General features: G+C 71.5%; 103 protein-coding genes, 1 tRNA gene and 2 pseudogenes (2 of these 106 only partly in view). 67 read left to right on the top strand and 39 right to left on the bottom strand.

All coding sequences use genetic code 11. The annotated features are described in order from the left end of the window. The 3 genes from ET445_RS01565 to ET445_RS01555 all read left to right on the top strand — a co-directional run. Positions 1-789 carry the 3' portion of an NAD-dependent succinate-semialdehyde dehydrogenase gene (locus ET445_RS01565; RefSeq protein WP_129188213.1) on the top strand. It extends 681 nt beyond the left edge of the window, so 789 of the gene's 1,470 nt are visible here — the last part of the coding sequence; its start codon lies beyond the left edge, outside the window; its stop codon occupies positions 787-789. Between the two features lie 8 nt (positions 790-797). Continuing rightward, positions 798-2,162: a flavin monoamine oxidase family protein gene (locus tag ET445_RS01560; protein WP_129188211.1), complete on the top strand. Its 1,365-nt coding sequence runs from the start codon at positions 798-800 to the stop codon at positions 2,160-2,162. Positions 2,163-2,344: 182 nt separating this feature from the next. Then, positions 2,345-2,977, top strand: coding sequence for a DUF937 domain-containing protein (locus tag ET445_RS01555; protein ID WP_129188209.1), 633 nt, complete (start codon positions 2,345-2,347; stop codon positions 2,975-2,977). Between the two features lie 67 nt (positions 2,978-3,044). On the opposite strand, the gene ET445_RS01550 is transcribed toward ET445_RS01555, so the two are convergent. Further along, on the bottom strand, positions 3,045-4,142 hold the full coding sequence (locus ET445_RS01550; RefSeq protein ID WP_129188207.1) for a glycosyltransferase family 2 protein: 1,098 nt from the start codon (positions 4,140-4,142) through the stop codon (positions 3,045-3,047). A gap of 238 nt (positions 4,143-4,380) precedes the next feature. On the opposite strand from ET445_RS01550, the gene ET445_RS01545 reads away from it, so the two are divergent. From ET445_RS01545 to ET445_RS01490, 12 genes are all read left to right on the top strand, one after another. Next, positions 4,381-5,628 carry a hypothetical protein gene (locus ET445_RS01545; protein ID WP_129188205.1) on the top strand — a complete coding sequence of 416 codons (1,248 nt, stop codon included), beginning with the start codon at positions 4,381-4,383 and terminating at the stop codon, positions 5,626-5,628. Then, positions 5,625-7,013, top strand: coding sequence for a hypothetical protein (locus tag ET445_RS01540; protein ID WP_129188203.1), 1,389 nt, complete (start codon positions 5,625-5,627; stop codon positions 7,011-7,013). Before ET445_RS01545 ends, ET445_RS01540 begins: the two co-directional genes overlap by 4 nt. Beyond that, positions 7,010-8,386, top strand: a complete 1,377-nt coding sequence (locus ET445_RS17080) for a hypothetical protein (protein ID WP_165314261.1) — start codon at positions 7,010-7,012, stop codon at positions 8,384-8,386. Before ET445_RS01540 ends, ET445_RS17080 begins: the two co-directional genes overlap by 4 nt. A gap of 112 nt (positions 8,387-8,498) precedes the next feature. Then, entirely contained in the window at positions 8,499-9,680 is a 1,182-nt protein-coding gene (locus ET445_RS01530; protein ID WP_129188201.1) for a hypothetical protein, read from the top strand. 10 nt (positions 9,681-9,690) lie between these two features. Beyond that, a complete protein-coding gene (locus ET445_RS01525) occupies positions 9,691-10,836 on the top strand; it encodes a hypothetical protein (RefSeq protein ID WP_129188200.1) in 1,146 nt (381 codons plus the stop codon). A gap of 300 nt (positions 10,837-11,136) precedes the next feature. Next, the gene (locus ET445_RS01520; RefSeq protein ID WP_129188198.1) at positions 11,137-12,579 is read left to right on the top strand and encodes a sugar transferase; all 1,443 of its coding nucleotides are present in this window, start codon (positions 11,137-11,139) and stop codon (positions 12,577-12,579) included. After that, positions 12,579-13,688: a glycosyltransferase gene (locus ET445_RS01515; protein ID WP_129188196.1), complete on the top strand. Its 1,110-nt coding sequence runs from the start codon at positions 12,579-12,581 to the stop codon at positions 13,686-13,688. Before ET445_RS01520 ends, ET445_RS01515 begins: the two co-directional genes overlap by 1 nt. Then, positions 13,678-14,769, top strand: coding sequence for a glycosyltransferase family 4 protein (locus ET445_RS01510; RefSeq protein WP_129188194.1), 1,092 nt, complete (start codon positions 13,678-13,680; stop codon positions 14,767-14,769). The genes ET445_RS01515 and ET445_RS01510 overlap by 11 nt, the downstream gene beginning before the upstream one ends. A gap of 11 nt (positions 14,770-14,780) precedes the next feature. Then, positions 14,781-15,995 (top strand): glycosyltransferase, encoded by a 1,215-nt coding sequence (locus tag ET445_RS01505; RefSeq protein ID WP_165314260.1) that lies wholly within the window; start codon positions 14,781-14,783, stop codon positions 15,993-15,995. A gap of 32 nt (positions 15,996-16,027) precedes the next feature. Beyond that, complete coding sequence (locus ET445_RS01500) at positions 16,028-16,477, top strand: FAS1-like dehydratase domain-containing protein (RefSeq protein WP_129188190.1); 450 nt, start codon at positions 16,028-16,030, stop codon at positions 16,475-16,477. After that, positions 16,477-16,932 carry a MaoC family dehydratase gene (locus ET445_RS01495; protein ID WP_129188188.1) on the top strand — a complete coding sequence of 152 codons (456 nt, stop codon included), beginning with the start codon at positions 16,477-16,479 and terminating at the stop codon, positions 16,930-16,932. Before ET445_RS01500 ends, ET445_RS01495 begins: the two co-directional genes overlap by 1 nt. Positions 16,933-16,939: 7 nt before the next feature. Next, entirely contained in the window at positions 16,940-18,145 is a 1,206-nt protein-coding gene (locus ET445_RS01490) for a UDP-N-acetylmuramate dehydrogenase (RefSeq protein WP_129188186.1), read from the top strand. 7 nt (positions 18,146-18,152) lie between these two features. On the opposite strand, the gene ET445_RS01485 is transcribed toward ET445_RS01490, so the two are convergent. From ET445_RS01485 to ET445_RS01475, 3 genes are read right to left on the bottom strand one after another with little or no spacing between them, the layout of a single operon-like run. Continuing rightward, positions 18,153-18,857 (bottom strand): potassium channel family protein, encoded by a 705-nt coding sequence (locus tag ET445_RS01485; protein WP_243695283.1) that lies wholly within the window; start codon positions 18,855-18,857, stop codon positions 18,153-18,155. A 38-nt stretch (positions 18,858-18,895) separates the two neighbouring features. Next, positions 18,896-19,222 (bottom strand): hypothetical protein, encoded by a 327-nt coding sequence (locus tag ET445_RS01480; RefSeq protein ID WP_129188184.1) that lies wholly within the window; start codon positions 19,220-19,222, stop codon positions 18,896-18,898. After that, a complete protein-coding gene (locus ET445_RS01475) occupies positions 19,219-20,889 on the bottom strand; it encodes a PspC domain-containing protein (protein ID WP_129188183.1) in 1,671 nt (556 codons plus the stop codon). Before ET445_RS01475 ends, ET445_RS01480 begins: the two co-directional genes overlap by 4 nt. 116 nt (positions 20,890-21,005) lie before the next feature. Here ET445_RS01475 and ET445_RS01470 point away from each other — a divergent pair, with 116 nt between their 5' ends. Both ET445_RS01470 and ET445_RS01465 read left to right on the top strand, forming a co-directional pair. After that, positions 21,006-22,265 carry an ATP-binding protein gene (locus ET445_RS01470; RefSeq protein WP_165314259.1) on the top strand — a complete coding sequence of 420 codons (1,260 nt, stop codon included), beginning with the start codon at positions 21,006-21,008 and terminating at the stop codon, positions 22,263-22,265. Beyond that, positions 22,258-22,926, top strand: coding sequence for a LuxR C-terminal-related transcriptional regulator (locus ET445_RS01465; RefSeq protein WP_129188179.1), 669 nt, complete (start codon positions 22,258-22,260; stop codon positions 22,924-22,926). The genes ET445_RS01470 and ET445_RS01465 overlap by 8 nt, the downstream gene beginning before the upstream one ends. Positions 22,927-23,194: 268 nt before the next feature. Here the strand turns inward: ET445_RS01465 and ET445_RS01460 are convergent, their stop codons facing one another. After that, entirely contained in the window at positions 23,195-25,321 is a 2,127-nt protein-coding gene (locus ET445_RS01460) for an APC family permease (RefSeq protein ID WP_129188177.1), read from the bottom strand. Between the two features lie 177 nt (positions 25,322-25,498). Between ET445_RS01460 and ET445_RS18710 the strand changes: the two are divergent. From ET445_RS18710 to ET445_RS18225, 3 genes and pseudogenes are all read left to right on the top strand, one after another. After that, a pseudogene (locus ET445_RS18710) lies at positions 25,499-26,109 on the top strand (lytic polysaccharide monooxygenase); the annotation flags it as partial. Next, positions 26,107-26,946 carry a fibronectin type III domain-containing protein gene (locus ET445_RS01455; RefSeq protein ID WP_481725607.1) on the top strand — a complete coding sequence of 280 codons (840 nt, stop codon included), beginning with the start codon at positions 26,107-26,109 and terminating at the stop codon, positions 26,944-26,946. The pseudogene ET445_RS18710 and the gene ET445_RS01455, both read left to right, overlap by 3 nt. A gap of 242 nt (positions 26,947-27,188) precedes the next feature. Continuing rightward, complete coding sequence (locus ET445_RS18225) at positions 27,189-28,880, top strand: lytic polysaccharide monooxygenase (RefSeq protein ID WP_165314257.1); 1,692 nt, start codon at positions 27,189-27,191, stop codon at positions 28,878-28,880. A gap of 228 nt (positions 28,881-29,108) precedes the next feature. On the opposite strand, the gene ET445_RS01445 is transcribed toward ET445_RS18225, so the two are convergent. From ET445_RS01445 to ET445_RS01430, 4 genes are all read right to left on the bottom strand, one after another. Then, a complete protein-coding gene (locus ET445_RS01445; RefSeq protein ID WP_243695281.1) occupies positions 29,109-29,768 on the bottom strand; it encodes a response regulator in 660 nt (219 codons plus the stop codon). Beyond that, the gene (locus tag ET445_RS01440; protein ID WP_129188171.1) at positions 29,765-30,943 is read right to left on the bottom strand and encodes a sensor histidine kinase; all 1,179 of its coding nucleotides are present in this window, start codon (positions 30,941-30,943) and stop codon (positions 29,765-29,767) included. Before ET445_RS01440 ends, ET445_RS01445 begins: the two co-directional genes overlap by 4 nt. 77 nt (positions 30,944-31,020) lie before the next feature. After that, positions 31,021-31,824, bottom strand: coding sequence for an ABC transporter permease (locus ET445_RS01435; RefSeq protein ID WP_129188169.1), 804 nt, complete (start codon positions 31,822-31,824; stop codon positions 31,021-31,023). Continuing rightward, positions 31,821-32,798 (bottom strand): ABC transporter ATP-binding protein, encoded by a 978-nt coding sequence (locus tag ET445_RS01430; protein ID WP_129188167.1) that lies wholly within the window; start codon positions 32,796-32,798, stop codon positions 31,821-31,823. Before ET445_RS01430 ends, ET445_RS01435 begins: the two co-directional genes overlap by 4 nt. A 169-nt stretch (positions 32,799-32,967) precedes the next feature. On the opposite strand from ET445_RS01430, the gene ET445_RS01425 reads away from it, so the two are divergent. Continuing rightward, positions 32,968-35,634 (top strand): phosphoenolpyruvate carboxylase, encoded by a 2,667-nt coding sequence (locus ET445_RS01425; RefSeq protein WP_129188165.1) that lies wholly within the window; start codon positions 32,968-32,970, stop codon positions 35,632-35,634. A 15-nt stretch (positions 35,635-35,649) separates the two neighbouring features. Here the strand turns inward: ET445_RS01425 and ET445_RS01420 are convergent, their stop codons facing one another. From ET445_RS01420 to ET445_RS01400, 4 genes are all read right to left on the bottom strand, one after another. Beyond that, positions 35,650-36,852: an RNA polymerase sigma factor gene (locus ET445_RS01420; RefSeq protein ID WP_243695280.1), complete on the bottom strand. Its 1,203-nt coding sequence runs from the start codon at positions 36,850-36,852 to the stop codon at positions 35,650-35,652. Positions 36,853-36,932: 80 nt separating this feature from the next. Beyond that, positions 36,933-37,772: a YciI family protein gene (locus ET445_RS18395; RefSeq protein ID WP_341769727.1), complete on the bottom strand. Its 840-nt coding sequence runs from the start codon at positions 37,770-37,772 to the stop codon at positions 36,933-36,935. Positions 37,773-37,899: 127 nt separating this feature from the next. After that, positions 37,900-38,904: an isopenicillin N synthase family dioxygenase gene (locus ET445_RS01405; RefSeq protein ID WP_129188163.1), complete on the bottom strand. Its 1,005-nt coding sequence runs from the start codon at positions 38,902-38,904 to the stop codon at positions 37,900-37,902. A 255-nt stretch (positions 38,905-39,159) separates the two neighbouring features. Further along, a complete protein-coding gene (locus tag ET445_RS01400) occupies positions 39,160-39,975 on the bottom strand; it encodes a LysE/ArgO family amino acid transporter (RefSeq protein WP_243695279.1) in 816 nt (271 codons plus the stop codon). Positions 39,976-40,046: 71 nt separating this feature from the next. On the opposite strand from ET445_RS01400, the gene ET445_RS01395 reads away from it, so the two are divergent. Further along, positions 40,047-40,946, top strand: a complete 900-nt coding sequence (locus tag ET445_RS01395; RefSeq protein WP_129188159.1) for a LysR family transcriptional regulator ArgP — start codon at positions 40,047-40,049, stop codon at positions 40,944-40,946. A 135-nt stretch (positions 40,947-41,081) separates the two neighbouring features. Here the strand turns inward: ET445_RS01395 and ET445_RS01390 are convergent, their stop codons facing one another. Further along, a complete protein-coding gene (locus ET445_RS01390; RefSeq protein ID WP_129188157.1) occupies positions 41,082-42,308 on the bottom strand; it encodes a pyridoxal phosphate-dependent aminotransferase in 1,227 nt (408 codons plus the stop codon). Positions 42,309-42,422: 114 nt separating this feature from the next. Here ET445_RS01390 and ET445_RS01385 point away from each other — a divergent pair, with 114 nt between their 5' ends. Next, positions 42,423-42,869 carry a hypothetical protein gene (locus ET445_RS01385; protein ID WP_129188155.1) on the top strand — a complete coding sequence of 149 codons (447 nt, stop codon included), beginning with the start codon at positions 42,423-42,425 and terminating at the stop codon, positions 42,867-42,869. Positions 42,870-42,947: 78 nt separating this feature from the next. Here ET445_RS01385 and ET445_RS01380 read toward each other — a convergent pair whose 3' ends face one another. The 5 genes from ET445_RS01380 to ET445_RS01360 all read right to left on the bottom strand — a co-directional run bounded on the left by ET445_RS01380 (position 42,948) and on the right by ET445_RS01360 (position 46,687). After that, the gene (locus tag ET445_RS01380) at positions 42,948-43,364 is read right to left on the bottom strand and encodes a hypothetical protein (RefSeq protein WP_129188153.1); all 417 of its coding nucleotides are present in this window, start codon (positions 43,362-43,364) and stop codon (positions 42,948-42,950) included. 142 nt (positions 43,365-43,506) lie between these two features. Further along, entirely contained in the window at positions 43,507-44,940 is a 1,434-nt protein-coding gene (gene dgt / locus ET445_RS01375) for a dGTP triphosphohydrolase (protein WP_129188151.1), read from the bottom strand. 4 nt (positions 44,941-44,944) lie between these two features. Further along, on the bottom strand, positions 44,945-45,718 hold the full coding sequence (locus ET445_RS01370; protein WP_129188149.1) for a Pr6Pr family membrane protein: 774 nt from the start codon (positions 45,716-45,718) through the stop codon (positions 44,945-44,947). A 371-nt stretch (positions 45,719-46,089) separates the two neighbouring features. After that, positions 46,090-46,395 (bottom strand): hypothetical protein, encoded by a 306-nt coding sequence (locus tag ET445_RS01365; protein WP_129188147.1) that lies wholly within the window; start codon positions 46,393-46,395, stop codon positions 46,090-46,092. A gap of 34 nt (positions 46,396-46,429) precedes the next feature. Then, entirely contained in the window at positions 46,430-46,687 is a 258-nt protein-coding gene (locus ET445_RS01360; RefSeq protein ID WP_129188145.1) for a hypothetical protein, read from the bottom strand. 231 nt (positions 46,688-46,918) lie between these two features. On the opposite strand from ET445_RS01360, the gene ET445_RS01355 reads away from it, so the two are divergent. From ET445_RS01355 to rplA, 5 genes are all read left to right on the top strand, one after another. Continuing rightward, positions 46,919-46,991, top strand: a tRNA-Trp gene (locus ET445_RS01355). A gap of 40 nt (positions 46,992-47,031) precedes the next feature. Next, positions 47,032-47,307, top strand: a complete 276-nt coding sequence (gene secE / locus ET445_RS01350) for a preprotein translocase subunit SecE (protein WP_129188143.1) — start codon at positions 47,032-47,034, stop codon at positions 47,305-47,307. A gap of 64 nt (positions 47,308-47,371) precedes the next feature. Beyond that, positions 47,372-48,307 (top strand): transcription termination/antitermination protein NusG, encoded by a 936-nt coding sequence (gene nusG, locus ET445_RS01345; protein WP_129188141.1) that lies wholly within the window; start codon positions 47,372-47,374, stop codon positions 48,305-48,307. Positions 48,308-48,458: 151 nt separating this feature from the next. Then, complete coding sequence (gene rplK / locus ET445_RS01340; RefSeq protein ID WP_129188139.1) at positions 48,459-48,887, top strand: 50S ribosomal protein L11; 429 nt, start codon at positions 48,459-48,461, stop codon at positions 48,885-48,887. A gap of 147 nt (positions 48,888-49,034) precedes the next feature. Next, positions 49,035-49,724, top strand: coding sequence for a 50S ribosomal protein L1 (rplA, locus tag ET445_RS01335; protein WP_129188137.1), 690 nt, complete (start codon positions 49,035-49,037; stop codon positions 49,722-49,724). Between the two features lie 176 nt (positions 49,725-49,900). Here the strand turns inward: rplA and ET445_RS01330 are convergent, their stop codons facing one another. Then, positions 49,901-51,133 carry an acyl-CoA dehydrogenase family protein gene (locus ET445_RS01330; protein ID WP_129188135.1) on the bottom strand — a complete coding sequence of 411 codons (1,233 nt, stop codon included), beginning with the start codon at positions 51,131-51,133 and terminating at the stop codon, positions 49,901-49,903. A gap of 153 nt (positions 51,134-51,286) precedes the next feature. Here ET445_RS01330 and ET445_RS01325 point away from each other — a divergent pair, with 153 nt between their 5' ends. The 3 genes from ET445_RS01325 to ET445_RS01315 all read left to right on the top strand — a co-directional run bounded on the left by ET445_RS01325 (position 51,287) and on the right by ET445_RS01315 (position 54,382). Next, positions 51,287-51,955 (top strand): QsdR family transcriptional regulator, encoded by a 669-nt coding sequence (locus tag ET445_RS01325; protein WP_129188133.1) that lies wholly within the window; start codon positions 51,287-51,289, stop codon positions 51,953-51,955. A gap of 127 nt (positions 51,956-52,082) precedes the next feature. Continuing rightward, the gene (locus ET445_RS01320) at positions 52,083-53,177 is read left to right on the top strand and encodes a phosphotransferase family protein (protein WP_129188131.1); all 1,095 of its coding nucleotides are present in this window, start codon (positions 52,083-52,085) and stop codon (positions 53,175-53,177) included. Continuing rightward, complete coding sequence (locus tag ET445_RS01315; RefSeq protein WP_129188129.1) at positions 53,177-54,382, top strand: acyl-CoA dehydrogenase family protein; 1,206 nt, start codon at positions 53,177-53,179, stop codon at positions 54,380-54,382. Before ET445_RS01320 ends, ET445_RS01315 begins: the two co-directional genes overlap by 1 nt. 284 nt (positions 54,383-54,666) lie before the next feature. Here ET445_RS01315 and ET445_RS01310 read toward each other — a convergent pair whose 3' ends face one another. From ET445_RS01310 to ET445_RS01300, 3 genes are all read right to left on the bottom strand, one after another. Beyond that, on the bottom strand, positions 54,667-55,257 hold the full coding sequence (locus tag ET445_RS01310) for a TetR/AcrR family transcriptional regulator (protein WP_129188127.1): 591 nt from the start codon (positions 55,255-55,257) through the stop codon (positions 54,667-54,669). A gap of 4 nt (positions 55,258-55,261) precedes the next feature. After that, on the bottom strand, positions 55,262-55,999 hold the full coding sequence (locus ET445_RS01305) for an SDR family oxidoreductase (RefSeq protein WP_129188125.1): 738 nt from the start codon (positions 55,997-55,999) through the stop codon (positions 55,262-55,264). A gap of 209 nt (positions 56,000-56,208) precedes the next feature. Further along, complete coding sequence (locus ET445_RS01300) at positions 56,209-56,478, bottom strand: acylphosphatase (RefSeq protein WP_129188124.1); 270 nt, start codon at positions 56,476-56,478, stop codon at positions 56,209-56,211. A gap of 35 nt (positions 56,479-56,513) precedes the next feature. On the opposite strand from ET445_RS01300, the gene ET445_RS01295 reads away from it, so the two are divergent. Further along, positions 56,514-56,870 carry an iron chaperone gene (locus tag ET445_RS01295; protein WP_129188122.1) on the top strand — a complete coding sequence of 119 codons (357 nt, stop codon included), beginning with the start codon at positions 56,514-56,516 and terminating at the stop codon, positions 56,868-56,870. Positions 56,871-56,883: 13 nt separating this feature from the next. On the opposite strand, the gene ET445_RS01290 is transcribed toward ET445_RS01295, so the two are convergent. Further along, positions 56,884-58,245, bottom strand: coding sequence for an NAD-dependent succinate-semialdehyde dehydrogenase (locus ET445_RS01290; protein ID WP_129188120.1), 1,362 nt, complete (start codon positions 58,243-58,245; stop codon positions 56,884-56,886). A 211-nt stretch (positions 58,246-58,456) separates the two neighbouring features. Here ET445_RS01290 and ET445_RS01285 point away from each other — a divergent pair, with 211 nt between their 5' ends. From ET445_RS01285 to ET445_RS18550, 5 genes and pseudogenes are all read left to right on the top strand, one after another. Then, positions 58,457-59,662 (top strand): acyl-CoA dehydrogenase family protein, encoded by a 1,206-nt coding sequence (locus ET445_RS01285; protein ID WP_129188118.1) that lies wholly within the window; start codon positions 58,457-58,459, stop codon positions 59,660-59,662. 140 nt (positions 59,663-59,802) lie between these two features. After that, positions 59,803-60,624: an amino acid ABC transporter substrate-binding protein gene (locus tag ET445_RS17500; protein WP_129188117.1), complete on the top strand. Its 822-nt coding sequence runs from the start codon at positions 59,803-59,805 to the stop codon at positions 60,622-60,624. A gap of 72 nt (positions 60,625-60,696) precedes the next feature. Then, positions 60,697-61,362: an amino acid ABC transporter permease gene (locus ET445_RS17495; RefSeq protein ID WP_208008490.1), complete on the top strand. Its 666-nt coding sequence runs from the start codon at positions 60,697-60,699 to the stop codon at positions 61,360-61,362. Next, positions 61,349-62,155, top strand: coding sequence for an amino acid ABC transporter ATP-binding protein (locus tag ET445_RS01270; RefSeq protein WP_129188115.1), 807 nt, complete (start codon positions 61,349-61,351; stop codon positions 62,153-62,155). Before ET445_RS17495 ends, ET445_RS01270 begins: the two co-directional genes overlap by 14 nt. A 19-nt stretch (positions 62,156-62,174) precedes the next feature. Next, a pseudogene (locus ET445_RS18550) lies at positions 62,175-62,837 on the top strand (Pr6Pr family membrane protein); the annotation flags it as partial. A 48-nt stretch (positions 62,838-62,885) separates the two neighbouring features. Here ET445_RS18550 and ET445_RS01265 read toward each other — a convergent pair. Both ET445_RS01265 and ET445_RS01260 read right to left on the bottom strand, forming a co-directional pair. Continuing rightward, entirely contained in the window at positions 62,886-64,541 is a 1,656-nt protein-coding gene (locus tag ET445_RS01265) for a flavin monoamine oxidase family protein (RefSeq protein WP_129188113.1), read from the bottom strand. 73 nt (positions 64,542-64,614) lie between these two features. After that, positions 64,615-67,323 carry a helix-turn-helix transcriptional regulator gene (locus tag ET445_RS01260; protein ID WP_129188111.1) on the bottom strand — a complete coding sequence of 903 codons (2,709 nt, stop codon included), beginning with the start codon at positions 67,321-67,323 and terminating at the stop codon, positions 64,615-64,617. Positions 67,324-67,526: 203 nt separating this feature from the next. Here ET445_RS01260 and ET445_RS01255 point away from each other — a divergent pair, with 203 nt between their 5' ends. From ET445_RS01255 to ET445_RS01245, 3 genes are all read left to right on the top strand, one after another. Continuing rightward, positions 67,527-68,246, top strand: a complete 720-nt coding sequence (locus ET445_RS01255) for an alpha/beta hydrolase (RefSeq protein WP_129188109.1) — start codon at positions 67,527-67,529, stop codon at positions 68,244-68,246. A 116-nt stretch (positions 68,247-68,362) separates the two neighbouring features. After that, positions 68,363-68,815, top strand: coding sequence for a VOC family protein (locus ET445_RS01250; protein WP_129188107.1), 453 nt, complete (start codon positions 68,363-68,365; stop codon positions 68,813-68,815). Positions 68,816-68,825: 10 nt separating this feature from the next. Then, the gene (locus tag ET445_RS01245) at positions 68,826-69,566 is read left to right on the top strand and encodes a winged helix-turn-helix transcriptional regulator (protein ID WP_129188106.1); all 741 of its coding nucleotides are present in this window, start codon (positions 68,826-68,828) and stop codon (positions 69,564-69,566) included. On the opposite strand, the gene ET445_RS01240 is transcribed toward ET445_RS01245, so the two are convergent. Then, positions 69,563-71,233 carry a family 20 glycosylhydrolase gene (locus tag ET445_RS01240; protein ID WP_129188104.1) on the bottom strand — a complete coding sequence of 557 codons (1,671 nt, stop codon included), beginning with the start codon at positions 71,231-71,233 and terminating at the stop codon, positions 69,563-69,565. The genes ET445_RS01245 and ET445_RS01240 overlap by 4 nt on opposite strands. 5 nt (positions 71,234-71,238) lie before the next feature. Next, complete coding sequence (locus tag ET445_RS01235) at positions 71,239-72,507, bottom strand: MFS transporter (RefSeq protein WP_129188102.1); 1,269 nt, start codon at positions 72,505-72,507, stop codon at positions 71,239-71,241. Between the two features lie 89 nt (positions 72,508-72,596). Between ET445_RS01235 and ET445_RS01230 the strand changes: the two genes are divergently transcribed. Then, positions 72,597-73,181: a TetR/AcrR family transcriptional regulator gene (locus tag ET445_RS01230; RefSeq protein WP_129188100.1), complete on the top strand. Its 585-nt coding sequence runs from the start codon at positions 72,597-72,599 to the stop codon at positions 73,179-73,181. 105 nt (positions 73,182-73,286) lie between these two features. After that, a complete protein-coding gene (locus ET445_RS01225) occupies positions 73,287-74,507 on the top strand; it encodes a glycoside hydrolase family 1 protein (RefSeq protein ID WP_129188098.1) in 1,221 nt (406 codons plus the stop codon). A gap of 40 nt (positions 74,508-74,547) precedes the next feature. On the opposite strand, the gene ET445_RS01220 is transcribed toward ET445_RS01225, so the two are convergent. From ET445_RS01220 to ET445_RS01210, 3 genes are all read right to left on the bottom strand, one after another. Beyond that, positions 74,548-75,144, bottom strand: coding sequence for a TetR family transcriptional regulator (locus ET445_RS01220; protein ID WP_129188096.1), 597 nt, complete (start codon positions 75,142-75,144; stop codon positions 74,548-74,550). Positions 75,145-75,179: 35 nt separating this feature from the next. Continuing rightward, positions 75,180-76,703: an XRE family transcriptional regulator gene (locus ET445_RS01215; protein WP_129188094.1), complete on the bottom strand. Its 1,524-nt coding sequence runs from the start codon at positions 76,701-76,703 to the stop codon at positions 75,180-75,182. 73 nt (positions 76,704-76,776) lie between these two features. After that, positions 76,777-77,508, bottom strand: a complete 732-nt coding sequence (locus ET445_RS01210) for a hypothetical protein (protein ID WP_129188092.1) — start codon at positions 77,506-77,508, stop codon at positions 76,777-76,779. 137 nt (positions 77,509-77,645) lie between these two features. Here ET445_RS01210 and ET445_RS01205 point away from each other — a divergent pair, with 137 nt between their 5' ends. The 4 genes from ET445_RS01205 (at position 77,646) to ET445_RS01190 (ending at position 81,275) form a co-directional block, all read left to right on the top strand. Further along, entirely contained in the window at positions 77,646-78,293 is a 648-nt protein-coding gene (locus tag ET445_RS01205; RefSeq protein ID WP_129188090.1) for a hypothetical protein, read from the top strand. A gap of 56 nt (positions 78,294-78,349) precedes the next feature. After that, positions 78,350-79,996, top strand: a complete 1,647-nt coding sequence (locus ET445_RS17725) for a helix-turn-helix transcriptional regulator (RefSeq protein ID WP_129188088.1) — start codon at positions 78,350-78,352, stop codon at positions 79,994-79,996. A gap of 77 nt (positions 79,997-80,073) precedes the next feature. After that, a complete protein-coding gene (locus tag ET445_RS01195) occupies positions 80,074-80,718 on the top strand; it encodes a GNAT family N-acetyltransferase (RefSeq protein WP_129188086.1) in 645 nt (214 codons plus the stop codon). Positions 80,719-80,822: 104 nt separating this feature from the next. Continuing rightward, positions 80,823-81,275, top strand: coding sequence for a hypothetical protein (locus ET445_RS01190; RefSeq protein ID WP_129188084.1), 453 nt, complete (start codon positions 80,823-80,825; stop codon positions 81,273-81,275). 33 nt (positions 81,276-81,308) lie between these two features. Here ET445_RS01190 and ET445_RS01185 read toward each other — a convergent pair whose 3' ends face one another. From ET445_RS01185 to ET445_RS01175, 4 genes are all read right to left on the bottom strand, one after another. Then, the gene (locus tag ET445_RS01185) at positions 81,309-82,775 is read right to left on the bottom strand and encodes a permease prefix domain 1-containing protein (protein WP_129188082.1); all 1,467 of its coding nucleotides are present in this window, start codon (positions 82,773-82,775) and stop codon (positions 81,309-81,311) included. 3 nt (positions 82,776-82,778) lie between these two features. Continuing rightward, positions 82,779-83,147, bottom strand: a complete 369-nt coding sequence (locus ET445_RS01180; protein ID WP_129188080.1) for a PadR family transcriptional regulator — start codon at positions 83,145-83,147, stop codon at positions 82,779-82,781. Positions 83,148-83,257: 110 nt separating this feature from the next. Then, on the bottom strand, positions 83,258-83,365 hold the full coding sequence (locus ET445_RS18390; RefSeq protein ID WP_341769726.1) for a hypothetical protein: 108 nt from the start codon (positions 83,363-83,365) through the stop codon (positions 83,258-83,260). Between the two features lie 236 nt (positions 83,366-83,601). Next, positions 83,602-84,087, bottom strand: coding sequence for a nucleotidyltransferase domain-containing protein (locus ET445_RS01175; protein WP_129188078.1), 486 nt, complete (start codon positions 84,085-84,087; stop codon positions 83,602-83,604). A gap of 89 nt (positions 84,088-84,176) precedes the next feature. Between ET445_RS01175 and ET445_RS01170 the strand changes: the two genes are divergently transcribed. The 6 genes from ET445_RS01170 to aceB all read left to right on the top strand — a co-directional run bounded on the left by ET445_RS01170 (position 84,177) and on the right by aceB (position 90,580). Next, a complete protein-coding gene (locus ET445_RS01170; RefSeq protein ID WP_129188076.1) occupies positions 84,177-85,046 on the top strand; it encodes an NAD-dependent epimerase/dehydratase family protein in 870 nt (289 codons plus the stop codon). Between the two features lie 43 nt (positions 85,047-85,089). Continuing rightward, positions 85,090-86,433 carry a hypothetical protein gene (locus ET445_RS01165; RefSeq protein ID WP_129188074.1) on the top strand — a complete coding sequence of 448 codons (1,344 nt, stop codon included), beginning with the start codon at positions 85,090-85,092 and terminating at the stop codon, positions 86,431-86,433. Positions 86,434-86,513: 80 nt separating this feature from the next. Next, positions 86,514-86,777, top strand: a complete 264-nt coding sequence (locus tag ET445_RS01160) for a hypothetical protein (RefSeq protein ID WP_129188072.1) — start codon at positions 86,514-86,516, stop codon at positions 86,775-86,777. Further along, complete coding sequence (locus ET445_RS01155) at positions 86,774-87,163, top strand: type II toxin-antitoxin system VapC family toxin (protein WP_129188071.1); 390 nt, start codon at positions 86,774-86,776, stop codon at positions 87,161-87,163. The genes ET445_RS01160 and ET445_RS01155 overlap by 4 nt, the downstream gene beginning before the upstream one ends. Before the next feature lie 198 nt (positions 87,164-87,361). Next, positions 87,362-88,699, top strand: coding sequence for an isocitrate lyase (gene aceA / locus ET445_RS01150; protein ID WP_129188069.1), 1,338 nt, complete (start codon positions 87,362-87,364; stop codon positions 88,697-88,699). A gap of 168 nt (positions 88,700-88,867) precedes the next feature. Beyond that, entirely contained in the window at positions 88,868-90,580 is a 1,713-nt protein-coding gene (gene aceB / locus ET445_RS01145) for a malate synthase A (RefSeq protein ID WP_129188067.1), read from the top strand. A 140-nt stretch (positions 90,581-90,720) separates the two neighbouring features. On the opposite strand, the gene ET445_RS01140 is transcribed toward aceB, so the two are convergent. Then, positions 90,721-92,043: an ATP-binding protein gene (locus tag ET445_RS01140; protein WP_208008489.1), complete on the bottom strand. Its 1,323-nt coding sequence runs from the start codon at positions 92,041-92,043 to the stop codon at positions 90,721-90,723. Positions 92,044-92,203: 160 nt separating this feature from the next. Here ET445_RS01140 and ET445_RS01135 point away from each other — a divergent pair, with 160 nt between their 5' ends. Both ET445_RS01135 and ET445_RS01130 read left to right on the top strand, forming a co-directional pair. After that, positions 92,204-92,806, top strand: coding sequence for a GNAT family N-acetyltransferase (locus ET445_RS01135; RefSeq protein ID WP_243695278.1), 603 nt, complete (start codon positions 92,204-92,206; stop codon positions 92,804-92,806). Next, positions 92,803-93,870, top strand: coding sequence for a DUF5684 domain-containing protein (locus ET445_RS01130; RefSeq protein ID WP_129188065.1), 1,068 nt, complete (start codon positions 92,803-92,805; stop codon positions 93,868-93,870). The genes ET445_RS01135 and ET445_RS01130 overlap by 4 nt, the downstream gene beginning before the upstream one ends. A 78-nt stretch (positions 93,871-93,948) precedes the next feature. Here ET445_RS01130 and ET445_RS01125 read toward each other — a convergent pair whose 3' ends face one another. The 3 genes from ET445_RS01125 to eccD are packed head-to-tail and all read right to left on the bottom strand — an operon-like array spanning position 93,949 to position 97,943. After that, complete coding sequence (locus tag ET445_RS01125) at positions 93,949-95,256, bottom strand: S8 family serine peptidase (protein WP_129188063.1); 1,308 nt, start codon at positions 95,254-95,256, stop codon at positions 93,949-93,951. Next, positions 95,256-96,605 (bottom strand): type VII secretion protein EccB, encoded by a 1,350-nt coding sequence (gene eccB, locus ET445_RS01120; RefSeq protein WP_129188061.1) that lies wholly within the window; start codon positions 96,603-96,605, stop codon positions 95,256-95,258. The genes ET445_RS01125 and eccB overlap by 1 nt, the downstream gene beginning before the upstream one ends. A 3-nt stretch (positions 96,606-96,608) precedes the next feature. Beyond that, complete coding sequence (eccD, locus tag ET445_RS01115) at positions 96,609-97,943, bottom strand: type VII secretion integral membrane protein EccD (RefSeq protein ID WP_129188059.1); 1,335 nt, start codon at positions 97,941-97,943, stop codon at positions 96,609-96,611. 273 nt (positions 97,944-98,216) lie between these two features. Here eccD and ET445_RS01110 point away from each other — a divergent pair, with 273 nt between their 5' ends. The 13 genes from ET445_RS01110 to ET445_RS01060 form a co-directional block, all read left to right on the top strand. Further along, entirely contained in the window at positions 98,217-98,534 is a 318-nt protein-coding gene (locus ET445_RS01110) for a WXG100 family type VII secretion target (RefSeq protein ID WP_129188057.1), read from the top strand. 34 nt (positions 98,535-98,568) lie between these two features. Next, positions 98,569-98,862 carry a WXG100 family type VII secretion target gene (locus tag ET445_RS01105; RefSeq protein ID WP_243695277.1) on the top strand — a complete coding sequence of 98 codons (294 nt, stop codon included), beginning with the start codon at positions 98,569-98,571 and terminating at the stop codon, positions 98,860-98,862. A gap of 105 nt (positions 98,863-98,967) precedes the next feature. After that, positions 98,968-99,363 (top strand): hypothetical protein, encoded by a 396-nt coding sequence (locus ET445_RS01100; protein ID WP_129188053.1) that lies wholly within the window; start codon positions 98,968-98,970, stop codon positions 99,361-99,363. Further along, positions 99,357-100,652 carry a S8 family peptidase gene (locus ET445_RS01095; protein WP_129188051.1) on the top strand — a complete coding sequence of 432 codons (1,296 nt, stop codon included), beginning with the start codon at positions 99,357-99,359 and terminating at the stop codon, positions 100,650-100,652. Before ET445_RS01100 ends, ET445_RS01095 begins: the two co-directional genes overlap by 7 nt. Positions 100,653-100,677: 25 nt before the next feature. Then, on the top strand, positions 100,678-101,820 hold the full coding sequence (locus ET445_RS01090) for a hypothetical protein (RefSeq protein WP_129188049.1): 1,143 nt from the start codon (positions 100,678-100,680) through the stop codon (positions 101,818-101,820). 62 nt (positions 101,821-101,882) lie between these two features. Then, positions 101,883-102,026 carry a hypothetical protein gene (locus ET445_RS17070; RefSeq protein ID WP_165314255.1) on the top strand — a complete coding sequence of 48 codons (144 nt, stop codon included), beginning with the start codon at positions 101,883-101,885 and terminating at the stop codon, positions 102,024-102,026. Positions 102,027-102,127: 101 nt separating this feature from the next. After that, complete coding sequence (locus tag ET445_RS01085) at positions 102,128-103,486, top strand: hypothetical protein (RefSeq protein ID WP_129188047.1); 1,359 nt, start codon at positions 102,128-102,130, stop codon at positions 103,484-103,486. 7 nt (positions 103,487-103,493) lie between these two features. Next, positions 103,494-104,642, top strand: coding sequence for an RDD family protein (locus ET445_RS01080; protein ID WP_129188045.1), 1,149 nt, complete (start codon positions 103,494-103,496; stop codon positions 104,640-104,642). Positions 104,643-104,734: 92 nt separating this feature from the next. Next, positions 104,735-106,663 (top strand): type VII secretion protein EccCa, encoded by a 1,929-nt coding sequence (gene eccCa / locus ET445_RS17720; protein ID WP_243695276.1) that lies wholly within the window; start codon positions 104,735-104,737, stop codon positions 106,661-106,663. Next, on the top strand, positions 106,660-108,579 hold the full coding sequence (gene eccCb, locus ET445_RS17715) for a type VII secretion protein EccCb (RefSeq protein ID WP_341769759.1): 1,920 nt from the start codon (positions 106,660-106,662) through the stop codon (positions 108,577-108,579). The genes eccCa and eccCb overlap by 4 nt, the downstream gene beginning before the upstream one ends. Further along, positions 108,576-109,751 (top strand): FHA domain-containing protein, encoded by a 1,176-nt coding sequence (locus tag ET445_RS01070; RefSeq protein WP_129188043.1) that lies wholly within the window; start codon positions 108,576-108,578, stop codon positions 109,749-109,751. Before eccCb ends, ET445_RS01070 begins: the two co-directional genes overlap by 4 nt. Positions 109,752-109,797: 46 nt before the next feature. Further along, positions 109,798-110,925, top strand: a complete 1,128-nt coding sequence (locus tag ET445_RS01065; RefSeq protein ID WP_129188041.1) for a serine/threonine-protein kinase — start codon at positions 109,798-109,800, stop codon at positions 110,923-110,925. Beyond that, positions 110,925-112,971, top strand: partial view of an Ig-like domain-containing protein gene (locus ET445_RS01060; RefSeq protein ID WP_129188039.1) — the beginning only. Its footprint extends 3,992 nt past the window's final position; the window shows 2,047 of its 6,039 coding nt (coding positions 1-2,047); the start codon lies at positions 110,925-110,927; the stop codon falls past the right edge of the window. Before ET445_RS01065 ends, ET445_RS01060 begins: the two co-directional genes overlap by 1 nt.

The raw sequence follows: 112,971 nt of genomic DNA, 5'->3' as shown, positions 1-112,971 counted from the left end.
GCCGACCCGCGCCTGCGCAAGCTGAGCTTCACGGGCTCGACCCCGGTCGGCCGCACGCTCCTGCAGCAGGCCGCCCAGGGCATCCTCCGCACGTCGATGGAGCTCGGCGGCAACGCCCCGTTCGTCGTCTTCGAGGACGCCGACCTCGACGCCGCCGTCGACGGCGCGATGCTCGCGAAGTTCCGCAACATCGGGCAGGCGTGCACGGCGGCCAACCGCTTCATCGTGCACGAGTCGGTCGCGGGCGAGTTCGCCCGCCGGGTCGCCGAGCGCGTCGGGGCGTTCAAGGTCGGCCGCGGCACGGAGGACGGCGTCGGCATCGGCCCGCTCATCGACGAAAAGGCCGTCGCGTCGACCGACGAGCTCGTGCAGGACGCCGTCGGCAAGGGCGCGAAGGTGCTCGTCGGCGGCGCGCCGATCAGCGGTGCGGGCTCGTTCTACGCGCCGACCGTACTCGGCGACGTGAGCGCCGACGCACGCCTGCTCAAGGAGGAGATCTTCGGGCCGGTGCTCGGCATCACGACGTTCGCGACCGAGGACGACGCCGTGCGCCTCGCGAACGACACCGAGTACGGGCTCGTCTCGTACGTCTTCACGCAAGACCTGGCCCGCGGCCACCGCATGATCGACCGCCTCGCGACCGGGATGATGGGACTCAACACGGGCCTCGTCTCGAACGCCGCGGCGCCGTTCGGCGGCATCAAGCAGTCGGGCATCGGCCGCGAGGGCGGCTTCGAGGGCATCCACGAGTACCTCGACACCAAGTACACGCTCATCCCCGTCAGCTGAAAGTGATCATGGAACGCATCGAAACCGACGTCGTCATCGTGGGAGCCGGGGCCGCAGGCCTCACGGTCGCCAACCGACTGAAGGACGCCGGCCGCTCGGTCGTCGTGCTCGAGGCGCGCGACCGCGTCGGCGGCCGCCTCTGGACGAACGACATCGACGGCGCGACCCTCGAGATCGGCGGCCAATGGGTCTCGCCCGACCAAGACGCGTTGATCGAGACCCTCGACGAGCTCGGCCTCGACACGTACGAGCGCTGGCGCACGGGCCAGAACGTCTACATCTCCGAGAGCGGCGAGCGCCGCCTCTTCGAGGGCGAGATCTTCCCCGTGCCGGCGAAGACCGAGGGCGAGATCGTCGGGCTCATCGAAAAGCTCGACGCGCTCGTCGCCGAGATCGACCCGGATGCCCCGTGGTCGCACCCCGACGCGAAGGCCCTCGACGAGATCTCGTTCGCGCACTGGCTCGAGACGCAGACCGACGACGAAGAAGCGCGCCTGAACATCGGCATGTTCATCGCGGGCGCCATGCTCACGAAGCCCGCGCACGCGTTCAGCGCGCTGCAGGCGCTCCTCATGGCGGCATCCGCCGGCTCGTTCTCGAACCTCGTCGACGCCGACTTCATCCTCGACAAGCGCGTCAAGGGCGGCCTCCAGCAGGTGCCGCTGCTCCTCGCCGAGCGGCTCGGCAGCGCCGTCAAGCTCGGTCAGCCGGTGCGCACGATCAAGTGGCAGCCGGATGCCCCCGAAGCCGGCGTCGTGGCCGTGACCGACTCGCTCGAGGTGCACGCGAAGCGCGTCATCCTCGCGCTCGCGCCCGTGCTGTACTCGCGCATCTCGTACGAACCGGCGCTGCCGCGCCTTCAGCACCAGATGCACCAGCATCTCTCGATGGGCTTCGTCATCAAGGTGCACGCGGTCTACGAGACGCCGTTCTGGCGCGAGGCGGGGCTCAGCGGCACAGCGTTCAGCCCGTACGAACTCGTGCACGAGGCGTACGACAACTCGTACGACGGCGACCCGCGCGGCACCCTCGTCGGGTTCGTCTCCGACGAGGAGGCCGACGGCGTGTTCCGCCTCACGGACGAGGAGCGGAAGTCCGCGATCCTCGAGTCGCTCTCGCACTACTACGGCGAGGAGGCGAAGCATCCGGTCGTCTACTACGAGAGCGACTGGGGCAGCGAGGAGTGGACGCGCGGCGCCTACGCCGCAAGCTTCGACATGGGCGGACTCGCCCGCTACGGCGCGCACCTGCGCGAACCCGTGGGGCCGATCCGCTTCGCGTGCTCCGACCTCGCGGGCAAGGGCTACCAGCACGTCGACGGCGCGATCCGCATGGGCCGGCTCGTCGCCGACGGCATCCTCGCGGAGGGCTGAGCCCCTCACACGAGCCGTCGCAGATCGCCCTTCGGGATCATCCGGAAGGGCGATTCGCGACGGATCGCGAGGTCGGGCGGATGTCTCGTGACGCCCCTGTGCACAGCACTACCCGCAGGGCCTCCGGCGTCGATACGCTTCCGGAGTGAGCCCCGATGGCGGGGCGCGAAATGGAGACGCACATGTCCGGGATCGACGACATCCTCAACCAGTTGCCGGTCGGCGACATCGCCAAGAAGCTCGGCGTCGACGAGCAGACCGCCCAGAAGGCCATCGACGAGGCGCTGCCCGCCCTCCTCGCGGGTCTCGGCGCCAACGCTTCCGACCCCGCCGGTGCGGCGTCGCTCGAGAAGGCGCTCGTCAAGCACGACAACAACCTCGCGGTGGGCGGCATCAACCTCGACGACGTCGACGAAGAAGACGGCAAGAAGATCGTCAAGAACGTCTTCGGCGACAACACCGACCAGGTCGTCGGCGTGCTCGAGAAGAAAGAGGGCGGCGTCGGCGACATCGTCGGCAAGCTCCTCCCGATCCTCGCGCCCATCGTGCTGAGCTTCCTCGCGTCGAAGTTCCTGGGCGGCAACAAGCAGGAGGCCGCGCCGGCTGAAGCGGGCGCGTCGGGCGGCGGCATCGGCGACCTCCTCGGCGGCCTCCTCGGCGGCGGCGGAGCATCGGGCGGCGACTCGGGCGGCGGACTCGGCGGCCTGCTCGGCGGGCTCGGCGGCCTGTTCGGCGGCGGTTCGGGTGGCGGCGCCTCGTCGGGCGGCGGCCTCGGCGACCTGCTCGGCGGCCTCCTCGGCGGCGGCAAGAAGTAGTCGCGCACAGACACCACGACGGCGCGTCCCGGCTTCGACCGGGGCGCGCCGTCGGCGTTCCGGGCCGTCAGACGGCGGCGGATGCCTCGGGGCTGGCGTTCGAGGCATCCGACGCCGCCGAGACATCCGGATGCCCCGTGCCCGCCCCCGCGCTCCGCGCGACCCGCAGCCGATAGCCGCGCATCGCGAGGCCGCGGCGAAGGAGCCGCGTGATCGCCTCCTGCGCCCTCCAGGCGTGCACCGCCCCCGTCGCGTGGTAGCCGGCGACGAGCGTCCGCTCGAGGAGCGCGGGGGTGTCGCGTGCCGCGATGCGCCGCTGCGCGGCGGCGACGAACGGGTGGTGGTCGTCGGGGATGAGGACGAGTTCGGCGAGTTGTCGCGGCAGCACGGGCCAGCGCAGTTCGAACTCGTGCACGCTCTCGCCGCGGACGACGCACTCGGCGAGGAACGCCTTGAGGCTGCGGCTGTGGAGGTGCTCGGCCGCGGCGCGCTCGTCGAACGCGGCGTGCACGCCGATCGCGAGGAGCCGGAGGCCGAGGTCGAGGTCTTCGTTGTAGTCGAGCCGCACCGACGGCTTGAACGACTCGGCGGCGAGGTAGCGCTCGCGCGGCACGCTCGCGTTGCCGCCCCAGAACGACTGGAGCAGGTCGGCCGACGAGCCCGTGCGCCACGCCTCGACCTGGTTCGCGTAGTCGCGGGCGTAGAGGAACGTCGCGGCCTGGTCGCGCGAGCGACGGGCGGGCAGCCGCACGGGCATGTACCCGAGGAGGGCGTGGTCGGGGTTGGCGGCGTGGAACGTCCGGTGGTGATCGACGAGGCCCGGCTTCGGGGCGACGTCGTCGTCGGCGAGGATGACGACGTCGCTCGTCGCACGCTCCAGTCCGGCGATGCGGGCGAGCGCGAGGCCGCGGTTGACGGGGAGTTCGCGGACGACGACGGGTGCGCGGTCGGCGAGCCCGTCGAGGGCTTCGGCCCAGCCCGGGTGCGGGCCGTCGAGCACGACGACGATCTCGTCGGCGCCCTGCTCGCGGTAGGTGCGGATGAGGGGCGGCAGCCGCTCGAGCCGACGGTACGAGGGGATCACGACGGTGACCGTCGGCGCGGGCGGGGTGGCAGGCGCTTCGCCGTGCGGGCCGGGTGGGACGCGCTTCGGTCCGGGAGCCATCGGGGGCCTTTCCGGAGGGGGCGTCGTCGGCCCCGCCTCTGGATCAGGTCGACATGCCTGGCTGGTCGACGGGGGAGGAGGCCAGCGTACGCGGGGGACCGCGGTCCGCCTGCGCCCCAGAACGGGGGCTGAGGCATCCTCAATGCTTGGTTAGCATCGCCGTACCTGACCGCCGTCGCCGCTCGTGGGTGCACGCCGGCAGGCGGGTGTCCGCTCGGCCCTGACCAAGCGAGATGCCATGACCCTTCGAGAACAGCTCACCGAGCACATCGACGTCTTCGGCGTGTTCAGTCCGGTCGCCCCGGACGCCCTCGCCCGCGTCGCCGACGGATTCGGACGCGCGCTCGCCGGCCCCGAGGGGCGGACGGGCAGGCGACGCAACCTCGGACTCGGCAAGTGGGGGCAGCTGCGGGAGCGCGAACTCCGCGATCTGCCCGCTCTCGTGCGGCGCGCGACCGTCGAGTACCCGGCGGGCCTCACGATCCCCGAGCTCGCCGAGGAGACCGCGGCACGCGGCTACGACGTGCTCCCGCTCGCACTCTCGATCTCGGGGGAGTTGCTCGCCGTCATGGTCCCGCACGCGTTCTTCGACGGCCAGAGCATCTGGAAGCTCGTCGAGTCGGCCTTCGCCTATGCCGTCGATGCCCCGCTCGAGCGGACCACCGCCGAGCCCACGCCGTTTCCCGTCTACCGGGCGCTCAAGCACGCGAAGCTCGACCGGCCGAGCGTGCTCGTCGATCGGTTCCGGGAGAGCAAGGCCGCCGCCGCGGCGACCGACTCGGCGCCGCTCCCCGGCGGGCCGATCACGATCTCGCGCGAGCGCCGACGCACGGGCTACGCGTCGGTCTTCCTCGATGCAGACCGGATCGCCGCGGTAGAGAAGCAGCCCATCGAGGGGCGGGCGACTCGGGGCATGCGCCTCATCGCGCTCGGCCTCGACGCATTCGCCGACGCCGCGCCGGAGGGGCTCGACATGCGCATCCGCACGATGATCGACGCCCGTCGGTACCTGCCGAAGGACGCGTACGTCGACGGCTCGTTCTCCGTCGGCTACCCGCTCGGGATGCTCCGGTCGACCGACAACTCGCCGGGCGCCCTCACGTCGCGGCTCGCCGGCATCCTCACCTCGAAGGCACCGCTCGCGACGCTCGCCGGCGACCTCGCGAGCGTCGCGAAGCGGCAGGCGACGAGGCTCGTGTCGGGCGAGGAGACGCCGTTCGAGCTCGGCTCGCTCGAGGTGGGCGTCTCGATCCTCCCGGCTCGCATGCCCGAGGGGTTCTGGCTGCGCGACGGCGGACGCGTGTCGGCGACGATGCACTACCACGCGACCATGCCGTCGAACCCGTTCCTGCAGGTCGCGGAGGTCGGCACGGGCGTGTCGATCGGCCTGTGGGATGAGACGGGCGCGATCGACAGGGCCCGGTTCGTCCAAGCGGTGCTCGATCGCGTCTCCGGCACGGTCCCCACGATGCTCGAGCGCGCATGAAGTCGTCGGGTCAGCTCGTCTCGGGGGCCGCGCGTCGATGGGTCGTCATCGTCGTGTGCCTCCTCCTCGGCGCGCTCGGCGGGTGGCTCGCCCACCTCGTCGCGGCCCCGCAGTACCAGTCGTCGTCGCAGGCGCTCGTCGTCATCGACTCGCTCGCGACGCCGAGCGACCGGCTCGCCGGATCCGGCTACGTGGCTTCGATGGGCTCGGCGTACGCGGAGGCCGTCGTCTCGCCCGGAGTGCTCGACACGGTCATCGCGCAGCTCGCGCTGCCGACCGACGCGACCGAGCTCGCGCACCGCGTCCAGGTCGACCGCGACGCATCGAGTCCGCTGCTCGGCATCACCGTGACGGCCGAGACCGCCGAACTCGCCCAGCAGGTCAACCAGGCGATCCTCGACCGGTTCGCCGAGGTCGTGCCGACGGTCATCACGCCGCCGTCGGGCGTGCCGCCCGTCGAGCCCGCGCCCGGGCAGCCGGTCTCGCAGAACTCGCAGACGGTGCCGTCGACGGCATCGGTGCAGGTGCTCACGCCGCCGACGCTCGCGACGCGGGCGAGCGGGCCGACGACGTTCGTGTCGGTCCTCGCGGGCGCCGCGGCAGGGCTCGTGGTCGGCATCGGCGTCGCGCTCTGGCTCGCAGCGGTCGACCGCCGGCTCTCGACCGTGACCGAGGTCGGTCGTGCCGCCGACGCCCCGGTGCTCGCGCTGGTTCGCCGGCGCCGCGGTGAGCGCGACGACGACGCGGTCGCGGGGAGCGTGCACGCCGTCGCGCGCGCGGTCCTCTCGGCCACGGCGTCGAGCGAGGCATCCACCGTCCTGTTCGCCTCGACGTCCGACCTGCCGGCCGCGTCCGAACTCGTCGCGGGCGTCGCCGAGTCGCTGTCGCGGCGGGGTTCGCGGGTGATCGCGCTCGACGCGGCGCTCCGTCGCGCCCGGCTGCATCGGCTGTTCGGCATCGCGAAGAGCCCTGGTCTCGGCGACGTCCTCGAGGGGCGCGCCGAGCTCCGTGAGACGGGTGCGGGCGTGGCGGGCTTCCCCGCGCTGCGCGCGATCCCCGCGGGCGAGTCGGAGCATCCGTCCGATGCCCTCCTCTCGACCGGCCTCGCGGCCTCGGTCGCCGACCTCGCGCAGGTCGCCGACGTCGTGCTCGTCGATGCGGGCGACCTCGACCGCTCGGACGACGCGCTCTCGGTCGCGCAGGCGACCGGCGCGCCGGCGGTGCTCGTCGTGGGGCTCGGTTCGGTGACCGCGGCGCGCGTGCGCCGCTACGCGAGCGCGTTCGCCGACCGCGGGGGACTCGTCGGCGTCGTCGTCGTCGACGTCCCGGTGTCCGAGGCACGGCGCGCGGACGCCGCGTTCGTGCGAGCCGAAGCGGTCGGATGACCCGGGCCGGCCGCGTTCCCGCCTCGGTGCGTTCCGTGCCGCGGGTCGCGGTCGCGGCGACGGGGGCGGTCGGCGCGGTCGCGGCCGGGTACCTGACGGTGTCGAGCCCCCTCGCGATCGCCGCGGTCGTGCTGCTCGCGGCGGTGCTGCTCTCACCCGCGCTCGGCCTCTCGATCGTCGTCCTCGCCGACGGCGTCGCGTTCCCGTTCCTCCTGAGCGGCACGTCGACGATGCTCGTGAACCTCGTCGTCCTCGGGGCGGCGCTCCTGGCGTTGCCCGCCGTGTTCCTGAAGGGGCGGAAGCATCCGGCCGTGCTGTGGCCCGTCGCGGCCCTGCTCGCTGCGATCGTGCCCGCGACGATCGTCGGCTTCGCGACGCTCCCGTCGATGCAGGTCGTGAGCGGCCTGCGCTACATCGTGGTGCCGCTCATCGCGGCCGTCATCGCGTCGACGCTCTCCGACCGGGCGCTGCGCATCGTGCTGCGCGCGGTGACCGTCGAGATGGTCGTGAGCCTCGGCGCGGCGATCGTCGAGACGACGCTCGGGTCGGACCGCCTCCTCGCGCTGAGCGGTGTGTCGTACGGCGTGAGCATCCGCAACATCGGCGAGACGCTGCGCGCGCCCGGCACGTTCGCGACCAACTACCACCTGGGCGCGTTCGCGGGCGTCTTCGCGGTCGTCGCGATGTTCTGGTGGGGGATGTTGCCGGGCGCGAAGCGCGATCGGATCTGGCGTCTCGTCGCGCTCGTCGCGGCGGTCGGATGCCTCGTGCTGAGCACCTATCGCACGGGCGTGCTCGTGCTCGTCATCGCCACGGCCGTGGCCGTGCTCGCCGTCCGGGCGATCCCGCCCGCCGCGAAGGTCGCGGTCGTCGTGGTCGCGGCCGGGGTCGCGGTCGCCTTCAGCGCGGCCGGCCTCGACAGCTCGTCGAGCCTCTTCGAGCGGTTCGGGATCTGGGCCGACCTCCTCGCTCGGGGCTCGGCGCCGGTCGGGAGCGGCACGGGGTACGCGGGCGCCGCGTCGGGGGCGGACGCCGCCGTTCGGCACATCTTCACCGACAACTACTACCTCTCGCTGTGGCTCCAGATCGGCGCGTTCGCGCTCGTCTTCGTCGCCGTGTTCGCATGGATCGCGTGGGCGCTCTTCCGCGCCGGCCGCCGGGTCGGGCGCGACGCGGCGCCCATCGCGGCCGCGGCGTTCGCCCTGTGGCTCGGCGTGCTCGCGGGGCTCGCCGTCGTCGAGCTGTGGGAGTACACGTCGGCCATGAGCCTCGTCGCCCTCGTCCTCGGCGCCACGGGCGCCCGCATTCCCGCACGCGAGCCCGGGGCATCCGGGTTCGCGCAGATCCCCTCACCCCTCGGGAGGTCGAGATGACCGATACGACTGCACCGAAGACCGAGCCGACGGCGGGGACCGTCGCCCCTCGGCGGCGAAGCCGGCGCGCGGGAAGGCGAGGCTCCTCGGCACCTTCCTCGCGTCGACCGTCTTGAGCGGCGGCGTCAGCCTCTTGACGATCCCGGCGATCGTCCTGCTCACGAGCCCCGACCTGTGGGCGTCGGTCGCGCTCGGGCAGGCCGTCGGGTCGTCGGCGGGCGTGCTCGCGCTCTTCGGCTGGGGCGTGACCGGCCCGGCGAAGGTCGCGATGGCGTCCGCGGGCGAACGGGCCGCGCGGTACTGGGACTCGGTGTCGGCGAGGCTCATCCTCTTCGCGCCGATCGCCGTCGTCGCCGTGCTCGTGCCGTGGCTCATCGTGCCCGAAGAGCCCGTCGCCGCCTCGGTCGCGTCGCTCGCGATGGCGTTCGGCGGCCTCTCGGGGTCGTGGTACCTCGTGGGCGTCGGCCGTGCCGACCTGCTGCTCGTGCTCGACACGGTGCCGCGGGTCGCCGCGACCGTGGTCGGCATCGGCGGACTCTGGCTCACCGACTCGCTCGTCGTGTTCGCGGTGTCGCAGCTCGTCGGCTCGCTCGCGGCGTTCCTGCTCGTCACCGGGTGGGCCGTGCCGCGGTTCCGCCCGCCCGCGGGGCGGGCTCGAGGCATCCGCTCGCTCTTCGGGGTGCTCGCGCGCGAGCGCCACGGCGTCCTCGTCGCCGTCGTCGTCGCGGCCTTCTACCCGTCGGTGCTCGCCGTCATCGCGGCAGTCCAACCGGCGGCGCTGCCGCTCTACGCCCTCATCGACAAGGTCTTGCGGTTCGCGGTCATGGCGATCCAGCCCGTGTTCCAGTTCTTCCAGGCGACGGTGCCCGCCGAGCGTGGTGAGGGATTGCGCACCGCGATCCGCAGATCGCTCCTCGTGTCGACGGGGGTCGCGGCAGTATGCTTTGCCGCAACCGCTTCTCTGCTCCCGGTCGCCGCATTCGTGCTGACGGCCGGGCATATCGCAGTGCCGTGGTTGGTCGCGGTCAATCTGGGGGCGTACATGGCTGGCGTCGTTCTGGTGATGTTCCTGTCATCGGTCGCGCTCGTCGCCGTGGGTCGGGAACGTGCGATCGGGTGGGCGCCTCTCACGGGCGTCGCGATCGGCGTCGCCGCGACCGCGCTCCTCGCCGCCACCGGCGACGCGTCGGCCGTCTCGTGGGCGTTCGTGCTCGCGGTCGTCGTCATCGTCGGGCTCCAGCTCACTGCTCTACTCCGTGCGCTTCCGGCTGCGGCCGGACGCGTCGATCCGTAGGAGGTGCGAGATGGCGCGTCGTCGCGCGATTCTCTTCGCCTTGGCGACGGTCGCGGCGATCGGAGTCGCCGCAACACTCGTCGTGCAAGCCCAACCGTCCGATTCGGCGGTACGTACCGGGGACGTCGCGCGAGCGACGTCCGACATCGCGAAGTACAACACCTCGACCCCGGCCGCACGTGCCGAGGCCGCCAAGTTCCCGAGATTCGGGATGAGCCAGGGGTTCCAAGCCCTGACGCTCGACAGTGCCGCGCTCGGCACCGTGCTCGATCGTGTCAAGACGACCGGCGCGACCTCGATCCGCCTCGATCTGCCGTGGGGGGAGGTGCAGCCCGACGGGCCCGAGACGTTCCGCTTCGACCGGGTGCTGAAGGTCTACGACCAGGTGCTCGCGAAGGGGTTCAAGGTCCTGCCCGTCACATCGGGGGTGCCGCCGTGGCTCGTGCAGTCGCAGGCCACGGTCGATCTCTACTACTCGTTCCTCTACCGGGCGGGGCTCGAGCTCATCCCGCGCGGGATCACGACGATCGAGGTGTGGAACGAGGTCAACCTCGAGCTCCCGCCGGGCGCCTACACCGACTTCGTGCTGAAGCCGGGTGCGGCGGGGTTCCGTCGCGCGGGGGAGGAGCTGAAGAAGACGGTCGCGATCGTCTCGTCGGGGCTCGCGCCGGCGTCGACGGGCGGCGGCACGACGGCGCCGACCGACTTCCTCTCGGGGGTGTACACCGCCGGGGGGAAGGGCTACTTCGACGCGGTCGGGCTGCATCCCTACAGCTGGCCCGACGACCCGCGCATCGTGACGCCGTACAACTGGATGAAGCGCGCGGCCGATCTGTACCAGATCATGTCTCGCAACGGCGACCAGGACAAGAAGATCTGGGCGACGGAGTTCGGGTTCCCGACGAACTCGGGGCGCGCGGCGTCAGCGAGGCAGTGCAGGCGACCTACCTCAACGAGGGCGTCAAGATCTGGCGCTCGTACGCGTGGGCGGGGCCGATCGTCTTCTACTCGTTCCGAGATCTCACGAGGCGCGACTCCGATCCCGAGCACAATTTCGGGATCGAGCGCTTCGACGGAACGCGCAAGCCCGCGTTCGATATCGTCGTCCAGGCCATCCGAAGGGGATGATTCGTGCGTGATCGCGCCCGAAACGTGAGAGCGCTCTCAGAGTAAGCGCTTGCAGCGCCGTGATCCCGCGTGTTTCCGCGGGATCACGGTGTGTTTCGGGACATTCGGATGTCCCCCGTACTGGGGTTTACGGGTAGTGACGAACCCTCACAAACTTCTCCTATCGATCGGCTGAGGGGCACCGCTCCGAAGCCGCCGTGAGACGGGTGACGGGGCTCTTCGCCTCGAACCAACGAGTCCGACGCCCGTCCTGCGCCGAAGACCCGTCTCCCGCGGCGACCCCTCCCGTCTGTGCACACCCCTGAACGCACGAACGAGGAGACCCCCGATGACCGGACAGACGACGTCCTTCCGGATCGCCGGCGCCGCGCGCGACACGCGCCCGGCGCCGACCTCCGATTGGGCGACCCGCTACCGCCGACGCCTGATCGCCACCGACGCGGCGATCGTCGTGGGCGTGCTGCTCGTGGGCGCACTCGCGTTCTCGCTCGCGCTCGACGCCGACCGGCCGGTCGCCGGCTCGGTGCTCATCGCGGCCGTGGGCGCGATCGTGTGGCTCGTATGCCTCGCCGCCTTCGACTCGCGCGACCCGATCGTGTTCGCCGAGGGGACCGGCGAGTACCGCTCGGTCGCGAGTGCGACCCTCGTCGCGGCGGGGCTCCTGCTCCTCGGCGCGTGGGCGCTCGACCTCGACGTCGCGAGACCCGTCTTCGTGACGGCGATCCCCGTCGGCCTCGTCGTGCTGCTCGCGGGCCGCGCCGCCTGGCGGGCCTGGCTCCTCAAGGAGCGCGGCGAAGGGCGGATGCTCTCGCGCGTGCTCCTCGTGGGCGCCGCCTCGACGACCGAGCCCGTCGCGAACGAGCTCGCGAGACATCCGAAAGCCGGCTACCGCGTCGTCGGCGAGTTCGTGCCGACCCCCGACGCGTCGCTGCGTGAGCACCTCGCCAACGCGGTCGATCTCGCCGACGCCGAGATCGTGATGGTCACGGGCTCCGACGTGCTCGACCCCGGCCGCGTCCGCGAGCTCGACCGCACCCTCCACGACCTCCGCCGCGACGTGCGCCTCGTATTCTCGCCGTCGGTCACGAACGTTTCGGCCTCGCGCGTGCGCACCCACGCGGCGGCGGGCATGCCGCTCGTGCACGTCGGGCGATCGCCCGCGGCGGGGCCGCTCCTCGCCGCGAAGCGCGCGGTCGACGTGGCCGGGTCGCTCGCGATCATCGTCGCCCTCCTGCCCGTGCTCGTGACGGTCGCGGTGCTCGTCGCGACGACGAGCCACGGCCCCGTGTTCTACGCGCAGGAGCGCATCGGGCGTGAAGGCCGCACCTTCCGCATCCTGAAGTTCCGGTCGATGGTGGTCGACGCCGACGACCGCCTCGCGGCCCTCCTCGCCGAGCAGGGCACGGCGGGCACGCCACTCTTCAAGATCGAGCGGGACCCGCGGCTGACGCCCGTCGGCGCGGTGCTCCGCCGCTACTCGCTCGACGAGCTGCCGCAGCTCTTCAACGTGCTGACGGGCGACATGAGCCTCATCGGTCCGCGCCCGCAGCGGCCCGCGGAGGTCGCCCTGTACGACGAGGTCGCGATGCGCCGACTCGCGGTGCGGCCGGGAATGACGGGGCTGTGGCAGGTGAGCGGCCGGTCGCGGCTCACGTGGGACGAGGCGCTCGCACTCGACCTGTACTACATCGAGAACTGGTCGCTCGGGGCCGATGTGTCGATCCTCGCCCGCACGTTCCGCGCGGTCGTCGGCTCGGACGGGGCGTACTGATGGGCGGCCTCATCGTGCACGAGTGGGTCTCGCGCGCGGGCGGCTCCGAGCGCGTGCTCGACGTCTTCTCGCGGGCGTATCCCGACGCCGACATCCTGTGCCTCTGGAACGACGCGCCCGGGCGCTTCCCGGCCAATCGCATCCGCGAGACGCTCCTCGCGAGAACCCCGCTCCGCGGGCGCAAGGCGATGGCGCTGCCCGTCATGCCGATGGTGTGGTCGAACGTCAAGACGCACCGCTACGACTGGGTGCTCTCGAGCTCGCACGCGTTCGCGCACCAGATCGTGAGCTCCGGCGGGCTGCCCGCTGAGCGGCACTTCGCCTACGTGCACACGCCAGCCCGCTACGTGTGGACGCCCGAGCTCGACGGGCGCGGCACGTCGCTGCTGTCGCGTGCGGCGGCGGCGCCGCTCCGGGCGATGGACCGCTCGCGTGCCCAGCGGCACCGCAACGTCGCCGCGAACAGCTCGTACGTGCGGGCGCGCATCCGCGACACGTGGCAGGTCGACGCCGACGTCATCCATCCGCCCGTCGAGGTCTCAGAGCTGCAGTCGGTCGGCGACTGGTCGGAGCGATTGGATGCCTCGGAGCGGGCGCTCCTCGACGCGCTCCCCGAGACGTACGTGCTCGGCGCTTCGCGCTTCATCCCGTACAAGCGACTCGACCTCGTGATCGCGGCGGGCGAGGCGGGGGGCGTGCCCGTCGTGCTCGCGGGCGGCGGGCCCGAGCGGGCGGCGCTCGTGTCGCGCGCGGAGCGCGCCGGTGTGCCCGTGCACTTCGTCGACGATCCGGGTGATGCGTTGCTCAGGGCCGTCATGCAGCGGGCGCTCGCGTTCGTGTTCCCGCCCGTCGAGGACTTCGGCATCATGCCCGTCGAGGCGATGGCGCTCGGTACGCCCGTTGTCGTCGGCCCGGTCGGCGGCGCGCGGGAGTCGGTCATCGACGGCGTCACGGGCGTCGTCGTCGCGAGCGACGCCCCCGAAGACCTCGCGGCGGGCATCGAGCGCGCGTGGGATCTCGACCCCGAGGCGTGCCGCAGGCACGCGCGCGGGTTCGGCACCGAGCAGTTCGTCGCGTCGGTCAGGGGGTGGATGTCGGATGTCGCATGAGCACGGAATCCTCGTGAACGGCGCGTTCCGCGACCAGCGGATCACCGGCCAGCAGCGGTACGCGTCGGAGATCGCCGACCGGCTGCTGCGGCGCCCCGGCGTGCGCGAGTGGGCGATCCCCGCGCGCCGTCGGGGCTCCGCCCTCGGCGCGTGGGCGAGCGTGCAGACGGCCGGCTTCGGCCGCGACCGCGGCGAACGCCTCCTGACGCTCACGAGCCGCGGGCCCGTGGTCGCGCCGCGCCACGTCGTCACGGTCCACGACACGTTCGTGCTCGACCACCCCGAGTGGTTCTCGCGCGCGTACGTCGCGACCCACGCGCCCGTCCTGCGCGCGCAGGTGCGGACGGCGGAGCTCGTGCTCGCGGTGAGCGAGCCCGTCGCGCGCGCGATCCGCGCGCTCGTGAAGCCGGGGGTCGAGATCGTCGTCGCCCCGAATGCGCCCGCCGAGGTGTTCGTTCCGGATGTCCCGGCGCCCGACTTCTCCGGGGTGTCGCGGCTTGCGGGTGCCGGCGGCGGCTTCGTGCTCTCGGTCGCGAGCCAGGATCCACGCAAGAACCTGGGTCGTCTCGTGAAGGCGCACCAGGCCCTGCCCGCCGCGCTCCGTGAGCGGGCGCCCCTCGTGCTCGTCGGCGGCGAGAGCGCCCTCTATGCGCGCGCAGCGCTCGTGCACGACCCGCACGTCGTACGGCTCGGGTACGTCACCGACGACGAGCTCGCCCGGCTCTACGCGGCAGCCTCGGTCGTCGCGTTCCCGACCCTCGCCGAGGGGTTCGGGCTGCCCGCGGTCGAGGCGATCGCGGCGGGCGCCGAGGTCGTCGTGTCCGACATCCCGGTGCTGCGGTGGGTGTGCGGCGACGACGCCAGGTTCGTCGACCCGACCTCGGTCGAGGCGATCGCAGCGGGCCTCCGCGCCGCGCTCGAAGATCCCGACCCCGCCGTCGTGAAGGCCCGGCGTGCGGGCGCGATCCGCACCCGGTTCTCGTGGCAGCGGAGCGCCGACACGGTCGCCGAGGCGATCTGCGCGCTCGGGTCATCCGGATCGCACGCCGCACGCGGCGCGCTCATCGGGAGCCGGTCGTGAGGATCGCGCAGGTGACGGGCTCCCTGCTCTCCCCGCTCGGCGGGGCCGAGCAGTACTGCCTCGCGCTCGCCGAGCGGCAGGCCGCAGACGGCCACGACGTCACGGTCGTCACGGGCTGGATCGACGAGCCCGTGCGCGAGCGGGTCGCGGCACGGGGCATCCGTCTCGAGGTCGTTCCCGGCAACCGGCCGTACCCGCCCGATCGCCGCGGCGGCTCGACGCTCGACCGCGTGCGCTTCCACGCCGCGGAACTCCTCGACTCGCTCGTGCCGAACCGTGTGCTGCGCCGCCTCGAACGCGGCGCCTTCGACGTCGTGCACGTGCATCGCTTCGCGGGGTTCGGCACGGCGCCCCTCCGCGTGCGGTCGACGCGCGTCGTCCACACCGTGCACGACTACTCGCTCGTCGACACGTCGGCGTCGCTCGTGCGCGACGGCGTGCCGCTCGAACCGGGCCTCGGCGTGCAGTCGGCGCGCGCGTCGCTCCTCGCGCGGTTCCTGCCGCGGAGGCTCGGGCTCGTGTTCCCGAGCCCGCGCACGCTCGAGCGGCACGTCGAGTGGGGGTTCCCCGTCGAGCGGTTCGACTCGGCGGTCGTGCCGCACGGGTGGGACCTCGGGACTCCGGATGACTCGACCGCGGCCCGCACGCTCGAGACATCCGGCCCCGAGACATCCGTCGACCTCGAGACATCCGCCGCCCCGGTCCGCTTCCTCTTCCTCGGCAAGCTCTCCGACCACAAGGGCGTCCGGCTCCTCCTCGACGCGTGGGGCGACGGTGTCGACGGGGCGACCCTCGCGGTCGGCGGCGACGGCGACCTCGCGGGTGCCGTGGCCGACGCCGCCGACGCGAGCGGCGGGACGCTCGCCTCGCTCGGCTGGCTCGACGCCGACGCGCGCCGCCGTGAGTTCGCACGCGCCGACGTGCTCGTCTTCCCGTCGCTCTGGCCCGAGAACTTCCCGCTCGTCGTCGCCGAGGCGATCCTCTCGGGCATCCCCGTCGTGACGACCGACATCGCCTCGCCGCCGCTCGTCGACGACGGCCGCAGCGGACTCGTCGTCGCGCCGAACCCCATCGACCTGCGCTGGGCGATCGACCGGCTCACGGTCGACCCCGCGCTCCGCGCGACCCTTTCGGCAGGGGCCGCCGAGCGTTCGGCCGCCCTCGACCTCGGCGCGCACGCCGCCGAACTCGAACGGAGGTACTCCGCCGTCTTGCACACCCTCTGATCGCGGAATGCGAGGCCGCATAGACTGACGGGATGCCACTGAACCCCGACGAGCTTCTGGGCCGGGTGCTCACGTCAGACGTGCCGTACCTCGTCGGTCGCGAGAAGGTGCGCGAGTTCGCTCGCGCCGTGTTCGCGACCCACCCCATCCACTTCGACCCCGAGGTCGCGGTCGCCGCCGGCTACCGCGACGTCGTCGCCCCGGCGACCTTCGCGGGCCTCCTGCAAGAGCATGTGCGCGAAGAGCTCTTCCTCGACCCCGACGCGGGCATCGAGTTGAAGCGCGTCGTCCACGGCGACCAGCAGTTCATCTTCAACCGTCAGATCGTCGCCGGCGACGTCCTGACGGCCGAACTCGAGATCACCCGCATCCGCAGCCTCGGCGCGAACTCGATGCTGACCGCCGAGACCCGCATCATCGACGAAGAGGGCGAGCTCGTCGTGACCGCCCTGTCGTCGCTCGTCGTGCGAGGAGACGACTGATGGCCACCGCACCCACCGCTCCCACCGCGTTCGAACTGCCCGACGTGGCCGCGCTCGCCGTGGGCGACGTCGTCGCCGAGCGCGTCTTCGGCCTCACGCGCGACACCCTCGTCCGCTACGCGGGCGCGTCGGGCGACTTCAACCCCATCCACTACCGCGACGACGTCGCGAAGGCCGTCGGACTTCCGGGCGTGCTCGCGCACGGCATGCTCACGATGGGCCTCGCCATCCAGCCCGTCGTCGACTGGGTCGGCGACCCGAACCGCGTCACCGACTACCAGGTGCGCTTCACACGGCCGATCGTCGTCGACCCCGAACTCGGCGCGATCGTCACCGTCGTCGCGAAGGTCGCCGAGCTCGACGCCGACGCCCGCACGGCCCGCATCGACCTGACCGTGACGGTCGGCGGCGAGACGGTGCTCGGCAAGGCGCAGGTGCGCGTCACCCTCTCATGATGCTCCGATGACCGAGGTGCGCTTCGCAGACCTGACGACGCTGCAGGTGGGCGGCCCGATCGGGCGGCTCGTCACGGCGACGACCCAGCGCGACCTCGTCGACCTCGCGGTCGACGCGTGGGACGACCCGGCCGGCTGGCTCGCGGTCGGCGGCGGGTCGAACCTGCTCGTCGGCGACGACGGGTTCGCAGGCACGGTCGTTCGGGTTGCCACGCGCGGGATCGAAGTGCTTCCGGATGCCTCGGGCACGCCCGGTTCCGTGCGGTTGCGGGTGCAGGCGGGCGAGACGTGGGACGACCTGGTCGCCTGGACGGTCGAGCAGGGGTACTCGGGTCTTGAAGCGCTCTCGGGCATCCCCGGGTCGGTGGGTGCCGCGCCCGTGCAGAACATCGGCGCGTACGGGCAAGAGCTCTCGTCGGTGCTCGTCGCGGTCGAGTTCCTCGACGAGGGCGCCGACCGCCCGCGCCGCATGACGGCCGACGAGCTCGAGCTCGGCTACCGCACGTCGGTGCTGAAGCAGGGGCTGGCGGGCATCGTCGTCTCGGTCGAGCTCGACCTGCACGACACGTCCGCCGAGCGCGCCGTGCTCGGCGAGGCGATCGGCGCGCCCGTCGCATACGCGCAGCTCGCGGGGGCGCTCGGCGTGCAGCTCGGCGACCGCGTGCCGCTCGCGCGCGTGCGCGAGGCCGTGCTCGGCCTGCGCCGCTCGAAGGGCATGGTGCTCGACCCCGACGACCGTGACTCGGTGAGCGCCGGGTCGTTCTTCACGAACCCCATCGTGAGCGAGAAGGTCGCCCGCACGCTGCCCGCCGACGCGCCGCGCTGGTACGTCGAGCCCGACGAGCCCGACGAGGTCGTTCCCATCGCCGACCTTGCGAGCCAGTCGCCGCTCGACGCGTTCCTCGCCCATCAGGCCGAGGTCGAGGCATCCGTCGCGTCGTCGTCGTCCGCCGTCGCGACCACCGCGGCCGTCGGCCCGCTCGTGAAGCTGTCGGCCGCGTGGCTCATCGAGCACTCGGGCATCCGCCGCGGCTTCGCCCTGCCGGGCTCGCGCGCGGCGATCAGCTCGAAGCACACGCTCGCGCTCACGAATCGGGGAGGCGCGACCGCCGCCGAGATCGCCCAGCTCGCGCGCTTCGTGCGGGGTCGCGTGCAGTCGGAGTTCGGCATCACGCTCTTCCCCGAGCCCGTGTTCGTGGGGGTCGAGCTGTAGCGCGCCGCTACTCCCGCCCGACGAGCGCCTTGATCTCACGCAGCTCGGCCATGACCTGGTCGATGTGCGCCTTCGTCGCGGCGTGGTCCTCTTCGTTCGCCTCGTTGACCTTCTCGACGATCCACGACGCGAACGTCGCCGTGACGGCGCCGATGAGCGAGATGCCGCCCACCATCACGCCGACGGCGACGAGCTGGCCCGTGCCGGTGACGGGGATGTAGTCGCCGTAGCCGACCGTCGTGATCGTCACGAACGCCCACCACAGCGCTTCGGGGAAGGTCTGGATCGCGCCGCCGTGACCGCGCTCGGCGTCGAGCACGGCGAGCGCGGCAAGGTAGACGAGGAGCACCGACGCGCCCGCCGCGTAGATGACGACGCGACCGCGGAACGCGCGGCCCGCGGTGCGCTGGAGCACTGCGAGGATCGTGACGAGCCTGAGCAGCCGGAGCGGACGCAGGATGGGCAGCACGACGACGGCGAGGTCGAACAGGTGCGCGAAGAACCAGTGCCCGCGGTGCTCGGCGAGGAACAATCGCACGAGGTAGTCCACGACGAACAGCGCCCAGGTCGCCCAGATGACCGACTCGACGGCGATCGCGTCACGGCCCTCCAGGTCGCCGAGCACCTCCCACGAATACGCCACGAGGAACGCGACGGATGCCGCGACGAGCGGCCACTCCATGAGCTTCTGCCAGCGCTGCTGAGTCATCATGCGCACACTCTAGGAGCGGGCGCGGCCCCGCGACAGGCTCAGGATGCCTCGTGCCGCCGCCGCACGGCGCGCTGGCGCTCGCCGCGACGAATGAGGCCGACGACGCCGAACACGACGGCGAGGGCGCCGAGGGCGAGGATCGCGTACAACCCGAATTCCACCGGTCCGATCGTCCGGAGCCACGCCTCGACGGCGTCGCGTCGATCGGCGCCCGTCGAGAGCCACAGGACGACGCCCGCGATGCTCGCGAAGATGAGACCCCACGCGAGCGCGCCCCAGCGGATCGTCGGACCGGGGAGGGCGTCCGCGGTGCTGCTCGTTTCGATGGTGTCGTTCGTCTCGGTGGTGTCGTTCGTGTCGCTCACTCGGCGCTCCCTGGTCTGATCTGGATGTCGACCCAGCCGGGGGTCCGCTGGACGAGGTGGATGCGGAGGTCGGGCGGGCCGCTGTTCCAGCCGCCTCCGTACGAGAGTCGGAGGGGGTTGTCGATCCGAACCTGCTCGCCGACCGCGTCGGACATGTCTGCGTTGTAGCGCACGATGCTCGCGTACCCGTCACCTGGTCGGTCGACGACGAGCTCGACGCGTGCGCCGTCGTCGATGTTCAGCGAGAGCCCGCCGCCCCACCACTGGGTGAGCTCGATCTCGGGGGTGCCGTCGGCGGCGATCGTGTGCCGGTCGGCGAAGATGTTGATGTACCCCGTCGGCTGGAAGTACGAGCCCGACTCGACCGAGCTGATGCCGTATCCCTGCCACGGGACGAGGGTCGCCTGGGTCGGGGCGAGGCTGCCGACGACCGTCACGACGGTCGCGATCGCGGTCACGAACGCGAGGAACCCGCCGCGGCGGCGGCGCAGTGCGGCGACGATCATGCCGGCCGCGAGCACGAGGGTCGCGACGGCGAAGGCGGCCGGCAGCGACCACGAGCGCGACCCGCTCGATGCGCTCGCGAGCAGCCCGGTGGCCGCGCCCGCGACGAGCGCGAGCCCGATCACCGTGAAGACGTAGGCGGCGCTCGTGCGCGGGCGCGACTTCCGGCGCGCAGCGCGCGCGGCGTCGGCGGCTGCGGCGTACTCCCGGGCGCGGGCCTTGTTCTCGGCGGCGGCCTGCGCGCGCGCGGCGCGGGCGGCTTCGTCTTGGCCCGCCTTCCACTCGGCGTGCGAGCGGCGCCACGCGTCGTGCTGCGCACGCCACTCGGCGATCGCCGCGGCGTCGGCGCCGTCGGCGGGAGGGGTCGGCGCGGTCGCCGCGAATGCGAGCGGCGCGGCGGGAGGTTCGGGCGCCTCGGGAGCGTCGGACTCCGCTCCCTGAGCCTGTCGAAGCGCAGTGTCCGACGAGACGGCGGCGGCCGAGACATCCGGAACCGATGCCTTCGCACCCTGCGCCGACGTGCCGTGGTGCCCGGGGGCGGGCACCGCGGCCGTGCCGTTGCTCCGCACCGAGCGGGTGATGAGCCACGTGACGAGCCAGACGATGCCGCCGATGACGGCGAGGGTCCAGAAGACGCGGAGCACGGGACCGAAGTTCAGCCCGAAGATCGGGTCGGTGAACGTCGACATGTCGGGCCACCAGCGCCAGCCGAACCAGCCGCCCTGCACGAGGGTCAAGAACCCGACGACGCCCATGACGGCGATGCCGACGACCGCGGTGTCGACGCGTCCGTGCAGGAGTCGTTCGAGGTGGATGCGGCCGGCCGTGTCGGGCAGCAGCAGCCACGCGATCGCGTAGAGCAGCACGAACGGCGCCCCGAGCACGGCTGCGACGAACACGACGCCGCGCACGATGATCGGGTCGATGCCGAGGCGGGCGGCGACGCCCGCGCACACGCCGCCGAGCCAGCCGTCGCGACGGGGCACGCCGAGACGGCGGAGCCACGGGAAGAAGCCGTCCCCCGTGGCATCCGCCTGCTCGTGGGTGCCGGTGTCGCGACCCCCGTCAGGAGCGAACCCCGCCGAACCCTGCGGGCTCTCCGTCGCGGCATCCCCCTGCCGGCCGTCGGGCGCTGGGCGTGATTCGGCGGTGTTCGTGTCCATGCTTCGATCGTGCCGCCCGCGGCGGCGCACCCGCTATGGGGTGGAACCCTGATCCGACCCTGAACGTCGGGGTCGGGGCGGCTCCGTCGTCAGTTCGGTCTGATTGGATGAACCGCATGGAACGGATGACGCGCCCGCGCGCCTGCGTCGCGACGGGGGTGTCGGCGGGGCTCGCAGCCCAGCTCGGCGTGCCCGTGTGGGCGGCGCGCCTCGGGTTCGTCGTCACGGGCGCGCTCGGCGGGTTCGGAGTGCTCCTCTACCTCTGGCTGTGGGCGTTCACGCCGTGGGCCGAGGGCGAGGCGCGGCCGAGCCGGCGCGCCCCCGTCGCGTGGATCTTCGTTACGGCTTCGACCTTCGCCTTCGTTGCAGCGGTCGTCGTCGAAAGCGGCGGCCGCACGCTCGACTGGCCCGACGCGTCGAGCGCGTGGGCGGTCTCGACGCTCGCAACGATCGGACTCGCCGTCGCGGCCGGCGCCTGGGCCGGGTTCATCGATCGCCCCGACTCCGCCCGCGGGCCCCGGCACGAGCTCGTCATCCGCATCGTCGCGACCGCCCTCCTTGCGGCGGTCGCCGGATGGCTCGTGCTCGGCTCGGGGTCGTCGTTCGCGCCCATGCCGTCGTTCCTCCTCGCACTCGCCGCGGCCCTCGGCATCCTGGCGGTCTTCGCCCCCACCCTCGTGACGCAATGGCGAGAACTCACCGAGGAGCGCACGCGCCGCATCCGCGACGAGCAGCGGAACGAGATCGCCGCCCACCTCCACGACTCGGTGCTGCAGACGCTCGCCCTCATCCAGAACCGCGCGGGCGCGACGAGCGAGGTCGCGCGCATCGCCCGGGCGCAGGAGCGGGAGCTCCGCGACTGGCTCTACGCGGGCGACGCGCCCGTCGACCGCGACCTCGGCACGGAGCTCCGCGACTTCGCCGCCGACCTCGAGATCGACTTCCCCGTGACGGTCGACGTCGTCGTCGTCGGCGAGACGAGTGAGCGCGCGAGCGGCGAGCTCGCGGCCGCCGCGCGCGAGGCCATGCTCAACGCGGCCCGGCACGCGGGCGGCGAGGTGTCGGTGTACGTCGAGTCGTCGCGCGAGCAGGCGTCGGTGTTCGTGCGCGATCGCGGACCGGGCTTCGCCCTGGCGGATGTCCCGGGCGACCGCCTCGGCGTCAGGCAGTCGATCATCGGCCGCATGAAGCGCGCCGGGGGAGACGCCGAGGTCGGCGTCGGGCCGGGCGGGCAGGGCACCGAGGTGCGGCTGCGGTTCCCCGTGCGGGCGGTCGCGCTGGCCGTGTCCGCCGCCGCCGTGTCCGCTGCCGGTGCGCCCGCTGCCGCTGCGCCCGCCCCGCTGACCGTTCCCGCCCCCGAGGAGACGCATGGCTGAGTCATCCGTTCGCGTCGTCGTCGTCGACGACCACTCGATCTTCCGCTCGGGCTTGAAGGCCGACCTCGACCCCTCGATCGAGGTCGTGGGCGAGGCATCCGACGTCGCCTCCGCCGTCGCGGCCGTGACCGAGGCCGCGCCAGACGTCGTGCTCCTCGACGTGCACCTGCCGGGCGACGTGCCCGAGGGATCGACGGGCGGTGCCGAGGTGATCCGGCGCTCCGCGCCCGCCGTGCCGGGCACGCGCTTCCTCGCGTTGAGCGTCTCCGACCGCGCCGAAGACGTCGTCGGCGTCATCCGCGCGGGCGCCCGCGGCTACATCACGAAGGGCTCCTCGGGCGCCGACGTGAGCCGCGCCGTCCGCGCCGTCGCCGACGGCGACGCCGTGTTCTCGCCCAAGCTCGCTGGATTCGTGCTCGACGCCTTCGGCGCGCCGGCCGGCGAGACCGCCGCCGCCCCCGACGAGCTCGACCGCCTGTCGGCGCGCGAGCAGGAGGTCATGCGGCTCATCGCGCGCGGCTACGCCTACAAGGAGGTCGCGTCCGAGCTCTTCATCTCGACGAAGACCGTCGAGAGCCACGTGTCGGCGGTGCTGCGGAAGCTGCAACTCTCGAGCAGGCACGAGCTCACCGCGTGGGCGAGCGCGCGCCGGTTGCTGTGAGCCGACACCCGTTGAGTCGGCACCGTTGAGTCGGCACCGTTGAGCCTTCGGCCCGCTCCATCGCGCTCCTGCATGCACGTTCGCCGTCTCGGTCGGATGATGCCGTCTCGCCGAGTGGCGGCGGCACTTCGGCACCGGGGTCCGCACGATCTTGCACTGCCCTCGCTGGGGTCGCGGATGCTTTGAAGCGGCGGCACTTCGGCACCGCCGCGGCGAAAGACGAGGTCTTCGGTGGAAAGCGGGGAGTGGGAAGTGGGAAGCCGCGCGCCTACTCGGGCTCGCGCCGCCGACCGTTCGGATCGGCCATCGGCAGCGTGATCGTGCCCGTCGCGGGCCCCGTCGTGCGCTCGAACGGGCGACCCGCGCGCTCTTGGCCGGGCACCGGCCGCGACCGGCGGCCGTAGATGAGCTCCGACGAGTCGAGCAGCCACGGCACGAGCGTGATCGTCACACCGTGGAGCAGCATGAGCTGCTGCCCGATGCGACTCGCACGCCGGTTGTGGAGGAGCGACTCCCACCAGTGGCCCACGATGTACTGCGGCAGATAGACCGTGACGACCGACGAGCCGTGCTGCTCGCGGTACGCGTTGATGAACGACGCGATGGGGCCCGCATACGTGCGGTACGGCGATTCGATGACGACGAGCGGAATCGGCATGCGGTGGGCCTCCCACTCGCGCTGCACGCTCTCGGCGTCTTCCTTCGAGACGGCGACGTGGATCGCGAGCGTCTTCTCGTGCCGTGCCGCGAGAGCGTAGTCGACCGCCTTCACGACGGGCTTCTGCAGGCGGTTCACGAGGATGAGCGCGACGTCGCCCGTCGAGCCGAAGTGGGTCGTGTCATCCACCGCGATCTCGTGCTCGACATCGCGGTAGTAACGGCTGACGCCGACCATGAGCAGGGCGAGCACGGGGATCGCGAGAAACACCAGCCAGGCCCCGTGCGTGAACTTCGTGATCGTCACGATGACGAGCACGAGCACCGTCATCGACGCGCCGAGCGAGTTGATGACGAGTCCCTTGCGCGCGGCGAACGCGGTCTTCTGGCGCTCGCGCGCGATGTCGGCGTCGATCGGCGTCGACATGGCCGCGAGGTCGCGCAGCGAGCGCTTCCAGTGCCGGATCATGCCGATCTGCCCGAGCGAGAACGACACGAACACGCCGATGATGTACAGCTGGATGAGCTGCGTGAGGTTGGCCTGGAACACCACGAGCACGGCGATCGCGCCGATGCCGAGGATGATCATGCCGTTCGAGTACACGAGCCGGTCGCCGCGCGTGTTGAGCGCCTTCGGCGCGTAGCCGTCGCGTGCGAGCACGGCGCCGAGCAGCGGGAAGCCGTTGAATGCCGTGTTGGCGGCCAGCAGCAGCACGCACGCCGTCGCGGCCTGGATGATGAAGAACGGGATCGACCCGCCGCCGAACGTCGCCGCCGCGACCTGTGCCATGAGGCTCGGCTGCACGAGGTTCTCGCAGTCGAAGCCGACGAGGTGGCACGGGTTCTCGGCGTAGTGCACGCCCGTGATGAGGGCGAGCGCCGTGAGGCCCGCGAAGAGGAGGGCCGCGATCGTGCCCATCAGGGCGAGGGTCGTTTGGGCGTTCCGGATCTTGGGCTTGCGGAATGCCTGCACGCCGTTCGACACTGCCTCGACGCCGGTCAGCGCCGAGCAGCCGCTCGAGAACGCGCGCAGCACGAGCAGGATGACGGCGGCCTGGGTCAGGTCTTCGGCCTGCACGGCGAACCCGGCGCTCGACGCCACGGGTGCGTCGCCCGCGAGGGTGCGGATGAGGCCGGTGACGATCATGACGCCGACGGAACCGATGAACACGTAGGTCGGGATGGCGAACGCACGGGATGCCTCGCGCACGCCTCGGAGGTTCACGATGACGATGAGGATGACGAACCCGACGGCGAGCTCGACGCGGCCGGGGTTCAGGGCGGGGATCGCGGAGATGATGTTGTCGACGCCCGACGCGACCGACACGGCGACCGTCAGCACGTAGTCGACGAGGAGTGCGGCGGCGACGACGACGCCCGGGATCTCGCCGAGGTTCTTGCGCGCGACCTCGTAGTCGCCGCCGCCCGACGGGTACGCCTTGATGAGCTGCCGGTAGCTCAGGACGACGACGATGAGGAGCACGACGACGGCGGTCGCGATCCAGGGGCTGAAGCTCAAGAACGCGAGCCCGCCGGTGAGCAGGATCATGAGGAGCTCTTGCGGTGCGTAGGCCACCGAGGAGAGTGCGTCGGACGCGAAGATCGGCAGTGCCATCTTCTTGGGGAGGAGGTGTTCGTCGGCGTGTTCCGACGAGAGCGGATCACCGATCAGGATCCGCTTCGCGGCCGGGGAATCCGCCCCCGACTCGCGAGGTTCGCTAGTCACGACCGGCGACACTACGCCCGCCGCGAACGGAACGCAATGCGAAGACCGCCTCCGGATACGTGGTTCCACGTACCGGATCGGTGATTCCGCGGACGCCGCGAGAAATCCTCAGTCGTAGCGTCGCGAGCGGGCACGGCAGCCCGCCGAGCCCGATGGGGCGGCGCACAGCGTCGTGAAGGGGATGGGCACATGGAATCGATCTCTCGAAATCTGCACCGGAGCCACAACCGACCGCACCAGCAGCACCACGTCAACGAGCATCTGCACGGCCGCCGAAAGCGAAAGCCGATCGCGCTCGCAGCCCTCGCGACGGGCATCCTAGCGGGTGCCCTCATCGCGTCGGGCGTCACCGCGCCTGCGTACGCGCACGGCTACATCGGCGGGGCGAACTCCGACCTCACCGCGCGCCAGGTCACCCCCGGCAACACCGGGCTCGGGGCCATCGTCTACGAGCCGCAGAGCCTCGAGGGCGGCGGCAACTTCCCCGCCGAGGGGCCGGCCGACGGACACATCGCCTCCGCGGGCAAGTCGACCTTCTCGGCCCTCGACGAGCAGACCGCGACACGGTGGGTCAAGAACGTCGTGACGCCCGGCCCCACAGGTTCGGGTGGACCTACACGGCGCCGCACAACACCGACTACTGGAAGTACTACATCACCAAGAAGGGGTGGAACCCGAACGAGCCGCTCGACCGCGGCGATTTCGAGGTGCTCGCGACGTTCGAGTACGACGGCCGCGCGGCCGACACCTACCCGGTGCACACGATCGACATCCCGAGCGACCGCACGGGGTACTACGTGATCCTCGCCCAGTGGGAGATCGACGACACGGGCGCGGCTTTCTACAACGTCGTCGACGTCGACATCCAGCCGGGCACGTCGACGCCCGACACGACTGCGCCGTCGGCGCCGACCGGGCTCACGAGCGCGGCGACGACGGCCTCGAGCGTCGACCTGCGGTGGACCGCGTCGACCGACGACCGCGGCGTCGCGAGCTATCGCGTCGAGCGGGCGACGGGGTCGGGGGCGTTTGCGCAGGTCGCGACGCCCGCGGGTACGAGTTACCTGAACACGGGGTTGGCTGCGTCGACGACGTATCGGTATCGGGTGAGCGCGGTGGATGCCGCGGGCAACGTGTCCGCCGCGAGCGCGGTGTTCTCGGTGACGACGGCGTCGGGCACGACGCCCGACACCACGCAGCCGAGCGCCCCGACCGGGCTTGCGTCGAGCGGCGTCACGTCATCGAGCGTGAACCTGTCGTGGACCGCGTCGACCGACGACCGCGGCGTCACGGGGTACCGCGTCGAGCGGGCGACCGCGACGGGCGCGTTCCAGCAGGTCGCGCAGGTCACGACGACGAGCTACCAGAACACGGGGCTCGCAGCCGCGACCACCTATCGGTATCGGGTGAGCGCGGTGGATGCCGCGGGCAACGTGTCGGGGCTGAGCACGACGATCTCGGTGACGACCTCGTCGGGCACGACGCCGACGTATCCGACGTGGAACTCCCGCGGCGCCTACACGAAGGGCGACCGGGTGACCTGGAACGGCAAGGTCTACGAGGCCGTGCAGACCTATCAGGGCGTCGGCGACACCAACTGGATCAACGCCGGTTCGCTCTGGAAGGTCGTCGGATAACTGACGGCGAGCACCTCGGGCGGGGTCGGGGCGCACGCCCCGGCCCCGTTTCGCGTGTGCGAGACATCCGCCGCGAGACAGCCGGCAACACTCTTTCGGAATATCCGTAGGAACGCGTATCGGGTCGGTGGAACTGCGGACGCCTTCGCCCCATGCCCACCCGTATCGTCGGCCCTCGGGCGCGACGCACCGCCGCGCCGAGACCCGAGCGGCCCCTCGCCGCCGGAGGAAAGGACGGAAGAGTGGTGGAAGACATCTCTCGGAATCGCAAGCCCAGGCTCGGCGCCTTCGCGGCAGCGGGCGTACTGGCGGGTGCGATGGTCGCATGCGGCGTGGCCGTGCCCGCATTCGCGCACGGGTACATCGGCGGGTCGGGTTCCGAACTCACCGCCCGCCAGGTGACGCCCGGCAACACGAACCTCGGCGGAATCCAGTACGAACCGCAGAGCCTCGAAGCCACGGGCGGCTTCCCGGCGACGGGGCCCGCCGACGGGCACATCGCGTCGGCCGGGCACGCGAACTGGAGCGAACTCGACGAGCAGACCTCGACGCGGTGGGTGAAGAACGTCGTGTCGCCCGGCGCGCACACGTTCGGCTGGACCTACACGGCCCCCCACAACACCGACGAGTGGCGCTACTACATCACGAAGAAGGGGTGGGACCCGAACGCACCTCTCGACCGCGGTGACTTCGAGCTCCTGCAGACCGTCGAGGGCAACGGCAAGCCCGCCAACACCTACCCGACGCACACGATCAACATCCCGAGCGACCGCACGGGCTACTACGTGATCCTCGCCGTGTGGGAGGTCGAAGACACCGCCAACGCGTTCTATAACGTCGTCGACGTCGACATCCAGCCCGGAGGGGTCGCGCAGCCCGACACCGAGGCGCCCTCGGTGCCGTCGGGCGTGAAGAGCACCGAGACGACCGCGTGGAGCGTCAACCTCGCGTGGACCGCGTCGACCGACAACAAGGGCGTCACAGGGTACAAGGTCGAACGCGCGACGGGCACGGGCGCATTCGCGAAGATCGCGGATGTCTCGGGCACGACCTTCTCCGACACGGGCCTCTCTGCCGCGACCGCGTACCGCTACCGCGTGACCGCGGTGGATGCCGCGGGCAACTCCTCGGCGGCGAGCACCGTCTTCTCGGTCACGACAGCCGCCGGCACGACGACCGATACCCAGGCGCCGAGCGCGCCCGCGGGCGTGCACAGCATGGAGACGACCTCGTCGAGCGTCGACCTCATGTGGACGGCGGCGACCGACGACGTCGGCGTCACGGGGTACCGCGTCGAGCGCGCGACGGGATCGGGTGCCTTCGCGCAGGTGGCCACGCCGACCGGCACGAGCTACCTCGACTCGGGCCTCGCTGCCGCGACCGCGTACCGGTACCGCGTGACCGCGGTGGATGCCGCGGGCAACGCGTCGGCGGCCAGCACGGTGTTCTCGGTCACGACCGCCGCTGCGACGACCGTCGACACGCAGGCGCCCTCGGTGCCGGCGGGTCTCAAGATCACGGCGACGACCTCGTCGAGCGCGACCCTCTCGTGGACCGCGTCGACCGATGACAAGGGCGTCGTGGGCTACCGCCTCGACCGCGCGACGGCGACGGGCGCGTTCCAGCAGATCGCCGTCGTCGCAGGCACGACCTACCAGAACACGGGGCTTGCCGCGTCGACGACGTACCGCTACCGCGTGAGCGCGGTCGACGCCGCGGGCAACGTCTCGGCCGCGTCGGCGATCCTCTCGGTCACGACCCCGGCTGCCACGACGAACCCGGGCACGTACCCGACGTGGAACCCCAAGGGCTCGTACACGAAGGGCGACAAGGTCACCTGGAACGGCAAGAACTACGAAGCCGTCCAGACCCACACGGGCGTCGGCGACGCCAACTGGATCGCGGCGCTCTCGCTCTGGAAGCCGATCGCGTAGCGCCGTTCCACCGCACACGGCGGGGCCGGGAAGTCCTTCTTCCCGGCCCCGCCTTTCGCGTCTCTCCGGGCCCGCCCCGCCCGACCCCACGCCCGACTCCCGCCCGCGACCCCAGCGAGTGGGCGGTTCGGCACGGTTGTGAAGACGCCGGACTGTGCCGAAGTGCCCACTCGCGGGCGCGGCGCAGGTGGGTGGGGCGCGGGTGTGCGGGGAGGGGGCCGGGCAGGGCTACAGCAGCCCGAGCTCCATCGCGCGGGTCACCGCGCGCGTGCGGTCGCCGACTTCGAGCTTCTCGAACACGTGCGCGAGGTGCGTCTTGACCGTCGCCTCGCCGAGGTGCAGATGCCGCGCGATCTCGGGGTTCGAGCGCCCGTCGGCGACGAGCCGCAGCACCTCGGTTTCGCGCGGCGAGAGCGACGGAACGGCGGCGGCGTGCCGTGCGGCGACCTGGTCGGCGCGGACGCGCCGCATGAGCTTCGCGGCGAGCGACGGGGCGAGCACGGTCTCGCCCGCAGCGACGGCGCGCACCCCCGCGAGGATCTCGTCCTGCGGGGCGGCCTTCAAGAGGTAGCCGCTCGCGCCCGCCTCGATCGCGGGCAGCAGGTCTTCATCGGTGTCGTACGTCGTGAGCACGAGCACGCGCGCGTCGCCCGATTCGACGATCAGCCGGGTCGCGTCGGCCCCGCCGAGCACCGGCATCCGCAGGTCCATGAGCACGAGGTCGGGCTTCGCCGCGGCTGCGAGCGCGACGGCTTCGGCGCCGTCGGCGGCCACGCCCACGATCTCGAGGTCGTCGGCCGATTCGAGGAGGCCCACGATGCCGGCGCGCACGATGGGGTGGTCGTCGGCGACGACGATCCGGATGCCTCGGGGCGCGGCCGTGCTCACGGGTCGACCCCCGTGACATCCGCCACCGGCACCTCGACCTCGAGGACCGTGCCGCCGCCGTCCCCGGCCGCCCCGAAGGCGACTCTTCCGCCCACGAGCGCGACGCGGTCGCGGACACCCGCGAGGCCGAACCCGCGCTCGCCGATGCGGGCGTCGCCTGGACCGACGCCGTCGTCCCGCACGCGGAGTGTGGCGGCATCCGGCCCGACGTCGACGTCGATCCACGCGTGCGAGGCATCCGCGTGCTTGCGCACGTTCGCGAGCGCCTCCTGTGCGCTCCGCAGCAGCACGACCTCGAGCTCGGGGTCGAGCCGCGGCCCCGACGCGGCGACCTCGACCTCGATGCCCGTCTCGCGCGCGAACCCGCTCGCGACCCTGCGGAGCGCGTCGGCGAGCGAGGTCTCGACGTCGACCGGAGCGAGCGACGCGACGAGGCCGCGTGCCTCGGTGAGGGCGTCGCGCGCCATGTCCTCGATGAGCGACACGTCGCCGCGCGCGGCCTCGGCCTCGTCGCCGGCGACGTGGGCGAGCCGGTTGCCCGTGCGCTGGGCGACCATGACGAGGCCCGTGAGCGACTGCGCGATCGTGTCGTGGATCTCGCGCGCGAGCCGGGCGCGCTCCTGCATGACGCCCGCCTCGCGGTGCGCCGTGGCGAGTTCTCCCTGTGCGGCCTGGAGTTCGGCGAGCAGCCGCCCGCGCTCCTCCGAGTACTCGGCGATGCGCGAGATCCAGAGCCCGAGCGCGAGGCTGAACGCGAGCGAGAGGGCCGCGATGCCCGCGGCGGCGAGGTACCCGCTCGGGCCGAAGTGCAGCCCGTAGCCGATGGCGACGACCACGGCCACGATGACGTTGCCGATGATCGCGCGCCGCTTGGACTCGGTCGTGACCCAGACGTAGGGGTAGGCGAAGGTCTGCATCGTCGCGAACGACGGGTCGAAGAAGCAGCCGACGGCGACGATGACCGCGAGGAGCGTGACCGCCGGGAAGTAGTGGCGCTGGTCGCCGTCCTCGACGAGGTGGCGGCGGAGGTACGCGAAGTAGGCGAGCAGGAAGACCGCGGCGACGACCCACACGCCCCAGTCCTGCGGACCGAACGGCATGTCGACGAGCACGAACGCGACGCTCACGACGACGATCGCGATCGCCGCGACATCCCACCAGCGCCGGTTCAGCATGTCGTCATGCTCTCACGCGCGCGAGGGCCCGGCGCCGCCGCGAGGCGGGCCGGGCCGACGATGGGCGAGGCATCCGCTCACGCGTCCCGCCTGATCCAGCGGAACGTGATGCGGCTGATCACGAGGCCCACGACGAGCCACGCCACGAGGGCCAGCGCGACCCAGCCGAGGTCCCACGCGCCGTTCTGCTCGAGCGCCTTGAACTCGTCGGGCAGGAACGCCGCGCGCATGCCCTGCGCCATCCACTTGAGCGGGAAGACGCTTGCGACGTTCTGCATCCACTCGGGCAGCATGCTGAACTGCAGGTACACGCCCGAGATGAACTGCAGCACGAGCACGATCGGCACGACGACGGCCGTGGCCGACTTGCCGCTCCGCGGCACGGCCGAGAGCGCGATGCCGAGCAGGGCGCTCGTCACGAGGCCGAGCACGAAGACCCACGCGAACGTCATCCAGCGGGCGGGCTCGGTCGGCAGTTCGATGCCGAACGCGACGCGCGCGACGAGGAGCAGGACGGCGGCCTGCAGGATGCCCGTCACGAACACCTGGCCGATCTTGCCGAGGAAGTACGACACGGGCGAGAGCGGCGTTCCGCCGAGGCGCTTCAAGGTGCCGTCGCTCTTCTCGGTCGCGATGTCGACGGCGAGGTTCTGCACGCCCGACAGCAGCACGCCCGCGGCGAGCATGCCCGGCAGGTAGTACGCGCCGACGCTGATCTGCGCCCCCTCGGGCCCGATGTCGCCCGACGAGCTGAACGCGGCGGTGAAGATGCCGAGCATGATGAGCGGGAAGAGGAACGTGAAGAACACGGTGTCGAGGGAGCGGAAGTACCCCTTCGTCTCGTAGCCGACGCGCGAGGCGCCGATGGCGAGCGTGCTCATGCGATCGCTCCTTCCTGAGTCGAGGCGGATGCTCCGGATGTCTCGGAGGCTGCGGATGTCTCGGTGTCGCCGGATGCCTCCGGGGCACCGCCGTGGCGGCGCACGAGGTCGAGGTAGACGTCTTCGAGGCTGGGGCGGATGACTTCGAGGTCTTCGGGCTCGGCTCCTCCGGTCCCGCCCGACTCGGCGACGAGCGCCGCGACGAGGGCTGCGGGCGCTTGCGTGCGCTGCTCGCGCACGAGCCCGTCGGCCCCGCGCCACCTGACGATCGGCACACGCGCGTCGGCGCCGCCGATCTCGTCGATGCGGCCGACATCGACGAGCCTGCCGCCGATGATGACGCCCGCGCGGTCGCCGAGCCTGGCTGCCTCGTCGAGGTAGTGGGTCGTCAGCAGGATCGTCGTGCCCTCCGACTTGAGTCCCCGGATGAGTCCCCAGAACTCGCGCCTGGCCTCGGGGTCGAAGCCCGTCGTCGGCTCGTCGAGGAACAGCAGTTCGGGGCGGCCGATGATGCCGAGCGCGACATCCACCCGTCGCTTCTGCCCGCCCGAGAGCTTCGCGATGCGCGTGCCCGCCTGGTCTTCGAGGCCGACGGCCGCGATGACCTCGTCGACGGGCCGTGGATTCGGGTAGTACCCGGCGAACTGCTTGAGCTGCTCGCGCACCGTCATGACTCCCGACTCGCCCGTCGACTGCAGCACGATGCCGAGCCGCGCCTTCCAGTCGAGGCCGCCGCGGGCGGGGTCTGTGCCGAGCACCGAGACCTCGCCTTCCGTGCGAGAGCGGTAGCCCTCGAGGATCTCGACCGTCGTCGACTTGCCGGCGCCGTTCGGGCCGAGGAGCGCGAACGTCTCGCCGCGGGCGACGTCGAGGTCGATGCCGTCGACGGCGTGCTTCCCGCCGTAGTCCTTGCGGAGTCCGCGCACGCGCACGGCGGCGTCGGCGATCTCCGTCTTCCGGTTGCTGGTTGCCATGGTTCGAGGATCCCGCTCGTGTGCGCGAGCCGACAGCCCCCGGGCGGATGGTTCTCGCATCCCCCGATCGGCGGATGTCCCGGCGCATGCGCCCGCGCGGGACATCCGGCGCCTGTCATGCGACGACCCTGAAACGCGCCCGACATGACGATTCGTTAAGGTCGATACCGTGAGTTCCACCACCCCTGCGCTCCCCGCCGATCCGCTCGACGACCGCGACGACATCCGAGGGAGCGTCGAGGCGCCGCTCGGCGCCGACGTCAGACTCCTGGGCGAACTCCTCGGCCGCGTCATCGCCGAGGCCGGCGGCGATGACCTCCTCGCCGACGTCGAGCAGCTTCGCGCCCTCACGATCGCCGCGTACGAGAGCGGCGACGACGACGCCATCCGTCGCGCCGAAGCGCTCGTCGACGGCTTCTCGACCGAGCGCGCCGAGCAGGTCGCGAAGGCGTTCACGGTGTACTTCCACCTCGCGAACCTCGCCGAGGAGCACCACCGCGTGCGCGTCCTCCGCGAGCGCGCCGCGCGCACCGACGCAGCCGGTGACTCGCTCGCGGGCGCCGTCGAGCGGCTCACCGCCGAGGTCGGCGAAGACGAAGCGCGCCGCCGCCTCGAAGGCCTGCGGTTCCACCCCGTCTTCACGGCGCACCCGACCGAGGCGCGCCGTCGCGCCGTGGCGTCGGCGATCCGCCGCGTGGCCGACCTCTTGACCGCGCGCGAGGGCGCCGTGCTCGGGGCACTCCCGACGGCCGAGCTCGACCGCCGGCTCCTCGAAGAGATCGACACCCTCTGGCGCACGTCGCCCATCCGCACGACCCGCCCGACCCCGCAAGACGAGGTGCGCACGGCGATGTCGATCTTCGACCAGACGGTGTTCCAGGTCGTGCCGCGCGTGTACCGCCTGCTCGACGACTGGTTGCAGGGCGAACGCGCCGGACTCGACGCCGCGAAGGCGCCCGCGTTCGTGCGATACGGCTCGTGGATCGGCGGCGACCGCGACGGCAACCCGTTCGTGACCGCGAAGGTCACCGAAGAGGCCGCCGCCATCCAGGCCGAGCATGTCCTCCTCGGGCTCGAAGCCGCGGCGACCCGCATCGGCCGCACGCTCACGCAAGACTCGGCTGCGACGCCGCCGAACGCCGCCCTCGAAGCGCTCGCGGCCGCGCAGGCCGCGCTCGCACCCGAGATCGCGTCGCGGATCGGCATCCGAGCGGCGAACGAGCCGCACCGGCGCGTGCTGCTCGTGATCGCGGCGCGCATCGCGGCGACCCGCACGGGCGACGACCGCATCGCCTACGCGTCGCCCGAGGCGCTCGTCGACGACCTCCGCGTGCTGCAGGGCTCGCTCAGTGCGGGCGGGGCCGCACGCAGCGCGAACGGCGACCTCCAGCACCTCATCTGGCAGGTCGAGACGTTCGGGTTCCATCTCGCCGAGCTCGAGATCCGCCAGCACTCGGCCGTGCACCGCAAGGCGCTCGACGAGATCCGCGCGGGAGGCGAACGGTCGGACGGCACGCTCGAGGTGCTCGAGGTCTTCCACGCCATCGCGCGCTTGCAGCGCAGGTACGGTGTGCGCGCCTCGCGGCGCTACATCGTGTCGTTCACGCAGTCGGCCGAAGACCTGGCCAACGTGTTCGAGCTCGCGCAGGCCGCGTTCGACGACCCCGCCGACGTGCCCGTGCTCGACGTCATCCCGCTCTTCGAGACGTTCGCCGACCTCGACGCCGCGACGGGCATCCTCGACGGGCTCATCGCGCTGCCGCAGGTGCAGGCACGCCTCGCCGAGACGGGCCGGGCGCTCGAGGTCATGCTGGGCTACTCCGACTCGTCGAAAGACGTCGGTCCCGTGTCGGCGACGCTCGCGCTCAACCTCGCGCAGCGCCGCATCGCCGAGTGGGCGGCGCAGAACGACATCGAGCTCACCCTCTTCCACGGTCGCGGCGGCGCGCTCGGGCGTGGCGGCGGGCCGGCGAACGAGGCCGTGCTCGCGCAGCCGCCGGGGTCGGTCGACGGCCGCTTCAAGCTCACCGAGCAGGGCGAGGTCATCTTCGCCCGCTACGGCGACCACCAGATCGCCGAGCGCCACCTCGAGCAGATGGCCGCCGCGACGCTGCTCGCGTCGAGCCCGTCGAACGAGGCGCGCAACCGCCAGGCGGCGACCGACTTCGCCGAGCTCGGGGCGCGCCTCGACCGCGTCTCCCGCGCGCGCTTCTTCGACCTCGTGAAGGCCGACGGCTTCGCCCCCTGGTACGCCCAGGTCACCCCGATGGAAGAGGTCGGACAGCTCGCGCTCGGTTCGCGGCCCGCCCGTCGCGGCCTGTCGGTGTCGTCGCTCGAAGACCTCCGGGCCATCCCGTGGGTGTTCTCGTGGACGCAGGCCCGCATCAACCTCACCGGTTGGTTCGGGCTCGGGTCGGCGCTCGCCGAGGTCGGCGACGTCGAGGTGCTGCAAGACGCGTACCGTCGCTGGCCGCTCTTCACGGCGATGGTCGACAACGTCGAGATGTCGCTCGCGAAGACCGACGAGCGCATCGCCCGCCGCTACCTCTCGCTCGGCGACCGCGACGACCTCGCACAGCTCGTGCTCGACGAGCTCGCGCTCACGCGCGAGTGGGTCATCCGCGCGTCGGGTCGCGAGGGCCTGCTCGACGGCCGCCCGGTGCTGCGCCGCACGGTGCGCCTGCGCAGCCCCTACGTCGATGCGCTGTCGCTCCTGCAGCTGCGGGCGCTTCGCACGTTCCGCAGCACGGTCGAGCCGTCGGCCGACGACCCCGATCGGCGCCTTCTGCTCCTCACGGTCAACGGCGTCGCGGCGGGCCTGCAGAACACGGGGTGACGGTCGGCGGTGCGGCTACGCGCCCGTGAGGTTCGCGAGCCGCCGTTCGAGGTAGCGGCGCTCGGGGTCGGTGGGCGCGAGCGCGATCGCCTCGCGGTAGCGCGCGGCTGCGGCGCTCGCGTCGCCCGCGCGGCGCAGGAAGTCGGCCTGAGCGGCGGGCAGCAGGTGGTAGCCGCGCAGTGATCCGGATGCCTCGAGTTCGGTGAGTGCGGCGAGTGCGACTCGAGGTCCCTCGGCGAAGCCGTGTGCGATGGCGCGGCTGAGTTCGACGAAGGGCGAGTGCCCGAGGGTGGCGAGCTCGTCGTAGCGGGCGGCGATCGCCGCCCAGTCGGTCTCGGCCGGTGTCTCGGCGCGCGCGTGCTCGGCCTGGATCTCGGCCTGGAGGCGGTACGGGCCGCGCTCGGTCGTCGAGCCGGGTCCGGATGCCTCGAGCAGCGCGAGCCCCTCGGCGATCTCCGCGGCGTCCCACGAGGAGCGGTCCTGCTCATCGAGGGGAACGAGGTCGCCCGAGGCATCCGCCCTCACGCTCGACCGCGCGTGCTGGAGCAGGAGCATCGCGAGGAGTGCTCGCGCCTCCGAGTCATCCGGAACCAACCCGACGACGAGCCGTGCGAGCCGGATCGCCTCGGCCGCGAGGTCGAGGCGCTGGAGCCGGTCGCCCGACGATGCGAGATAGCCCTCGTTGGCGATGAGGTAGAGGGTCGCGAGCACGCCGTCGAGGCGTGCCGCCCACTGCTCGGGCGGCGGAACGCGGTAGGGGATGCCGGTGTCGCGGATCCGCCGCTTCGCACGCACGATCCGCTGCGCCATCGTCGCCTCGGGCACGAAGAAAGCCCGGGCGATCTCCCCGGTCTCGAGCCCGCCGACGGCCCGGAGGGTGAGCGCGACTCGCGCGTCCATCGGCAGCGCCGGATGGGCGCACGTGAAGACGAGCCGCAGCCGGTCGTCCCAGTCGGGTTCGGCCGCGCGTGCGCCGACGATGTCGGCCGGGTCGTCGGGCCCGCGCATCCGTCCCTCGAACGCTTCCATCGTGAGCCACTCCTGCACTTTGCCCCGCTCAACGCCGCGCCGCCGCAGGCGGTCGAGTGCGAGGTTCCGAGCCGACGTCGTGAGCCACGCGCCGGGATTCCGGGGAACCCCGTCGCGCGCCCACGTCGTCGCCGCGCGCTCGAACGCACCCGCCGCCGCCTCTTCGGCGACGTCCCAATCGCCCGTCACCCGGATGAGCGTCGCGACGACGCGCGCCCACTCGCCCTCGAAGGCGGTGCGCAGCGCGTCGTCGACGTCGGGCGATCCGGTCAGCCGGCCGCCTCCGTGAGCGAGGCGAGCGCCGCGAGCACTTCGTCCGACGAAGGCTCGCTGCGGCGGCCTCGCTCGGCCGCCTCGCGCTCGAACCTCGCGAAGTGGTCGTCGTCGAGGGCGAACGGCCACAGCGGCCGGAGTTCGATGAGTCCGCTTCTCGCCATCGGATGCTTGGCCGCGATCTCGACCGCCTCGACGAGGTCCGCCGCCTCGATGAGGTCGAACCCCGCGATCCACTCCTTCGATTCGGCGAACGGGCCGTCCGAGACGATGACCTCGCCATTCCGCCGGCGCACCCCGGTCGTGTCGGCGGGTGGCCGCAGCGGCTCGCCGAAGTGACGTGCGCCGCGCCCGTCCATCTCGCGCACCCACTCCGTCGGGTAGCCGCCTTCGTCGGGTTCGCCGGTCGGGTCGACGACGACCGACATGAAGTAGCGCCGCCCCGTCTCGGGCCGGTCTGCGAAGTCGGCGGGGACGATGCGCGCATCGGGCGGGGTGACCGCGACCGCGGGCCGCGCGAACGGGCGGATCGACACCTGGCCGAACCTCGCCGCGGGGTGCCGCGAGGCGATCTCGATCGCGTCGTCGAGGTGCGGCACGTCGATGATGTCGTACCCGCCGATCGACTCCTTCGCCTCGGCGAACGGTCCGTCGGTCACGAGGATCCGCCCGGCGCGCACGCGCACGACGGTCGCGTCCTCGTCGGGACGAAGCCGCTCGCCCGCTTCGACGAGGCCCCGCGTCTCGAGGTCTTCGACCCACTCCGCGATGTCCTCGTCGGCGGGGTCGTAGGACACGGGGTCGGCACCCTGTGCGTAGAACAGCGCGTACTCCATGGTGGAATCCTCTCTCTCGGTCACGCTACGCACGTACGACGAACGGCGGAAGCCCGGATCGACATCCGTGCGAGACGGCGGATGCCTCGAGCCGCACGCGCGGGCTCGAGACATCCGCCGATCGCGCTCACGCCCCGACGAGCAGGTGCGGGTACTGCGCCTCGACGACGTTGGGGTGCGCGCGGAGCCGGCTCTTGAGCCAGTTCTCGCCGAACACCGCGTGGAGCGGGTTCGCGGGGTCGTCGGTCACCCCGGGCGCCTCGGCGGCGAGCTCGGCGGGCAGCTCGAGCGACGGCACGCGGGCGTCGAGGGCGGGCCCGTGGAAGTACGGGATCGAGATGCGTTCGGTGCCCGGGGCGGGGGAGACGACGCGGTGCAGGGTCGCCTTGAGGTACCCGTCGGTCGCGATCTCGAGCAGTTCGCCGATGTTGACGATGAAGGCGCCCTTGGGCGGCACGACGTCGATCCACTCGCCGTCGTGCTCGACCTGGAGGCCCGCCTTGCCGTCTTCGACCGAGAGCAGGGTCAGCACGCCGAGGTCCTTGTGCGCGCCGACGCCCTGTGCCGGCTGCTCCGACTCGACACCCGGGTAGCGGGCGATCTTGATGTGCGGCGACGGCCGCTCGAACGCGCGGTCGAACACGTCGGCGGGCGCGCCGAGGGCCTCGGCCCACGCGTGCAGCAGGCGCGACGCCACGACGTCGAGCCGTGCGATCCACTCCTCGGCCACCTCGCGCAGCTCGGGCAGCGCCTCGGGCCACTGGTTCGCGCCCTCGAGCAGCCAGTAGTCGGGGGTGTCGGCGCCGAAGGCGACCGCGGGTCGCTCGGCGCCGATGTCGAGCTGCTCGCGGATGTCGACGCGGCCGAGCGTGCGCTCGCCGCCCATGCGCGTGTAGCCGCGGAAGTGCGGGCTCTTGACGTTCTCGATCGCGAGCTTGTGCGACTCGGGCAGGGCGAAGAACGCCCGTGCGACGTCGTACGCGCGGTCGATGAACGACTGCGGCACGCCGTGGCCGATGATCGAGAAGAAGCCGACCTCGTGGGTCGCGCGGCGCAGCTCGTCGCGCACTTGCGCCTGCTGCTCGGTGGTGCCGTTCAAGAGCGACAGGTCGATGACGGGGATGCCGGACATGGCGGATGGGTCCTTTCGAAGGTGCCGGGATGCGCCGGTACGGCGGCCTCGGCATCCTCCGAACGTCGGCGGCGAATCATCCGGGAGTCCGGATGCGTCGGCGCACGACGCGGGCGCGTCGGATGCACGTGAGTCGAGGCTGCGGTCGGCGGCGCGTGAAGAATCGCGCCCTGGGGTCGTCTGAGAGACGACCGCCTATCGGCGACAGCAGCAACAGGTGAAAGCACTCACGATGACGGACACGGTAGCACGAACTCAGTGGGGGAGGACGAGCGAGACCCCGAGCGCGATCATGACGACCGCGATGCAGCCGTCGAGGATGCGCCACGCCCGCGCGCTCGCGAGCCACCTGCCGAGGAACCGCGCGCCGTACGCGAGCGCGAAGAACCACACGATGCTCGCGACGCCCGCGCCGAGCGCGAACCACCAACGCCCGTCGCCGTGCGTGTTCGCGACCGAGCCGAGCAGGAACACCGTGTCGAGGTAGACGTGCGGGTTGAGCCACGTGAGGGCGAGGCACGTCGCGATCGTCGCAGCGAGGGTCGCACGGGTCGCGACGGCGGTCGCGCGCGTCGCGACGGTCGGGCCGTTCCCGCTCCCGCCGTCCCTCGCACTCCCGCCGACATCCCGCGATTCAGGAAGAACCGCCGGGTGCCCCGGCGTGTCGCCGCCAACGCGCCGCGAGGCGCCGATTCCTTCCTGAATTACGTTGGAGGGAGTGTGCGAGACGAGGTGATCGGATGTCTCGGCCGGCGCCCCTGCGTCGACGACGAGCGTCTCGTGCGACGGCCGGAGCGCGCGCCGGGCCGCGAGCAGCCCGTACCCGACGAGGAACGCGAACCCCGCCCAGCGCACGGCGTCGATGAGCCACGGCACGGCCGCGAGCACGGCGCCGATGCCCGAGACGCCGACCGCGATGAGCACGAGGTCGCTCGCAGCGCACACCGCGGCGACGGCGAAGACGTGCTCTCTGCGGATGCCCTGGCGCAGCACGAAGACGTTCTGGGCGCCGATCGCGATGATGAGCGAGAGGCCGAGTCCGAGGCCGGCGGCGAGGGAGGAGACATCCACCCCTCGACGGTAGGCGCGAGGCATGATTCAGTCCAGTTCAGGATTCTGTTGCGGCATTAGCATGGCTTCAGATGGAGATCCCGCTCGAACTGGCCCGCACCCTCGCCGCCGTCGTCGACGAAGGCACGTTCGATGCGGCGTCGCGGGCACTCGGGGTCACGCCCTCGGCCGTCTCGCAACGCGTGAAGGCCCTCGAACAGCAACTCGGGCGGGTGCTCCTCGTACGCACGAAACCCGTGCACGCGACCGATGCGGGCGCAGCCGTCGTACGCCTCGCCCGCCAGCTCGCCCTCCTCGAGCACGACGCGATCGCGGCCTTCGGCCTCGATGCGGCACCCGAGCGGCCGACGACGATCCCGCTCGCGGTCAACGCCGACTCGCTCGGCACCTGGATCCTCCCGGCCCTCGCGGGGCTCGCGGCGGAGCATCCGATCGTCTTCGACCTGCACCGCGACGATCAGGACTTCACCGCCGAACTGCTCGAATCGGGCACCGTCATGGCGGCGATCACGTCGCAGGCGACGCCCGTCGCGGGCTGCATCGCGCGACCGCTCGGAATCATGCGGTACCGCGCGGTCGCGACGCCCGACTATCTCGCGCGATGGTTGCCGAACGGCCTGACCCCGGCCGCGCTCTCGCGGGCGCCCGTCGTCGACTTCGATCGCCGCGACGACCTGCAGACCGGGTTCCTGCGGTTCGTCGGCGCCGACCCGCGCACGCCGCCGCGGCACTTCGTGCCGGCATCCAACGACTTCGCGACCGCGATCAAGCTCGGGCTCGGCTGGGGCATGCTTCCGGGTTTCCAGTCGGCGGCCGAACTCGCGTCGGGCGCGCTCGTGCCGCTCGGCGGTCCGCCCATCGACGTCCCGCTGCACTGGCAGCAGTGGAACCTGCGCTCACCGCTGCTCGACACGATCGCCGACGCGGTCGTCGCCGAGGCGCGCAGAACGCTCGACGCCCGCGCCCGCTGAGCCGCCGGCACCCTACCGGCCGCGCACTGACCCGCCTCTGCGGTGGGTTCTGCACGTTGCGGTCACGTGGGACTCACCTCGCTGTGCAGAACTCACCGTATGAGTCCCGAAAGCGCGCCGAGCGAACAGCGAGCCTCAGCCGAACAGCTTCTGCAGCCGCTGCACGCCCTCGAGGAGCGGCTCGTCGCCGAGCGCGTAGCTGAACCGCAGGTAGCCCGACGGGCCGAAGGCCTCGCCGGGAACGGCGGCGACCTCGGCCTGCTCGAGGATGAGGTCGGCGAGCTCGAGCGAACTCGTCGGCGTCACGCCGCCCCATTCGCGACCGAGCAGCCCCGAGACATCCGGATACACGTAGAACGCGCCCTGAGGCACGGGCACCTCGAAGCCCTCGATCTTCGAGAGCTCGGCGACGATCGTGCGGCGGCGGCGGTCGAACGCCTGGCGCATCGCCTCAACGGGCTCTTGCGGGCCCGTGAGGGCGGCGAGCGCGGCCTTCTGCGAGATGTTCGACACGTTCGACGAGAGGTGCGACTGCAGGTTCGCGGCGCCCTTGATGAGGTCGGCGGGGCCGACCATCCAGCCGAGGCGCCAGCCGGTCATGGCGTAGGTCTTCGCGACGCCGTTCACGAGGATCGTGGAGTCGGCGAGCGCGGGCACGGCCTCGACGATCGACACGGCACGGGGACCGGGGCCGCCGACGGGCTCGTCGAGCGCGCCGTAGGTGAGGTTCTGGTAGATCTCGTCGGCGATGACGAAGATGCCGTGATCGAGCGCCCACTCGCCGATGGCCTTCACCTGCTCGGCCGAGTAGACGGCACCCGTCGGGTTCGACGGCGACACGAACAGCAGCACCTTCGTGCGCTCGGTGCGCGCGGCCTCGAGCTGCTCGACGGTCACGAGGTAGCCCTGGTCGGCGCCCGCGAAGACGTCGACCTGCACGCCGCCCGCGAGCTTGATCGCCTCGGGGTACGTCGTCCAGTAGGGGGTCGGCACGAGCACTTCGTCGCCCTCGTCGAGGAGCACCTGGAAGGCTTGGTAGACGGCCTGCTTGCCGCCGTTCGTGACGATGACCTGCGACGCGGTCGCCGCGAGCCCCGAGTCGCGGAGCGTCTTCTCGGCGATCGCCTCGCGCAGATCGGGCAGGCCGGCCGCGGGCGTGTAGCGGTGGTTCTTGGGGTCGGCGACGGCCTTGAGCGCCGCCTCGACGATGTGGGGCGGCGTCGGGAAGTCGGGCTCGCCCGCCGCGTACGAGATGACCGGGCGGCCCTCGGCCTGGAGTGCCTTGGCCTTCGCGTCGACCTTGAGGGTCGCGGACTCGGCGATGGCTGCGATACGTGCGGACAGGCGGGGCTTCTGGGTCACCCCGCGATTCTATCGAGCGGATGCCTCGGCGCTCCTTGTGCGAAGCATCCGAAGTTCTCCACCTCGACCTGGAGCGCGGCGGGCGACGCCGGAGCCCGCCGGTAGTCTGCCGCCATGGACGCCCCGCCGCAGAGCCCCGAGCAACCGCAGCGACCGCAGCAGACTCAGCACCCCGGTCCGCTCTTCGCGGGCGTCGAGGGCGTGTGGAACGCCGATCCGGTCACGGTCGCGACGCTCCTGTTCCGTCAGGCGTTCTGGAACGTCGCCGGGCAGGCGTTGCCCGATCGCGGGGTGCACCGCCTGACCGAAGACCTCGGGGCGCTCTGCGGCGTCACGGTGCCCGCGATCCGGTTCAGCGGCGGGCAGCCCGAGTCGACACTGCTCCAGCTCGCCCTCGAGGCGGTGCTGCTGTGGGAGCGCGCGGGGGTCGCGGCACGTGTCAGCACCGGCACCGACCGGTCGAGCCACAACGTGCTCATGCTCCGCAGGGGCCACACGGTGCTGCAATCGCCCGACCCCGAGGGTGCGCTCCGCCACCTGCTCGCGAATCCGCCGTTCTGACGCCGCGCCGAGGCCGACGCCGCTACAGGTTCTGCCCGACATCAGAGGTTCACGTGCCTGCACTGGGCGCGCGTGCGGTCAGCGCACGAGCTGCTCGTAGGTCGCGAGCGGGACGATCCCGTCTGCGGCTGCCGCGAGGAGTTCGTCGCCCGCGACGAGCACGTCGGCCTGCAGAGTCGCGACCGCGAGGTACTCGGCGGGCCTCGGGTCGCTCCACTCGAGCTGCTCGGCGAGCTTCCATGCGGTCGCGCGCGACACGCGATCGCCGAGCAAGCGGATCTTGAGGGTCGCGATCCCCTCGAGCGTCTCGCGGGCCGTCCGCTCGTCGAGCACGCCCTCGCGCACCTCGCGGTAGAGCAGCGCCATCGCGTCGCGGCGCAGCGCCGACGGTCCGACGAGCAGCCGTCGAGCGCCGATCCCGGGTTCGTCGCGGACGAGCCGCAGCGCCGTGACGGCATCGATCGCGAAACGTGTGCCGTCCTCGCTCCTGGTCATACGCCCAGACAACACCGACCCGCCGACATGCTCAACCGCGGCTACAGGTTCTGCCCGATGTCCCACAGTCGGTCGGGTCGCCCGTCGATGGCCTCCGACACGGCGAGCGCCTGGTCGTCGGAGAGCGAGGCGACGTAGTCGATCACGCCGCGCCCGATGCCGAGACGGTGGACGGCGGATGCCTCGGGGCGGGCGCCCCCGACGGCAGACGCCCGTCCGAGGCATCCGACGACAACCGCTCGTAGCCCTCGGTCGCGAGCTCGACGAGTTCGCGCAGCCGCACGGGCACGCGGTAGCGGTCGACGTCGTCGGTGATCCACGCCGTCAGGCCCTTGACCGCCCGCGTGAGCACGCGGCTGAGCCCGCGCTGGTACATCGCGATGTCGGCGCGGTCGAGGATGAAGTGCCGGTGCACGAACTTCAGGATCTCGACCTCGTGCCACGCCTGCCGGTCGAGCGACACGAGCCCCGACCGGACGACGCCCTCGGGTGCCGGCACGACCGAGGTCTGCAGGTGCCCGATCCAGCGGTTCGTGAACGACGACAGTGCGCGCTCCGACGCGATCGACCCGTCGAACGGCGTCGCGAGGAGTCCGTCGACGAGATCGTCGGCGACGACGTCGACCGCGGCGGCGAATGCGTCCTCGGAGGCGATCCACGGGTCGGACCGGTGGAGCTTGCGACGGAGGGACTCGAGCGCCGCTCCCGGCGGAGCCGTGCGCAATGCGAGTGTGTCGTCGCCCAGCAGTCGGAGGCCGCCCGAATCCTCGATCCACCCGCGGAACTCGCGCGCGACCGCTCCCTGGCTGAGGAGGCCCGCCCGGTAGAAGTCGTCGACGTCGTGGATCGAATACGCGATGTCGTCGGCGAGGTCCATGACCGAGCACTCGAGCGACTGCTCGAACGGCGCGAGCCCGCCGCGCGCGGCGTCGAGGTCGGCCGCGTCGAGGTCGTACGCCGAGAACTTGGGCGCCTCGACCGAGCCGTCGTCGGCGCGCCGGAGCCCGCGGGGGAGCGGTCCGTCACCGAATACGGCGGTGTCGACGTGCCTCGTCCACGGGTACTTCGCGACCCCCGCGCGCACCGCAGAAGTGAGGTTCAGGCCCACGGGGGCGGCCTCGGAGACATCCAGCGCCGTGATGATGCGGTAGGTCTGCGCGTTGCCCTCGAACCCGTCGGCGAGGCCCAGCGTCTCGCGCGCGAGCCGGTCGAGCACGCGCTCGCCGAGGTGCCCGAACGGCGGGTGCCCGAGGTCGTGCGCGCTCGCCGCGGCCTGCACGACGACCGCGTCGCACCCATGACGGAGGGCGAGCGCATGGGCGGGCGACGAGACGTCCGCGAAGCCCACCGCGATCGCGCGCGCGACCGCCGTGACCTTGATCGAGTGCGTCAGCCGATTGTGGATGAGGGGGCCCGCGCCCGGTTGCGCGATGACCTGCGTCACCGCCGACAGCCGGGAGAAGTACGGCGAGAACCGGATGCGCTCGAGGTCCAGGCGGAACTGCGAGTGCTCGCCCGTGACCTCGAAGCTCGCGCGAGGCTCGGCGAACCTGCGGCTGCCGCGCTCGGCCGGCATCGGCCTAGACCTCGGCGCCCTCGGGCAGCGGGGTGCTGGATGTCTCAGGGCCGGATCTGTCGGGGCCGGATGTCTCGCCGGCGTCTCGCTTGTCGGCGCCCGGCGCGGCGCTCCCGCGCCCGACGCGTGCGAGCCCGTGATCGAGCGCGACGTAGACGTATCCCACGCCGATGAGCGCGACCGAGAGCGCGCCGATCCATGCGGCCACCCCGCCGAGGCCGAGGGTCGAGACATCCATGAACGGATACGGGAACGGATTGCCCGCCTCCCACGTGACGAGCCCGAGCGCGCCCGCGGCGAAGGCCCACACGAGGTACGCCCACGGCACGATCGCCCACAGCACGGGGTCGATCCACCGCAGCCGACCCTTCGGGTGGAACACGAGCCAGTCGACGATGACGAGCGAGGGCGTGACGACGTGCAGGAGCGTGTCGCTGAGCGTGAAGCGCTCGTACCCGTCGACGGGCGGCGTCGGCGCCAGGATGATCAGGTAGATGAGCATCGTGACCGTGATCGCCATCATGACGACCCCGGCGAACCGAGGCGACGGACTCGACCACCCCCGCGCTCCGCGCGTGCGGAGGTCGGCGATCGTGCGGGCCAGCACGAGCAGGATCCACACGAAGCAGATGACGTTGCTGACCGTCGTGTAGAACTTCAGCGCGTCGATCGACGGCGCGCCGTCGAAGACCCCGAACGCGAACAAGATCGCCGCCCCGATGAACCCGGTCGCGATGACGCGGTAGACGAGCGCGACTCGGCGATCAGCAAGCACCATGCACCGATGGTAGGGGATGCGGGTGACACGGCGGCGTGCACCCAACCGGGGCCGCCTCAGCCCTGGTCGATTCGGAGCGCGTCTGCCGCGTCGGCCAACGGCCCGGACCATCCGCTGGATCCGTCATCCGCGAACTGCGGCGTTCCAGTGCTGAGGATCATCGCCACGCGAAGGTGAACGCCCACTGCAGTGCGTCGAGAGCCGCGGGTGACAGCCACGGGTGGCGGCGAGCCGGTCGATGGGTCCACACGGACGATGCGATCCACGTCGGGGTTTTGCACGAGCGCCGGGAACTCAGCCGTCTCCCAGACGTTTCCAGGTCGGAGCGTGTCACCCAGAACGACGCGCACCGTTCCGGAAGTTCCGTCAGCTTACGCCGCGGATGCCGCCTTCCAGGTGCCGACCACATCGGGGTCATCGGGATTCCACTCCGGCATCTCGATGCCGCGCCGCTCCATGAGCTGTTCGAGCGTCGTCCCGCCGAAGTCCGACGCGTACACTCCTGCCACATCGGCCCCGCCGATGCCATTGGAACGACCCGACCAGAAGAACGCCTCATCGGACGCAGTCTTGAAGGCGGTCGGATCGATCGTGCCGTCCGGATGGAATCCAGGTGTCGGTCCGAGACTGAGGGCGTTGTCAGGTGTCGGACCAGAGAATTCCTCGGGGTGTTCCATGGGACGCTCGGGCCGCATCCGTCCACAGGTCGGCTCACGCGTTGAACGCGACGCCCTCGGGCCACGCCCCGTCGGTGCGGAACGACTTGCGGGCCTTGTGCACGAGAGCCGCGGCCGGCTTGAGGCGCTGCTCGGTCCCCTCGACGTACCAGTCCTCGGGGTGCGCGACCGGGATCACGACGATGCCGTCGGCCCGGTCGGGCTCGATCCACACCGAACGGTCGCGCCCGTACGCGTAACGCGCAGCCGTGGCATCCACCGTCAGCAGCCGCCCGTACAACAGGACCGCCATCGCTTCTCCCCGCTGTCGGTCGACGCCGGTCGCCGACGACGCGAGTGTACGCCGCGGCGAGGGTCGCGAGACAGGGGTCGGTGCGCCCGTTCCGGACACGGTTTGGCGGTGGGGCATCCGTCACCTAAACTTGCTGAGGTTGCGGTTCTCAACCAAGCTTCTCTGTGCCCGATTCCGGGTCTCGAAGTGCGGAAAAGGCCGTAGCATTCCGAAGGAAGCACCCGCTTCCGGAGGGCGGTGGCTCAATTGGTAGAGCAGCGGTCTCCAAAACCGCAGGTTGCAGGTTCGAGTCCTGTCCGCCCTGCGAGCCGGCAGTGAATGCCGGCCCACGAAAGGGAATACGAGTGGCCCGGAAAGTCATCGACGAACCCAGTGAGGACGTCGTCGCCAATGCCAAGCGCGAGCGCGAGGCGCGGCGGAACCCGTTCGCACGGATCGCCCTGTTCATCAGGCAGGTCTTCGCCGAGCTGAAGAAGGTCGTCACCCCGACTCGCAAGGAGCTCGTCAGCTTCACGATCGTGGTACTCGTGTTCGTCATCATCATGATGGCGATCGTGTGGGGGCTCGACCAGATTGCGAGCTTCCTGGTGCTGTGGGTCTTCGGGCAGCCAGGCGTCTGATCGGAGCCTCGGCTCCGAAGGCGTGACCCCCGGGTTCCGCCCGGGCAGAGAGAAGGATCACAACGTGACGAAGTACGAGCGCGACGACGTCGATTGGGCGACCGCGGCCGAGCAGGCAGCCGACGACGACGAGGCCCAGGAGGGCTCGACGCTCGAGCACGACGAAGACACCGTCGTGGCAGCCGAGCACCTCGCCGTGCACGTCGTCGACGACGAGGGCAACGAGGTCGACCTCGACGCCGTCCTCGACGCGATCGCCGAAGCATCCGACCCCGAGGCCGACCGCGTCGTCGACGAGGCACTCGAGGTCGACACCCTCGACGAGGCCGAGGCCGCCGTCGAGGCGACCGAAGACGAAGAGGCGGAGTCCGAAGCCGACGCCGACCCGTACGCCGAGTTCCGCGCCGAGCTCCGCTTCCTTCCGGGCAAGTGGTACGTCATCCACTCCTACGCGGGCTTCGAGCGCCGCGTGAAGGCGAACATCGAGCAGCGCCGCGAGTCGATGGCCATGGCCGACTACATCTACCAGGTCGAAGTGCCGATGGAAGACGTCGTCGAGATCAAGAACGGCCAGCGCAAGATGGTCACGCGCGTGCGCATCCCGGGCTACGTGCTCGTGCGCATGGAGCTGAATGAAGACTCGTGGTCGGTCATCCGCCACACCCCCGGCGTCACGGGCTTCGTGGGCAACGCCCACAACCCCACGCCGCTGCGCTTCGAAGAGGCCTTCAACATGCTGAAGAGCCTCGTCGAGATCGCCGACGTCCCGGCGGCCAAGGGCGCGAAGGGCGGGGCTTCGGCCGGCGCCTCGCGTCAGCTCCCCGCCGAGGTCGACTTCGAGATCGGCGAGACCATCACGATCAAGGACGGCTCGTTCGCGGGCCTGCCCGGCACGATCAGCGAGATCAAGCCCGAGAGCGGCAAGCTCACCGTGCTCGTCTCGCTCTTCGAGCGCGAGACTCCGGTCGAGCTCAGCTTCGACCAGGTCACCAAGCTCTAAGGAATCCTCCGCTATCATTGACAGGTTGCGCTCCGCAGGCGCGTGAGCCTGCGCGTCGAAGCGCTTCCCCCAAACCACCGCGACCCGGATCCGCCGGGCCCGCGGGAGAGTGCCCGGGCCACCCGGGCGTTCGATCAGAAAGAGAGAAATCATGGCACCGAAGAAGAAGGTCACCGGTCTGATCAAGCTTCAGATCAACGCCGGCGCCGCCAACCCCGCACCGCCTATCGGTCCGGCGCTGGGTCAGCACGGCGTGAACATCATGGAGTTCTGCAAGGCCTACAACGCGGCGACCGAGTCGCAGCGCGGCAATGTGATCCCCGTCGAGATCACGGTCTACGAAGACCGCAGCTTCACCTTCGTCCTGAAGACCCCGCCCGCCGCCGAGCTCATCAAGAAGGCCGCCGGCGTCGCCAAGGGCTCGGGCGTCCCGCACACCACCAAGGTCGGCAAGCTCTCGCAGGACCAGGTCCGCGCGATCGCCGAGCAGAAGATGGTCGACCTCAACGCGAACGACCTCGACGCCGCGTCGAAGATCATCGCGGGCACCGCTCGCTCGATGGGCATCACGGTCGAGTAATTCGGCTGATCCGGCGGTCGAGGAGCGCGCAGCGCGTATCGAGACCCCGGGCAGGATGACTCGTCCGAGTCATCCGTCACACAGAACTCTCATTCGTGGCAGCGCCCGCCAGGCGCGATGACCACACTCTCTCCAAGGAGAATCAACATGGCACAGAAGTCCAAGGCCTACCGGGCCGCGGCCGAGAAGATCGAGGCCGGCAAGTTCTACGCTCCGACCGACGCCGTCGCGCTCGCGAAGGAGACCGGCTCGGGCAAGTTCGACTCGACCGTCGAGGTCGCGCTGAAGCTCGGCGTCGACCCCCGCAAGGCCGACCAGATGGTGCGCGGCACGGTCATCCTCCCGCACGGCACGGGCAAGACCGCCCGCGTCATCGTGTTCGCGACCGGCCCCGCGGCCGAGGCCGCGATCGCTGCCGGCGCCGACGAGGTCGGCGGCGCCGAGCTCATCGAGAAGGTGGCCGCCGGCTACACCGCGTTCGACGCGGCCGTCGCTACCCCCGAGCTCATGGGCCAGGTCGGCCGTCTCGGCAAGGTGCTCGGCCCGCGCGGCCTCATGCCCAACCCGAAGACCGGCACGGTCACGCCCAACACGGCGAAGGCCGTCGAAGACATCAAGGGCGGCAAGATCGAGTTCCGCGTCGACAAGCACGCCAACGTGCACTTCGTCGTCGGCAAGGCCTCGTTCTCGACCGACCAGCTCAACGACAACCTGAAGGCCGCCCTCGAAGAGGTCCTCCGTCTCAAGCCGTCGAGCGCGAAGGGCCGCTACATCCAGAAGGGCGCCGTGTCGACCACGTTCGGCCCGGGCATCCCGCTGGACGTCAACGCCATCTGAGTCTGACGCTCACGTTCTGAAGGGTCCGCCGGTTTCCGGCGGACCCTTCGTCGTACCCGGCCCGGCCCGGCTCTCCCCAGCGCACATCTCGCATGAGGACGACGGATGCCGGAATCCCACGCCGGATTCCGGCATCCGTCGTCCTCACCCGGTGCGCGATGTGGGTATCGGGAGACTCAGACGAACGCCTGGATGCCCGTGATCGCGCGACCGACGATGAGGGTGTTCATGTCGTACGTGCCCTCGAACGTGTAGAGCGCCTCGGCGTCGGCGAAGAAGCGGGCGACGCCGTGGTCGAGCTGGATGCCGTTGCCGCCGAGGAGCTCGCGGCAGCGGGCGACGACCTCGCGCATGCGGCGCGTGACGAACGCCTTCGCCATCGCCGAGTGGTGGTCGAGCTGCACGTCTTCGTCGAGCATCTCGGACACGCGCGTGCACATCGCGATCGACGCCGTGATGTCGGCGAGCGAGTCGGACAGCTTCTGCTGCACGAGCTGGAACGACGCGATGGGCTTGCCGAACTGCACGCGGGTCTTCGCGTAGGCGAGGGCTGCCTCGTACGCGCCGACGCCGACGCCGATGGCCTGCCACGCGACATCCGCGCGCGTGAGGCGCAGGATGACCGAGAGGTCGCGGAACGAGTCGATGCGTTGGAGGCGGTCGGACTCGGGGACGACGACGTCCTCGAGGACGATGTCGGCGTTCTCGACGGCGCGGAGCGACTGCTTGCGCTCGATCTTCGTCGCCGTGAATCCGACGGCGGGCTGGCGGACGATGAAGCCCTTGACCTGGTTGTCGGCGGTGTCGCGCGCCCAGATGACGACCATGTCGGCGAAGGTCGCGTTGCCGATCCAGCGCTTCGCGCCGTTCAGCACCCACTCGTCGCCGCCGTCGGCGTTCGTGCGGCGGGTCGCGGTCGTCTCGAGGCCCTTCGACGTGTCGGAGCCGTGGTTCGGCTCGGTGAGGCCGAAGGCGCCGAGGAGTTCGCCGCGGCTCATGGCGGGGAGCCATTCGGCCCGCTGCTCGTCGGAGCCGCCGACGAAGAGGGCGTTCATGGCGAGGCCCGAGTGGACGCCCATGAAGGTCGCCGTCGACGGGTCGACGCGCGCGATCTCGAGGGCGAGCCAGCCGCGGTACACGGCGCTGTTCTCGAAGTGGCGGACCTCGGGGATGTTAGGCCCGTAGAGGCCGAGCTCGGCGAACGCCGGGACGAGGTGGCGGGGGCTGCGCGCTTCCTCCCAGTGCAGGTCGGCGCCGGGGCGGACTTCGAGCTCGAGGAACTCGCGAATGCGGCGGAGCGAGTCGAGCTCCTGGGCGCTGAGCTTCGACTGGAACCCGTAGAAGTCGGCGTCGAGCCGAGCGGCAGGGCGGGCCTCGCCCGACTCGGTCGGGTCGATCGTGAGCGTCATGTTTCTCCCTATCGTCATTGATCGCTTCACGAGTATGCATCATTCTCCTGAATGTTGCACCTCGGGCGGATCGCCGGGTGATCACCGGATGCCTCGGGGTCGACGCCTGGGGATGAACGCGGGCCGCCTCGCCCGTCGGGTTAGGCTTCCGACATGCCCTCCGCTCCACCGGCCGCGCTGACGGCTCCCTCGGCCGCGCCGCTCACGATCGCGAACGTCGGCCTCGAGGTCGCCCCCTCGTGGCTCTCGCAGCGACTCGTGCCGGGCGTGCACGACGACGCCGTGCGCGCGTTCGGGTTCGCGCGCGAGACCTTCATCTCGGGCAAGCGCATCGACATGGGCGCGCTCGCCGCGCGCCTCGGCGTCGACCGGACGTCGCTCTTCCGGTGGGTCGGCAACCGCGACGCGCTCTTGAGCGAGGTGCTGTGGTCGCTCGCCGTCCCGACGCTCGTGCAGGCTGAGCAGGCGGTCGCCGACTACGAGGGCGCGGAGCGCGTCGCCGAGCTTCTCACCCACTTCGTCGACGACCTGTCGGGCTCGGACTACTTCCGCGAGTTCTCGCGGCGCGAGCCGAGCCGGGCGCTGCGGCTGCAGACGACGCGCGACTCCGAGATCCAGCGGCGGTACGTCGCGACGATCGAGTTCCTCGTGCGGCGCGACATGGGCGACGAGCCGCTCGACGGCGCGATCGGGGCGCACGACCTCGCGACGCTCCTCGCGCGCGTGTCGGAGTCGTTCACGTATGCCGACCAGATCGCCGGTGAGCCGCCGAGCGTCGAGCGGGCGAGGACGGCGTTCCGGGTGCTGCTGCGGGCGGACTGAGGTTCGGGGTCTCGATGCGCTCCTTCGTCGCTACTCGACCCGCGGGTGATGCCAAACCGACCGGACGGTATGCTAGCCTGACGCGGGCGCGGCGCGGATGCCTCGCCCGGACGAGAGGCGGTCGACGATGACGGACAGCACCACGGCGAACGAGCCCGGCGAGCGGCAAGACCCGCCCGGCGTCGACGTGCGCGGTCTCGCGCAGTGGCTCGCCACGGAGCATCCGGAACTCCTCGACTCGGCCGACGCGCCGCTCGATGTGCGCCTCATCGCGGGCGGCCGCTCGAACCTCACCTACCGGGTCGACGGCGCCGCGCGCCCGCTCGTGCTTCGCCGCCCGCCGCTCGGGCACGTGCTCGCGAGTGCGCACGACATGTTCCGCGAGCACCGCGTGATCTCGGCCCTCGCGGGGACCGGCGTGCCGGTGCCGCCCGTCGTCGACGTCGTCGACGACACCGAGACGCAGCTCGTCACGGGCACCCCGTTCTTCGTCATGGAGTTCGTCGAGGGCCGCGTGCTCGCGAGCCGCACGCAGAACGCTGCGTTCAGCCCGGCGGGACTCGCGCGTCTCGGGGCGAACCTCGCCGAGACGCTCGCCGACCTGCACGCCGTCGACCCCGCCGCGGTCGGGCTCGAGTCGTTCGGCAAGCCCGAGGGCTACCTCGCGCGGCAGATGTCGACCTGGCACCGCCAGTACGAGGCATCCCGCTCGCGCGAACTGCCCGAACTCGACCGCCTGCTCGAAGCGCTCGGTGACCGGCTGCCCGAGAACCCACGCACGGGCATCGTGCACGGCGACTACCGCCTCGACAATGCGATCGTCGCGGGCGAGGGCGACGAGCCCCGCATCGTCGCCGTGCTCGACTGGGAGATGGCGACCCTCGGCGACCCGCTCGTCGACCTCGGCATGCTCGGCCTCTACTGGGGCATCGCCGACCTCCCCGGCGGCCGTGCGATCGCGCCGAGCGCGGTCGACGTCGAGGCGGGGCATCCGACCTTCGACGCGCTCGTCGCCGCCTACGCGGCCCGCGCGGGCATCGACGTGCCCGACCTCTCGTGGTATCGCGCGTTCGCGGCGGCGAAGCTCGCCGTCATCCTCGAGGGCATCCACCTGCGCTTCACGGCAGGCAAGACCGTCGGCGCTGGCTACGAGCACGTCAGCGCGCTCGTCGTGCCGCTCGCGAACGAGGGGCTCGCGCAGCTCGGGGCGGCGGTTCGCTGATGGAGTTCGCACCCGACCCCGCCACCGCCGACCTCGTCGAGCGCGTGCGCGCGTTCATCCACGACCGGGTGATCCCCGCCGAGGCGGTTCTCGAGGAGCAGCTCGCCGAGACGCCCGGCAAGTGGAACCTGCGCCCCATCGTGCGCGAGCTCCAGGCGTCGGCGCGTGAGCAGGGCCTCTGGAACCTGTTCTTGCCAGGTGAGGGCGGCGCGGGTCTCACGAACCTGCAGTATGCGCCCATCGCCGAGCTCACGGGATGGAGCCCCAAGCTCGGCCCGGTCTCGTTCAACTGCGCGGCGCCCGACACGGGCAACATGGAGCTCCTCGCCGAGTTCGGCACCGACGCGCAGAAGACGGAGTGGCTCGAGCCCCTGCTCGACGGGCGCATCCGCTCGGCGTTCTGCATGACCGAGCCTGACGTCGCGTCTTCCGACGCGACGAACATCGCGACCCGCATCGTGCGCGACGGCGACGAGTATGTGATCACGGGTCGCAAGTGGTGGTCGACGGGCGCGATGAATCCGGATGCCGCGATCTTCATCGTCATGGGCAAGACCGACGTGGATGCCCCGCGCCACCGCCAGCAGTCGATGATCCTCGTGCCGCGCGGCACCGAGGGCGTCGAGATCGTGCGGCCGCTCACGGTCTTCGGGTACGACGACCGCGACCACGGCGGGCACGCCGAGATCGTGTTCCACGACGTGCGCGTGCCGGCCGCGAACCTCATCGGCGGCGAGGGCGACGGATTCGCGATCGCGCAGGCCCGCCTCGGACCCGGACGCATCCACCACTGCATGCGCGCTCTCGGCATGGCCGAGCGGGCGCTCGCGCTCGTCGTTTCGCGCGCGAACGAGCGCGTCGCGTTCGGGCGGCCGATCGCCGAGCAGGGCGTCGTGCGGCAGTGGGTCGCCGAGTCGCGCATCCAGCTCGAAGCGCTTCGCCTGCTGGTCTTGAAGACCGCGTGGCTCATGGACACGGTCGGCAACCGCAAGGCCATGACCGAGATCCAGGCGATCAAGATCGCCGTGCCGCGAGCGGTGCAAGAGATCCTGGATCGCGCGATCCAGGTCTTCGGCGCCGCCGGGCTGTCGTCGGATGTCCCCGTCGCCGAGCTCTTCGCGGGCGCACGCGCCCTCCGGCTGGCCGACGGCCCAGACGAGGTGCACCTGAACGCCCTCGGCAAGGCCGAGCTCGGACGAGCCTGATCACGGCGCGGCCCTCGGCGGAAGCCCACGCGCGCGCCGGGTGCAGGGTGCCGACCTCGGCGACCTGCAACGCTCGACGTGCGAGCGCGGAAGGGTCTCTCAGCCGGCGCGCGGTGCCGGAGTGCCGCGTGGAATGAAGCACCTGCGATGCGCGCAGTCCGCATCGCGGAATCTTCAAGGCGCGGTGCCGGAGTGCCGCGGCTGTGTGGCCAGAAGGTACCTGCGCGCAGAGGGAGAACCGACAGGCAGGAGGCAACCCCCCGCAGGCGGGCGCGACGGTACGGCTACTCGACCGCCGGGGTCGGCCGCAGGCTCGCGAGGTACAGCTCGGCGAGCTCGCCTGCGACGGTGTCGGCGCTCTGCGGCCCCTCGGGGGAGTACCACTGGGCGAGGTAGTGCACGTCGCTGAAGAAGTGCGCGACGAGGAGCGCCTCGGGCACGTCGCTCCGGAACCGCCCCTCGGTGCGGCCGCGCCGAAGGATCGCGGCGAAGGCGTCGTGGTACGAGCGACGGCGGCGCGCGACCTCGGCGCGGCGCTCGGGACTCAACAGGTGCTGGCTCTGGAAGAACACGATTCCCTCGTCGAGGTGCTCGATCGAGGTCATGAGCACGTCTTCGCACACGGCGCGGAGCACGTCTTCGACGTCGCCGCCGCGCTCGACGATCGCATCGAGCCGCTCCTGCTGGAGGGCGAGAATGCGGTCGTAGATGCCGAAGAGCAGGTCGTCCTTCGACTGGAAGTAATGGTACATCGCGCCTTTGGTGACGCCCGCGGCCGCGACGATCTGCGCGACGCTCGTGGGCGCGTAGCCCTGAGCGGCGAACAGTTCGACCGCAGCCCGCGTGATCGACCCCGCGACATCCCCCCGGGTCATCCGCTCAGCCCATCGCCTTGACGCCGACGCCGCCGTCGATGACGAGCGTCTGGCCCGTGATCCACGCGGCGTCGTCGGAGAGGAGGAACGCGACCGGGCCGGCCACGTCGTCGGGCACGCCGAGACGCTCGAGCGGGTACTGTGCGGCGACCTCGGCCTCGCGGCCCTCGTAGAGCGCGGCGGCGAACACCGTCTTGACGACGGCGGGTGCGACGGCGTTGACACGCAGGCCGGGGGCGAGTTCGACGGCGAGCTGCATCGTGAGGTTCACGAGGGCGGCCTTCGAGATGCCGTAGAAGGCGATGCCCGGGCTCGCGGCGAGCGCTGAGACCGAGGAGAGGTTCACGACCGAGGTCGTGAGGCCCGCGGCGACGGCGTCGCGCGTCCACTCGAGGGTCGCGATGACGTTGACGTCGAGGATCTTGCGGGCGGCCGCGATGTCGACCGTCTGCAGCGGGCCGTAGATCGGGTTGATGCCCGCGTTGTTCACGAGGTGGTCGAGGCGGCCGTGGCGCTCCGCGATGTGGGCGTACACGGCGGCGCGGTGCTCGGCGTCGTCGGCGCGGCCCGCGACGGCGGAAGCTCGGGGGCCGAGCTCGGCGAGCGCCGCGTCGAGGCCCTCCTGCTTGCGGCCCGTGATGACGACCGAGCCGCCCTCGTCGACGAGCCGCTTGGCGATCGCGAGGCCGATGCCCCGGCTCGCACCCGTGATGAGGGCGACCTTGTTCTCGAAGCGCTGCACCGTTGCATCCTTTCGCGTGGTTCACCGGGGCGCTCAGGGGGCAAACCGTCCGGTCGGTTTGCACGATAGCACGCGGTCGGGGAGCCCAGCACCGCACATTCGTCCCGCTCCGCAGTTTGTCGGACATTCGTGTGTTTGTCGGACGTGGGAGCGCGCTCGTGTCCGACAAAGGCGCGAATGTCCGACAAACCGCGCGCGGGGCGCGCGGCTCAGTCCGCGACGCGGAAGCCCCGCGCGCCCGTGGGCTCGATCTCGGCACTCGAAAGCGAGGTGACGGATGCCCCGGGCGGACCCTCGTCGAACCACTCGAGCATCGACTCGACCGCGGCCGACTCTCCCTCAAGCTCGGCCTCGACCGCGCCGTCGGAGCGGTTGCGCACCCACCCCGACACTCCGAGCCGCTGCGCCTCGACGCGCGCGCTGAAGCGGAACCCCACCCCCTGCACGCGACCGTGCACGGTCACGTGAACGCGCACCATGGGGCGACGATACCGCCGCGAGTAGGATGCCCGCCATGGGGGAACTGCAGGACTACCTGGACGGCATCGACGGCCCCGACCGGGACGCGATCGACGCGATCTACGCACGCGCGAGGAACCTCGTGCCCGAGGCATCCGAAGGGCGAAGCTACGGCATGCCGGCCCTCCGGTACCGCGACTCGCCGCTCGTCGCCGTCATGCAGGCGAAGGCGCACCTCGGGCTCTACCCGTTCAGCCCCGCGGTCGTCGACGCCGTGTCGGGCGAACTCGACGGGTACTCGTTCTCGAAGGGCACGATCCGCTTCAGCGCGGAGCATCCGCTGCCCGTCGACCTCGTCGAGCGCATCGTGCTGATGCGGCGCGACGAGATCGACGCGGCAAAGGACAAGTAGCGGATGTCTCGCGCTACGCGATGCGGATGAGCTTCTTGTTGACGAACTCGTCGGCGCCGTATCGGCCCATCTCGCGGCCCGAACCGCTGCGCTTCACGCCGCCGAACGGCAGCTCGGGGCTGTCGGCGAGCACGATGTTGACGTAGACCATGCCGGCCTCGATCTTGTCGGCCACCCGCAGCGCCTGCTCGCGGTCCGTCGTGTAGAGGTACGATCCGAGGCCGAACGGGGTGTCGTTCGCGATGCGCACGGCGTCGTCTTCGTCGGCCGCGCGGAACACCTGTGCGACGGGCCCGAAGAACTCCTCCTTCGAGGCCGGGTTGTCGAGCGAGACATCCGTCAGCACCGTCGTCTGGAAGAACGCGCCGTCGCGCTGCCCGCCGTGGACGAGCTTCGCGCCGTGCTCGATCGCGCGCTTGACCTGCGCGTCGAGCCCCTCGGCGGCCTTGAGCGACGACAGCGGGCCGAGCGCCGTGTCGGACGACGTCGGGTCGCCCGTCTCGATCTCGGCGAGCTTCGCCGTGAACTTCTCGAGGAACGGCTCGTAGAGCGCGTCGGCGACGACGAACCGCTTGGGCGCGTTGCACGACTGGCCGTTGTTGTCGAGGCGCGCGTCGACGGCGTTCTGCACCGTCGCATCGAGGTCGTCGGTCGAGAGCACGATGAACGGATCGGAGCCGCCGAGCTCGAGCACGACCTTCTTGAGGTTCCGGCCCGCGATCTCGGCGACCTTCGCGCCGGCGCGCTCGGAGCCCGTGAGCGAGACGCCCTGCACGCGCGGGTCGGCGATGACCTGCTCGATCTGCTCGTGCGACGCGTAGAGGTTCGTGTAGGCGCCCGCCGGGAAGCCCGCGTCGAGGAAGATCTGTGCGATCGCCGCCGACGACTCGGGGCACTGCTCGGCGTGCTTCAGGAGGATCGTGTTGCCGATCACGAGGTTCGGCCCGGCGAAGCGGGCGACCTGGTAGTACGGGAAGTTCCACGGCATGATGCCGAGGAGCACGCCGAGCGGCGACTTCTTGACGTACGCCTCGCCCTCGCCCTCGAGCGCGATGGGCTCGTTCGCGGTGAACTCGTCGGCGTGGTCGGCGTAGTACTCGTAGATCGCGCCCGCGAAGTCGACCTCGCCGAGCGCCTGCTCGATGGGCTTGCCCATCTCGCGCACGGCGAGCTCGCCGAGTTCCTGCCGACGTTCGACGTGGAGCTCGCCGACGCGGCGGATGAGCGCGGCGCGTTCGGTCACGGTCGTCGTCGGGATCCAGTCGCGCTGGACGGCGTCGGCCGCGCCGATCGCCGCGACGAGTTCGTCGTCGGTCAAGGTCGGGTAGGTCTTGATCGTCTCTCCGGTAGCCGGATTGACCACGGCGTAGCTCATGAGGCTCCTTCTTCGACGGTGCATCGCGCTCGCCGAGGGCCGGCGGCGGTGCACACTGTGCCGACAGCCTACGGCTGCGGGCACCGCGAACGCATCGACGGGATGTCGCATCCGCGGCGTCGTTTCGACGCGCCGTACAGCGGGCGCGGTACGGGGAGACGCCGGCTGCGCCGCTCGGTATCGTCGAGGCATCCGGCTGGAAGGGGCCACCGTGACCGTCGCATCCCGCATCGACGAGGTCTTCGACCTCGATGCCCTGCTCGAAGCCGATGAACTCGCGTGGCGGAAGCGGGCGCGCGCGTTCACGCGGGAGCGCATCCTGCCCGTCATCGACGACGACTGGGAGCACGCGTACTTCCGCGCCGAGGTCGTGCCGGCGCTCGGCGAGGCGGGCTTCCTCGGCATGATGATAGAGGGGTACGGATGCGCCGGGGCCGGCCCCGTCTCGTACGGGCTCGTCGCGCACGAGCTCGAGGCCGGCGATTCGGGGTGGCGCACGCTCGTGTCGGTGCAGGGCTCGCTCGTCATGGGCGCCATCGCGCGCTACGGGAGCGACGACCAGAAGGAGGATCTGCTGCCCGGCATGGCCGCGGGCGAGATCCTCGGATGCTTCGCGCTCACCGAGCCCCAGGGCGGCAGCGATCCGGGGTCGATGCTGACGATCGCCCGCCGCGACGGCGACGAGTGGGTGCTCGAGGGGCGCAAGCGCTGGATCGGCTTGGCGTCGGTCGCCGACGTCGCGCTCGTGTGGGCGCGCGTCGTGGGCGAGGACGAGTCCGCTGAGCCCGTCGAAGCGGGCGGGCGCGCCGTGCGGGGGTTCCTCGTGCCGACTGAGACCGAGGGGTTCGAGGCGACGCCCATCGCGGGCAAGCTCTCGATGCGCGCGAGCGTGCAGTGCGACGTCGTGCTCGACCACGTGCGCGTACCCGACGCGGCGATGCTGCCCGACGCGATCGGCATGGCGGCGCCGTTCACGTGCCTGAACGACGCCCGTTACGGCATCGTGTGGGGCGCCATGGGTGCAGCGCGCGCGTGCCTGGATGCGGCGATCGAGCGGTCGGTGTCGCGGGAGGTCTTCGGCGGGCCGATCGGCGCCAAGCAGCTGACCCAGGCGAAGCTCGCCGACATGCTCGTCGAGTTCGAGAAGGGGATGCTCCTCGCCCTCCACCTCGGCAGGCTCAAGGCGCGCGGCGCGCTCACACCCGCGCAAGTGTCGGTCGGCAAGCTCAACGCCGTGCGCGAAGCGCTCGGGATCGTGCACACGGCGCGCACGATCCTCGGGGGAGACGGCATCACGGCGGCGTACCCCGTCATGCGGCACGCCGCGAACCTCGAGTCGGTGCGGACGTACGAGGGCACCGACGAGATGCACCAGCTCGTGCTCGGACGGGCGCTCACGGGGCTCAGCGCGTTCTGACGGGCGCGCGTGCCGACGCGGCACGCCACGGAACGTCACCCGATTGGGGGATGCATGCCGGACGTGATGGACTGTCATGTCGCTTCGGGGCAGCACCCTCGCCCCGAGGCATCCGAAGACCCCCATGAAGGAGCCTGTCCATGACCCGCGCTCGCCGCGTCCGCACCGTCCTCGGCCTCGCCGCCGCTTCCGTCGCGCTCGTCGCGCTGTCGGCGTGCTCGAACCTCGGCCCAGGCGGCGCCGTCGGCGGACCGGTCGAAGAGCCCGGCCTCGGACTCGTGAAGGACGGCACGCTCACGGTCGCGACCGAGGGCACCTACCGCCCGTTCAGCTACCACGACGAGGGCTCGGGCGACCTCGTGGGCTACGACGTCGAGGTCGCCGAGGCGGTCGCCGACAAGCTCGGCCTCGAGGTCGAGTTCCAGGAGACCCAGTGGGACGCGATCTTCGCGGGCCTCGACGCCGGTCGGTTCGACGTCATCGCCAACCAGGTCTCGATCAACGAAGAGCGCCAGGCGAAATACCTCTTCAGCCAGCCCTACACGGTCTCGCCGGGCGTCATCGTCGTGAAGGACGACTCGACCATCGCGAGCTTCGCAGATCTCTCGGGCAAGACGACCGCGCAGTCGCTCACGAGCAACTGGTACACCCTCGCGCAGGACTCGGGCGCGAACGTCGAAGCGGTCGAGGGCTGGGCGCAGGCCGTCGAACTCCTCCAGCAGGGTCGCGTCGACGCGACCGTCAACGACAAGCTCACCTACCTCGACTACGTGAAGACGAACGGCGCCTCGGGCCTCAAAATCGCCGCCGAGACCGACGACCCCTCGCTCAGCGCCCTGACCTTCACGAAAGACAAGACCGCCCTCGTCAAGCGGGTCGGCCAGGCGCTCGCCGAACTCTCCGAGGACGGCACGCTCGCCGCGCTCGGCGAGAAGTACTTCGGCGAAGACGTCTCCAAGTAATCTCGTGACGCGAACGCGGCCCGGCGCCCTTCGCGGCTCCGGGCTGCGTCCCGTTCTGGAAGGCGGTGGCCTGTGACATCCGGTTGGCAGCTGTTCCTCGACTCGTTCTGGCCGCTCTTCTGGGCCGGCATCACGGGGACGATCCCGCTCGCACTCGCGTCGTTCGCGATCGGACTCGTGCTCGCGCTCGGCGTCGCGCTCGCGCGCCTCTCGCGCATCCGGGTCGTGTCGTGGCTCGCGCGCGCGTACATCTCGATCATCCGCGGCACGCCGCTCCTCGTGCAGCTCTTCGTGATCTTCTACGGGCTGCCGAAGATCGGCGTGCTCATCGACCCGTGGCCGAGCGCGATCGCGGCGTTCTCGCTCAACGTGGGCGGCTACGCCGCCGAGGTGATCCGCGCCGCGATCCTGTCGGTGCCCAAGGGCCAGTGGGAGGCCGGGTACACGATCGGCATGTCGAACGCGCAGACGCTGCGGCGGATCATCCTGCCGCAAGCCGCGCGCGTGTCGGTGCCGCCGCTCTCGAACACCTTCATCTCGCTCGTGAAAGACACGTCGCTCGCCTCGCTCATCCTCGTGACCGAACTGTTCCGCAAGGCGCAGGAGATCGCGGCGTTCAGCCAGGAGTTCATGCTGATCTACCTCGAGGCGGCGCTCATCTACTGGATCTTCTGCCTCGCGCTGTCGGCCGGGCAGTCGCGCATCGAGAGGAGGCTCGACCGCTATGTCGCACACTGACGCATCGTCCGCGGTCGTGACCGTTCGCGGGCTCCGCAGGTCGTTCGGCGACCACGAGGTGCTGCGCGGCGTCGACCTCGACGTGCGCCGCGGCGAGGTCGTCGCGCTCATCGGTCCGAGCGGGTCGGGCAAGACGACCGTGCTCCGCTCGCTCAACGGGCTCGAGATCCCCGACGGCGGCACGGTCGCCTTCGCCGAGGGCCCGTTGGTCGATTTCGCCGCGGCAGTGGCGAGCGGACGCGGCGCGAGGGGCGGCCTGCCGAAGGCCGTGCGGTTCGCGATGCGCGACCGGTCGGCGATGGTGTTCCAGCACCACAACCTGTTCCCCCACATGACGGTCATCGAGAACGTCATCGAGGGGCCGGTCCACGTCAAGCGCGTGCCGAAGGCCGAGGCGATCGCACGCGCCGAAGGGCTGCTCGCGCGTGTCGGGCTCGCCGAGAAGCGCGACGCGTACCCGTTCGAGTTGTCGGGCGGGCAACAGCAGCGGGTCGGCATCGTGCGGGCGCTCGCGCTCCAACCCGACCTGCTCCTCTTCGACGAGCCGACGAGCGCGCTCGACCCCGAGCTGGTCGGCGAGGTGCTCGACGTCATCACCGAACTCGCCGACGAGGGCTGGACGATGGTCATCGTCACGCACGAGATCGGGTTCGCGCGTCAGGTCGCCGACGAGGTCGTGTTCCTCGACGGCGGCGTGATCGTCGAGCGCGGGGCGCCCGCCGAATTGCTGACGAATCCGAAAGAGGAGCGGACTCGGCGCTTCCTCGACCGGCTGCTGCGTCCGTTCGACTGACCGGGCGTAGCGTTGGGGGATGAGCCCGCGCGGATCGACCGTCGACGCGCGGGACGAGAGCGCGATCGGCCCGGATGTCTCGAGCGGCGCTCCTGCCGCGAGCACGCGTCCGCCCCGTGACATCCGCCGCGCCCGGCGCATGCTGGGCGTCTTCCGTCTCGCGATCGCCGCGCTCGAAGTCGTCGCGCTCTTCGGCAACTTCCAGTACGTGCTCGGGTTCCGCTTCTTCGCGACCTCGAACTTCTTCAGCTACTTCACGATCCAGTCGGCGTTCGCCGCCGTGGCGGTGCTGCTCGTCGCAGGGTGGACGGCCATCGCGCTGCCGCGCGACCCCGCGTGGCTCGGCGTCGTGCGCACGATGGTCACGGTGTACGTGCTCGTGTCGGGCATCGTGTTCGGCGTCATCGTGATGCAGGCGTCGACGCGCGACTACCGGGTCGATGTGCCGTGGAGCGACACGCTCCTGCACTTCGTCGTGCCGGGCCTCGCGCTCATCGCGTGGACGGTCGACAGCATCCTCGCGGTGAACCCCGCGGTGCCGTGGTCGACCGTCGGGTGGGTGCTCGTGTTCCCGTCGGTGTGGCTCGTGTACACGCTCGTGCGCGGCGAGGACGTCGGCTGGTATCCGTACTTCTTCCTCGACCAGACGCAGGTCGGCGGATGGCTCGGGGTCGCCCTCTACTGCCTCTTGTGCCTCGTGATCTTCGTGGCGATCACGAGCGTGCTGGTCTCAGTGAACCGGTGGCTCACCCTGAGGGGAGTCTTCGAGCGGCGGCGGTTCGACCGGCGACTCCGCCGGAAGGAACGGCCGGAGGTCTTCGAGCACGGCCGCGAGCGACTCGTCGTCGCTGAGCGCCTCGAGGCGCCCCGCGCGCTCGCCCGCGACGATGCCGACGAGCACGGGCTCGTCGTCGGCGAGGCCCACGTCGATCCACGCGTTCACGAGGCGGTCGAGGGCGGGGGCCGGCTCGTCTGCGTCGGGCGCGTCGCCCGTGGCGTCGTCGGATGCCTCGTCGCCCGCGCCGTCGGACGGATCGGCGACGACCGGCGGCGCCTCGACGGGCCCGACCACGGTGAGCACGTCGCGGGGGAGATCGCCGTCAGCCGGGGCATCCGACCGCCAGAACGCCTCGTCGAACCGCAGCCACACGAGATCGACCGCGCCCATGCCGAGCACCGAGATCGCGCGCTGATGCGCACGCGGCAGACGCGGCTCGAACTCGATCGTGTCGGTCTTCAGCACGCCGAGAGGGGCCGTGACGACGACGCGGTCGACGCGCAGCGACTCGCCTGTCTCGAACCGCAGGCTCACGCGGTCGCCTACGCGGGCGATGCGGCGGACGACGTTCGAGAGCGCGATGTCCGCCGAGGCCGCGAGCTCGTCGACGAGGCCGGCGAGCGGGGTGCGGGCGAGCTGCCGGCCCCGCTGGATGCGACCGAGGTCGAGACGCTTGGCCGAGAGCCGCTCGGGCTCGGCGGCGGTCGCGGGCACGATCGAGGTGCGAAGCGACCACTCGAGCCAGTCGGCGGGCGAGACGCCGTCGGCCTGGGGCTCGGTCGAGAGCGCGTCGGCGCCGGTCTGGGCGAGCGCCGAGGCGAGGCTCGTGTCGTACGGCGCCTCGTGCGCCCAGGTCGACGCGACCGCGAGGGCTTCGTCGCCGGTCGACTGCACGCCCACCCACTCGTGCGTCGGGGCGACGCGCGCCTCGGTCGGCGGCGCGACGGGCGTCGTCTCGACGCCGGCGTCGTCGAGGAGTCCGTCGAGGGCGCCGTCGCGGTCGACGAACGGCGAGCCGAGTTCGATCGTGCGCTCGAACGCGCCGTCGTCGACGGAGTGGATGCGGCCGCCGACCCGGTCGCGCGCCTCGACCACGACGACCTCGAGGTCGCGCGACGATCGCGAGAGCGCCCGTGCGGCGGCGAGGCCTGCGACGCCGGCGCCGACGATCGCGATGCGCTCGCCCCGCTGCGCCACGCGCATGATCTCGGAGGCCGCGCGCGCGCCCGACTCGAAGGCGCCCTGCACCGTGCCGGGCGCGTCCGTCGAGCACGCCTCGCCCGCGAACCAGATGCGGTCGTCGACGGGGGTCGCGAGCGTCTCGCGCAGCTCGGGCGTCGTGCCGACCTGGTCGAAGCTGAACGCGCCGCGTGCGTACGGGTCGGCGCTCCAGCGGGTGCGGCGGAACGCCGTCGGCTCGGGGATGCCGGGCGGCAGTGGCGTGGGCGTCGGGGTCGGAGTGGGGCTCGGCGTGGGCGTGCGCGTCGGCGTGGGGGTCGGCGCGGGCTCGGCCGTGCAGCTCGCGAGGACGACCGTCGCGACACCCGCGAGGGCCGCTGCGAGGAAGCCGCGTCGGGGGATGCCTTCGGCGGCGCCCTGCGAGTCCATGGGTTCAGGCTAGCCAGTGCGCAACGGGACCGCCCACCGGACGACCCGCGAGCTCCGGGTCGCGTCGTTCCCGTCAGTCCAGGCGGTCCTCGAGCTGGGACCGGGATCGGATGCCGAGCTTGCTGAAGATCTTGCCGAGGTGGTACTCGACCGTGCGGGCGCTGATGAAGAGCCGGGTGCCGATCTCGGGATTGCTGAGCCCGGATCGAGCGAGCTGCGCGATGTGCGCCTCCTGGGCGGTCAGCTCGCCCTGACGGCTCGGCGCGTGAATCCGGGTCCGCTCGCCGGCGGCCCGCAACTCGAGCCGGGCGCGCTCGGCGAACCCCGCCATCCCGATGGTCGTGAGCATCTCATGCGCCGCGCGAAGCTGAACCCGAGCGTCGGCGGGTCGACGCTCCCGGCGGAGCCACTCCCCGTAGAGGAGGCGCGCTCGAGCCGCGTCAGGACGGAGTCCGCCTCGATCGAGGTGCTCGATGGCTTCCTGAAAGGCGCGCTCCGCGTCGTCGTCCGTCGCGAGCAACGCGGCGCACCGAGCGACGATCCCTCGCGCCCAATCGGTGTCGATGCCGCGGGTCGTCGCACGCAGCCGTTCGAGGGCCTCCGCGGCCGTGTCATGCGCGCGGGCCCGGGTGGCCGCTTCGACGAGTTCCACGAGACCCCAGTTGCCGAGACCGAGATCCTCGGCGGAGTACGCCGTCGCGGTGACGGCGGCCTCGAGCGCGTCCTCATAGCGGCCGAGTCCGTTGTGGAGCAGGGCGACGGCCCACGATGTCGCGGTGATCGCGAGGCCCTCCCCGCGTCGGCGTGCGTCGGCGACGACGACCTCGGCGAGTCCGACGGCGTCGCGTCGGCCGAGGAACGCCTCGGCGGCGACCGCTCCGTACGATGCGAGGCTGCTCTGCGTCGCGCTGAGCGCGGCGGCCAGCTCCTCGAGGCAGGCATGCGCCTCGGGCATCCGACCCGACGTCAGGAGCGCGTAGATCCGGGCGGTGAGGGCCAGGCGGAGTTCGCTGAGCGCGCCCTGGTCGCGGCAGACCTCGACGTACCTCGCCGTCAACCGATCCCATGCGGGGGAGTTCCACAGGCCCGCAGCGGCGAAGGCCAGCAACGACAGCCAACGCGGATCGTCCGCGCTTGCGGAGTGCCCCACTCTGACGAGGACGTCGGCGAACGGAGGGAGCCGGCCGGCTCTCGTCCGGAGGATCGGAGCGAGCTCGCCGAAGGCCGCGTCGTCGGGCTCCGGCGCCGTCGGCGTCCTGGAGACCGCCGCGGCGGCGACGGCCGAGAGGTCGGCGTCGGGGTTGGCGAGGCGGCCGACGTAGACGGCGGCGCGCAACGCGTCGAGCATCGTCTCGCGGGTGAACTCGGGATCCAGCGGACCGCTCGCCTCCGCCGCTTCCAGAAGCATGGCGGGAACGCGCGCGTCGCGGTCTGCGGCGAACGCGAGCTGGGCGCGGAGCGCCCGGGCGCGGGCCAGTTCGACCTCGCCGTACGATTCGCCGTCGACGAGGTCGAGCAGGGCTCCGGCGTCCTCGAACGCACCGGCCGCGAGCTTCGCGCGTGCTGCCGCCAGCACCCTGCGGGCGCGGTCTGCGACGTCGGGCGTCAGGATCACCGCGCGCTCGAGGAAGGCTGCGGCGGCCGCGAGACCGCCGCGCGCGCGAGCACGGTCGGCCGAGCGTTCGAGCTCGGCGGCGACGCGCCCGTCGGGGCCGTCGGCTGCGGCCGCACGGTGCCACGCGCGTCGGTCGGGATCGGTCGCGGGGTTCGTGGCCGCGGCCAATGCGGCATGGGCGTTCCGCAGGTCGAGGCCGGTCGCGGACCGATGCGCCGCAGACCGGACGAGCGGATGACGGAATCGCACGCGCGCACCGAACTCGACGAGCTCGGCATCGGACACGGCCAGCGCCGATCGAGCCGGCACGCCGAGCACGGCCGCGGCGTTCCACAGCAGGATCGGATCGCCCGTCGGATCGACGGCGGCGAGGACGAGCAATCGTCTGCTCTCGTCGGGCAACGCGGCGATGCGGCGTGAGAAGGCCGCCGAGGCGCCGGTCTTCTCCGCGAAGGCGTCGGGCAGGCCGTACCCTCCGCTCAGGCGCGAGGCCGTGAGCTCTCGTGCGAGCTCGACGACGGCGAGCGGATTGCCGTCGGTGTCGACGAGGAGCTGCTCGCGGACCCGAGGATCGATCCGGCCTGCGAGCATCGAGTCGAGCAGTGCGCCTGCATCGGTCGGGTCGAGCGGCGCGAGGCCCAGTTGCGGCAGCCCGGCGAGCTCGTCTCCGACGCCTCGCGCACCGAAGACGATGCCGACGGACTCCGCGTCGAGCCGACGGGCGACGAATGCGATCAGCTGTGCAGACGCGTGATCGAGCCAGTGCTCGTCGTCCACGATGCAGAGGAGCGGTCGTTCCGTTCCCAGTTCCGCGAGCAGGCTGAGCAGGCCGAGCCCGACGAGGAGACGGTCGGGCGCCTTGCCCTCCCGGAGTCCCAGCGTGATGCGTAGCGCGTCGGCCTGAGGCGTCGGAATGGCCTCGAGCCGGCCGAGGTGGGGGGCGCAGAGCTGGTGGAGCGCGGCGAACGCGATCTCCATCTCGGATTGCACACCGCAGATCTCGATCACGCGGAAGTCGCTCGCGCGAGTCGTCAGACGGTGGAGGAGCGCGGTCTTCCCGACGCCCGGTTCGCCGGTCACGACGAGCGCACGACTGAAGCCTGCGCGGACCTCGTCGAGGAGCCGATCGAGCGCGGCGCTCTCGTCTTCGCGCCCGAGCAGGTTCACGGCGTGCCATCCGTCTTCGCCGACGTCGTCGACATGCGATCCAGCCTATTCGCCGGCGACCTGCCGGCGATGGGAGAACGTGGCTGGGGAGTCCCTGATGCGCCCGCGGGGATGCGTCGATGAGCATGGGCGGCAAGCGGCCGCCGCGGAGAGTCGGCACGGCCGTTCGACCGATCATCACCGTCGTCCGAAGGAGAGATCCCATGTCAAACACCTCGATGCCCACCGTCGTCCTCGTCCACGGAGCATTCGCCGACGCGTCCGGCTTCGCCGCGATCGTTCGAGAGCTGAGCTCGACCGGTGCGACCGTGCTCGCCCCGCCGAACCCGTTGCGGGGCCTCGGCGGCGACGCCGCCGCGGTGCGCGCGGTGGTGAGCGCGATCGACGGTCCGGTGCTGCTCGTCGGCCATTCCTACGGCGGCGCCGTGATCAGCCAGGCCTCCGCGGGGCTGCCGAACGTGGCAGGGCTCGTCTACCTGGCGGCGTTCGCACCCGACGTCGGCGAGAGCTGCGCGAGCGCGACCGCCCCCTTCCCGCCGTCGCTGCTCGCGACCACGGTGCGGCCGACCGCCTACGACGCGCCCGGCGCTGCGGGCGGCCCCGACCTGCTCATCAGTCGCGACGGGTTCCGCGAGACCTTCTGCGCCGACGTGCCCGTCGACCTGTCGGAGGTCATGTTCGCGACCCAGCGGCCGCTCGCCGCGGCGGCGTTCACCGAGAACGCGACCGCGGCGGGCTGGCGCGAGCACCGCACGTGGTACCAGGTGGCGGCTCGCGACCAGGCCATCTCGCCCGATGCCGAACGTTTCATGGCGGAGCGGATGGGTGCCGTGGTCGAGGAGATCGACGGGTCGCACACGGCGTTCATCTCGCAGCCGGTTCGGGTCGCATCGTTCATCGCCGGTGCGCTCGCGGCCGTGTGAACGGCGCGCGGGACGGGACATCCGTTTACTTGCTATTGACAAGTGCACTTGCAAAGAGCAAGCTGAACGTGCAACCCGGGAACGAACGACACCGACGACGATCGCTGGAGGCGACCATGACGTACATCTTCGTGAACCTGCCCACGACCGACCTCGACCGGGCCAAGGAGTTCTACACGGCCCTCGGGTTCGGCATCAACCCGCTCTTCACCGACGACAACGCCGCGTGCGTCGTCGTCGACGACAACATCATGTTCATGATCGTCACCCGCGAGTACTTCCAGACGTTCACCGACAAGCAGGTGGTCGACCCGAAGACGCACGCGCAGGCGCTCACGGCCCTCACGTGCGACTCGCGCGAAGCGGTCGACGAGGTCGCCGCGAAGGCGCTCGCCGCGGGCGGAGCCCAGCCGCGCGAGACGCAAGACCTGGGGTTCATGTACTCGCGGTCGCTCGAAGACCCCGACGGCAACACCCTCGAGTTCCTCTACATGGAGCCGTCGGCCGTCGAACAGGGCCCCGACGCGTACCTCGCCGAGCAGGGCGCCGGCTCGCAGGCCTCGGCCTGATCGGGCCGGAATGGGGGCACGTGCGCCGCGAGGGTTCGGGCAGTACTCCGGTACCGCCCGGGCCCTCGAGCGCGTCGGCGAGCGTTGGTCGCTCCTCATCCTGCGCGACCTCCTGCAGGGCGCCCGGCGGTACGGCGACCTCAAGGCCTCGCTCCCGCGCATCCCGACGAACATCCTGAGCGACCGCCTGCGCGAGCTGCAGGAGGCCGGGCTCCTGCGCCGCGTGCCCGTGGTGCGCGGCGGCTACGAGCTCACCCCGCTCGGGCGCGCGCTCGAGCCGGTCATCGTGGAGCTCGAACGGTGGGGCTGGTCGTCGCTCCGCGAGGCCGGCGAGGGCGAGACGATGAGCGGCGACGCGCTCGCGCATTCGCTGCGAGCGGCGTTCCGGGCGGATGCCGCGGGGTCGCTGCCGCCCACGGAGTACGTGTTGCACGTGGGCGGCGCGTCGGTCGCCGCGATCGTCGCCGGCGGCGCGCTCGACGTCGTGCCCGTCGGGCCGGGGTCGGTGCAGGCGCCCGCGAACCGGCGCATGGGCACGCCGCAGCCCGAGGCGATCCTCGAGCTCGTGCTCGACCCCGAGACGCTCCGCGACCTGTTGTCGGGCGCGATCGACCCGGTGGCCGACCCCGCGGCAGTGCCGGTGCTCGCGGGGCGGCCCGAGTTCGTCGTGCGGTTCTGTCGCACGTTCCGCATCGAGCCCGTGGGGCCCGAGACATCCGGGGCTGTCGCTGCGACGCAGTCCGTCGCCTAAGCGGAGGCGTGCGCGCCGACGGGGGACGACTCCCATTCGACGCTGTCGGCGCGGTACCAGTTCCAGCCGCGGCGCGACCAGACGGCCGACTGCGGCGCGAGCCGCGCACGGTAGTCGTCCCAGTCGGTCGCGCCCGCGGTCGCCCAGCCCTTCTCGGCGAGGCCGGGGAGGCGGGGCAGGAGCAGCAGTTCGAGGTCGTCCCGTCCGGTGACGGTCTCGCACCAGACGGCGCCCTCGACGCCCGCGACCTGGTCTTCGTCCGTGACGTGGGCGACGTCGGCGACGGGATCCCACTCGACGCCTCGGCGCACCGACTGCGGCGGGTAGAACGGCATGCCCAGACGCGCGCGCACGGCGTTCTGCGCGGGGTCGGTCGACGCATCCCCGAACGGCGAGTCGAAGTACAGGCGTTGCGTCGGCGACACGATGAGACGGTTGCGCTGGGCGAGGGCGCGCGGGACGTCGGTCACCGCGGCGCGCAGGTTCGCGCCGAGCACCTCGAGAAGCGGCTCGGGAACACGGCCGCGCAAGACCTCGACCGCCTGGGGCGGTGTGTCGATCCAGTGCTGGACGAGCACGTCGTCGCCGAGGTCGGCGCGTGCCGCCTCCTGCCAGCCGACGGCCTTCCGCCCACGTTCGCGGACGAGTTCGACGGCCCGCGCGACGAAGGCCGCGTGGTCGGCTTCGTCCATGCCGAAGGCCTCGTCGCCGCCGATGTGCAGATACGCGCTCTGCGGGAACTGGGGGATGACGGCGTCGAGTACGTCTTCGACGAACCGCCAGACCTCGGGGCGGGCGGGGTCGAGCGTGCCGATGGCGACGGGGAGTCCCTCGATCGCCAGGTCGGGGCCTGCGAGGCGAGGCGCGAGTTCGGGGTACGACGCGAAGATCGCGGCCGCGTGGCCCGGCATGTCGATCTCGGGCACGAGGGTCACGAACCGGTCGGCCGCGTAGGCGACGAGGCCCGCGATGTCGTCGACCGAGAAGTACCCGCCCGGTCGTTCGCCGACCGCGCCCGTGGCGCCGACCTCCGTGAGCGCGGGGCGCGAGGGCACTTCGATGCGCCAGCCCTGGTCGTCGGTGAGGTGGAGGTGCAGCACGTTGAGCTTGTAGAGCGACAGCATGTCGAGCACGCGCTCGACGCTCTCGACGTCGTGGAAGGTGCGCGCCGTGTCGAGCGTCAGGCTGCGCCACGCGAAGCGGGGGCCGTCGAGGAGACGCACGGCCGAGAGCTCGGCTGCGCCGCCGGATGCCGCGGCCGCGACGAGCTGACGGAGGCTCGTGAGTCCTCGGTGCACCGCCTCGGGGGTCGGGCCCCAGACGAGCACGCGCTCGGGCGAGACATCCACGCCGTGACGCTCGTCGGCCGCCTCGGCCGAGGCGCCGTCCGCGCGGACGCCGCCCGCGAGGGCGACACCCTCGAGCCCGGTGTCGCCGAGGAGGATGCGCACCGCGAGCGCGTCGCCCGGGTCAGCGGCGCCGGCGGACTCGATGACGGATGCCTCGATGCCCGTGTCTGCGGCGACGTCGGCCGCGAACCGCCGTGCGACGGCGGCGAGCGCGGGCGACTCGACGACGATCGGGGTGGAGGCGGCGAAGGTGAATCCGCCGCTCGGGTCGCCGTCGACGACGGCGGGGGCGGGAATGATCTGCGGTGCGGTCGTCATCGTGATCACCGCACCGACTTGATGGGGATGATGCAGGCCGCGCCGATGATCGCGAGCACGAGACCGAGCGGGAAGATCGGGGCGTAGGTGCCGAACGCCAAGACGATGAAGCTGCCGAGGAAGGGTCCGAGCGACTGCGGGAGCGTCGCCGCGATGTTGAGCACGCCGAGGTCCTTCGCGAAGGTGTCCTTCGACGGCAGGAGCTCGCTCATGAGTGCGGCGTCCACCGCGAGGTAGGTGCCGAAGCCGAAGCCCGCGATGCCGACGTAGAGGAACATGCCGAGCAAGGTCGGCAGGACGAAGGGGATCACCATGCCGACGCCCATGATGAGCGCCGCCGCGATGACGAGCGGCTTGCGCCGGCCCATGCGGTCGGAGAGCGGACCCGAGATGACGAGGGCGATGAGCGAGGTGACGAGCACGACGAGGCTCAGCTTCGGCACGTTGTCGACCGCCTCATCGCCGAGGCCGATGTAGTCCTGGAGGATGTACAGCGAGAAGCCGTGGATGAGGAAGTACCCCGTGAAGAGGGTGATGCGGCCCCAGAACCCCCAGGCGAAGTCGGGGTGCTTGCGCGGACTGACCCAGAACGACTTGAGGAAGAGGACGAGCGAGAACGGCTCGTTGACCGCGTCCTTCGACGACGTGTCGGGCGCGAGCACGACGAACAGCGCGACCATGACGAGGAGCACGCCCGGGAGGATGAGGTATCCCGACGGGATGTCGTCGGCCATGACCGCGCCGTAGATCGAGCCGCCGAGGATGCCGACCATGAGGCCGATGCCCGAGAGCGCCGAGAACGCGCCGCGTGCGGCGACCGGCACCCGCTCGGGCAGCAGGGCCGTGAGCGGGCTGATGATGAAGTTGATGACGATCTGGATCATGATCCAGCCGATGGCGAGCTGGATGATGCTGTTCGAGATGCCCATGAAGACGAGCGCGAGGCCGGTGAGCAGTGCGCCGGCGACGATCCACGGGGTACGGCGGCCGAAGCGCGAGCGAGTGCGGTCGGAGAGCAGGCCGATCACGGGGCTCGAGATGAGCGAGACGGCACCGCCGATGCCCGTGATGATGCCGAGGTTCAGCTCCTTGCCGGCGGGGTCGATCGACTGGAGCTGCAAAGGCAGGAACACGCCGGGGACGGCGCCCACGAGCGTGTAGATGACAATGTTGAGTGGTGCGATGAGGCCGAACAACCGCTTGAGCGGCTTGGAGAGCTTCGGCCGCTCGGGCGAGGACGACGTCGGGGTTGCGTCGAGAGTCGGGTTCGGCATTGAACGGGCACCTTATCTAACAGGGGTAAGATAGCGGAGATCATACGGTGGGCGCGGAGAATGCACAACTCGATCATCGGAGGGCGTCGATGGAACGCACACGGCGGCGGCTGTCCCCCGAGGCCCGACGGGCCGAGATCCTCGCGGTCACGCAGGCGGCGATCGTCGAGGTCGGCTATCGGTCCCTCAGCCTTCGCGAGATCGCGCGCCGATGCGACATGTCGACGCCGGGGCTCATGCACTACTTCTCCGACCTGCCGACGCTTCTCGCGGCCGTGCTCGAGCGCCGCGATCAGCTCGACCAGGCCGCGATCATCGAGCGGGTGCCCGGTGCCACGCTGCTCGAGACGCTCGACGAAGTGTGGCGGTACTACAACGAACGCGCCGACGAGGTGCGGAGCTTCGACGCGCTCGAAGCCGAGGCGCTCGACCCGGGGCATCCCGCGCACGCCTACTTCCTTCGCCGCGACGCCCGGATCTTCGCGATCCTCGGCGAGATCATCGAGCGTGAGTTCGCCGACCCCGAGACCGTTTCCCGACTGGTCCGTCTCCTGCTCGCCGGTGAGCGGGTGAGCCGCTTGCTCGACAGCGGGCTCGACGTCGCGAACGACTGGGCGGTCATCGAGCGGGTGATCGACGCGCAGCCGCGGCGGGTCGAACGCGAGTCCGACTGAAAACCCGCGCCCACAGGGTTTTCAGGTACGGTGTACCGGTCAACGATGCCGTGCTCCCCGATCGAATCGGGCTCGCAGCCCGACAACGACTACGAAGGAGTACACATGACCGTCCGTCCATCCGCCCCCGCGTTCCCCGAAGGCTTCCTCTGGGGCGCGTCCACCGCGGCCCACCAGATCGAGGGCAACAACACCGCGAGCGACTGGTGGCACTTCGAGCACTCGGGGTCCGGGTTCGTCTCGGAGCCGAGCGGCGACGCCGTGGACAGCTTCCACCGTTGGCCCGAAGACATGGACCTTCTCGTCGGAGCCGGGTTCACCGACTACCGCTTCAGCATCGAGTGGGCCCGCATCGAGCCCGCTCCGGGCGAATTCTCGGCCGCGATGATCGAGCACTACCGCGCGATGGTGCAGGGCGCACTGCGTCGCGGGCTGCGCCCGCTCGTCACGCTCCACCACTTCACCGCCCCGCTCTGGTTCACGGCCCGCGGCGGCTGGACCGCAGAGGGCGCGACCGAGCTCTTCGTCCGCTACCTGGACCGGATCGCCCCGATCCTCGACGCGGGCGTCGAGCACATCTGCACCATCAACGAGCCCAACATGGTCGCGATCATGGCGAGCCTGCGGAAGCAGGGCGCCGGAACCGACGCCTTCACGACCGGCGGCCTCCCGACGCCCGACCTCGAGACCGGCGAGGCGCTCATCCGCGCCCACCACGCGGCCCGGCAGTTGCTGCGTGCCAAGCACCCGGGCGCGAAGATCGGATGGTCCCTGTCGCTGCAGGACGTCCAGGCCGAGCCCGGGGCCGAAGCGGCCGCAGCCGAGTACGCGCGACCGCGCCAGACGGTCTTCGTCGAGGCTGCGGCAGGCGACGACTGGATCGGCGTGCAGACGTACACGCGCATCGTCGTCGGCGAAGACGACGGCGCGCCTGTCGCCCGCCCGGTCCCCGACGACGCGCAGCGCACGATCACGGGCTGGGAGTACTACCCGCCCGCGCTCGGCGGCGCTGTGCGCGAGGCGGCCCGCGTGCTGCCCGACACGCCCGTCATCGTCACCGAGAACGGCATCGCGACGAGCGACGACGACGAGCGCATCGAGTACACCGCGGGCGCGCTGCAGTCCCTGAAGTCGGCGATCGACGACGGCATCCGCGTGGACGGCTACTTCCACTGGACCCTCCTCGACAACTACGAGTGGGGTCACTACGGGCCGACCTTCGGCCTCATCGCCGTCGACCGTCAGACGTTCGTGCGCACGCCGAAGCCGTCGCTCGCCTGGCTCGGCGCCGTGAGCCGCGGCGCCGACGAGATCGTCGCGGCGTAACCGCCTTCGGAGTGGGACGGCGCGTGCGCCGTCCCACTCCTCAGCGCGCGAGCCGCGGCGGAGTGTCGGCGGCGAACACGAGCTCGATGAGCTCGACGACGGAGCCGCTGAGGTCGAAGTCCTGGTCGAGCAGCCATTGCGCCTGCAGCCCGTCGACGGCGCCCACGAGGATGCGCGCCGCCCACTCGCTGTACTCGGTCGACATGCCGAGTTCGCGGAGGTATGCGGAGAGGCGCTCGCGGAGCACGCGGAAGCGCGCGACGAAGTACTCGTGCGCGGGGTGCCCGGCATCGGTCGCGGCGGCCGAGAGATCGACGTAGAGCCGCAAGAGCCCGGGAGTGCTCATGTTGTGGGTCATCACCCGCTCGACGGCGGCGACGAAGTCGGCGGGTTCGGCGGGTTCGACGCCCGACTCGATGGCGTCGATGCGGTCGCGCTCGGCGAGCACGCTCACGAGCAACTCGTCGCGGCTCGGGAAGTAGTGGCTGAGGCCCTTCTCGCTGAGCCCGACGGCGTCGGCGATCGCCTTGAACGTCGGCGGCGCCTCGGTCGAGGCGTAGAGCGACAGCGCGGCGTCGACGATCCTGCCGCGCATCGCGACGCCCTTGGCGTAGGGGCCGCGGCGTTCGGGGGTCATCCCTCCACGGTAGCCGGGTTCAGGCGTAGGCCCCGTCAGTCGGTCCCTCTCGGCGCGTGCGCCTCGAGGAACTGGAACACCTCGGTCTGGTCGACGCCCGGGAACGTGCCCGTCGGCAGTGCCGCGAGGAGCGACGTGGGCGTGCGCGCGGCCGGCCACGAGGCATCCGCCCATTTGTCGGCGAGTCCCGTCGGAGCCTGGCAGCACGACGGATCGGGGCAGCGCGACACCGCACGATGCGGTGTCTCGCGGCCGCGGAACCACTTGACGTGCTCGAACGGCACGCCCACCGACACCGAGTACTCGCCCTCCTTCGCCTTCTCGATGCGCGACGTGCACCAGAACGTGCCCGACGGGGTGTCGGTGTACTGGTACCAGGGGCTGTAGCGGTCTTCGACGTCGAACACCGTGCGGGCCGTCCAGTTGCGGCACATCGTCGTGCCCTCGATCGCGCCGAGCGCATCCGACGGGAAGCGCACCCGGTCGTTCTCGTACGCCTTGATGATCGTGCCCGACTCGTGCACCTTCGTGAAGTGCACGGGGATGTCGAGGCGAGAGGTCGCGAGGTTCGTGAACCGGTGCGCGGCGGTCTCGTACGAGACGGCGAAATGGTCGCGCAGGTCTTCCATCGAGATGCGGCGCAGATTCTTCGCCTCGGTGAGGAAGCGCACGGTCGCCTGCTCGGGCAGGAGGATCGCGGCCGTCAGGTAGTTCGTCTCGATGCGCTGACGCAGGAAGTCGGCGTAGCTCTTGGGCTCCTCGTGGCCGAGCACGTGCGACGCGAGCGCCTGCAGGATCGGCGAGCGCGAGTCGCGCGACGCCGACAGCTGGGTCGGCAGGTAGATGCGGCCGTTGCGCTTGTCGGTCACCGAGCGCGTCGAGTGCGGCAGGTCGCCGACGTAGTGCAGCGAGTAGCCGAGCAGCGCGGCGCCGTCGGCGACGAGCTGGTGCGAGACCGGGCCGCCCGTATGGCCGACGGCCTCGAGGAGCTCGGCGGCCTTCTGCTCGAGCTCGGGGAAGAAGTTGTCGCGTGCGCGCATCTCGGCGCGCAGTTCGGCGTTGGCCCGGCGCGCCTCTTCGGGCGTCGCCGCGCGCTCGCGGTGCAGGCGCTCGATCTCGTGGTGCAGGGCGAGGATCGTCTCGAGGGTCTGGTCGGTCATGGTCTTCGCGACGCGGAACGCGGGCAGCCCGAGCGCCGAGAACACCGGCCCCCGCTGCGCGCGCTCGACGGCGATCTCGAGCGCCGCGCGCTCGGACGGCGCGTCGGGCCGCAGCAGTTCGTCGGCCGTCGTGCCGAGGGCGAGCGCGATCGTGCGGAGCATCGACAGGCGCGGCTCGCGCTTGCCGTTCTCGATCGCCGACACCTGCGACGGCGCGCGATCGATCGCCTGGGCGAGTTCGCCGAGCGTGAGGCCGCGTGCGACGCGGCGTTCGCGGATGCGCCGGCCGAGCGTGAGGGCGTCGACCTCGGTCTCGTCGGGCTCCGCGGCGGGCGCGGCGAGGGCGGCGGCGAGGGACGCGGCATGCGAGGCGCGTGGCGTTCGATCGGCGGTGACCATGCCTCATGGTCACACGGCCGGGCGCGTTCGCCAAACGGAAGGATCCCGAAGGTTCTGTTCTGCAGACGCTAGATCAACGTTTGCGCTGTGCTTCCGGAATCGACGACGGTGAAAGAAGGTGGAAGTTCTGATTCGGCGGATGTCTCTCGCGCGCCGCCGACCGCCAGCGGTACGCGAGCGCGACGCACCACACGGGGAATGCGAGCCACGCCGCCGCGGTCGGGATCCCCGCTGCGATGAGCAGGGCGGTCTCGGCGGCGTCCGCGACGCCGCCGAGCAGGAGCCCGGCGCCGAAGAGCGCGACGCCCGCGAGCGCCGAGACGGCCATGATCACGCCCCAGCGCGACATCCCGGCGCCGAGCATCCCCCGACGGGCGGCGCGCCGGCTCGCGACGAGGGTCCACGCGAACATCGCGACGGCGAACGGAACCGCCACGACGAACTGCACCTCGAACCCGACCGCGCCGTGCAGCATGGCCGCCGTCGCCCAGACGAGCGCGCCGGCGGCCACGACGAGGAGACCCGTGAGCACCCAGGCGACCCGCGACCGGAGCCGCCGCGCGACGAACACGGCGAACACGGCCGTCGCCGGCATCACGATGATCGAAAGGGCGTCGTTGGCGGGCCCGAGCCACGACCACCGCGTGTACGTTCCCGCGAACGGGGCACCGAGGGCGAAGAACCCGATGAGCGGCACGAGCGCGACGACGCCCGAGCCGCCCGCGAGGAACGCCCAGAGGCGAAGGCTCAGGTCGGGGTCGCGGGCGCGGTCGGGGTCGCGGGCCAGAGCGTCGGAGACATCCATGCGTCGCACGCTACGACTCGTCGCGCCGGGCCGGCATCCGTGCCCGCACGGAGTGCCCGACAGCTCGAGCACGGCGGACGGCAGGATCCGAGCCCGTACGGATGCCTCGGGTCGCCCGCCGCTCTACCGTGCCCGGCATGACCGCACTCACCGCATCACGCACCACCGTCCCGTTCGCGCGCGTCGCGGGCGTCACGACGATCGCTGCGGCGGTCGTCGGGTTCCTCGGCGCGCTCTGGCTCCTCGGCGTCGCAATGCTCGGCACCCCGGCGGTCTCGCCCGACACCTTCTCGTATCCGCTCGACGTCGCGGGCAACGCCGTCGCGCAGGTGCTCTTCTTCCTGAATCACGTGGGGCTTGCGGTCGGCCTCGTCGCCCTCGCGCGCGGACCGGCGGCGACCCGGGCTCCCGGGCGGGTCGGCGCGTGGATCGCGCTCGCGAGCATGGTCGTGCTCGCGATCTGCGAGCTCTGGGCGATCTCGTATGCCGACGCCACGCTCTCGTCCGGCGCGACCGGAGCGCTCGACTCCTGGTACGGGCTCGGCTCCATCGTGGTCGGGGCGGGTCTCGTCGTCGCGGGCATCGGCGTCGCACGCACGCGGTACTGGGCGGGATGGCGGCGGTGGATCGTGCTCGTGACCGGGGCGTCGCTCTTCGTCGTCGTCGTGCCCGGACTCGCGTTCGGCTTCATCGGCGGGCGGGTCGTGCTCGCCGCGTGGATGATCGCGTGGGCGGGCGTCGGCCTCGCGCTCCTCACGGGTGTCGGGCGGCGGGATTCGGCCTGAGCGGCGCAGCCGCCGGAACAGTTGACACGAGGGGCGCCGTATGCCGGGATAAGAGCATGGCGACCCCGGCGGACGCCGCTGAACAGGCCGACGCCCTGCTCGAGCGGGCGGCGGCGGCCTTCGGCGCGGGCGACGCGTTCGCGGCGTGGGCGCTGTGCGAAGAGGCGGCCGCGTTGGGCCGCGAGATTCCGGATGCCTCGGTGCTCGCGCGTGCGGCACTCGTCGTGCGAGGACTCGTCTCGGGCGAACTCGCGGCACGCGTGCACGCCCTCTGCGAGGAGGCGCTCGCGCGGCTCGACGGCGAGATTGCCGCCGCCGGCGCCGCCGACGCGCGCGAGCGCGACATCCTGCGCGTGCGCGTCCGGGCGCAACGCGCGGCGACGACCGACCTCTGGGCGACCCGCCCCGAAGACCACCCGGCCGCTGCCGCACTCGCCGCGGCCGAGGCATCCGGCGACGCCCTCGCGATCCTCCTCGCGCTCGACGCGCGCCGCCAGTCGCTCTCGAATCAGCTGCACGCGCGCGACTGGCTCGCCCTGGGCACGCGCGCGATCGACCTCGGCCACCGGATCGGCGACGCCGAGCGCGTCGCGTGGGGGCGCTTCTGCCGCATCGACGCGTTCTGGATGCTCGGCGAACGGCCCGAGCTCGAGCACGAGCTGCGGGCGGTCACGGCCGATTCGATGCTCGACCGCGACCCGTCGATCGCCTGGCGGCTCGGACTCGTGCAGGCGAGCCTCGCCCTCCACGACGGCAAGTTCGACCTCGCCGCCCGCCTCGCCGATCGGGCGCACGCGATCGCGCGCACGAACGGCCTCGGCGACGGCGAGTTCTTCGACATGGTCTTCCGCACCCACTTCACGGCGCAGGCGGGCCCCGACCCGGTCGTCGACGCCCGCACGGAGCGCATGATCCACGGCGTCGTCGACTCGGGGGTGTTCCTCGGGCGGCTCTACCTCGCGTCGTTCCTCTCCGATCGCGGGCGCGACGCCGAGGCCGCCGCCGAGTGGCGTCTCGTGCGGGGTCGACTCGGCGAGGTGCCGCGGCACCTGCACGAGTTCGTCGTCGGGCTCGCCGATGCCGCGAAGATCTGCGTGCGGCAGGGCGATCTCGAGACGGCGCGGTTGCTCTACGGCGAACTCGCGCCCTACGCGGGCATGCAGGTGATCGGCTCGTGCTGGACGCCGTCCGTCGGCCCCGCCGACTTGTATCTCGGCGTGCTCGCCGAGCTCCTGGGCGACGACGATGCGGCCGAGGCGTATGCCCTCGCGGCGCGCGAATCGGCGATCTCGATGGGATCGCCGACGTTCGAGGCGTGGGCGCTGCTCGTGCTCGTGCGGATCGCGCGGCGGAGGGAGGCGGACGTCGGTCGGGCGGGCGGTGCGGCGGGCGGCGGGCGCGCCGCACGAGAGTACGCCGCCGCGGCGCGCGAGATCGGCGAACGGCTCGGGTGGTCGATGTTCCTCGCGCAACTCGACGCCGCGACGGTGCGCGACGACCGCGGCGGATTATCGCGCCGCGAGTACGAGATCGCGGGGCTCGTGGCATCCGGCCGCAGCAACCGGCAGATCGCCGACGAACTGTTCCTCTCCGAGCGCACAGTCGAGTCGCACGTGACGCACATCTTCGGCAAGCTGGGCGTCGCGACGCGCGTCGAGGTCGCGACGTGGCATGCCTCGCGTGACATCCGGGCGGGCCGCTGAGCGCGCACGCTCGCGGTACTCCACAGTCGGCGAGGGCTCGAATTGCCCGGATGTCCCGAGCCCGCCATCATCGTCGGATGGAACTCGTCGACATCTGGCCCCTGCACGGTCTCAGCCTCCGCACCCCGCGCCTCGAACTGCGGCCGGTGCGCGACGAAGACCTGCCGGCGCTCGCCGAAGCCGCGCTCGCGGGCATCCACGAGCCCGACCGCATGCCGTTCGCCGTGCCGTGGACCGACCAATCGCCCGCTGATCTTCCCGGGCACACCGCACGCTTCGTCTGGGGCACACGCGCGAACTCCCACCCGGGTGCGTGGACGATCCTCTTCTCGGTGATCGAGGACGGCGTGCCGATCGGCATCCAAGACGTGCGCGCGATGAACTTCGCGACCACCCGCACGATCCACTCGGGTTCGTGGATCACGAAGTCTCGCCAGGGCCGGGGCATCGGCACCGAGATGCGCGCGGCGATCCTCGCGTTCGCGTTCGACCGGCTGGGCGCCGAATACGCCGAATCGGGAGCGGCCACCTGGAACGATGCCTCGATCGGCGTCTCGCGCAAGCTCGGGTATCGCGAGAACGGCGTGCATCGGTTCGAGGTGCGCCCGGGCGAGCTCGTCGAGGAGATCGGGTTCCGGGTCACCGCCGCCGACTTCGTGCGCCCCGGCTGGACGCTCGAGGTCTCGGGCTTCGAAGCGGCGCGGGCGCTCCTCGGCGCCTGAGGCGCGCTCGAGTTCTCCACAGGTGCCCCGTTCGGGGGTTCGACGCGCGCCCGCGCTGGTTCAATCGGGAGGTTCGGCACTCAGCCGACCTGAAAGGATGCCCGATGACCCCCCGCACGGCCGCTTCACCGCTCATCCTCCTCGGAGCCCTGCTCCTCACGGGCTGCACCGCAGCGCCCGGCGCCGCCGTCGAGCCGTCCGAGGGCGCGGGCGACGCCGCCGACGCCCAGTCGGTCGAGCAGGCGTGCGCGATCGTCACGCCGACGCTCGCGGGCGTCGCGGCGGCGAGTGCCGAGACCGACCCCGAGACATCCGTCACGGCCGCGGGCGCCCTGCTCGACGCGATGAAGGGCGCCGCGGGCTCGATCGCGAACACCGAGATCGCCCCGCTCGTCGGCGACGCGCTCAACGCGCTCGCCCTGCAGCACCACAACGCCCTCGACCGGTACGACGCCGTGCAGACAGGCGGAGTCGTCGACCCCGAGGCCGTCGCCGCCGACGCGCAGGCCGTGACCGACGCCCTGCGGCCGCTCCTCGCCGCGTGCGGCGCCGCATAAGCGGCCGCCGCACGCCGCGAGCGTCGCGCCCGACTACTGGAAGTCGAACACCGGCGGGAAGGCCAGCACGAGGATCGCGGCCCACGCGAGGTAGACGGGCAGGTAGCCCGTCTGCCACCGCTCGAGCTGCCCGAACCGCACGCGTCCACGCACGAACCCGAGCTGCAGCCAGGCGGCGTACGCGAGGTTCACGAGCAGGATGAGGTTGAGCCCGAGCGATGCCGTCTTGTTCGCGCTCCAGCCGAACTCGCCCGTGCGCGCCACCATCGCGACGAGCACGATGACGTCGACGATGAGCGCTGCGACGAGCATGACGAGCTGCAGCCGCTCGAACCAGCCCGCGGGCCGCAGCGGGTCGCGCGCCGAGATCGAGTACACGAGGAGTGCGACGACGACGAGCAGCACGAAGTCGAACGCGATGAGGAGTTCGCGGCCGCCGTCGACGAGGTTCCACTGCATGCCCGCCGCCACGACGAGCGCGACGAGCATGATCGTGAACAGAGGCGTGAAGACCTTCGTGAGCACGGGCGCGATGTTCTCGATCACCCGTTGCTTCGCGCCGACGAGCCACGCCGCGATGACCACGGCGCCCGCGGCGCCGAGGGGCAGCACCCACTGGCCGACGAACTGCGAGACGTCGACCTGGATCGACGAGAAGACGCCCACGGTCAGCCCGCTGAGGGCGACGCCGACGAGGGCGAGCAGCACGTAGTAGACGAGCCATTCGCCGCTGAACCGGATGAAGTCCATGCGGGCGGTCTCGCTCCGCCAGTCGCCGCCCGCGCCGACGACGCCCGTCGCGATCCAGAGGCCGACGTACGAGCCGAGGAGGGCGATGATCGCTGTGGCGGATGTCTCGCCCGCCACCTCGTACCCCGATGCCGTGCTCCCGGGGAAGGGGAAGAGATTGAGCGCGAGCCCTGCGACGAGGAACGCGCCGCCGACTGCGGCGAGGGCCTGCCACGGCGCGCGGCGCCGCCACGCGAACCAGATCGCGAGGAACGGCAGCACGATGACCGCCGCGTTCCTCATCACGGTCGTCGGATTGTCGGTCGCGAGCTCGACGAGCTTGATCGCGAGCCCTGCGCCGATCGCGAGGAGGAGGGCGATCGCGAGCCCGCCGGCACGTCGGTGGAAGGGGAGCGGCGGGCCAGAGGCATCCGCCGCTCGCTCGTCGCCCGAACCGAAGCCGTCGCCGAAGCCGCCGACCGTGTCGTCGAGCACGAGCTGCTTCCACAGCCGCCCCGAGTGCTCGGCGGCGTACTCGCGCGACAGGTCGTCGACGCTGCCGAGGCGCTTGACGGCGATGAGGAACGCCTCGTCGTCGTCGAGGCCGGCTGCGCTGAGCGCTTCGACGCGGTCGCGGAGGTGCGATTCGAGCTCGTCGACGTCGGCCGTGCGCACGGCGTCGCGGCGGAGCATCCATTCGCGCCACGAGGCGACGAGCGCATCGAGCGTCGGGGGCGTCGTCGGGGGAGTGGCCCGGTGCTGTTCGGTCATCGCTCAGCCCATCCCGAGTGCGAGTCGCGGGCGGCGGTCGTCGGGGCCGCCGGGCCACACCTGGTCGAGCACGCTTGCGACGACGTTCCACTGCGCGCGCTGGTCGGCGAGCACGCCTTCGCCCTGCCGGCTCAGCCGGTAGTGCTTGCGAGGCCGACCGCCGGGCGCCTGCCGCCATTCGGACTCGACGTGCCCGAGCCGTTCGAGCCGGTGCAGCAGGGGGTAGAGCATGCCGTCGCTCCAGGCGAGCTCGCCGCCCGAGAGCTCGGAGATCCGTTGCAGGATCGCATAGCCGTACGACTCCCCGTCGGCGAGGATGCCGAGCACGACGGGTGTCGCGGCCGCCGCGACGAGGTCTTTTCCGATGCGCATGCGCGCCTCCATACCTTGTGCTGAGAGGTACCTAGAGCTGCAAGGTAACACCGTGTGCGGGTGCGCACCAGAGACGAATGGCGGATGTTCCGTACGACTTCAGACGGATGTCACGTGCGCGGCGCCTGCACGTCGTCGAGAGCGTGCGCGAGCTCGGAGAAGCTGCGCCTCACCGTGACCCACAGTGCTTCGCGGTCGATCCGGTCGTAGTGATGCACGACGAAGTCGCGGTTCCGTGCGGCTTGCGACCAGATCGGGGCAGAGAAGCGGGTGGGATCGACGGCGATCAGGCGTTTCGCGAGCTCGCCGACGCGGTTCGACAGCGCCTTGAACGCGAGCGGGATCGCCGGATCGGCGTCGTAGGCCGTTCGGCCGCGCGCGACGAGCTCGGCGGCGGTGCCGAGGGTCGATCGCAGGTCGTCGATCCACCGATCGATGCGGCTCGGCTGCAGGCTCAGAGCGTCGTCGCTTCCGCGAGGATCGCGGCGTCGCGAGCGGGATCGAGCCCACGCGCCGAGACGACGTCGACCGGACGGCCGAGCAACTGCTCGAGGTCGATCTCGAACTGGGCGAGGTCGAAGAGCGACGCATCGCGATCGGGGGTTACGAGCAGGTCGACGTCGCTCGCCTCGTGGTCGTCGCCGCGCGCGATCGAACCGAACACGCGGATGTCGGCGACGTGGTTCGCCCGCCCGAGACTCGCGATGACTCCGCCGAGGCGGCGAAGTTCGGGGAGGAGGTGCTGGACGCTCCCGTCAGCCGTCTCATCGTCGCGCCCGTCGACGAGTGCCCGGTACTGCGCGTACGGCAGCAGCACCGCCTCGGGGCGCCGATGCGACCCGATCACGACGGGCTCGGCGTCCTCGGGTTCGGAGCGGAAGCCCCGGAGTGTCGTCGTGAGCGCGGCGCGCGCTTCGCCGACGGGGATGACTTCGGACATGTCTTGATTGTACAGAAATATGTACAGATACGCGCGTCATCCGAAGACACCTCGGAATACCTCGCGCCCGTGCGTCGCTGTCCTTCACCATGACGCTTCTCCTCACCGGCGCGACCGGCTACATCGGCTCCACCGTCCTCGACCGGCTCGTCGCGAGCGGCCACGACGTCATCGCGGTCGTGCGCTCGTACGAGTCCGCCGCCAAGGTCAAGGCGCGCGGCGCGCGCGCCGTCATCGGTGACGTGACGGATGTCTCGTGGTTCGCCTCCGCGCTCGAAGACGCCGACGGCGCGATCCACCTCGCCGTGCCCGACGAGGGTGCAGAGGCCTTCAACACCGCGATCGTCGACGCCGCGATCTCCGCGTACGCGGGCACGGGCAAACGGTTCGTGCTCACGAGCGGCATCTGGGAGTTCGGCGCGGGCGACCTCCGCGACGACGAGCCCGTCGACCCGCCCGCCCTCGTCGCGTGGCGCGTGCCCATCGAAGAGCGACTCCTCGCGTCCGACGTGAACGCGGTCGTCGTCGCTCCCGGCCTCGTCTACGGCCGCGGCCTCGGATTCGGCAACGTCGTCGCCGACGCGCCCCGCGCTGCGTCCGGCGCGATCCGGCTCGTCGGCGACGGCAAGCAGCACTGGAGCTGGGTGCACGTCGACGACCTCGCACGCCTCTACGAACTCGCGGTGACGAGCCCCGAGGCATCCGGTCGCATCATCGCCGTCGACGGAACCCCCGTGCCCATGCGCGCGTTCGCCGAGGCGCTCGCGCTCGCCGAAGACGTCCCGGGCGTCGAGGCGGAGTCGGCGGATGCCTCGCGCGAACGCCTCGGCACGGCATTCGCCGACGCGCTCCTCCTCGACGAACGGGCCGCAGGCGCGAAGGCGCGTTCGCTCGGGTGGACGCCCGAGCACACGTCGGTGCTCGGCGCAGTCGAGGGCCGCGAGGCATCCGCCGCCTGATCTTCCTCAGCACGCTCCCAGCGGCATCCATAGGATCGATCGCATGGCCGGATTCTGGGGAAAGCGACGACGCGACGACGACCGTTTCCAGGCGGAGGACAGCGAACTGGCCAAGCGCGCGGGGGCGGCCCTCGTCGCCGCCGACGAGCGCATCCGGGTGACGAAGGACGAACTCGTCTTCGCCGAGGCCGAGCTCGGGGCCGATGCGACCGCCGACCTGTCGACCGCGCTCGCGTCGGTGCGGCAGCATCTCGGAGAGGCGTTCCGGCTCAACCAGCTGAACCACGACGAGATCCCCGACACCGCCGAGGAGCTGCGGCAGCGGAACGCCCGCATCGTGCAGTTGTGCGAGTGGGCCGAGAACGTGCTCGACGAGCGCACGGCCGCGCTCGCCGAGAAGATCGCGCGGGCGCGCCGCGCGCCCGAGATCCTCACCGGCGTGCGTGCCGACGCGGCGAGTCTGCGCTCGCGCCTTCCCCACGCGCGCGAGACCGTCGCGCGTCTCGCGGCGCGCTACTCGCAAGACGCCCTCGCCCAGGTCGGCGCCAACCCCGCCGAGGCCGAACAGCTGATCGGATTCGCCGAGCACAGCGCGGGCGTCGCCGAACGCCGCCGAGAGGCCGGGCAGCGCGAGCACGCGAACCTCGCGCTCGAGGCGTCCACCGAGTCGGTGCGCCGTGCCGCGACGCTGCTCGACGCCGTCGAGACGTTCGAGGTCGAGGCGCTGCGGGCCGAGGCGACGCTCGGCGCGATCGTCGAGGACTCCCGCGGCGACATCGTCGTCGCGCTCAAAGAGCCGCACTCGCCCGGCGTCGCGGCCGCCATCACCGAGTTGCAATCTGCCCTCGCCGCACTCCCCATGGCGGGCGTCAACGTCGACCCCTTCACTCACCTGAACCGGCTGCGCGAGGCGAACGCCGGCCTCGACGCCGCGATCGCCGCCGCGCGTGAGCGCGCCGCCCGGCCGATCCCGCCCGTCGAGCACGTGCTGCACGCCGTCGACGACGCCGACCGGCAGCTCGCCGTCGCGCGCGACCTCATCGCCGGGCATCGCGGATGGATCGGCGCCGACGCCCGAACGAGGCTCGCCGAGGCCGAGCGCATCCGCGTCGACCTCGACCGCTTCCTCGGCACGTCGGCGTCCGCTGCGACGAGCATCGACGAAGATCTGCGCGAAGAGGCGATGGCGATGGCCCGCCGGGTCGCGTACCTCGCAGGCGAGGCCATCCAGCTCGCACGCCGTGACATCGACTCGTCGCGCCCGCAGGACCCCGGGCAGTGGGGCGGCGGCTGGGGCGGCGGACGCCGCGGCGGAGGGTCGGATGTCATGGGCGGCATCCTCGGCGGCCTCGTCATCGGGTCCGTGCTCGACGGCATCTTCGACTGAGCCTCGCGGTGCGGTCGCCGGCTGAGGCGACCGCCTCACCCACGGTGTTGCACTCGCAGAGTCGGTGGTACACTCGACGCATGCCCACGACGCTTCCGCGATTCCAAGTGACGGAGACGCCTGTCGTCGAGCGAGCTCTTCGCGTCGCGGCGGAGACCTGGCCTGGTGTCGCCCGCCCCGAACTGGTCAATCGACTGTTCGAGGCGGCTGTTGCCGCGATCGAGGCGCGACGCGGTGATGCCGAGCTCGCGCGCATCGGTGCGGTCGACCTAAGCGCCGGCGCGTTCGATCTCGCCTACGGGCCTGACTACCTCGAACGGCTCCGCGACGAGTGGCCCGAATGATCGTGCTCGACGCGAGCGTCGTCATCGCACACCTCGCTTCGAGCGACCCGCACCACGAGCGCGCGACCGCCTTCTTCCGCGCGCGCGCCGCCGACTCATTCCTCATGCACTCGCTCACGCTCACCGAAGTGCTCGTCGGGCCGATCCGCGTCGGGCGCGGTGAAGCCGCGGCTCACACGATGACCTCGCTCGGTATCGCCGAGTGGGCGCCTCCGGCGCAGAGCGCCGCACGGCTCGCCCGCATCCGCGTCGAGTCCGGGCTGAAGCTCCCCGACTGCTGCGTGCTCGACGCGGCGTTGAGCACGAGCGCGCCGCTCGCGACGCTCGACGTGCGACTTCGTCATGCCGCGCGCGAGGCGGGTGTCGAGGTCATCGACTTCGGTTGACCCCGGAGGGACCGTCGCTCCCGCCCGCGAGAGCGGGTTCCTTCTCCGGCGCAGAACTTCCGCGAAAGTTCACCCCCGAATCGTCGGTTCGGAGGGTTGCGCGCCCCGCAGAGTGGGTTCACCAGGCCAACGGATGTCACTCGGCACACGCCGAGCACGAGGCATCCGGAGCAGTGAACGCACCGAAGGAGCACGACGATGAGCACCGAGATCCGCCCCGGCGACCAGACCCAGACCGCAGCCGAGCTGCAGCTCGAGTGGGACGCGAACCCGCGCTGGGAGGGCGTGAAGCGCGACTACACGGCCGAAGACGTCATCGCCCTCCGCGGGCCCGTCCGCGAGGAGCGCACGCTCGCCAAGCGCGGTGCCGAGAAGCTCTGGGAGAACATCCAGAAGAACAGGGGCACGGCGTTCTCGCGCCAGGAGGAGCCCGAGTGGTCGGCGGCCCTCGGCGCCCTGACCGGCAACCAGGCCGTGCAGCAGGTGCGCGCGGGCCTCAAGGCGGTCTACCTCTCGGGCTGGCAGGTCGCGGCCGACGCGAACCTCTCGGGCCAGACCTACCCCGACCAGTCGCTCTACCCCGCGAACTCGGTCCCCGCGGTCGTGCGTCGCATCAACAACGCGCTCCTCCGCACGGGCCAGATCGAGCAGGGCAACGAAGCGCAGACGGGGATCACCGACTGGATGGCCCCCATCGTCGCCGACGCCGAGGCCGGGTTCGGCGGGCCGCTCAACGCCTACGAGCTCATGCACCAGATGATCGAGGCCGGCGCGGCGGGCGTGCACTGGGAGGACCAGCTCGCGAGCGAGAAGAAGTGCGGCCACATGGGCGGCAAGGTGCTCATCCCGACCTCGCAGCACATCCGCACGATCAACGCGGCGCGTCTCGCGGCCGACGTCGCGGGCGTCCCGTCGATCATCATCGCCCGCACCGACGCGCTCGCCGCGACCCTGCTGACGAGCGACCACGACGAGCGCGACCGTCCGTTCGTGACGGGTGAGCGCACCGCCGAGGGCTTCTACGAGGTGCAGAACGGCATCGAGCCGGTCATCGCCCGCGGCCTCGCGTACGCCGAGTACGCCGACCTGCTGTGGGTCGAGTCGGCCGAGCCCGATCTCGACCTCGCACGCCGCTTCGCGGAGGCCGTGCACGCGAAGTTCCCGGGCAAGCGCCTGAGCTACAACTGCTCGCCGTCGTTCAACTGGAAGCGTCACCTCGACGACGACCAGATCGCGAAGTTCCAGCGCGAACTCGCGTCGATGGGCTACGCGTTCCAGTTCATCACCCTCGCGGGCTTCCACGCCCTCAACCACTCCATGTTCACGCTCGCCAAGGACTACAACGAGCGTCACATGTCGGCATACGTCGAACTCCAGGAAGCGGAATTCGCTTCGGAGGCATCCGGCTACACCGCCACGCGCCACCAGCGCGAGGTCGGCACCGGCTACTTCGACCAGATCGCCACCGCGCTGAACCCCAATAGTGCAACCCTCGCCCTCGTCGGATCGACCGAGGAAGACCAGTTCAGCCACTGACCGCCTCTCCGACCTGCCCCTGCTGACCGCCTCCCGCTCGGGTTTGCCGGACATCGGCAGCTTTGTCGGACGTGAGCACGCTCTCACGTCCGACAAACGCCCGAATGTCCGACAAACCTCGGGCGAGGGGTGCGGGGCAGGACGGAGCCGAGGACAAGGAGACCCATCATGAACACCCTCATCATCGACACGCCCCCGACCGCGCGCCGCGACGAGTCGCAGGCGCCCTCGCGCCGCACGCCCGCAGAGCCCAAGCCCGCGACCGGCAGCTTCCAGGCCGTCGAGCCGCGCATCGAGATCACCGCGCCGCAGGGCGAGCGCTACGACGAGATCCTCACGCCCGAGGCCCTCGCGTTCCTCGCCGAACTCCACGACCGCTTCGCCGGCACCCGCCACGACCTGCTCGCGGCGCGCCTGAAGACGCGCGTCCACGCCGCGAACGGCCGTGATCCGAAGTTCCTGCCCGAGACGGCGCACATCCGCGAGGATGCCTCGTGGCGCGTCGCGGGCGCCGGCCCCGGCCTCGAAGACCGCCGCGTCGAGATCACGGGCCCGACCGACCGCAAAATGGCGATCAACGCGCTCAACTCGAGTGCGAAGGTCTGGCTCGCCGACCAGGAGGATGCCACGAGCCCCACCTGGCGCAACGTCATCGAGGGACAGCTGAGCCTGTTCGATGCGCTGCGCGGCACCCTCGAGTACACGAGTCCCGAGGGCAAGGAGTACCGACTCGACCGCGACATCCGAGAGACTCCGACGATCGTGTTCCGCCCGCGCGGGTGGCACCTGACCGAGAAGCACCTGCGGTTCCACGACCGTGCGGGCCGGGCACTGCACGCGTCGGGCTCGCTCGTCGACTTCGGCCTGTACCTCTTCCACAACGCGGCGAAGCTCATCGAACTCGGCCGCGGCCCGTACTTCTACCTGCCGAAGCTCGAGTCGCACCTCGAGGCGCGCCTCTGGAACGACATCTTCGTCTTCGCGCAGGAGCGCCTCGGCCTCCCGCAGGGCACGGTCCGCGCGACCGTCCTCATCGAGACGATCCAGGCCGCGTTCGAGATGGACGAGATCCTCTACGAGCTCCGCGATCACTGCGCCGGCCTCAACGCCGGGCGCTGGGACTACATCTTCTCGATCGTGAAGACGTTCCGCTCGCGCGGCCGCCGGTGGGTGCTGCCCGACCGCAAGCAGATCTCGATGACCGTGCCGTTCATGCGCTCATACACCGAGCTCCTCGTGCAGACGTGCCACAAGCGCGGAGCACATGCCATCGGCGGCATGAGCGCGTTCATCCCGAACCGCCGCAACCCCGAGGTCACCGAGCGCGCGTTCGCGCAGGTCGCCTCCGACAAGCGCCGCGAGGCGGGCGACGGGTTCGACGGCACGTGGGTCGCGCACCCCGACCTCATCCCGACGGCTCGCGCCGAGTTCGACGCCGTGCTCGGCGAGCGGCCGAATCAGGTCGAGCGCCTTCGCGACGACGTCGAGGTGACTGCCGCACAGCTGCTCGACATCGAGTCGGCGGGCGGCCAGGTGACCGAGGCGGGCGTGCGCGACAACATCTCGATCGCGATCCGCTACGTCGAGTCCTGGCTCCGCGGCGTCGGCGCCGCGGCCATCGACGACCTCATGGAGGACGCCGCGACGGCAGAGATCTCGCGTTCGCAGATCTGGCAGTGGCTCAACGAGAACACCGTCACCGCCGAGGGCACGCGCATCGACCAGACGTCGATCGTGCGGCTCATGGCCGAGGCCGTCGCGGGCCTTCCGCGGTTCGAGGGCGACCGGTTCGACGACGCGATCTCGGTGTTCCGGTCGGTCGCGCTCGAGCCCGAGTTCCCGACGTTCCTGACGGTCGCGGCGTACGCACGCTTCCTCTAGGAGGGGAGCCTGGGGAAGAGGGCCGGCCGGGTGACCCCGGTCGGCCCTTCCGCGTGCGCGCGGCGCGCGCACGGGACATCCGGATGTCTCGATTGATGTCTCGATGGATGCCCCGTGGGGCATGTGTGCCGCGCGCGCCCTCAGCGCATCGGCACCCCCACGTCGGTGCCGCCCTCGGGCGTGAGCCGCGTGCGCATCTTGACGAGCGTCGGGATGGGGACGAACCCGCCCGCGAAGAGCGCCTCGCCCTGGCGGAACCACGGCGAACGCGCGAGCAACGCCGCGGGCGCGTAGCCGAAGTAGGTGCCGAGTTCGACGAGGTCGCTCGGCGAGGTCATCTTCATGAGCGCGAGGTTGTCGCACTGGCTCAGGATGCCCGTGTGCACCTTCGACGGGCGCTGCGTCGAGAGCAGCAGCCACAGCCCGTACTTGCGGCCCTCGGCGGCGATCTGCACGAGCCGCTCGCGCACGGCGACCGCGAGCGGCGAGTCGAGCGTCGGAGACGTGAGGTTGTGCGCCTCGTCGATGACGAGGAGCACGGGGCGGCGCTCCTCGCGACGCGCCCAGAGTTCGTCGAGGAGCGACAGTGCGACGACGAGCTGCTGTTCGGGCGTCGAGAACCCGCCGAGGTCGACGACCGTCGCATCGGGCCGCGCGTCGACGACGTCGGTGATCGCGATGTCGTCGCGCGCCCACACCTCCCACTCGAGGAGGCCGAGGTTCTCGAGCCGCTCGGCGAGGGCGTGCCCCTCGGCGCCCCCGTTGCGGAGCTTCGCGACGATCTGCCCGAGGTCCGCGAGCGAGGTCTCGCGCTGCAACTGCACGAAGACGTTGTACTCGGCGCGGTCGACGATCGGGTCGAGCCGGAGCGCCGCGGCCTTCGACGCGATCGGCATGTCGCGGAACCGCGCTCGCAGGCCCGCGGCGCCTTCGCCGCGCGGGCGGAGCACCCGGATGTCCCGTTGCGCGAGCGCTTCGGCGTCGGGTCCGGATGCTCCGGGGTTCAGCTCGCCGAGTCGCACGAAGTCGGAGTTCGGGTCGAAGATCACGACCGGCAGCGCCGTGTGCGCGATGACCTGTTCGAGCACGACCCCGAGCGCGTAGGTCTTCCCCGACCCGCTCTGCCCGCACCAGAACGTGTGGCGGTTGAAGCGCGTCGGCAGGAGACGCGCAGGCCCGCCCGGATCGGTCAGGTTCTCGCCGATCTCGAGGCGCGCGCCTGTCGCCTCGTGCAAGAGCTCGATCGTGTCGTGGTCGGCGATCGTCGCGTCCGCCCCGGTGAACGGATGACTCGCCCGCACGTCGAGGCGACCGCCGTCGAGTTCGCCCACGAGCCGACCCGACACCCACGGCACGTCGCCCGTGCCGCGCTCCTCGACGAGCGCGAGCTGCCTGCGGCCGCCGTGGTCGAGCACGAGCACCGTGCCTGCGGCGAATGCGCCGCCCGAAGCATCCGGAATCACGAACGAACGCCCGTCCTCGGAACGCGCCTTCGCGGACGCGGAACCCCTGTCGCTTCCCCCATGCTGCCGATCCTGGCACGGGGCCTGCGAGCGGGACACCCCCGATCACCCTCCACAGGCGGTGATCGGGCGGCGCGGGCGTCGGGGAGAATGGGTGACCGTGTCCGATCTCCTGATCCGTGCGGCCGAGCCATCCGACCTCCGTGCGCTCGCCGCGCTCGCGGCCGAGACGTTCCCGCTCGCGTGCCCGCCCCACGTGACGGCCGAGTCGGTCGCGGCGTTCGTCGAGGCGAACCTCTCGGAGGCGCGGTTCGCCGACTACCTCGCCGACTCCGAACGGGCGGTGCTCGTCGCGGGTTCGGGTTCGGGTTCGGGCTCGGCCGCCGGCGCCTCGGGCGATGCGCTCGTCGGCTACGCGATGCTCGTCGCGGGCGAGCCCGTCGACGCCCACGCGGCGGCCGTCACGCAGCGCCCGACGATCGAGCTCAGCAAGTTCTACACCCGGAGTGTCCAGCACGGGTCGGGGCTCGCAGCCTCGCTCATGCAGGTCGCGCTCGAGGTCGCCGCGGCGACGGGCGCCGCAACCTGCTGGCTCGGCGTCAATCAGCTGAACGCCCGAGCCATCCGCTTCTACGAGCGGCACGGATTCACGAAGATCGGAGAGAAGCGATTCCTCGTCGGGGACCGCCTCGAGCACGACTTCGTCTTCGAGCGGGATCTCGTCGGCGACGCCGCAGCCGCAGCAGAAGGAGACCCCGCGTGAATGTAGAGCAATCGAGCGTCGATGTCGTCCTGCTGATCGTCGGAGGAGCGGTCGGTCTCGTCGTCTGGACCGCGTTCATCCTCTGGTACGGACTGGCGCTCTCGCGGCTCTTCGCCCGCACGGGAGGCGAGCCGTGGAAGGCGTGGGTGCCGATCGTCAACGAGGCCGAGGTGTTCGCGCGCGGCGGCCAAGCCCCGTGGGCCGTCGTGTTCTTCTTCATCCCGGTCGTCTGCCTCTGGGGGGTCGTGCTGCGGGTGAAGGCGCTCCACGGCCTCAACGCGCGGTTCCGCCGCGGCGCGGGGTCCACGGTGCTCGGTCTCCTCTTCCCGCCCATCTGGGCGACCGCGCTCGCCTGGGGGCCCGAGCCCGTCGCTGCGGCGCACGGGAGCGCGCCCGTCGAAGACGCGCACGACGCGGCGACCATGTTCCTGCCCCGGGATGCCTCGGGCTACACCATCCCCGACGAGCGCCCCGAGCAGCTGCCGCCGACGCCCGCGATGCAGACCGAGTCCGGCGCCGGCGCCGGCGGCCGCGGAATCGTCACGGCTTCGCAGGTGCCCCGAGCCGCCCAGGCGACGCAGGTGCCGCAGGTCGCGCCCGTGCCGCAGGTCGCACCCGCTCCGACCTCGACACCGATGCCCGTGCCCGTTGCGGTGCAGGCTGCACCAGTCGCTGCACCAGTCGCTGCTCCGGAGGCGCTCGCCGGTACGCCGCAGCCCGAGCAGGCAGCCCCGAAGCGCGTCTACTGGCGCGTCGAACTCGCCGACGGCAGCCGCTTCGAGCTCGAGCGGCCGACCGTCATCCTCGGCCGCGCGCCGCAGGGCGACGCCGGCGAGCAATCCATCGCCGTGCCCGACACGACGCGCACCCTCTCGAAGACGCATGCCCGTCTGCAGTTCACGAACGACGGCTGGGAGATCATCGACCTCGACTCGACGAACGGCGTGAGCGTCGTGGATGCCTTGGGGCAGCCCGACCCTCTCCTGCCGCGGGTATCGGTGCGGGTCACCGAGCGGTTCTTCCTCGGCGAGGTCGAGCTGCGGCTCGCCTACGATCTCCGCTGACCGCGGCCCGGGGCTGCGGGGGCTGCCGGCTTGGGCCTGCCGCCTCCGTTCTGGGCATAGAGGCCCGCGGGCTCGCGGCTACTCGGCTTCGACCTCGCGAGTCAGCAGGCCGCCGGTCGTCTCGGCGAGCGTCGGGCCTTCGGGCTCGTCGCGCTGACGACGGAAGACGATGAACGCGCCGAGGCTGCCGAGCACCGCGGCCGCGAGGATTCCGAGCACGAGGGCGAACTCCTTCGTGATCACGAACGGTTCGGCCCGATGCTCGAGCACGACCGAGCCCGGCGCCGGTCGCACCGCGCTCGCGGAGGTGTCGAAGAACGGACTTTCGGGCCCGCGCGTCGACGCGTCGGGCAGCATCGTGATCGCGTCGTACGGCTGGATGAGACCCCAACCTGCGGCGTCGTCGCGGGCGTCGAGGTCTGCGCGGGCGGCGCTCGCCGAGAGCCGGTAGATCCAGCCGTCGGGGCCGTCCTCCGGGTGCGCCTCGGCGACGAGCGCTGCGGCGGCGCTCGCGTACGCGGTGGCGAAGCTCGACGCCGGGAAGTCGGTCGAGTACACGCAATCACCCGCGCCGGTCGCCGCAGAGAGCACGTTCTGGCCGGGTGCGATCACATCGATGTGCGGGCCGTGGATCGAGGCATCCGAAGGCTGTCCTTGCGCGTCGGCGGCGCCGACCGCGAGCGCGCCCGGGTAGGCCCCCGGGTACCGTGGGCCGTCATCGGTCGAGGCGGACGTCGAGCGGTTGCCCCCGCTCGCGACGACGAGGCTGCCGTGTGCGCGCGCGTATTCGACGGCCTGCGCGAGGCCCGGGTCGTCGGGGATGTCGCTCATCGACACGTTGATGACGGTCGCGCCGCGGTCGACGGCGACGCGGATGCCCTCTGCCATACGCTCGACCGACGGCCCGAAGCCCGCCTCGACCGACTCGTCATCGTCGCCGCGGAACACCCGAACCGAGAAGAGACGCGCGTCGGGCGCGAGCCCGCGCAATCCCGACCCGGGCACCTGCGCTGCGGCGATGACGCCGGCGATCGCCGTGCCGTGGCCGCGCAGGTCGCTGAGCCCGTCGGCCCGCTCTCCGTCGCCGACGAGGTCGACCCCGCCCTCGACGACGGGTGCCAGGTGCGGGTTGCCGACGTCGATGCCGGAGTCGACGATCGCGACCAGAACGCCCTTGCCGGTCGCGCGGGACCCGACGACGTCGGCCTGGAGCATGGCGAGCGCCGGCGGAGCATCGGGAATGAACGAGATCGTCCCGGGCTCGCATGCTCCGGCCGCAGCCGAGGGGGCCGCGGGAAGGAGCGCGGTGGAAGGCGCGATGCCGAGCAGCGCGCCTGCGGCGACGCCGACGGTCGCAAACGCCAGGCGCGCACGGATGCGCGGCATCAGCCTTGCGCCTCGACATCGTGCGTGGCGCCGGCTGCCCCGGGCGAGAGCGTCGGCCCCGACGGGAAGAACGCGATCCACGCGCTGGGCACGCGCGTGACGTCGGCTTCGTCGTATCCGAGTCGCTTGAGCGGCTCGAGGTCCCCTCCGGGCACGGCATATGCGGTGCCCGTCGCGTCGATCACGAAGTGCGTGCCCGCGCTGTTCGCGCCGGCGCCGGTCGCGAGGACGACGGCACCCTTGCCGACCTCCATGGCGACGGTGCCGCCCGCGGATGGCGCGGGGAGTTCGGTCTCGGTCGAGCCGAGCACGGCCTTCGGCTCATCGCCCGATGTATCGAGGCGCGCACACGGCGTGACGTCCGCACCGAGTCCGCGGAGCGCGGCGTCGGGCCAATCGGCGCTGCCCGCCGGAGAATCCGAGTTCGGCAGCGGCTCGGTGTCGGCCGGCGAGACCTCCTCCTCGGCCCCGAGCACCGCTCCGGTGCCGAGCAGGTAGAGCTGGTACGCGAGCGAACTGATCGGGGCGAGCTCGCCTGCCTCCGTCACGAGGTAGCGCTCGTCGGCGGCAGCGCCGATCTGGTGCACGACCTGGCCGATCGAAAGACTCGTCCCGTCGACCGGGTCGCCGGCGCCCGCGACCTCGAGCGGCGCGAGCGGCGCGCCGGGGCTGAAGAGATCGAGCCAGCGTCCGTCGACTTCGACGGCGCCGGACTCGCCCAGGCCCACGGCGCGGAGGATCGCGCTCGACTGTCCTGCGGCGACCGAGTAGCGGCGGGAGCCCGCGACGACGAAGAGGTCTTCGCCGCGCCGCACGACCAGGCCGGTGCCTGCACCGGCCCGCTTCGAGAGCGGCTTCGCGCTGAGCGCGACGACCGTCTTGCCGCCGCCGGGGAGGCACGCCGACCACCCGTCGTCGATGAGCGCCGCGCTCGAGGGCAGGTCGTCGGGAGCGCCGACGATGCCGACCGAACGGCCGATCTCGATGCCCTCGAGCGAGCCCTGATCGGTGCTGATGACGCTGAAGGTGCCGGAGGGGACGAGCAGGCGCGCGCTCGCGGTGTTGATGACGGGGTGCAGGATGCCCTCGACCGAGATGTATCGGGCGCCGGTGTCGGTCGCGATGATCAGTCGATCGTTCTCCCAGTCGGCCGGGAGGCCCGGACGGATGAGGCCGTAGAACAGCCCGCCGAGGAGCAGCATGACGGTGAGGGCGATGCCGGCGATCACCGCCCGGAGCGGCTTGGCCGGCTCGAGCTCCTTTCCGCCGGGCGCGCCGCCCGTGAACGCCGTCAGCAGTCGCCGACGGCTGAATCCCTGTGCCTCGATGAGGTCCTTCTTCGTCGCCATCGGCTACACGAGCCCCGCCGTGGCAACGCCGAGCGGGAGCAGCAGCGCGATCGCGATGACCTCGACCGTGTCGGCGACGCGAGCGAGTCGCAGCCGACTGCGTGGAGACAGGAGGGTCAGCCCGACGAGCACGGCGGTCGCGGCGAGGAGCACGATGAGCAGGGCGACCCGAAGATCGGGCTGCGTGAGCGTCGCGACGAGTCCAGTCATCGCGAGCCCGACGGCGCCGAGCGCCATGAGCGTGAAGACGCCCGTCCGCGCGAACACCTGCCGCGACTGGAACATGAGCCCCACGAATGCGAGCGCGCAGAGCGCTGCGCCCGCGACGCCGCCCGAGGCGACGACGGTCGTGCCGATCAGGATGGCGAGGCCGAAGGCGATGCGCAGGGCGATGAGGGTGCGAGCGCCCGACTCGGACCGTCGCTTGACCTCGTCGGCGTCGATCGGCTCGGGGATGTCGAAGATCTCGGCGTCGCTCTGGGGCGAGATCGCGCGGAGGCGCGTGGAGCTGAGCGCGAGCCACGGGAGGAGATTCGAGACGGTCGCCGCGATCGCGACGAGGAGCGCCCACGGGCCGATCGGATCGCCGCCGAGGATCGCCGCTGCCGAGCCGGTCAGACCGATCGCTGCGCCGAGCACGATCGGTGCGAACTGGATCTCGGGACGGTCGCGGACGATGGCGAGCCCGACCCCGCCGCCGACGAGGAGGCCGAGGCCTGCTGCGGCGAGCGGCCAGCCCCAGGGTGTCGGAGCGGGCACGGCGATGAGGCCGGCGAGCCCTGCATAACTCGCGGCGGCGAGCGAGAGGGCGTGGGATGCCTCGGCCTGGCCGAGGCGGCCGAGGACGGCCGCGGTGACGAGGAGGACAACCGCCCCGGAACCGGCGATGAGTGCGGCGAGCAGCGGCTCGGCTCCTGATCCGACGAGGAGGAGGCCCGAGAGTGCGAGGAAGGCGATGCTGATCGCAAGGGCCGTACGCGAACTGTCGCGCTCGGTCCAGCCGTCGTGCTGCCGTGCCGTCGCGTCGATGACGGCCTCGACGATGTCGTCGTAGACTCGCGGCTCGGCGACGAGGCCGCCCCGGGCGAGCGTCAGCAGCTCGCCGTCTTGCACGCCCTGGACGCCCGCCCCGCGGGTGGAGTCGAGCGTCTTGCCGTCGGCGCGCTGAAGCGCGTAGCCGGTGTGGGCGAGGGTGGGGTCGAGGACGCCGAGGCTGCGGGCGAACCCGGGGATGAGCTCGACGAGGGGCACTTGTGTCGGCAGGCCGACGTCGAGCCGGCGGTCCTCGCTCACGATCGACAGGCGGATGACTCCGCCCGCGGCGGCGTTCTGAGCCATGGCGGTTCCCCACTGGATGCTGGACGTGCGCGGCACCCGCGAATCGTCGAACGACAGACTTCGATGCGCGAGCGGCGCCCCGATCCGCCGGAAGCGGAAGTCGAGCGCGGACGCGCGCAGAGCGAGCTTAGCCGCCCTCGGAGGCAGCAGTCCGATTGTCCACAGCGGAGACGGGCGTGCATGGGGAGTTCTCCCCAAGCGAAGAAAATGGTCGTCCGCATCCGGTTACACTCGGCACGTCCATGTCCTGAACGGGGTTGAGGGGAGTGCGGAATGGCTGATGTGATCTCCGCAGAAGAAGGTGCGCTGCGTCGCGGCGCGCAGGCGGTCAATGAGGCGAAGGCCGGCATCGACGCCAAGGTCAAGACGGTCCGCGGCGAGATCGAGCAGGTGAGCGGCTTCTGGAGCGGTGCCGCTGCCGGTGCGTTCACGACCCTGCTCAATCGGTGGAACGAAGAGACCACCAAGCTGAACGAGGTGCTCGTGACCCTCGAAGAGGCGCTCTCGGGGACCGAGCGCGACCAGGCCGCGACCGAAGAGCAGCACCAGCAGACGATCTCGGGCCTCGGCTCGATGATGTCGGGCGCTTGAGCGCGCGGATCGAACGAGACGAGAGGTACAGATCATGAGTATGCAGTCGATGTCGGTCCGTCCGGAGCAGGTCATCGCGCTGTCGGGTCAGATCCGCAGTGGTTCACAGGGCATCCGCCAGGAGCTCGAGCGGTTGGAGTCCGAGGTCGGCAAGCTTCGTGCGAGCTGGGGCGGTGAGGCGCAGGCCTCATACGACCAGGCGCAGGCGAAGTGGTCGAAGTCGCTCGGTGAGCTGCAGGCGCTGCTCGAGCAGATCGCGGGCAAGACCCAGCAGATCGCCGAGCAGTACGTCTCCACCGACAAGGCGGCAGCAGGCCGCTTCAACTAGAGACACGGTCGGGGTGCGCCCGGTCACCGGGCGCACCCCGACTGTCTCCGGCGCCCAACGGCGCGCGAGAACGACGCAGACAGACGCAGACAGGGGAGGGGCCGAATGGAACCGGTGATCTCGGTCGAGCCCGAACAGGTGTTCGGCGATGTGACCAAGCTCGTGAGATCCCTCGAAAGCCTGCCGTCGACGCAGCAGTGCATGGCGACGCCGACCGGAGACAGCGTCGCCCGGTTCGCCGGTTCCTATGACGACCTGGCCGAGCGGCTCGGGTCGACGGTCGACGCGACCAGGCGAGCGATCCAGAAGGTCGGCGGCCAGATCCGCGAAGCCGTCGTGAGCCTCGCAGCGCAAGACGAAGCGCTCAAGGCCGAGGCCGACGCAGTCGTCGGCATGCTGGACTCGGTGCTGCCGCCGCAGCCCGTCACCGTTGCGCCTCGCGCGGCCGACCAGACGGCGCCGAGTCAGTCGAAGCCCGTCGGCGGGAGCACCGCGTGGTGAGTCGATTCCGTCGTCGAGGAGCGCTCCGCGCTGCCATCGGGATCGGTCTGATCGCGGGGGCGGCGTTCGGCGCCGCTCCGGCTGCGGCGGCACAGGATGTCTCGTCCGGCTTCTGGTACGCGGACTACTACGGGCTCAACGAATCGTTCACCGAGGGCGCGAAGGGCGACGGCGTCACGGTCGCCGTCATCGACGGGACGGTCTACCCCGATCTGCCGACGCTCCAGGGCGTCGATCTTCAAGTGCCGACGCCTCCTGTCGAATGCTATGCGGACGGCGTGCGTTACGGCCCCGTATCGGATGTGGTTTCGCAGGCCGCGCACGGGAGCAATGCGGTGTCGTTGGTCGCGGGCACCGGAGCGGGGTTCCCCGGACAGCGCGGGGTGCAAGGCGCCGCGCCGGAGGCGACCGTGCTCTTCTATGGGGTCGGCGACCAGCCGAACGACGTCGTCGGCTTCACTTGCGATGACCCCGAGGGTCATCCTCAGGACTACGACGTCGCCCTGCGCGCTGCGGTCGACGCCGGAGCGGACATCATCACGGTCCAGTTGCCGTTGGCCATCGACGAGCCCGCGGTCGCCGAAGCCCTCCGCAAGGGCGTGATCGTGGTCGTCGGCATGCCGAACAACGACGTGCAGGACGAACCGAACCGCGGTCCCGATCTCTACAACGCCAACGGCGTCATCGCGGTCCAATCCTTGGACTCGAGCGGGAATCTGCAGCCGAAGGCCAACCCGGCCGGGAATCCGACAACGGAGGTCGCCGCACCCGGGGTGTTGATGACGGCGCAGGGCGGCCAATCCGGCGAGTCGTGGGAGCAGCAGTCGCTGCAGACCGGCAACTCGAACGCGGCGCCGTTCACGGCGGGGATCCTCGCCGCGGTGTGGTCGAAGTACCCCGAGGCGACCGGCAACCAGATCATCCAGTCGCTCCTCCGCAACACGGGCACCGAGGACCACGCGTTCGAGCGCACCGACGACCGGGTCGGCTACGGCACGGTGTCGTTGCGGCACATGCTCGCAGAGGATCCGACGCAGTACCCCGATGTGAACCCGTTGATCGTCGACGATCGCGGCGCCGATGCGCCAGGCGAGTTCGCCAACCCGGCGTACGAGGAGATCTTCCCCGACTCGGTCGTGCCCGACGAACCCGATGCGCCCGCGAATCCCCTCGTGGGACCGCCGATCGTGCCCATCCTGATCGGGGTCGTCGTCGGAGTCCTGGTGCTCGCGGGCATCACCACGTTGATCATCGTGCTCGCGGTGCGCGGATCGCGCGCACGGGCCTGAGCTTTTCAGGAGTTGGGCGGAGACCATGGGACGCTACGAAGACGAACTGAATCAGCTCGCCGGCCAGCGATGGATGCTTCCCGACTATGAGTCGACCCGCAACGGGCTCGACGAGCTGATCGCGAGTATCGACACACTCGTCGGCAACCAGGAAGCGTGGAGGGGAGCGGCGGCCGATCTCGCTCGCGGCCACCTCGGGGAACTGCGCGACAAGTTCGTCGCGATCCGATCCGGCCTCGAAGCCGCCAAGCGCGCGATCGACGCCGCCAACTCGGCGATCGACGTCGCGGTCGGCGGGGAGCTGCCCTCGTCGTCGGTCCCCGATTTCTGGAAGAACACGGTGCGGATCGCCGCAGCGGGAAGCACCATCTACTTCCCGCCGCTCGGCGTCATCGCGGCTGAAGGAGCGCTCGGTGCGATCGAAGGGTGGCTCGGGAACAGCCGCGAAGACGCGGCGAAAGCCGCGCTCGATGGGCTGACCGCCGACCTCGCCGATCCGGCGGAGCGACTCGACGCCGCGACGTACACAATCCGCGCGAACTCCCCGGGCGACCAGATCTGGGACGCCCCGCTCCCGGAGGAGAAGCTCACCACCGATCCCATCGACGTCGATGTGAGCCCGACCCGGTGGAACTCCGGGTCGGGCCCGTACGGCCCCGGCGGCGGCCCCGGCGGGTATGACTACGTGCCGCCCACGATCACCACGCCGACCACGTACGACTGGGAGCCTCCCACGTCCCAACCGAACCCGATCGGCGTGCCGAACCCGACCGACCTGCCGCCGTCGACCGGGGACCGCACGTTCCGCCGCCTTCCGTCGATTCGGGGGACCCGACCGGAACGGGCACGGGCACGGGCACGGGCACGGGAACCGGCACTGGAACCGGCACCGGCACCGGCACCGGGACGGGCACCGGCACCCACGGCGGCGGCGGCTCGAACGGCTTCGGCGGGTCGGGCGCGTTCATCGGCGGGGGCGTCGGCGGAGGCGCAGCCCTCCTCGGCGGTGCCAAAGCGGTCGGTCTCCTCGGCGGCGGTGCCGGCGGCGCGGGCGGCTTCGGCGGAGCGTTCGGCGCCGGCGGCGCCGGAGGCGCACAGGCAGGCGGTGCAGGCGGTGCCGGGGGACTCCTCGGTCGTGGCGCACTCGGCCAGGGCGGCGGTGCGGTAGTCGCAGGCAATGGTGCAGGTGCGGCCGGCGGCGGTGCCGGTGCGGGCGGCCGCGGCATGGGCATGATGGGCGGCCAGGGCGGCGCGGGCGACGACGAGAAGGAGCGCCGCTCCGGACTCGGCGGTCCGCTCGCACCCAAGCTCGAAGACGACGAAGAACTCGGCCCGCGCTCGAAGGGCGCCCGAGCGGGCGGCCGCGACGAGTGAACCTCCGACCCGACTGATCCACCCGAGAAAGACGACTCCACCGTGCACGACGTTCTCGCGTCCCCGCTCCACCTCGCGCTCCGCGCGCGATCCGTCGCCCGATGACGACGGTCGCGCCCGAGCGACGGCGGATCACGCTCCTCGGAGACCGCGGTGCGGTCGACCTCGCCATCCCGGTCGATGAACTCCTCGCCGACGCCGTCCGTCGTAGCGGCATCTCGGTCGACCCCGCTCGCGACCTCATCATCGACCGAGGCGGTTACGCCGTCGATCTCGATGTCGAAGGCGACGTGCTCGAAGACGGCGGCGTGTACGCGGTCGTCCATGCTCCGTCGGGTCCGCTCGCGGCGCGGCGCGCACGTGCGGCCGCTGCCGCCTCGCGGAGAGTCGCGTACGGAGCCGGATGGTGGGCGCTCGCGGCGATTCCCCTCCCGGTCTACGCGCTCGTCGGAGCCATCCAGCCGACCTGGTTCGTGCGCGGGCTCATCGCGGCGATCCTCGGGGTCTCCGCCGTCGTCGTCGCGGTCGTCTGGTCGATCGGCTCGGGCCGGCACGGCGCCGCCCCCGCGGTCGCGATGGTCGGGCCGCTCGCCGCGGCGGGTGCGGCAGGCGCGCTCGCGATCCCGTTCTCGATCGATGCCGCAGGGCACCTGCAGGCGGTCGCGGGGCTGCTCGCGACATCCGCCCTCGCGCTCTTCCTCGCGGTCGCAGACCGCGTCCCCGCGCAGCGGGCAGGCTGGGGCACCGTCGCGACCGTGCTGCTCGGGCTCGTCGTGATCTGGGGCGCGACGCTGCTGCTCCGCATGCCGGTCGTCGCCGCCGCGGCGATCTCCGTCGGCGCCGTGCCGCTCGCGCTCCGCGCGTTGCCGAGCACGCTCGTGAACGTTCCCGACGGGTACTTCATCGACTACCGCCACTTCATGAGCAACCGATGGACCGTCCGCGGCGCAGTGCCGTCGTCGCCGGCGTCCATCAAGTCCGTCGACGCCGAGCGCGTCGTCACCGCCTCGAACGCCCGGCTCCTGGCCGGCACGGTGCTCCTCTCGCTCGTCGTCGTCGTCGCGCTGCCGATCGCCGCCGGTGCGATCACCGACCCCGACCCGGTCGTCTCGTGGGGCGGCGTCGCCCTCGTCGCATGCACGGCCGTCGCGCTGCTGCTCACCCCCGCCACACCACCGGCCGCCTGCTGCGGTGGGTCCCTCGTGGCGCGGCGCTCGTCGTCATCGCCTTCGGTGCGATCGAGTTCGCGGGTCGCATCGGGGCTGTCGGCGGTGCAGTCGCCGGAGCGGTCCTGCTCGCCTCGGCGTTCGTCGCCGCCCTCACGGTCGCGCCCGTCGCGAAGGGCACGGGGTCGCTCGTCTGGTCGCGGATCGCCGACGCGACCGAGTGGGTCGCGGTCGCGCTCGCGCTCCCGGCCGGACTCCTCGCGGCGAATGTCATCGCCCTCCTGCGTGGGATGATGGCCGGATGAGCGAGTACGGCGTCAGCCGCGGCGCGTACCCGCAAACGAACACCCCCCAGTACGGCCGGCCGCCGGTGCCGGCCGCCCCGAACGGACATCAGCGGCGGCAGCTCGATCCGTCGTTCGCCGGCACGCCCGCGGGTGCCGGGCGCAGGATCCTCGCGTTCACCGTCGATGCGCTCGTCGTCGCGTTCGTCGCCCTGGCCGTGTATCTCCCGACTTCGAGCATCGTCTACACCGCGGTCGCCGCGATTCAGGTCGTGCTCGCCGGATGGGTCCTCGAAGCCCGCACCGGGCTCACCGTCGGCAATGCGTTGCTCGGCCTCCGCACCTCGCGCGACGATCGGCCGTACTCGCCCGGTGCCGGGCGTGCGTTCGCCCGCGGGTTCATCACGGCGCTCGGCGGCCTCTGGGCCGTCGTCGGCGCTTGGGTCGTCGTCGCGTCGAGCGCCTGGGATGCCTCGGGCCTCCGCCGCAGCTGGGCCGATCGCGCGGCGCAGACGGTCGTCGTGGCCGTTCCCGCCCGACGGAGCCGTACGGCCCCTGCCGCTGTTCGCCCGCCCGCTGCGATCCCCGCGGTGCCGCTCGCGGCGAGGCCGTACGGCGCCCCCGCGCCGGTGGCGCAGCACTACGGCGCTCCCGCACCGGTGGCGCAGCAGTATCCCGTTCCCGTCCCCGTTCCCGTTCCCGTTCCGCAGGGGCAGCCCTACGGCGTGCCGACGCAAGCTCCCGCCGGTGTGCCCGTCCGTGCCGCCGCGCCCACACCCCGGGCCGACCACGGGCTCGACGAGGGCGGCGCGCTCCTGCTCGTCTTCGACACGGGACAGCGCGTGCGTCTGCCGATCCCCGTCGCAGCGAACCTCGGGCGCGCGCCCGCCGCGACCGAGCCCGGCGACCGGATCGTCTCGGTCGAAGACCACGAGTCGACGGTGTCGAAGACCCACGCCCGTCTCGAGCACTCGCGCGGCCGCACCTGGATCACCGACGGAGGATCGACCAACGGGTCCGAAGTGCTTTCGGAGGACGGCGTCCGCACGCAGCTCGCACCGGGTGTCCGACACCTCCTCGACGACGGCGATCGCGTCCGACTCGGCAACCGAACCTTCACGATCAGCGTCCTCATGGGCGCCGACCCCGCCGGAGAGCACCACTGATGAGCGGACCTCGCCTCGCACCCCCTCGCGTCCCTTCCGGGCGGATCACCGTCCAGGCGCCGCCCGAACTGACCCCGAGCGAAGGCGGCGGCATGCTGCAGACGCTCGTCCCGATGCTCGGCAGCGTCGGAGCGATCGTGATGGTCGCGATGACGAACCAGGGCCCGACGGGGTTCCTGACCGGCGGCATGTTCCTGTTGTCGTCGCTCGGCTTCGTCGCGGTCAACGGCTGGCGGCAGCGGTCTCAACGTCAAGCGCAAGTGCTCGGCGCGAGGCGCGAGTACCTCGCCTACCTCACCGAGCTCCGCAAGACCGTCCGCGTCGCGGCCCGGCAGCAGCGTCGCTCGGCGAACTGGCGACTCCCGGCGCCCGAGGCGCTGCCGTTCATCGCCGAGGAAGGCACCCGCGTGTGGGAGCGGTCCGCCGGTGACGACGACTTCCTCGCCGTCAGGATCGGCGTCGCCGACCAGTCGCTCTGCGTGTCGCTCGATGCCCCGGAGCTTCCGCCGCTGGCGCAACTCGACCCCGTCGCGGCGTCCGCGGCGCACCGCTTCATGCTCACGCACGAGTCGCAGTCGAACCTGCCCTTCGGCGTCGGTCTGCGCGACTACGCGCGGTTCGAGCTCACGGGGGACGAAGACGAGGTGCGCGGGCTCGCGCGCGCCGTCCTCCTGCACGCCGCGACCATGCACGATCCCGAGGCGCTCCAGGTCGTCGTCGTCGCGAGCCGTGAGGCGCTCCCGTTCTGGGAGTGGGCGAAGTGGCTGCCGCACACGCACTCGCGCGTGGCATCCGATGCACTCGGCCCGGTGCGCATGATCGGAACCGACCTCTCGGAGCTCGAGAAGCTCCTCACCTCGGAGGCGCGCGAGCGCCCGCGCTTCGTGCGCGACTCGTCGGCGCCGCTGCGGCCGCACGTCCTCGTGGTCGTCGACGGCGGGCGGATCGATTCCGGCAGTCTGCTCGTCGGCCCCGACGGGACGAACGGCGTCACCGTCCTCGACCTGCCGGCGCGATGGGCCGATCTCGACGACCCGAACACCCTCCGCATCGCGTTCGGCACCGGGGGCGCCGAGGTCATCACGATGCATACCGCGCCGCGTGCGATCACGCCCGACTCGGTGAGCGTCGTCGAGGCCGAGGCGACCGCTCGCCGGCTCACGCCCCTCGCCTCCATCTCGACCGTCTCCGAGGCGGGCCCGCGTTCGACGAAGCAGCTGGAACTCGTCGAACTCCTCGGCCTGGCCGACGTGCGCGACCTCGACTTCGACATCGCGTGGCGTCCCCGTCTCGAGCGGGACCGGCTGCGCATCCCGATCGGTCAGGACACGCAGGGCGCGCCCATCGTGCTCGACCTCAAGGAATCGGCACAGCAGGGCATGGGCCCGCACGGCGTGATGATCGGCGCGACCGGTTCGGGCAAGTCGGAGGTGCTCCGCACCCTCGTGCTCGGGCTCGCCCTCACGCACTCGCCCGAACAGCTCAACTTCGTGCTCGTCGACTTCAAGGGCGGCGCGACGTTCGCCGGCATGGCGGGGATGCCGCACGTGTCGGCGGTCATCACGAACCTCGGCGAAGAGCTCACGCTCGTCGATCGCTTCCAAGACGCACTTCAGGGGGAGGTCGTTCGCCGACAGGAGCTCCTGCGAGCCTCGGGCAACTTCGCGAACGTATCCGACTACGAGAAGGCGCGCCGTGGCGGACGCACCGACCTCGCCCCCTTCCGGCGCTCCTCATCGTCGCCGACGAGTTCTCCGAGCTGCTCGCGGCGAAGCCCGAGTTCATCGAGAGCTTCATCAACATCGGCCGCGTCGGCCGTTCGCTGCAGGTGCACCTCCTGCTCGCGTCGCAGCGCCTCGAGGAGGGCAAGCTCCGCGGGCTCGACACGTATCTCTCGTACCGCGTCGGTCTGCGCACCTTCTCGGCGGCGGAGTCGCGCAGCGTGCTCGGCGTTCCCGACGCCTATACGCTTCCGCAGCAGCCCGGTGTCGGGTTCCTCAAGAGCGATACCGAGACGATGACGCAGTTCCGCGCCGCGTACGTGTCGGGCCCGCCGCCGCGTCGTCGGGCCTCGACGACGCGCGGTGCCGAGGGAGCGCGTGCGGCGACCGTCGAACTCTTCACCGCCGCCCGTGTCGAGGTCTCCGAGACGCCCGCCGCCGAGCTCGAACCGGTCGTCTCGGGCGAGGCCGAAGAACAGCGGAGCACGTTCGAGATCGCCGTCGAGCGGATGTCGGGCCGAGGTCCCGTCGCGCACCGCGTGTGGCTCCCGCCGCTCGAGACCCCGCCGTCGCTCGACCAGATGTTCGGCGACCTCGTCGCGGACCCCGGGCTCGGTCTCGTCTCGCCGTCGTGGCGCGCCGCAGGCAACCTCACGGTGCCCCTCGGCATCGTCGACGTCCCGCTCGAGCAGCGGCGCGAGCCGCTCGTGGTCTCCCTCGCAGGATCGGGCGGCCACGTCGCGATCGTCGGCGCCCCGCTCTCGGGCAAGAGCACGCTCGCTCGCACCCTCATGACCTCGCTCTCCATGACGCGCACGCCACTCGAGACGCAGTGGTATGTGCTCGACTTCGGCGGCGGCACGTTCGTCGGACTTGCGGGCTTCCCGCACCTCGCGGGCGTCGCGTCCCGGTCGGAGCCCGAAGTGGTGCGCCGCGCCGTCGCCGAGGTGCAGAGCATCCTCGACGCTCGCGAGCGGTTCTTCCGCGACAACGGCATCGACTCGATCGAGACCTACCGCCAGCGCCGCGCCGCCGGCCTGGTCGACGACGGCTACGGCGACGTGTTCCTCGTCGTCGACGGCTGGGCGACGCTCCGTGCCGAGTTCGAGCAGCTCGAGGGCGTCGTCCAGGCGATCGCCGCCAGAGGTCTGACGTTCGGCGTCCACGTCGTCATCACGGCCGCCCGTTGGATGGAGATCCGGGCCGCCATGAAGGACCTCATCGGCACGCGCCTCGAACTCCGGCTCGGCGACCCGTCCGACTCCGAGATCAACCGCAAGTCCGCCGCCAACGTGACGACGCTCGCCGGTCGCGGTCTGGATCCGCGCGGTCTGCAGATGCTCACGGCGCTGCCGCGTGTCGACGGCGTCGGCGACTCGTCGAGCCTCGCCGACGGCGTGAGCGACCTCGTCGTACGGGCCGCCGCGGCTTGGCAGGGTCCGGCCGCGCCGAAGCTGCGCCTGCTGCCCGAGCTGATCGGCCTCGACCAGATCCGTGCGGCCGTCGCGCCCGACCTTCGCGAGTTCGTCCTCGGCGTCGACGAGGCGGACATCGCGCCCGTGCTCCTCGACCCGACGGAGGAGCCGCACCTCTATCTCTACGGGGACAGCGAGTCGGGCAAGTCCTCGATGCTCCGCGCGTACGCGCAGGAGATCATGCGGCACTACGGCCCGAAGGAAGCGAAGATCTTCGTCGTCGACTACCGGCGGGCGAACCTCGGCGAGATCCCGCCGGAGTATCTCGGCGCGTACCTCACCGGGCACGACCAGGCGATGAGCGGTGTCGCGGAGCTGGCAGCCTTCTTCCAGAGCCGGATCCCCGGGCCGGATGTCACGGCCGAGCAACTGCGCACGAGGTCGTGGTGGACGGGCGCCGAGGGGTTCGTGCTCGTCGACGACTACGACCTCGTGGCGACGTCGCAGGGCAACCCGCTCGCGGCGCTCGCGCCGCTTCTCGCGCAGGCGGGCGACCTCGGTCTGCACGTCGTGCTCACCCGTCGGACCGGCGGCGCGAGCCGCGCGGCGTACGACCCCATCATCCAGCGGTTCACGGACCTCGGCGTCACCGGGATCCTGCTGAGCGGAAATCCTGAGGAGGGCCAGCTCATCGGACGAGTCAAACCCATCCCCGCCGTTCCCGGCCGGGCCCAGATCGTCAGCCGCTCGCGCGGTCTGTTCACGGCGCAGCTCGCGTGGGCGCAGAAGGAGTTCGGATGAGCGCCACCGTCGGCGGTCGAGGAGAGGCGGAGCGACCCGGGGAGCCCGTCCGCTACAGTCGATCCGTGTTCGAGTATGTGGCCGCCGCCGAGGGTATCCAGCCCGGCTTCGCGATCGTGACCGGCAGGTTCGTCACGCTGTTCGGGCACGAGACGGGCGCCGAGTTCGCGGGGGAGCTGTACGCGATGCTCGAGAACGACGAAGCGGAACTCGCCGACGTGCTCGACCTGCTCGCGCTCGAGGGCGGCCCGCCCGACTGCGGCATCGTCGAGGTCGTCGATGCCGAGACGCGGAGCGTTCACGTGGGTGTGCGCGGGGCCGTCGACGTCGTGATGGACGGGGTCGCGTCGTCGCGGTTCTCGGGGCCGGGCGGCGGAGCGTGGGTCGTCGGCGAAGCGGCGGGCATCGAGGGGCTGCGGCTCACGATCGGTTCCGTGCCCGGCATGGGCGATCGGCTTCCCGTCCAGCGGGGCGTCGTGCGCGCGGCCGAGATCGCCATGGCGAAGGTCCGAAAGGATGCGCCGCGGCAGGTGCTCGATCTTGCGACGCGCCCGATCCAGATTCCGCTCGACGCGGCCGCGATCGCGGCCTACAAGGCGGACGCCGCGGCGAAGACGCTTCCGTTCGTCGCGGAGCCGGTTGCGCAGCCCGAGTTCGATCCGGAGCACGTGGTCGAGCCGGTCCCCGTGCTCTCGCCGTCGGTCATCGCGGAGGCGATGGGTGGGGTCTCCGGTCACGCCCCTGCGTCCCCGCGTGCCGCTGGCGGCACTTCGACGGGTCTCGACCAGCGACTTCAGCGGGAGGCATCCGAGGCATCCGTGGCATCCGCCCACGCGAACTGGGTGCTCCGCCTGCCCGACGGACTCGAGGTCGCGCCGCCCGTCGTCTTCGGACGCCGGCCGAGCGGATCGCTCGGCGACGGCGCCGTGCAGATCGTCACGTCGTCACCGCGTCGGGAGATCTCCGGCCGCCACGTCGAGATCGTCGCCGACCTCGAGGGCATCAGCGCGGTCGACCTCGGATCGACGAACGGCACGGTCATCAGACCCCCTGGTCGGGCGCCGTACCTGCTCATCCACAACGCTCAGGTTGCGCTCGAAGCCGGGACTATACTCGACCTCGGCGAGTCGTACCTCGTGACCATCGGCGTATCCGAGTCGGCTCCCGCGTAGTAGCACGTCGGGTCGTCAGCCCGGGCTGACACGAAAGGACTCGAACGTGGGGAGACGTCGTACGGCGACGCCGCCGGTCATCGCAGGGTTCACGTACGTCCGCCCGCTCGGCGCGGGCGGCTTCGCCGACGTGTTCCTCTACGAACAAGACATGCCGAGGCGGGTCGCCGCGGTCAAGGTGCTGCGCGCCGACGCGATCGATCCCGAGGTGCGTCGCGGGTTCAACGCCGAGGCCGACGTCATGGCGCGATTGTCGACCCACCCGGCGATCGTGACGATCTATCAGGCCTCGATCTCCTCCGACGGGCGCCCGTACCTCGCGATGGAGTTCTGCCCCGACACGATGGCCGCCCGCTACAAGCGCGAGCCCGTCTCGGTGCCCGAAATGCTCGATGTCGGCGTGCGCATGGCGGCGGCGCTCGAGACCGCCCACCGCGCCGGCCTCCTGCACCGCGATATCAAGCCCTCGAACATCCTCCTCAACGGGTACGGCGCGCCCGTGCTCGCCGACTTCGGGATCGCGGGCGCACTGCACACGAGCGGCGAGCCCGACGTCTTCGCGATGTCGGTGCCGTGGAGTGCGCCCGAGGTGCTCCGCGAAGAGACGGCCGGCTCGGTCGCGAGCGAGGTCTGGAGCCTCGGGGCGGCGCTCTACACGCTGCTCGCCGGGCGGAGCCCGTTCGAACTCGCCGACCGTTCGAAGAACACGAGCGACCAGCTCACGCGGCGCATCATGAAGGCCCACTACGCTCCCGTGCCGACGCCCGGCATCCCACAGGTCGTCGATCAGGTGCTCGCGGGAGCGCTCACGCGCGACCCCGCCGGGCGCTACCCGTCGATGGCGGCGTTCGCCGACCGCCTCCGCGACGCGCAGTACCGACTCGGCCTTCCGGTGACGGCGTTCGAGGTCGCCGCTCCCGAGTGGGCGGGCGCCGCGCCCATCCGCTTCGCCGACGCCTCCGTGCGCGGGCCGGTCATCACGACCGTCGCCCCGAACTCGCGTCGCGCAGAACGCGCAGCCAAGCTCGTCATCGGCGAAGATCGCGACGGTCTGCCCGTCGCCGCGCCGCGCGACCGATCCGGGCGGCTCGGCGCCGCGCTCATCGGCGCCGGCGTCGGCGTCGTGATCGTCGTCGGCGGCCTCGTCGCCGCAAACCTCCTCGGGCTCTTCTGATGGCCCGAACCACCGAACGGCGCCTTCCGCGCCGCGGCACCATCACGGCCGCGGTCGCTGCGATCGCGGTCGTCGGCACGGTCGCCGGCTTCGCGATCGCGAGCACGGGGTACCAGTCGCAAGAGGTGCCGCGACTCGAGCCGTCGGTGTGGGTGACCCGCGACGACGGCCGGTACGCGCGAGTGAACACCGACCTCGCCGAGCTCGACACCGTCCGCACGGTCGACGAGCCGAGCGGCGTCGCCCAGGCGGGCTCGGAGACGGTCGTCTTCAGCGGCGGACTCCGCGAGCGGTGGACGATCGACCCGTCGGACCCCGTCGATCTCATCGAGGCCGCGCCCGACGGCGCGGCAGGTCCGGCCCAGGCGGATGCGGAGGCGCCGGGCGCCGAACCGACCCCCGAGGGCACGCGCGACATCGCGAGCGCCGGCGACTATCTCGTGTACCGCAGCGACTCCGGTCGGGTGTCGGTCGGGACGATTCGCGACGGGTCGGCGACGGTCGTCGACCCGTACACCGCCGAGGCGTCCGAGACCGGCGAAGAGGCCGAGAAAGCGTACGCGGCGACCGGAGCGGCGGTCGACGCCGAGGGGCACGTCGTCGTGTACTCGGCGGTCGAGGGCGCGGTCCGTCGCTACGACGCCACGACGGGCGAGTTCGTCGGCGAACCGGTCGAGCTGGCCGACGCACCCGAGACATCCGCTCGCGTCGAACTGGCGATCGTCGGCCACCGTTGGGTCCTCGTCGAGCCGGGCGCCGACCGGGTCTGGATCGAAGGGCGCGACGCGCCCTCGAAGGTGGATGTCTCGGCCGACGCCGTGATCCAGGAGTCGAGCCTCGTCGGGGACGGCGCACTCGTCGCCGACAGCGCCGGGCTCGTCGAGATCGACCTCGACTCGGCGCGCGCAGAGCGCATCGTGACGGCCGACGGCGTGCCCGCGACCCCCGTGATCGTCGGCGGCGACGCCTTCGCGGCCTGGCTGGGCGAGGCCGACGGGGTGATGTGGTCGAGGAGCGGCGGCGAAGTCGCCCTCGCACCGCCCGCCGACGCGTTCTCGCAGACCGATGCCATCTCGCCCGTGTTCCGCACGAACGGCGCCCGCGCGGTGCTGAACGAGACCGCGACGGGCCTCGTGTGGACGGCGCCCGACGCGCGGCTCGTGCCGTTCGCCCAGTGGACCGTCGATGACGATGACGACCAGGCGGACGGCACCATCGTCGTCGACGACGTCGCCGAGCAGAAGCCGCCGACGGCGGTCGCCGACTCGTTCGGCGTCCGCGCCGGACAACTCGTGACGTTGCCCGTGCTCCTCAACGACCACGACCCCAACCGCTCCGACGTGCTCACCGTCGCCGGGGGATCCGTGACCGCGCTCAGCGACCCCGGGTTCGGCGACGTCTCGATCGTCACGAACAGCCAGGCGCTCGCGGTGCGCGTCGCAGCGGGCGCGGGCAGCGCGACCTTCCAGTACGCGGTGACCGACGGGAAGGGCCGATCCGAACCGGCGACCGTCACCCTCACCGTCGTGCCCGACGGCGAGAACTCGGCACCCGTCTGGTGCGGGGTCGAGGAGTGCCTCCAGGTGTGGCCGACCCCGACGGTGCTGCCCGGCGGCACCGCGATCGTCTCGGTGCTCGACGCGTGGGTCGATCCCGACGGCGACTCGTTCGTCCTGTCCGACGCGCACGCCGCCGAGCCCGGCGCCCCGGTGTCCGTCGTGCCCCGTGCCGACGGCCGCATCGCCGTCCGCCACTCCGACCCGAACGCCGACGACGCGCGCATCCCGGTCGTCGTGACGGTGATCGACGCGCACGGCGCGACCGCGGAGAAGACGTTCGAGGTCGTCATCTCCTCCTCGTCGGCGATCGCCGCCGCCGGAGTCGCGGTCACCGCGGGCGCCGGCGAGACGGTCGTCGTGGACGTCGCCGAGCATGTGTCCGGAGGGTCGGGCGCGTACCGCCTCGCCGACGCGATCGACCCCGTCGCGGGCGCCTCGGGCCTCACCGTCACCCCGAACGCCGCCGCCGGGGAGGTCGAGTTGTCGG

This window comes from Agromyces protaetiae (assembly GCF_004135405.1).
GTDB classification, from domain to species: domain Bacteria; phylum Actinomycetota; class Actinomycetes; order Actinomycetales; family Microbacteriaceae; genus Agromyces; species Agromyces protaetiae.
Note: the sequence above shows the minus strand (reverse complement) of the source record. Positions and strands in the feature narration are given on the sequence as shown.

What these genes read in the sequence shown, in the direction of transcription:
- ET445_RS01165 (WP_129188074.1), top strand. Translation starts at nt 85,090, where the DNA reads ATGGCCGGATTCTGGGGAAAGCGACGACGCGACGACGACCGTTTCCAG.
- ET445_RS01440 (WP_129188171.1), bottom strand. Translation starts at nt 30,943, where the DNA reads ATGCTGAACCGGCGCTGGTGGGATGTCGCGGCGATCGCGATCGTCGTC.
- ET445_RS01265 (WP_129188113.1), bottom strand. Translation starts at nt 64,541, where the DNA reads ATGGACTCGCAGGGCGCCGCCGAAGGCATCCCCCGACGCGGCTTCCTC.
- ET445_RS01290 (WP_129188120.1), bottom strand. Translation starts at nt 58,245, where the DNA reads ATGAGCTACGCCGTGGTCAATCCGGCTACCGGAGAGACGATCAAGACC.
- ET445_RS01220 (WP_129188096.1), bottom strand. Translation starts at nt 75,144, where the DNA reads ATGACCCCCGAACGCCGCGGCCCCTACGCCAAGGGCGTCGCGATGCGC.
- ET445_RS01185 (WP_129188082.1), bottom strand. Translation starts at nt 82,775, where the DNA reads ATGACCGAACAGCACCGGGCCACTCCCCCGACGACGCCCCCGACGCTC.
- ET445_RS01395 (WP_129188159.1), top strand. Translation starts at nt 40,047, where the DNA reads ATGGAGATCCCGCTCGAACTGGCCCGCACCCTCGCCGCCGTCGTCGAC.
- ET445_RS17500 (WP_129188117.1), top strand. Translation starts at nt 59,803, where the DNA reads ATGACCCGCGCTCGCCGCGTCCGCACCGTCCTCGGCCTCGCCGCCGCT.
- ET445_RS01385 (WP_129188155.1), top strand. Translation starts at nt 42,423, where the DNA reads ATGGACGCCCCGCCGCAGAGCCCCGAGCAACCGCAGCGACCGCAGCAG.
- ET445_RS01365 (WP_129188147.1), bottom strand. Translation starts at nt 46,395, where the DNA reads ATGGAACACCCCGAGGAATTCTCTGGTCCGACACCTGACAACGCCCTC.
- ET445_RS01255 (WP_129188109.1), top strand. Translation starts at nt 67,527, where the DNA reads ATGTCAAACACCTCGATGCCCACCGTCGTCCTCGTCCACGGAGCATTC.
- ET445_RS01475 (WP_129188183.1), bottom strand. Translation starts at nt 20,889, where the DNA reads ATGGACACGAACACCGCCGAATCACGCCCAGCGCCCGACGGCCGGCAG.
- ET445_RS01515 (WP_129188196.1), top strand. Translation starts at nt 12,579, where the DNA reads ATGGGCGGCCTCATCGTGCACGAGTGGGTCTCGCGCGCGGGCGGCTCC.
- ET445_RS01245 (WP_129188106.1), top strand. Translation starts at nt 68,826, where the DNA reads ATGGGGGCACGTGCGCCGCGAGGGTTCGGGCAGTACTCCGGTACCGCC.
- ET445_RS01465 (WP_129188179.1), top strand. Translation starts at nt 22,258, where the DNA reads ATGGCTGAGTCATCCGTTCGCGTCGTCGTCGTCGACGACCACTCGATC.
- ET445_RS01160 (WP_129188072.1), top strand. Translation starts at nt 86,514, where the DNA reads ATGCCCACGACGCTTCCGCGATTCCAAGTGACGGAGACGCCTGTCGTC.
- ET445_RS01085 (WP_129188047.1), top strand. Translation starts at nt 102,128, where the DNA reads ATGACGACGGTCGCGCCCGAGCGACGGCGGATCACGCTCCTCGGAGAC.
- ET445_RS01485 (WP_243695283.1), bottom strand. Translation starts at nt 18,857, where the DNA reads ATGATGACTCAGCAGCGCTGGCAGAAGCTCATGGAGTGGCCGCTCGTC.
- ET445_RS01525 (WP_129188200.1), top strand. Translation starts at nt 9,691, where the DNA reads ATGGCGCGTCGTCGCGCGATTCTCTTCGCCTTGGCGACGGTCGCGGCG.
- ET445_RS01435 (WP_129188169.1), bottom strand. Translation starts at nt 31,824, where the DNA reads ATGAGCACGCTCGCCATCGGCGCCTCGCGCGTCGGCTACGAGACGAAG.
- ET445_RS01370 (WP_129188149.1), bottom strand. Translation starts at nt 45,718, where the DNA reads ATGGTGCTTGCTGATCGCCGAGTCGCGCTCGTCTACCGCGTCATCGCG.
- ET445_RS01195 (WP_129188086.1), top strand. Translation starts at nt 80,074, where the DNA reads ATGGAACTCGTCGACATCTGGCCCCTGCACGGTCTCAGCCTCCGCACC.
- ET445_RS01100 (WP_129188053.1), top strand. Translation starts at nt 98,968, where the DNA reads ATGGAACCGGTGATCTCGGTCGAGCCCGAACAGGTGTTCGGCGATGTG.
- ET445_RS17080 (WP_165314261.1), top strand. Translation starts at nt 7,010, where the DNA reads ATGACCCGGGCCGGCCGCGTTCCCGCCTCGGTGCGTTCCGTGCCGCGG.
- ET445_RS01205 (WP_129188090.1), top strand. Translation starts at nt 77,646, where the DNA reads ATGACCGCACTCACCGCATCACGCACCACCGTCCCGTTCGCGCGCGTC.
- ET445_RS01270 (WP_129188115.1), top strand. Translation starts at nt 61,349, where the DNA reads ATGTCGCACACTGACGCATCGTCCGCGGTCGTGACCGTTCGCGGGCTC.
- ET445_RS01125 (WP_129188063.1), bottom strand. Translation starts at nt 95,256, where the DNA reads ATGCCGCGCATCCGTGCGCGCCTGGCGTTTGCGACCGTCGGCGTCGCC.
- ET445_RS01105 (WP_243695277.1), top strand. Translation starts at nt 98,569, where the DNA reads ATGAGTATGCAGTCGATGTCGGTCCGTCCGGAGCAGGTCATCGCGCTG.
- ET445_RS01110 (WP_129188057.1), top strand. Translation starts at nt 98,217, where the DNA reads ATGGCTGATGTGATCTCCGCAGAAGAAGGTGCGCTGCGTCGCGGCGCG.
- ET445_RS01310 (WP_129188127.1), bottom strand. Translation starts at nt 55,257, where the DNA reads ATGACCCGGGGGGATGTCGCGGGGTCGATCACGCGGGCTGCGGTCGAA.
- ET445_RS01405 (WP_129188163.1), bottom strand. Translation starts at nt 38,904, where the DNA reads ATGTCCGGCATCCCCGTCATCGACCTGTCGCTCTTGAACGGCACCACC.
- ET445_RS01545 (WP_129188205.1), top strand. Translation starts at nt 4,381, where the DNA reads ATGACCCTTCGAGAACAGCTCACCGAGCACATCGACGTCTTCGGCGTG.
- ET445_RS01470 (WP_165314259.1), top strand. Translation starts at nt 21,006, where the DNA reads ATGGAACGGATGACGCGCCCGCGCGCCTGCGTCGCGACGGGGGTGTCG.
- ET445_RS01520 (WP_129188198.1), top strand. Translation starts at nt 11,137, where the DNA reads ATGACCGGACAGACGACGTCCTTCCGGATCGCCGGCGCCGCGCGCGAC.
- eccCb (WP_341769759.1), top strand. Translation starts at nt 106,660, where the DNA reads ATGACGCAGTTCCGCGCCGCGTACGTGTCGGGCCCGCCGCCGCGTCGT.
- rplA (WP_129188137.1), top strand. Translation starts at nt 49,035, where the DNA reads ATGGCACAGAAGTCCAAGGCCTACCGGGCCGCGGCCGAGAAGATCGAG.
- ET445_RS01300 (WP_129188124.1), bottom strand. Translation starts at nt 56,478, where the DNA reads ATGGTGCGCGTTCACGTGACCGTGCACGGTCGCGTGCAGGGGGTGGGG.
- ET445_RS01090 (WP_129188049.1), top strand. Translation starts at nt 100,678, where the DNA reads ATGGGACGCTACGAAGACGAACTGAATCAGCTCGCCGGCCAGCGATGG.
- ET445_RS01070 (WP_129188043.1), top strand. Translation starts at nt 108,576, where the DNA reads ATGAGCGCCACCGTCGGCGGTCGAGGAGAGGCGGAGCGACCCGGGGAG.
- aceA (WP_129188069.1), top strand. Translation starts at nt 87,362, where the DNA reads ATGAGCACCGAGATCCGCCCCGGCGACCAGACCCAGACCGCAGCCGAG.
- rplK (WP_129188139.1), top strand. Translation starts at nt 48,459, where the DNA reads ATGGCACCGAAGAAGAAGGTCACCGGTCTGATCAAGCTTCAGATCAAC.
- ET445_RS01510 (WP_129188194.1), top strand. Translation starts at nt 13,678, where the DNA reads ATGTCGCATGAGCACGGAATCCTCGTGAACGGCGCGTTCCGCGACCAG.
- ET445_RS01550 (WP_129188207.1), bottom strand. Translation starts at nt 4,142, where the DNA reads ATGGCTCCCGGACCGAAGCGCGTCCCACCCGGCCCGCACGGCGAAGCG.
- ET445_RS01555 (WP_129188209.1), top strand. Translation starts at nt 2,345, where the DNA reads ATGTCCGGGATCGACGACATCCTCAACCAGTTGCCGGTCGGCGACATC.
- ET445_RS01080 (WP_129188045.1), top strand. Translation starts at nt 103,494, where the DNA reads ATGAGCGAGTACGGCGTCAGCCGCGGCGCGTACCCGCAAACGAACACC.
- ET445_RS01500 (WP_129188190.1), top strand. Translation starts at nt 16,028, where the DNA reads ATGCCACTGAACCCCGACGAGCTTCTGGGCCGGGTGCTCACGTCAGAC.
- aceB (WP_129188067.1), top strand. Translation starts at nt 88,868, where the DNA reads ATGAACACCCTCATCATCGACACGCCCCCGACCGCGCGCCGCGACGAG.
- ET445_RS01225 (WP_129188098.1), top strand. Translation starts at nt 73,287, where the DNA reads ATGACCGTCCGTCCATCCGCCCCCGCGTTCCCCGAAGGCTTCCTCTGG.
- ET445_RS01560 (WP_129188211.1), top strand. Translation starts at nt 798, where the DNA reads ATGGAACGCATCGAAACCGACGTCGTCATCGTGGGAGCCGGGGCCGCA.
- ET445_RS01320 (WP_129188131.1), top strand. Translation starts at nt 52,083, where the DNA reads ATGACGGACAGCACCACGGCGAACGAGCCCGGCGAGCGGCAAGACCCG.
- ET445_RS01155 (WP_129188071.1), top strand. Translation starts at nt 86,774, where the DNA reads ATGATCGTGCTCGACGCGAGCGTCGTCATCGCACACCTCGCTTCGAGC.
- ET445_RS18395 (WP_341769727.1), bottom strand. Translation starts at nt 37,772, where the DNA reads ATGGAGTACGCGCTGTTCTACGCACAGGGTGCCGACCCCGTGTCCTAC.
- ET445_RS01175 (WP_129188078.1), bottom strand. Translation starts at nt 84,087, where the DNA reads ATGTCCGAAGTCATCCCCGTCGGCGAAGCGCGCGCCGCGCTCACGACG.
- eccB (WP_129188061.1), bottom strand. Translation starts at nt 96,605, where the DNA reads ATGGCGACGAAGAAGGACCTCATCGAGGCACAGGGATTCAGCCGTCGG.
- ET445_RS01250 (WP_129188107.1), top strand. Translation starts at nt 68,363, where the DNA reads ATGACGTACATCTTCGTGAACCTGCCCACGACCGACCTCGACCGGGCC.
- ET445_RS01315 (WP_129188129.1), top strand. Translation starts at nt 53,177, where the DNA reads ATGGAGTTCGCACCCGACCCCGCCACCGCCGACCTCGTCGAGCGCGTG.
- ET445_RS01215 (WP_129188094.1), bottom strand. Translation starts at nt 76,703, where the DNA reads ATGGTCACCGCCGATCGAACGCCACGCGCCTCGCATGCCGCGTCCCTC.
- ET445_RS01330 (WP_129188135.1), bottom strand. Translation starts at nt 51,133, where the DNA reads ATGACGCTCACGATCGACCCGACCGAGTCGGGCGAGGCCCGCCCTGCC.
- ET445_RS17070 (WP_165314255.1), top strand. Translation starts at nt 101,883, where the DNA reads ATGATGGGCGGCCAGGGCGGCGCGGGCGACGACGAGAAGGAGCGCCGC.
- ET445_RS01230 (WP_129188100.1), top strand. Translation starts at nt 72,597, where the DNA reads ATGGAACGCACACGGCGGCGGCTGTCCCCCGAGGCCCGACGGGCCGAG.
- ET445_RS01360 (WP_129188145.1), bottom strand. Translation starts at nt 46,687, where the DNA reads ATGGCGGTCCTGTTGTACGGGCGGCTGCTGACGGTGGATGCCACGGCT.
- eccCa (WP_243695276.1), top strand. Translation starts at nt 104,735, where the DNA reads ATGCTGCAGACGCTCGTCCCGATGCTCGGCAGCGTCGGAGCGATCGTG.
- ET445_RS01325 (WP_129188133.1), top strand. Translation starts at nt 51,287, where the DNA reads ATGCCCTCCGCTCCACCGGCCGCGCTGACGGCTCCCTCGGCCGCGCCG.
- ET445_RS01210 (WP_129188092.1), bottom strand. Translation starts at nt 77,508, where the DNA reads ATGGATGTCTCCGACGCTCTGGCCCGCGACCCCGACCGCGCCCGCGAC.
- ET445_RS01180 (WP_129188080.1), bottom strand. Translation starts at nt 83,147, where the DNA reads ATGCGCATCGGAAAAGACCTCGTCGCGGCGGCCGCGACACCCGTCGTG.
- ET445_RS01495 (WP_129188188.1), top strand. Translation starts at nt 16,477, where the DNA reads ATGGCCACCGCACCCACCGCTCCCACCGCGTTCGAACTGCCCGACGTG.
- ET445_RS17725 (WP_129188088.1), top strand. Translation starts at nt 78,350, where the DNA reads ATGGCGACCCCGGCGGACGCCGCTGAACAGGCCGACGCCCTGCTCGAG.
- ET445_RS01235 (WP_129188102.1), bottom strand. Translation starts at nt 72,507, where the DNA reads ATGCCGAACCCGACTCTCGACGCAACCCCGACGTCGTCCTCGCCCGAG.
- eccD (WP_129188059.1), bottom strand. Translation starts at nt 97,943, where the DNA reads ATGGCTCAGAACGCCGCCGCGGGCGGAGTCATCCGCCTGTCGATCGTG.
- ET445_RS01490 (WP_129188186.1), top strand. Translation starts at nt 16,940, where the DNA reads ATGACCGAGGTGCGCTTCGCAGACCTGACGACGCTGCAGGTGGGCGGC.
- ET445_RS01295 (WP_129188122.1), top strand. Translation starts at nt 56,514, where the DNA reads ATGGGGGAACTGCAGGACTACCTGGACGGCATCGACGGCCCCGACCGG.
- ET445_RS01540 (WP_129188203.1), top strand. Translation starts at nt 5,625, where the DNA reads ATGAAGTCGTCGGGTCAGCTCGTCTCGGGGGCCGCGCGTCGATGGGTC.
- ET445_RS01190 (WP_129188084.1), top strand. Translation starts at nt 80,823, where the DNA reads ATGACCCCCCGCACGGCCGCTTCACCGCTCATCCTCCTCGGAGCCCTG.
- dgt (WP_129188151.1), bottom strand. Translation starts at nt 44,940, where the DNA reads ATGCCGGCCGAGCGCGGCAGCCGCAGGTTCGCCGAGCCTCGCGCGAGC.
- ET445_RS01240 (WP_129188104.1), bottom strand. Translation starts at nt 71,233, where the DNA reads ATGACGACCGCACCGCAGATCATTCCCGCCCCCGCCGTCGTCGACGGC.
- ET445_RS01430 (WP_129188167.1), bottom strand. Translation starts at nt 32,798, where the DNA reads ATGGCAACCAGCAACCGGAAGACGGAGATCGCCGACGCCGCCGTGCGC.
- ET445_RS01380 (WP_129188153.1), bottom strand. Translation starts at nt 43,364, where the DNA reads ATGACCAGGAGCGAGGACGGCACACGTTTCGCGATCGATGCCGTCACG.
- ET445_RS01170 (WP_129188076.1), top strand. Translation starts at nt 84,177, where the DNA reads ATGACGCTTCTCCTCACCGGCGCGACCGGCTACATCGGCTCCACCGTC.